Raw genomic sequence first — 115,343 nt, 5'->3', positions numbered from 1 at the left:
GCCAGCGTTACTCAGGCGCTTAGCGACACGTTAACCGACACGCCACGGGATCTGACGCTGATCGAAGGCGCAGGCGGCTGGCGGGTGCCGTTGAACGAGGATGAGGACTTTTCCGACCTGCCCCGCGCGCTAGGGCTGCCGGTGATTCTGGTGGTTGGGCTGAAACTGGGCTGCCTTAACCATGCCCGGCTCACCGCCGAGGCCATCGCCGCCGATCACTTAACGCTGGCGGGCTGGGTAGGCAGCGTGGTGGACCCAAACTTTGCCGACGACAGCCCGCGCTTTGCGGCCAATGTGGCGCTGCTAAAACGCGCCCTGCCCGCCGCTTGCTTGGGCATCGTTCCTCATTTGGCTACGGCGGATGCGACCACCGCGCAGTGCTACCTCTCCCTTGATGCTCTGCTCCCCCTCGCCACCCAGGAGGCGACGCCATGAACTCCCCCGTTTGGCACCCCTACGCCCATCTTAAAACCCAAACGCCTGCGCCCAAAGTGGTCGGCGGCAGCGGCAGCTACTTTACGCTGGAAAGCGGCGAGCGCCTGCTGGATGCCACCTGCTCTTGGTGGTGCATGATTCACGGCTACGGCCATCCGCGCCTCGTCGCCGCCATTCGCGAGCAAGCCGGGGAGCTTTGCCATGTGATGCTGGGCGGCCTGACCCACGACCCCGCCGATCAGCTGGCAAGGGCGCTGGTGCGCATTACCCCGCCGGGGCTGAACCATGTGTTCTTCTCCGATAGCGGCTCGGTGGGTATGGAAGTGGCCATGAAGATGGCGCTGCAGTATCAAGTGCTGAGCGGCCACCCCGGCAAGCGCAAAATGCTCTCGCTCATGAAGGCGTACCACGGCGATACCACCGGCTGCATGGCGGTGTGCGACCCCGAAGAGGGCATGCACAGCCTGTTCGCCAGCCTGCTGCCCCAGCACCACTTTGCTCCAGCCCCCACGGCCCCCTTCGACGCGACGCCGGAGCAGGTGGAGCAGGACCTCGCCGGGCTGCGGGAGGTGCTAGCGCGCCACCACCATGAGATTGCTGCACTCCTGATGGAGCCGCTGCTGCAAGCGGCGGGCGGGCTGAACATGACCTCGCCAGACTACCTGCGCGGCGCGCGAGCGCTATGCGATGAGTTTGGCGTGCTGCTGATTTTTGATGAAGTCGCTACCGGCTTTGGCCGTACCGGCAAGCTGTTTGCCGCCGACCACGCGGGCGTCACGCCAGACATCATGGTGCTCTCCAAAGGGCTGACCGGCGGCTACTTGGGCCATGCGGCCACGCTGGCTACCGACCGGGTTCACGGGGCATTTATTGGCGACAGCGAGCACCACGCTTTCATGCACGGCCCTACCTTTATGGGCAACCCGCTGGCCTGCCGCGTGGCGCTGGAGAGCCTGAAGGTGTTCGAGGAGGAGCACTACCTTGAAAAAATTGCCGCGCTCAGCCAAACGTTACAGCGCGAGCTATTAGACGACGTAGCGCTGCGCGCACATTCGGCCGTAGCGGACGTGCGCGTATTAGGCGCAACGGCGGTGATCGAAGCCCACAGCAGCGAGGCGCTGAAGGGCGTTGCCGCGTTTGCCCGAGCGCGGGGCGTGTGGCTGCGCCCCATTGGCCGCTGGCTTTACACCATGCCCGCTTATATCGCGACGGACGCCGAGCTCACCCAGATTACCGGGGTAATGAAAGCGTGGTTTTTGGAATCACGCCATTAATGTGCCAACCCACGGTTGGCTCAACCCTCGTCTTGCGCTAAGTCAGGGTAAAATTAAATTCCCCTGCTTACGCCACTGGTTAACCAGCGCCGGCACGCCCTCCCCCGCCGTGGTATTGATCGCCAGCACGCCGGGTGGGCTGAGCTCATCGGCGTCGGGGTCTACCAGCGCGCAGGGGGTGTCGTAATCGATATAGGTGAGCAGCGATGCGGCGGGCATCACCGCCAGCGAGGTGCCGACCACAAGCAGGAAATCCGCCTGGCTCACCAGCTCGCAGGCCTCTTCGAACAGCGGCACCGCCTCGCCAAACCACACCACGTCCGGGCGCAGCTGGCTGCCCTTATCGCACACGTCGCCCAGGGCAATACCCCCCTTTAACAGCGGGTAGCGCAGCCGCGCATCCACCGATGAGCGCGCCTTCAAAATCTCGCCGTGCAGGTGCAGCACGTGGCGCGAGCCTGCCCGCTCGTGCAGGTCGTCGATATTCTGGGTAATCACGCTGACCTTGAAGCCATCCTGCTCCAGCGCCGCCAGCGCTTTATGGGCGGCGTTGGGCTTCGCGCGGCGGATCTGCTCCCGGCGCTGGTTATAGAACGCCAGCACCCGCTCCGGGTCTTGCCGCCACCCTTGCGGCGTAGCGACCTCTTCCACCGGGTGATCCTCCCAGAGGCCATCGCTGGCGCGGAAGGTTTGAATGCCGCTCTCCGCGCTGATTCCCGAGCCGGTAAATACCACCAAGTGCGGGGCTGAAGTCATGCTGTCCTCGGCTTACGTCGTCCAGTAAACGCCTAATGTACCAGTTGCCCCACGGTGCCCGCGAACCGCTGCTTGTTGCGATACGGGTAAACGTCGATCACCCGCCCATCCAGAATCGCCCGCTGCAGCGCCAGCCAGTAGTCCGGGTCGAACAGCTCCGGGTGCTGCTCCATAAATAGTGCGCGCAGTTCCGGGTTGGCAAACATAAACGGGCCAAACTCTTCGGGGAAGATATCGTTGGGGCCAATAGATAAACTGGACCCGCCATCCATGTAACTGTCGTACCCCTGGGATTTGGGAATATGGCGGAAGCGACACTCGGTGAGATAGCTCACCTCGTCGTAGTCGTAGAAAATCACTCGCCCGTGGCGGGTGACGCCAAAATTCTTCAGCAGCATATCGCCAGGAAAAATATTCGCCGCCGCCATCTGCTTGATGGCGTTGCCGTAATCTTTTAGCACCATGACTCTTTCATCGGCGCTGCACTGCTCCAGGTAGATATTCAGCGGCGTCATCATTCGCTCGGTGTAGCAGTGCTTAATGATCACTTTATCCTCTTTCAGCGACACCGTGGAGGGCGCGACCTCTAGCAGGTGGGCCAAACACTCCGGCTCGAAGTGGTCTTGGCGGACGATAAAGTTGGAGAACTCCTGGGTATCGGCCATCCGCCCCACCCGGTCGTGGCGTTTTACCAGCCGGTACTTCTCCCGCACGATGGCGTGGGTGACCTCTTTGGCGGGGTCGAACTTATCCTTGATGATCTTGAACACGGTTCGAAAGCTCGGCAGCACGAATACCGCCATCACCATGCCCCGCACCCCCGGCGCGATCATGAACCGCTCTTCGCGCTTGGCGACCTGCTGGTTCAGCGCGCGGAAAAATTCGGTTTTGCCGTGTTTGAAAAAGCCAATGGCGGCGTACAGCTCGCCCTCCGGCTTGTGGGGCATGAGCTGTTTTAGGTAACCGACAAACTCCCCCGGCACCGGCACCTCTACCTGGAAATAGGCGCGGGTGAACGAGAAGATGATCGATACCTCATCGGTTTCGGTGAGGACCGTATCCAAATGCAGGCAGGGGTCGCCGCCCTGCTGCTCGCCGTACCCCTCGCCATGCAGAACAGGCAGCACCAGCGGCACCTGCTCGCCTCCGCCCAACACACGCCCGACCAGATACGCGCCTTTATTGCGGTAGAACACGCTGTTGAGTAGCTCTACCTGGGCATCCTCCGCCTGCCAAATCGCGGCGGGAAGCTGGGCTTCCAGCAGTCCAGCGCCGAGCTGGCTATCGCGTTCCAAGCTGGCAAAGGAGGACTCAAACGGGGCTTCACTCAGCGCCCAAGCGAGTGCCCCCGCCCAGTCGCCGTTGACGTAATGCCTGCGGCACAGCTCAATGCCCGAACGGTGCGCGGCATCCTCCCGGGAGCTGTAGACAAACATCCAGTCGTTGCGGATATGTCGATGCTGAAACACCGAGCAGAACAGCGAATTAAAGAAGGTTTCCGCCAGCTCGTAATCCAGCCGCTGGCTAATCAATTGAGCGTAGTGCCCTCGTGCTTCCCGCCACGTCTCACAGTGGGCCAGCACCTCCTGGGCAAAGGTGCGCTGCAATCGTTCGAGCGTCTCCTCGACTTTTTCACCGTACAGGTTGATCCGCGCGGCGGAGGCTTGCTGCGCTTCACGCCAGGCGGCGTCGTGAAAACGGCGGCTTGCATCTGAGGTGATCTGCTTGAAACGCGCACGGTACTCATCGAAACCGTGCAGTACAGTGGCCGCTAGGCGATACGCGGGGGAGTGTTTCATCACGCTGGCTCACGTCGAAAGAGGGCTTCCCAGATTCCGTGAACGGCACACTACATACGAGACGACCTTAGTCCTGTAAGTGTCAGCCCTGTCAGTGTCAGCTCTGTGAGTGTGAATCTTGTGGGTACGGCGCAATGGAGGCGACCTCCAGGCGAAACGGCCCGGCAGTGCGGTCGGCAATCAAGAAACCGAGCTGGTGAATAGAGTGCGGGTCGAGAGGCGGCGCGCTGGAAAGCAGCGTGCCCCGGCGTACCGCCTCGAACTGTGCCCAGGTGAATTGATGCGTTTCCCACTGGTGAGCTGTAGGCGTGAAGGCGACGCGGTAGGCGCTTGCTTCGTTCAGCGCGCTGCTTTTGAGCCTCAGCTGATAGGTGCGACCATCGCCACGCACGCGAAGCGTAACTCCTTGGCTGTGTGCGAGGGTCGGCTCAAAGCCGTTGGGTTCACGGCGCACCGAGGCAAAACCGCCGCCGTTTTCCAGCGATACCTCGCCACAAAAGCTGCCAGCGCCCGCTTCCACGCGAAAGCCGCTTTGAGACACGCCGCCCATCACACCATCATCCACGGCGTACCAGCGCCGCTGCTCTGCCTCGGCCATGTTCGATTCGGTAAAGTTCAACATCCTTCAAGCTCCTCCTTGCCTGCCAATAACAACGCCTCTGAGCGAAAGCCCAGAGGCGCACTGCCGTGGTTCAGACTAGGCGATCTGCCGTGGTGATTACAATTTCGCGGAAGCGACATTCGGTGCGACAGGATCGATATCTTCTGGCGCGGCGGTGACCAGCGCGAATTCCTCTTCTGCGGTTTTCGCGACTAAATGGTTTTTACTGTAGAGGAAGTAGTAAGCCGCTCCGGCAATGAACAGCACGATGGTGTAGTTGAACGCGCGAGGGTCAAACGCGTAGACACCGGTCAACGCGACGAGCGAGAGCACCAACGCGATGCCTGAGGTCACCACGCCTCCCGGCGTTTTATAGGGGCGCGGCAGGTCGGGCTGTTTCACGCGCAGCAGAATATGGCTAAGCGCCATCAGCGCATAAGAGATAGTCGCCCCCACAACGGCCATGCCTAACATCAGATCACCTTCCCCGCTCAGCGATGCGAGAAAGCCAAAGATACCGGGCACAATCAGCGCTAAGTAAGGCACTTTACGCTCGCTGGTCAGCGACAGCTGTTTAGGTAAATAGCCCGCCCGAGAGAGCGCGAATACTAGGCGGCTATAGCCATAAATAATCGAGAAGAACGACGCGATCAAACCCGCTAAGCCCAGCACGTTAACCAGGGTCGCCAGCGTGGGATTACCCGCCGCATTCAGCGCATCTACCAACGGCACGCCGCTTTGGCCAATCATCTCAGCGCCCGCCGCACCGGCCAGCAGCACGACTACGAGCAGGGCAGTGAAGAGCAAAAACAGCATCGCACCAATGATGCCTTTGGGCATATCCCGGGCGGGGTCTTTAGCCTCTTCGGCCGCTAGCGGCACACCTTCAACGGCCAGGAACAGCCACATACCAAAAGGCAGCGCCGCCCAAATACCGTACCAGCCGAATGGCATAAAGGTGCTCGCCCCCGCCGCATCGGTGGGTGCAATATCAAACAGGTTGGCCGAATCGAAATCGCCGATCAGCGCCACAGCGGTGGCCAAAATGGCAAAGACCGCCAAACCGCTAATCACCATCATCACTTTCAGCGCTTCCCCCACACCCGCTAGGTGAATGCCGATAAACACCGCATAAAACAGCAGATACACCAGCGGCCCGTTAACGCCTAATAACGCTTCCACCGCCGAGCCAATAAAAATCACGATGGCCGCCGGGGCCAGCGCGTACTCGATCAATACCGCAAGCCCGGTCAAATAGCCGCCCGCAGGCCCCATGGCTTGGCGGGCAAAGCTGTAGCCGCCCCCTGCCGCGGGAATGGCGGCGGACATTTCTGCCAGCGCCAGCACTAGCGCGAGGTACATCAGCGCCATCAAACAGGCGGCAATCGCAAAGCCGCCCCAGCCCGCTTCGGCAATGCCAAAGTTCCAGCCCGCAAAGTCACCGGAAATCACGTAGGAAACCCCAAGGCCCGCGAGCAGCATCCAGCCTGCCGTACCTTTACGCAGCTGGCGCTTGGCCAGATACGCCTGATCAACCGTTGGTTGTGTCATCGTTTTGCCCTTTTCAGTGTGGAACGCAATGGGTGTCAGCGGCGTGCTGCGATCCTGGTTCCGTCTTGTTATTGGGAGAGTCGTCAGCGTTGTTATTGAAAATGTCGTCAGCGGTGTTATTGAAAATGTCGTTAACGTTGTTATTGAAAGTGTCGTCCGCGTTTTGCGCGTGGTGATCGTCAATCAGCCACAAGGAAATTTCGAGTTGAACCGCTGCTGCCCTCCAAGACGCTGTCTTCGCTGCGGTCTTTTAGCTTCACGCCGGAGAGCTTGCGCTCCCGCGCCTCGGTTAACAGCAGCAGCAAGCGCCGGGCCGCCTCTTCATACGCAAGCCCGGCCGGCCGCACGTTGGAGATACAGTTACGCCGGTCATCTTTTAACCCCACTTCGGGGCCCCAGGTCATGTACAGCCCCAAACTATCTGGGGAGCTAAGGCCGGGGCGCTCGCCAACCATGACCAGCACTGCATCTGCGTTGAGCAGCGCGCCTACTTCGTCGCCAATCGCCACGCGCCCCTGCTCAACAAGAGTCAGCGGTGCGAGCTGCCATTCGTTCTTGTCGCATCCGAATGCGTCATACAACGCGGTGAGAAACGGGGCGCTGTTCTGCTGCACCGCCAGCGCCGAGAGGCCATCGACGATCACCACCGCCAGATCAAACCGTTGGCCGCTCTCTGCCGCCTGCTGCAGCGTCTGCCGGGATGCCTCGTTGAGGCGTCTGCCGTAGTCGGGCCGCTGCAGGTAAATCGCGCGGTCCTCTGCACGGCTGTGTACCGCAAGCGGTGCGGTGCTCAAGCCAAGCGCCTGGGTCAGCTCATCGGCCAGTGTTTGACACTCCAGTGGGCAGTGAACCGCATCTTGAGCTTGGGCATGGGCGAGCTGAAACGCGAGCAGCTGTTTGGTGGGCAGGCTTACCCCTGCGCGCCCCAGCCCAATGCGCGCGTCGGTAAAGGCGCGCAGGCGCTCCCAGGGGTTCTCAATGACGATAGGCGCAGTGGTTTCCTGCGTGGGTTGCTTAGGCATTTCAGTCGCTCCCCTTCGGCAAGTGGCGCAGGCTGTTGGCAAAGGCGGCGGGCAGCTGGTCGTTAAGACGGTGGGTGCTCACATCTTGGAAGATCTGCATCTTGGCCAGCCACTGCTCAAATTCCGGCGCGGCTTTTAGCCCCAGCACCCGACGGGCATAGAGCGCATCGTGAAACGAGGTGGTTTGATAGTTGAGCATGATGTCGTCAGAGCCGGGGATGCCCATCACGAAGTTACAGCCCGCTACGCCCAGCAGCGTTAGCAGGTTATCCATATCGTTTTGATCGGCGTTGGCGTGGTTGGTGTAGCACACGTCGCACCCCATCGGCACACCTAAGAGCTTGCCGCAGAAGTGATCCTCAAGCCCGGCGCGGGTGATCTCTTTACCGTCGTAGAGGTACTCGGGGCCGATAAACCCCACCACCGTGTTGACCAACAGCGGATTGAACTTGCGCGCCACGGCGTAGGCCCGGGCTTCGCAGGTTTGCTGGTCTAGCCCGTGGTGAGCATCGGCGGAGAGCGAGCTGCCTTGGCCGGTTTCGAAATACATCACGTTGCGACCCACGGTGCCGCGATTGAGCGTTTGCGCGGCGGCTTCGGCTTCCGCCAGGGTGCTCAAATCAAACCCAAAGCTGCGGTTGGTGGCTTCGGTGCCGCCAATGGACTGAAACACCAGATCCACCGGTGCGCCCTGTTCAATGGCTTCTAGCGTATTGGTCACGTGGGTCAGCACGCAGGATTGCGTAGGGATCTCGTATTTCTGGATCACGTCGTCCATCAGGCGCATTAGCTTGATGCTCTGAGCGACGTTATCGGTAGCCGGGTTGATACCGATCACCGCATCGCCGCTGCCATATAACAAGCCATCGAGAATACTGGCCGCGATGCCGGTGACGTCATCGGTGGGGTGGTTGGGCTGTAAGCGGGTCGAAAGCCGCCCAGGCAGCCCAATAGTGTTGCGAAATGCCGTGGTCACTTGGCATTTCTTCGCCACCAGCATGAGGTCCTGGTTACGCATCAGCTTACTTACCGCCGCGGCCATTTCCGGCGTAATGCCGGGCCTTGCAGCGGCCAGCGCTTCACTGGTGGCGTGGTCCGAAAGCAGCCAGTTGCGAAAATCGCCTACAGTCAGGTGCTTCAGCGGCGCAAACGCCTCTGCATCGTGGTCGTCAATAATCAGGCGGGTGATTTCGTCCTGCTCGTAGGGGATCAGCGCGTCGTTCAAAAAGGTGGTGAGCGGCAGCTCAGCCAGCACCATTTGGGCGACGACCCGCTCTTCTGCGGACTCTGCCATCACCTCGGCAAGGCGGTCGCCTGAGCGCGGTGGCGTGGCTTTGGCCATCAGTTCGGCGAGCCCGCTAAAGCGATAGCGGCGGCTCCCCACCGTGGTGTGATAGGTCTGCGCCATGGGCCTTCCCTTCTCTTACCTGTTCGATACTCAAGGCACGGTATGCGCGTTGAGGAACAAAACTTGCTTGTTCTCACAATAGCGCTATCACTTAACGGGGAGTATCGAGTTTTGGCAAAACACACCAAGGCTATAAAAACCAATAAGAAACAGCTGGTTAATAACGACAACAAGGCGTGGACGCGGTTGATTCACGCTGTCAGGAGCTGGTGATGACCTTGACGCCTACCCAAAGCGCACCAAAAAAGTGCATTCAAGAAGCGTTTGATGCTGACGAGCATGCGCAAAACCTCACCCGCTGGCAGCAGCAGTATGATCAGCTGACCCCAGGGCGGTTTTATGGGCGGCTGGATGAAATTGCATTGCCTGCCATTCAGGTGTTCAAAGAGCACACCGGCCAGGCGCTGCGTCAGGATTGCCGGGTGTGGGAGAACTCTTTATGGCTGGGCATTCCAACCCGACCAGCGGGCTCGCGTATCAATGGGCAGCCACTCGACGCGCAGCAAGTGATGTGCCGCCCCGGCGGGCGCGATTTTGAATTGGTGACCCCGGAAGCCTTCGATATTTACGGGCTGGTGATACGCCTACCGGCATTACATGCCGCCGCCGAACGCCAGGGCATCGCGCTGGATGAGCAGTGGATGACCGCGCCCCGCCGGCATGTGAACCCTGCCACGCTGCGCGCCCTACTGTTTCTATTGGAGCGGCTGTTAGGCCAACAGCAGGGAGCCATTGCTGAAAAGCTGCATCAGGATATTCTCTTGACCGGCCTGCTAGAGCTATTAGATGCCCAACAGCCCAGTGGCAAGCTGCCTCCCAGCTACGCACATCGCAAAGCCGTGGTCGACCGGGTCAAGCAGTACGTCGACGCGCATGTAGACGCCCCCATCACCATGGACGCGCTGTGTGAACTGACCCATGTGAGCCGACGCACGCTACAATATAGCTTTACGACGATTTTAGGCATTAGCCCATTGCAGTTTTTAAGGCTAACGCGCCTGAATCGCGTTCGCCGCGCTTTACGCGCTGCAGAGCCGCCACAAACAGTCACTGAGATTGCGACGTATTGGGGATTTTGGCACTTGGGGCAGTTCGCCCACGACTATAAACAGCAGTTTGGTGAGTGCCCTTCGCAAACGTTATATCAACCCGCTGGAGCGCTTAACCACCGCTGAGCGAACTGTTCCGCATCCAGTGGGCGGTCATAATAATAGCCCTGCGCCTGGGTGCATCCCATTGCTAACAAAGCATCACTCTGCGCTTTGCACTCGATGCCTTCCGCAATAGTTTGCAGCCCTAACGTATTCGCCATCGCGATAATAGTGGCCACGATAATGCGGTCGTTATCGCTGGTGAGCATATCGCGCACAAAGGAGATATCGATCTTAATTTTGTCCGCCGCAAAGCGTTTAAGATATGCCAGGGAGGAATAGCCGGTACCAAAATCGTCAATCGAGAGCCCCATTCCGTGGCTTTTCAGCACTTCCGTTATCGCAATGGCGTCATCAGGATGCGTCATGATACCGCTTTCGGTAATCTCCACACTTAAGGCTTGCGGAGACACGCCATGGGCTTGGCAACTTGCTAAGAGCGTGGCAATTAAATCGTTATCATCGAACTGATCAGCGGCGATATTAATCGCCAACTGGCCATTTAACTGCAGCCCTTGGCGCTGCCAATCGGCTAACTGTCGGCAGGCTTGATCAATCACACAATTGCCTAAGGCTACGATCATGCCGCGCTCTTCGGCAATGCTAATAAATTGCCCAGGAGGGACCTCTCCTAACTCTTTATCCCACCAGCGACACAGCGCTTCGGCGCCAATCAATTGGCCGCTGCGCATATCCACCTGAGGCTGAAAATGTAAATAGAGAGAGTGGTTAGCAATCCCAATCGCCAGGCGTTTGGCAATATGCAGCTGCTGCGCCACGGCTTGCCCCATCCAGTGTTCAAACGTACGGACCGTCAGCTTATGGCGCTTGGCTTGGTACATTGCAATATCGGCATGCTTTAATAGCGATTGCGACGTTTGCCCATGGGCAGGAAAAAGAGAAATACCGACGCTCACCGAAAGCTCTGACGAGTGCTGCTCTATAACAATTGGCTTATTTAGGCTAGCGCATAGCGTATCAGCGGTTTGCATAGCCTCTCTCTCGTCGCCAGTGCCCCGACAGATCACTACAAACTCATCCCCGCCCAACCGAGCTAGGTAATCTCCCTGGGGTAAGACACGGCGGAAGCGATGCGCTACCTCCTTAAGCACTAAATCACCAATATCATGACCCGCCGTGTCATTAATCTCTTTGAAGTGATTAAGGTCGAGTAACAGCAGCGCGAAGGGCACGTTGCTACCATCGCTCACGCACTCTTCAAGACACTGTATAAAATCCGTGCGGTTAGGTAGCTGCGTGCCCGCATCACGAAATGCGAGCTGGCGTATACGCGCTTCATCCCGCTGGCGGCCAAGTTCTGATGCCGCCCTCGCGGCGAATATCTGTAGCACCGTCGTAACGATTTGGGTATCAAACAGCGGTGCCTTAAACATCACACCAATAATGCCAATAGGCTGGCCCTTTGCGTCATCCAGCCGCCGTCCCACATAGGCATTTACCCACTCCAGTGCCCCATTCGACTCTACTGGCAATCGAATGCCAGCACCTTCATGCACAATACACTCACGCTGAGTTAATACGTCCTGACAAGGCACACCCTCAAGATGGTAACTAAACGCTGTCTGGCGCGTACCGTTGACGTACAGCGCCAGGACGTTGGCAACATTAGCATTCTGCTCATCTAGCGTGGCGATAAACCCTACTTCCGCAGCCAGCGCATTGGCCATGTGGTCGGTGAGCTGGGTCAAAAAAGCTTGGCCGTGCTGGGCAGACACAGCAGTCGCTACCTGGGCCACCGCGTGCTGAATACGCTGTTCCGCTTTACGGTGGCGTAGGCTATCAATGCCAAACGCAATATCATCGGCAAGTTCGCTTAAGAGACGCACCTCAGCGGAGGTAATGGGCGTATCATCACTCTGGTAAAGCGATATCACACCAAGCAACTGGCCACGGTAAATTAACGGCAGCGCCATTAAGGCACAGACCTCTAACGCCATTAGAGTGGTCTCAAGCCCAGAGGCGGTGGGGCTGCTTTGCGGTATAAACACGACAGGAGCTTGACGCGTTAGCGCTTGGCAGATGATATCGCGACTATAGCCCGCAATGAGCAGTTGCTTTGGGCTTAACCATCCTAAAACATCCCCCTCCACATCGGCACAGGCTTGCAGTGCGCCTTCTGGGTTGGCACTTGCCCCGGGCAATACTTGATGAATCCAAGCAGCCGTATAGCCTCCTACTTCAACGACTACCCGGCAAGCTGATTGAAGTAACGATGCCTCATCGCGGGCATGAAAGCGCGCATCGTTCCCCCTACTTAACAGCCGGAGCTCACGCTGCTTGCTGGCAATCCGTTGATCAGCCTGCTGACCAACTAATTGCCGGGAAAGCTCAATGCCTGCTAGCGACGCAATAATTCGCATCACTTCATTGGCATATTGAGGCAAGGCTAAAGGGCGAGAGTGCATCAAAACAATAATACCCTGACAGCGACCCGCCACATTTGTCATGGGCACACCCAGGTAGCTCTCAACGGATAGCGAGGATAGCCGTGAATCGTTGGGAAAACGGTCGCGCGCCTGAGACGCGATGTAGAAACAGGCATGTTCCTTTACTTGTTCGCAGGGCGTTTCCTGTAAGGCATAAGGATCAGCATCCACAAACTCCCCTTGCGACCACATTGCTAAGGGCGTTGCCGTACCGGTGCGATCAACGCTGGCTACCAAGGTGTGATCAACTTGCAGTAATTGCGCCAAGGTTTGGGCTAGGTGATGAAAAAACCCGCCTTTATTGACGAGGGACAATCCATCAGCAAGCTGTTGGAAAATTTCTGGTGCCGTCGTGGGAGACATGATATTAAGCGCCTTCGGATTTGAAAGGTAAGCCACGCTGGCAAGCCAAACGCTTTTTTCAAAGCCGAATTGACCGCTGTGTGATCATCCCTGAGCCATACAGTGATTGTCTCTGCGGTGGTGGAGCAATGCGGTAGTCAAGAACTGCGCTGTTAAAAGCATTACTCGTCGTTATTGCCACTGCCAGTGGTAAAAACTGCCCATGAGCACCATAAAATTATGGGTACTACATGAGCGACACTCTTTTTTATTTACGCTAGCACTTACACGGCAAAAACTTGGTCATTTAATTAAGCGCCTTAACAATTAATTTTTTAAAACGCATCTCAGGCATTTAAACAATCACGCCTAACTGCCAAAACCACTCACCACTAAAAACTAGCCGACTATCGTCCAAATTATCTTAAATGACCAATTTAAATAGATTTAACCGCGCAACTTATTTAACGGCAATGTTCGCCGTCAAAAAAATGGTTCACGCCGTTCATTATCAACCTATCAAGATGATATTCAACCTAAACAGTCATTCATGTCAATAGGCGGTTCCCCAACCATTCAAGGTTATATGGAGGACAGTGTGAATAAAATTGAACAGAAACGGCTAGCTAGCAACATCGGCAGAGCCATCGCCAAACAGCGGATACGCAGCCAGTTAACCCAAGAGGAAGTCGCTGAGCGCCTCGGGGTTGGCAATGAAGCCGTTTCTCGAATCGAGCGAGGGCGGGTTATCCCCAACATCGTTCGCTTATTAGAATTAGCCGAGATATTCAACTGCGAAGCCGCAGAGCTATTAGGCCAGGCAAGTGTTCATGTCGATGATCAGACTCACCGAGTTAAATCGATATTAGCCCCTTTAAAGCACCATGACCGACAACTCATGCTAGAACTTATTGAACGCCTGGCTCTTCGTTTTCAGCAAGACACATCCTCCGAAAAATAGGTCAACCAGCATAAGACTGCTGCCGAATTGTCCGAATGTCTCTCTTCTCGCCCAGCTCGCTTGGCTGGCGCTTCTCCTTCCTACCTTGGAGCTTCTGAGCGGTTCATGCTATAGGTACTAACCATGAAAAATGCTAGCCATGAAAAGTACTAGCCATGTTAAGTACTCACCACGACAGGTGCTGTCCACGACGTCATGACTGCGCCGCCTCTCGACTCCCCCTGTGAGGGCCTATGCTAAACACGACCGCCTGGAACCGCTTTCGCTATAGCGCCTATGCCCCTCTCTATGATGTCGTGGTGTCCCGCGCACTGCGCAGAGCGCGCCGGATTGCCCTTGACCAAATCGACTGGGAGCCAGGCATGCGCGTGCTGCTAGTCGGCGCCGGGACAGGTTTAGACCTCCCCTTCCTTCCTCGTGAGCTGGAAATCCACCTTACCGACCTCACTCCAGGCATGCTCAAGCGTGCCAAAGACCGTGCCGAACGCTACCAACGCGACGTCAATTGTCAGGTCATGGATGCAAGCGCGCTTACGTTTGAGGATGAACACTTCGATGTCGTGATCATGCATCTTATTTTGGCGGTGATGCCCAACCCTGAGCAGGGTCTCGCAGAAGCCTATCGCGTTCTCAAACCCGACGGCCAGCTGTGCGTGATGGATAAATTTCAGCCCGATCATCAACCGGCTGGCGCTATGCGACGAGCGGCCAATATCATGACCTCGTTTATCGCAACAGACATCACTCGGCAAGCAACGCCCTTGCTTCAACAGGCGGGCTTTCGCATTCGTCACGACGAGCCTGTGCTTATGAATGGGCTTTTTCGCGCGCTTCTAGCCGGTAAGTAAAGCCACTCACTTTCCCACAGTCAGTACACATACTCTCTTCTGTCCAACACTGGTACAATTTAAACATAGTGGCCCAATGCATTATCTGTGTACCCTGAAGAAGGAAGCCCTGATGCCAAAAGCTGCTGTAAAACGCTTTCGCAGCCTGCCTGACGATGAGCAGTCGCGGGTGATTGAAATGGCTTGGGAAGATCGCACGCCGTTTGAAGCCATCGAACGACTTTACGGCCTTGGCGAACCTGATGTGATTGATGTCATGCGTTACCAGCTTAAGCCTGCCTCGTTTCGTCTATGGCGGCAGCGCGTGACAGGACGCTCAACGAAACATACCGCACTTCGCTCCCCTGACGTACTGCGCGGCTACTGCCCAACACAGTACAAACGTTAACAGCGAGTACCTAAGCACTTGCTGCCTTGCTGCCTTGCTGCATGATATATTTTCAGCGCCTCTTTAATGTTATATTATTACATAACATTAAATCATTTAGAGGTGCTCGTCACTATGGCTGCGTTCTCCCCCTTACCCGTGACCGTGCTTTCCGGCTTTTTAGGTGCCGGCAAAACCACCGTGCTCAATCATATTCTGGCCAACCGTGAAGGCCGCCGAGTGGCTGTGATTGTGAACGACATGAGCGAGGTGAATATTGACGGTGCGCTGGTGCGTGGCGGCCCCGGTGAACCAACGCTGGACAGCGATGTGGCATTGAACCGCTCTGAGGAGCGCTTGGTAGAAATGAGCAATGGCTGCATCTGCTGCACCCTGCGTGAAGATCTGTTGGTCGAGGTCAGCCAGCTAGCCCGTGAAGGCAAGTTTGATTACCTGGTGATCGAGTCGACCGGTATTTCTGAACCGCTGCCTGTTGCCGAAACGTTCACCTTTGAAGATGAGAGCGGACAGAGCCTTTCCCACGTTGCCCGGCTAGACACCCTGGTCACGGTGGTCGATGGTGCGAACTTCTTGGCCCAGTACCAAGAGGCGCAAAGCCTTGCCGAAGCAGGAGAGAGCTTAGGTGAAGATGACGAGCGCAATGTCGCTGACCTGCTGGTGGATCAGATCGAATTTTGCGATGTGCTACTGATCAGCAAGACCGACCTGATCAGCGATAGCGAACTTGAGTCACTGAAAGCGATTCTGCGCTCGCTCAACCCGGACGCAGAGCTGGTACCGATTTCTCAAGGCGGCGTTCCGCTAGATAAAGTGCTGGATACCGGCAGATTCAACTTTGAACGTGCCCAACAGGCCCCCGGCTGGCTCAAAGAGATGCGCGGTGAACACGTACCGGAAACCGAGGAGTACGGCATTGGCAGCTTTGCCTATCATGCACGCCGCCCTTTCCACCCGCAGAAATTTCACGACCTGCTGAATGCGGAGTGGTTTGGCAAAGGCCTGCTGCGCTCTAAAGGTTTCTTCTGGCTGGCCACCCGCCCACGCTATGCGGGCCAGTGGAGCCAAGCAGGCGGCATTGCCCATCACGGCCCGGCGGGCGTGTTCTGGAAGGCCATTCCAGAAACCGACTGGCCGGAAGACCCGGAGTACCGCCAGTTCATTATGGAAAAGTGGCAGGAGCCGTTTGGCGATATGCGCCAAGAGCTGGTGTTTATCGGCCAAAACCTGGACCAAGCGAGAATGCGTGAAGCGTTGGACGACTGTTTACTCAGCGAGGCCGAACTATTAGAAGGGATGCAGACATGGCTGCAGTTGCCTGATCCGTTCCCGGCCTGGGAGTAAAAGCACCACTTCACACCGACACCACCTCAGCACTGGCCGGATGCGCCAACGCTTGCCAAGCATCATAGGTGGTAAAGAACACTTGGCCGGTGAGTTCGTGATAAAACGCCGTGTGCGTTAGGCGATCCATCACCGGCCCTTTCACCTCGGCCAAGTGGAGCATGGCACCAGCGTCTTTCAGCCGACCGTTGATCGCCTCCAGGCTCTCCAGGGCCGACGCATCGATGACATTCACTGCCTGACAGGTGAGCACAATGTGCTTGATCGACGGCGAGCGGGCGGCCAGCGTCATGACGGTATCTTCAAGATAGCGGGCGTTGGCAAAATAGAGGCTTTCATCAATGCGCAGCATGGCGACATGCTCGTCGGTTTCTACCTGATGGCGCTTCACATTACGGAAATGCTCGGTGCCCGGCACCCGCCCTACCACCGCACTGTGGGGCTGGCTGGTGCGGTAAAGGTGTAGCCCCAGCGAGAGCACCACCCCGCTGATAATGCCCACTTCCACGCTGTGCAGAAGGGTCAGCAGCAAAGTAGCGACCATCGCCACCCCGTCACTGCGGGAGTATTGCCAGGTTCGCTTTACCGCAGGCAAATCAATCAACGTCCCCACGGCCACGATAATCGTGGCGGCCAGCGTGGCGGTGGGTAAAAAGGCCAGTAAGTCAGTGAGTAGCAGCGTCGCCAACACAATCCCAAACGCGGTAAAAGCCCCCGCCAGCGGCGTTGCTGCCCCGGCTTCAAAATTAACCACCGAGCGCGAAAAACCGCCCGACACCGGCGAGCCACCGCTCACGCCAGCGCCAAGGTTGGCCATGCCGAGCGCAATTAGCTCTTGGTTGGGGTCGATACGCTGACGGCGCTTGGCAGCCAGGGTCTGCGCCACGGACACCGACTCTACAAACCCTACCAAACTAATCAGCAGCGCCGCCGGCAGCAGGCCGAGCCACAACGATTGATCCAGACTCGGCAGCGTAATGGCAGGCAGGCCACTGGGCACAAAGCCCACCACATCGACCCCGCGCTGCTCTAGTTGGAAGCCCCAGGCCAACAGCGTGGTCACTACCACGGCCGAAATAGGCGCGGCTTTGACGATTAACCCTGCCCAGCTGGCAGGTATTCCCAGCTTGGTCAGCCAACCATTCAGGCGCTTGCGACACACCCATAGATACGCCCAAACGCCAAGGCCAATCAGCAGCGTTATGACGTTCACCTGCTGCCACTGGCCCAATAGCGCACGCAGCAGTTCCACCACGTTATGGCCGGATGCTTCGACCCCCAAAATGTGCTTCAACTGGCTGATCGCGATCAAAATCCCCGAGGCGGTCACAAACCCGGAGATCACCGGATGGCTGAGAAAGTTGACTAAAAAGCCCAGCCGAAGCACGCCCATGGCGATAAGGATCAGCCCAGAGAGCGCGGCCAGCACCAGCGCCGCACCGATATACTCCGGGCTGCCCGGCGCGGCAAAACTGCTCAGCGCCGAGGCCGTCATCAGTGCTGCCACCGCCACCGGCCCTACCGCCAAACTCGCACTGGTGCCAAAGATGGCGTATAGCACCAGCGGCAGCATGCTGGCATAGAGCCCCATTTCCGGCGGCAACCCTGCCAGCATGGCGTAGGCCAGCGCTTGCGGCACCAGCATCAGCGTGACGATCACCGCGGCAAGTACATCTCGCGTTAGCAAGCCCCGATGATAGGTTTTCAGCCAGCCGATTAGCGGCACCCAGCGCTCTAGTTGCATGATTAGCTCAGCCACTCCTTGCCGCGCAGCATTAGTCGCCAGTACACCCACGGCAACGCTTGCGCTTTTAACTTCCAGGCCACACTGGTGGGCCGGGTGCCGTCATTCACCCACTTGGGAAAGGTGGGCTGCAGCTGGCCGTTATAGCCAAATTCAGCCAGCACGATTTTGCCTCGCTCGACAGTGAGCGGGCAGGAGCCATAACCGAAGTAATCTGCGCTAAGTGGCTTATCATTCAGCGACGCCACCACGTTATTCGCCACGACCGGTGCCTGCTTGCGCACGGCGGCGGCGGTTTTGGCATTGGCGGTTCCGCTGGCATCCCCCAGGCCAAAAATATGGGGGTAGCGAGCGTGCTGTAGCGTATTGGCGTCTAGATCAAGCCAGCCACCGGCATTGCCGAGTCCAGAAGCGGCGATAAATGCTGGGGCCTTTTGCGGCGGCACCACATGAAGCATGTCGAACGGCCGCTCGACGGTTTGGCTGCCGCTTTCGCCTGCCACGTCAAACAGCGCCACTTTGGCTACGCCATCCACGGCGGTTAAGCGGTGCTTATACGCTGTTTCGATACCGTAGCGCTCAATGTAGGACTGCAGGGCAGGCACGTACTCTTTGACACCAAACAGCACCTCGCCTGCGTTACAGAAGGCGGGCTTAATCTGGCCTAAGCGCCCTTGCTTGCGCCAATAGTCACAGGCTAGGTACATGGCCTTTTGAGGGGCGCCTGCGCACTTGATAGGCATCGGCGGCTGAGTAAACAGCGCGTTTCCTTGCTTGAGCGACTGTACTAACGACCAGGTATACGGCGCGAGATCATAGCGGTAGTTAGAGGTCACACCATTAGCGCCCAGTGCCTCTTCCAAGCCGCTGATGGCCGTCCAATCAATGACCAGCCCTGGGGCCACAATCAAGCGGCGATAACGTAGCGCTTCGCCATTGGCAAGCTCAACACATTCAGCGTCAGGGTCGATGCGCTCCGCTTTGGTCTGGTGCCAAGCGACATCGTCGGGCATGACCTCAGCCATCGGCTTGCGGGTGAACTCTGGCGTAAAGATACCGCCGCCAACCATGGTCCAGCCGGGCTGGTAAAAGTGGTGATCGGCGGGCTCAACGACCGCGATACGTAAATCAGGCTGCCGCTTTAAAAGGCTGGACGCGACGGAAATACCGCCTGCCCCACCGCCAATAATGACGACATCAAAAATGACTGAATCGTTAGCTGCCGCATGTTGCGCACTCATAAGGCCCCCGCTGTTGTTGTTTTGTGGCGCATCACAGCGCCACTAATCACAGCTTAAACCACAATTAAATTATATGAATAGAATATAAAAGAATATAAGGGCGCTGCTTATGTGCTTTCCAATGCATGCCGATGCTCTTCGAGATCCACCCCTGCCGCGTGAGCCGCCGCAAACAGTTCCGCCAAATCGCACTGCTCGTGCTGACGCTTGGCGTAGGCCCACAGGTGCGTGGCCCGCTTACCTGAGCGGCAAAACGCCAAAAGAGGGCGCGGCAGTTGTTGGAGCGCTTCAGCAAAGGCGCGGACGTCAGCTTCGCCGTACTCGCCTGGCTTCACGGGGATATGCACCCAGGCAAGCCCAAGCTGCTCGGCCTTTTCGCGGTAGCGCGCCTCGTCGGGAAAGTCCTCGCTCTCACCCTCGATGCGGTTACACACCACCGCGTGAAAACCACGGGCTTTTACCTCCTCCAACTCATCCACCGTCAGCGCTGAGGTGATCTCAACGCCTGACTCTAATGGCTTCGTTTGCATGACAACACCTCATATTGGTTTGGATAACATCAATCCCAGGCCGCACCTTCCAGGGCATCCAGGGGGATTTTTAGATAGCGCTTGCCGTTGGCTTCTGGTTCCGGCAAACGGCCACCGCGAGTATTCACCTGCAGCGCGTGCAAAATCAGCTTGGGCATGGGCAGCTCGCCATCCCGCTGGTGGCGGAGGGCGATGTACTCCTCCTCGCTTTTGCCAACCAAGTGCGGGTTGTTGGCTCGCTGCTCATCGACGCTGCTCTGCCACGTTGGCTCACGGCCGTCGGGCATATAGTCGTGGCCGGTGAACAGCCGCGTATCGCCCGGCAGCGTGAGAATCTGCTGAATGGAGTCCCATAGAGACTTGGCATCCCCACCCGGAAAATCGGCGCGCGCCGTCCCAAAATCAGGCTGAAACAGAGTGTCATGCACAAAGGCGGCATCACCGATGACGTAGGTAATGGAGGCCAGCGTATGACCTGGCGAGTGCAGCACGCGAGCGCTGAGTTCACCAATGGCAAACGTATCACCCTCGACAAACAGCGTGTCCCACTGGCGGCCATCGGTCGGCATCTCCGGCCAGTGATAAATCTCCTTCCACAGGGCCTGCACTTGCGTGACGTACTGGCCAATCGCCGTCGGTGCGCCGGTCTTCTCTTTTAGGTACTGGGCTGCTGAAAAGTGATCCGCGTGGGGGTGCGTATCCAGAATCCACGCCACCGTTAGCCCCTCTTCTTCTACATATGTCAGCAACGCATCAGCGCAGAAAGTCGCCGTTGCGCCGGATTTCTCGTCGAAATCCAGCACCGGGTCAATAATCGCGCACTGCTGGGTAGTAGGGTCGCTGACGATGTATTGAACGCTAAAGGTGCGCGGATCAAAAAAGCCCGCCACGTCGGGTGACCCCGCACCGGTGCTTTGAGATAGGGCGAAGGTCTTCATGCTTATCTCCTAGATACGTGAGTATGACTGCTTGACGCCTACGCGCCAATTATTGTTATAAAGATAGCTAATTATGGAATATAAGCAATCACAACTACAAAAATGCCGCCTCCCTGACAACAGGGGGCGGCAATTAATAAGTGCACTAGTGGCGCAATCGATACGGGCTAAAACGCCTTCTCCAACGCAAAGCGCGGCTGGGTGCTCCCCTCTTTCGTCACGCTCTCCGTAAACATTGCTAGCGGGCGCACCCAGAGGCCGTAGTCGCCGTAGAGCGCGCGGTAGACCACTAGCGGCTCTTCGCTTTCGCTGTGCTGGGCGGTGCCCACCACTTCGTAAAGGCTGCCTTTGTAGTGGCGGTAAATGCCGGGAACGGGAGTAGTCATTCGTTTTCCTCATGAATGGCTTGAGTGGCGGCGGGCTGATTCGCTTTCTTGGCGAGGCGCTCCAGCACTTTGGAGGCGGCCACGAAGCCAAAAGTGCCGGTGAGAAACGTCGCCGCGCCAAAGCCGGAAGCGCAGTCGAGCCTTGTAGCCTCGTGGCTGCCGGGCTTTTGCAGGCACACTTCGCCGTCGGCACTGGGGTAGACCAGCTGCTCGTCGGAGTAGACGCACTCCACCGAGAAACGCCGTTTAGGGTTGCGGGAGAAGCCGTAATCCCGGCGCAGCCGCGAGCGCACTTTGGAGAGCAGCGGGTCGTGCTCGGTGCGGGTCAAGTCCGCCACTTGAATACGCGTGGGGTCGGTCTGCCCGCCCGCCGCGCCGGTGACGGTAATCGGGATTTTGCGTCGCTTGCACCAAGCGATTAGCGCCGCTTTGGCAATCACGCTATCAATGGCATCCACCACATGGTCGGCATCCTCAGGAATGCGCTCGGCCAGGTTGGTGGGCGTGACGAAGGCGGTATCCGCGATGATCTCGATCTCAGGAGCAATCAGGCGGCAGCGCTCGGCCAGCACGTCTACTTTAGGCTGGCCAATCGTGCCATCCAGCGCGTGGAGCTGGCGGTTAACGTTGGAGACACACACGTCGTCCAGATCGATCAGCGTGAGTTTGCCGATGCCCGAGCGGGCGAGCGCCTCGACCGTCCAACTGCCCACGCCGCCAACCCCGACCACCACCACATGGGCACGGCGAAATGCCTGCGCCGCACGCTGGCCATAAAGGCGCCGAATACCGCCAAAGCGGAAGTCATAATCGCTAGAGGAAGTCGTGGATTCATTCAATGACATGGGCTGGCTCACAGTGCTTGCAGGGCAGAAGGCGTGGCAATGGGCGGCGTTCGCACGCTATCTAGCGGTAAATGCCCCTGCCAGCCAAACTGCTCGAACAGATTTTTCATCATCTCATCCACGGCGCAGCTGAGCTGAATGCGTTTATCCAGCAGCGGGTGATCAAACGCTAAATAGGTCGCGGCGAGCAGCAGCCGCGGGGCGGCCAGCTGCTCGGCAAAAAAGCGGTTGTGGACACTTTTGCCGTGCTTGGCGTCGCCAATGATCGGGTAGCCACGGCGGGATAAGTGGCGGCGAATTTGGTGCCGTCGCCCGGTCAGCGGCCGTGCTTCCACCAGCGAGTAGCGCGCAACGGGGTAGCGGTCTACCTGTACTGGCAGCTCTACGCTATCCAAGCGGCGAATATCGGTCATCGCGGGCATGGCGGGCATTTCCGCCTTGGGGCGCGTGCCGTCCTCCTCCCGTAACGGGTAATCCAACCGCTCCTGCTCCGGTGCCTTGCCCCGCACCACCGCTAGGTAGCGCTTCTCTACCTGGCGTTCGCTAAACCTTTCGCTAAGCAGGGCGGCCGCCTCGGAGGAGAGGCCAAACACCATCACGCCGGAGGTAGGCCGATCCAGCCGGTGCACCGGGTAGACCCGCTTGCCGAGCTGGTCGCGCAGGCGCTGAAGCAGGAACTCGGTTTCCCCACGCGCCAGCGCTGAGCGGTGCACTAACAGGCCTGACGGCTTATGCACCGCTACAAGATGCTCATCCTGATAAAGGATGTTAAGTGGCTGCATGGAACTCCTTGATACATAGGCAGAGCATTTGGACATGAAACAGAAACATGAAACAGGGACATAAAACAGAGATGTGGAATCGCGGGCTATTGTCGCGACTTGGCGCGCTAATGTCATCCACTGGGTAAATGAGAATGACATTCACAAACCTACCCAAGACAATCGTTATGTTATAAGATAACTTTTTAAATCCATCAGGAGTTCCTTATGAAGCGCGCCTTCGCTGCGGGGGTTACCCTACTGCTTGCCTTGCCGACCGCCTCTACGCTTTGGGCGGCTGACCAACGGCTGGATATCGTCGCCCCTTGGGAAATCAAGAGCGCCGGCCCGGCCACCTCCGGCTACGTATTTGGCCGTATGCGCGTAGCGGAAACCTTGGTGGATACCGATGCCGAAGGCCAGCTTGCCCCGGGGCTTGCCACTGAGTGGCAGGTTTCTGATGACGGTTTGGTGTGGCGCTTTACCCTTCGCGAAGGCGCGACGTTCCATGACGGCAGCGCGGTTACGGCTAGCGCCGTGCTGACAAGCCTGGAAGCCGCGCTGGCCAAGCCCGGCATTCTCGACAGCGCCCCCATTCGCCACATGAGCGCGGATGGACGTGACGTGGTGATCGCGCTTGATAGCCCCTTCTCGCCGCTGCCTGCGCTGCTGGCCCACTCGACGGCGCTGATTTTAGCGGAAGCCGCGTTCGATGCGCAGGGCGATGTCGTCGCGATGATCGGCAGCGGCCCTTACCAAGTCGAGGAGCTAAGCCCGCCCCAACGCCTGACCGTGACGCGGTTCGATGACTACTGGGGCGGCGCGCCCGCCATTGCCAGCGCCAGCTATCTCGCCGTGAGCCGTGGTGAAACCCGCGCATTAATGGCGGAGAGCGGCGATGCAGATATCGTGTTTACCCTCGACCCCGCCAGCCAAGCGCGGCTCTCCCGCAATGCCCGCCTAACGCTGCATAGCGAACCGCTGCCGCGCACGATCATGCTGAAGCTCAACGCTGGACACGCGTTACTGGACAATGCCCGCGCCCGCCAAGCGCTGAGCATGGCGATTGACCGGCAAGGCATTGCCGCCGGCCTGCTTCGCACGCCAGAGGCTGCCGCGGCTGAACTCTTTCCAGCAAGCCTAGGGCCGTGGCACCTGAGCCTGGAGACCACTGCTGCCCAAGATGTAGAGGGCGCCAAAGCGCTGCTAGCGGAACTCGGTTGGCAGACGGGCAGCAACGGTATGCTGGAGCGCAATGGCGAGCCTTTCGCGCTGACCCTGCGCACCTACGCCGACCGTCCCGAGCTTCCGCTAGTGGCCACCGCCCTGCAAAGCCAGTGGCAGGAGATTGGCGTGGCGTTGGAAGTCGCTGTGACCAACGCCAGCGAGATTCCCTCTGGCCACCACGACGACAGCCTGGAAGTGGGTCTATCGGGCCGCAACTATGGCTTAGTGCCGAACCCGCTGGGCTCGTTGCTAGACGATATTGGCAGCGACCCAGACGCCATGGGCGGCGACTGGGGCACCATGAACTGGCGCGATGAAGATGTTGCTCAGTGGCTCGATACCCTTCGCCAAGCCACCGATGAGCAGACGCTTACGGATCTCGCGCCGCTCGTGGCCGAACGCCTGCATCAAGAAATGCCGCTCATTCCCATCGCTTGGTATCAGCAAACGGCGGCGGTAAACCAGCAGTTGGAGGGCTTCTCTATCGACCCGCTAGAGCGCAGCTACCGCATTGACCAACTGGAGTGGGCAGAGTGATCTCACGCGCAAACCAAGGGCTTAGCCACCTGCTGCTGTCGCGGCTTTTTCAGGCGGGGTTAGTGGCGTGGCTGGTTGGCACGCTGACCTTCGTTCTCACCCGCACCCTACCGGGGGATATGGCCTACCGCATTGCGGCCGGCCGCTATGGTCACGATATGGTCGACGGTGCAGCGGCGCAAGCCGTGCGTGCAGAGCTGGCGCTCGACCAGCCGGGGCTGAGCGCATATGCAGGCTGGCTGTGGGACTTGCTGCAGCTGGATTTAGGCCACTCGTTGGTGAGCGGTCGCCCGGTGATCCAGGAGCTTTCCCACCAGCTAGGCCACTCGCTCAGCCTAGCCGTGATCGCGGTGCTGCTCTCGCTGCTGATTGGCCCACCGCTGGGCCTGGCCGCAGGGCGCAAACCCGGTGGCGTGCTGGATCGCGTGAGTGAAGTAGCCGCTAGCGTGCTGCGCGCCCTGCCCGCTTTTGCCGTGGGACTGTTACTGATCATGCTGTTTGCGGTCACGCTGGGCTGGCTACCTGCCGCAGGCCATGGCGGCACCGCGCACACCGTGCTGCCTGCGCTGACGCTGGCGCTAGGTTTAGCCGCCGTCTCCAGCCGCGTGGCGCGTAACGCCATGGCAGAAGTGTCCCACTCCGCCTACTACGCCTTTTCTCACACCAAAGGCCTCAGCGCACGGCAAAGCTTTTGGCGCCATGGCCTGCGCAACGCCTCGGTGCCCGTGGTGGCGTACCTGGGCGTGCAGTTCGTTTACCTGATTGAAGGCGTGGTGGTAGTGGAAACCCTGTTTGCCTGGCCGGGCATCGGCCACGCCCTGGTTCACGCCATCGTGGCCCGGGATGTGCCGATGATTCAGGGCACCGCGCTGGTGATGGGGCTGCTGTTCGTGCTGCTCAATACAGCGGTGGATATGACCTGCTACCTACTCGACCCACGGAGACGCCGCGCATGATGCCTGCTTCCTCATCACGTTCCCCGGCGTCGCGTGCGCCGTCACGCCCTTCGCGCCGTTACTGGCCATCCCTCACGGTTCGTCAGGGGTGGGGCGCGGGCTTACTCCTGCTGCTACTGGCCTTTGCCTGGCTCGTGCCCTGGTTGAGTGATGCCGACCCTGCCCGTCAGCAGCTCACGCGCATATTGCAGACACCTTCGCTGGCCGAGCCTTTCGGCACCGACCACCTGGGCCGCAGCATGCTGGCACGCTTGGCGTCAGCCATTCAGCTTTCGCTGGGCATGGCGCTACTGAGCGTCGCCACCGCTGCCATTCCTGGCGTTTTGCTGGGTGTCATGGCCGGCTGGCGAGGCGGCTGGTGTGACCGCGTGCTGGGTAGCATCGCGGATGCCTGTCTCGCCCTGCCTGGCCTGCTGTTAGTGCTTCTGCTGGTGGCCATTGCACCCGGCAATTTCTGGGCGCTATACGTGGGCATTTCGCTGGTGCTGTGGATCGAGTATTTCCGCGTGGTGCGTGCCCGCACCCAGGCGCTGGTGAGTTCGCCACAAATCGAAGCGAGCCGCCTGCTCGGCTTTGGCCCGGTGATGCTGTTTCGCCGCCATCTGTGGCCGGAGCTGGCCCCCCAGGTGTTTACCCTGGCAGCCTTTGGCGCCGCCAGCGCCATTCTTGCGATGGCGGCGCTTGGGTTTGTGAGTGTTGGGCTGCGCCCACCCTCCGCCGAGCTTGGCCTGATGATGATCGAACTGCTGCCCTACTACCACGAAGCCCCCTGGGCGATGGCACAGCCGATTGTCGTTCTGTTCGTGGTGGTGCTGAGCTTAAACCTACTGGCTGGGAAGGACCCGCGATGACATCGATGACCTTAACCACCACGCTGCTGCAGGCGAGTGATTTAGCGATCAGTGGGGACGGCGTCACCATTGCCCCGATCAGCTTTACCTTGGAAGCCGGTCAGCGCCTAACGCTATTGGGCGAAACCGGCTCCGGCAAGAGCCTAATTGCTCAAGCCATTATGGGCACCCTGCCTGCTGGGCTTAGCGCCCAAGGTGCGCTGGAAATCGCCGGAAAGCGCTTTGCGGCAGCAGAACCCGCTACCCGCCACGCCCTATGGGGGCGAACCCTGGCGCTACTGCCTCAAGAGCCCTGGCATGCGCTCGACCCCACCATGCGCGCGCATGCGCAAGTCGCGGAAACACACCGTTTTGTGGCGGGAAAAACGTCGCAAGCCGCCCGCCAAGCCGCCAGTGACGAGCTACACCGCTTGGGCTTAGCCCAGGCGCTGAACAAGCTGCCGGGTGAGCTTTCCGGCGGCATGGCCCAGCGGGTGGCGTTTGCCGCCGCCAGTGCGGCGGGCGCGCCCATCGTGATTGCCGATGAGCCTACCAAGGGCCTGGATGCCCCGCGTCGGGATGAAGTGGTCGAACTGCTTGCCCACACGCCCAACCGAGGCGGCGCACTGCTGACGATTACCCACGATATCGAGGTCGCCAGGCGGTTAGGGGGCGAAGTCATCATCCTGCGTCAGGGCCAGGCCGTTGAACGTGGCCCGGCGGACGTGCTGCTCAACCATCCAAAAACGGCGTATGCCCAGCGCTTATTAGGGGCGGAGCCCAGCCGCTGGCCAGACCCGCCCTCTTTCACGGGCAGCGCCCAGGCACCCGTCATCAGTGCGGATGCGCTGCGCATAGAGCGTGGTGGGCGCGAGCTGTTTCGCGATCTTTCCGTCAGCGTGCGCCCCGGCGAAATCGTCGGTGTTGTCGGCCCCTCCGGCTGTGGCAAAAGCACGCTGGGCGATATTCTACTCGGCGTGACACGCCCCAATGCTGGCCGCGTTGATATCTCCCACGAGATGCCGAGGCTTGGCCGCCAAAAGCTCTACCAAGACCCACCCGCCGCTTTTTCACCCCACTGGAGCCTGACCCAACTGCTGGAGGATTTGCAGCGCCGCCACCGCTTCGAGCAGCGCGCGATTGCCCCCTTGATGCAGCGTTTGGGTCTCAACGAGCATCTGTTGAGCCGCCGACCGGGTGAGATCTCCGGTGGAGAGCTGCAGCGTTTTGCCATTCTGCGCGTACTGCTGCTCAAACCGCGCTTTCTATTTGCCGATGAACCCACCTCACGGCTCGACCCCGTCACTCAGCAGCAGACACTCAGCCTGCTGGTGGAACTGGCCCGCGAGCAGGCCTGTGCGGTGATGCTCGTCAGCCACGACCCAGTATTGATTGAGAAAGTGTGCGACCAGACGCTCACGTTGGCGGGTTAAGCGGTGGGCAGCTACCCTGTAATAGCGCCCCTTTTTAGGGCTTCCATGGATAAGGAAAGGAGCAACCAAGATGCGCTATTCACTACCCCTTACCGGTATTGCCGCAAGCATGCTGTTGGCCACGGCGGTTCACGCTAACGAGTCGCTGGATGTCGAGATGCATAAGGTCAGCGCCGACGGTGTGGAGGAGTCCATCGGCACGGTGGCCGTTGAGCATACCGAGCATGGTGTTCTACTGACCCCTTCACTGACGGATTTAGAGCCGGGGGTTTATGGCTTTCATGTCCATCAAAATAGCAGCTGCGAACCCGCCGAAAACGACAGCGGCGAAATGACTGCCGCGCTGTCGGCCGGGGGCCACTACGACCCAGAAGAGGCTGGCACTCACCAAGGCCCCTACGGTGAAGGCCACTTGGGTGACCTGCCCGTGCTCACCGTCAATGAGGACGGCGAAGCCAACCTGCCGGTGCTGGCCCCGCGCCTCAGCATGGAAGACATGCCGGGCCGCAGCCTAATGATTCACGCTGGGGGCGATACTTACGCGGATGAGCCACACCTGGGTGGCGGCGGTGCTCGTATGGCCTGCGGCGTTGTCTCTTCTTAATGCTCTATTGATGCCGTTTTTGACACCATTACAAACCGGGCAGCCTCAGGGCTGCCCATTTTTTTGCTGACGGATCAGCGACTAACGTCGCGGGCCACTAAAGTCGTAAAGCACTTATCGGTACGTCTCTGTACATTCACCCCGGCTAAATAAGCGCGGCTTGCTGTATGGCTGTCCGCTTGACACCCTCCCTGACCAGTTGAGTGCTTTACATGATTACGTTCATTCTCTCGATAGTGCTATTAGTCGTGGGTTACTTTACCTACGGCAAGTTTGTCGAGCGCGTATTTGTCGCGGACCGCAAGCGTCAAACACCGGCGTTCAGTATGCGCGACGACATCGACTACGTGCCGATGAATACCACGCGCAACTCGCTTATTCAGCTGCTTAACATTGCCGGCGTGGGACCGATTTTTGGCCCTATCCTGGGTGCGTTATATGGCCCGGTGGCGTTTGTATGGATCGTGATTGGCTGTATTTTTGCAGGCGCGGTGCACGACTACTTAACCGGCATGATCTCCATCCGTAACCACGGCGCCCACCTACCCCAGTTAGCGGGTAAATGCCTGGGCAAAACAATGAAGCACGTGGTGAATGGCTTTGCGATTTTGCTGCTGCTGTTAGTCGGTACCGTGTTTGTCACTTCACCGGCAGCACTGCTGGCCAACATGACATCGCTGTCGCTCACGCTGATCATCCTGGCGATTTTTGCCTATTACCTGATCGCCACGCTGCTGCCGATCGATAAAGTCATTGGGCGTATTTACCCCTACTTTGGTGCGCTGCTGCTGTTTAGCGCCGCTGGCATTGGTATCGGTTTAATCGTCACAGGCGCGCCTATTCCCGAGCTGTCGTTCCAGAACATGCACCCGGATAACGCCCCGATCTTCCCGCTGCTGTTCTTAACCATCTCCTGCGGCGCGCTTTCTGGCTTCCATGCTACCCAAACGCCGATTATTTCGCGTACCACGGAAAACGAAACCAACGGACGCAAAATTTTCTACGGCATGATGATTGCCGAAGGCGTGATTGCCATGATTTGGGCAGCCGCCGCTATGAGCCTGTTCCACGGTGATCAGTCGCTTTCCGATGTGCTGGCAGCGGGTGGCCCGGCCGCCGTGGTGAGCGAAGTGTCCACCACCATGCTGGGCGCTGTGGGCGGCACGTTGGCCATACTGGGGGTAATCGTACTGCCCATCACCTCAGGTGATACCGCTTTCCGCAGCGCACGGATGATTATTGCCGACTACCTAAAAATAGAGCAGAAGCCCATCGTTAAGCGCATTTTGATTGCACTGCCGCTGTTTGTGGCGTCCTACGCGCTCACGCACATGGATTTCACGCTGCTATGGCGCTACTTCTCCTGGGCCAACCAAACCACCGCCGTGATTGCGCTCTGGACCGGCACGATGTATCTAGTGCTATCGCGTAAGCCTTACCTGATCACCTCGATTCCTGCGGTGTTTATGACCATGGCGACCTTCACCTACCTCGCCTACGCGCCGATTGGCTTTAACCTGCCGCTGCAAACCAGCTACATCGTCGCAGCACTCGGCACCCTGATCTGTATTGCGCTATTTATGAAGCGCGTACGCCGCCTCAGCCGCGCCACCTTTAGCGTAGACGAGCCGGTGCCTGGTGCGCTGGATCAAGACGCCGCGCTGGCCACTAACAGCCGGTAAATATCAGGCCACCATCTTGCCTTGAAACGCAAAACGGGCAGCCTCTAGAGGCTGCCCGTTTTTGGTTTGCTGACGTTGGGTGCGAACTGTGTCGACCGTTGCCTAGCAGACGCTGGCTTACCCTTCGTCAGTAGCCAACGCCATATGCGTTTGCAGGTAGTTCTGGATACCCACTTGCTCGATCAGTTTGAGCTGCGTTTCGATATGATCAATGTGGCCTTCTTCATCCGCCAGCAGGTCACGCAGCAGATCGCGCGTCACGTAATCCCTGACGCTCTCACAGTAGGTGATGGCTTCGATGTAGTCGTTGCGGCCGTCGTGCTCAATCTTAAGATCGCACTCCAGCATCTCTTTAACGTTTTCGCCGATGTGCAGCTTGCCGAGATCTTGCAGGTTCGGAATACCTTCCAGGAACAGAATACGCTCGATCAGCTTATCAGCGTGCTGCATTTCCTCGATGGACTCGTCGTACTCCCACTTAGCGAGGGTTTTCAGACCCCAATCTTTGTACATTTTGGAGTGTAGAAAATACTGGTTAATCGCTACCAGCTCGTTACCCAGCGCAATATTCAGATGCTGAAGTACCTTCGGATCGCCTTTCATGCCGTCACCTTTTTTGCGTACAGTTTCTGCGTACAGTAGTTGCGTGCCGTCTTAACCATACCCTGCACAGAACGTTTTTTCAGCAGTGTTCTGCAAAGTGCTGTTATGGAAAGCACCATCACGTTAATCAAGGAGTATAGGTCATAAAAAGACTAACTCCCAACGATGTTGAGAGTATCAGCCAGAGGGATTAAAACTCAAGTAAATCAATTATTTGCTAACGATAAGCCTAACAAGAGTGATTCGCGTCATACGGCGTAAGCGAGACTCATATCAGACTCTACACGAGCGGCCTGAACGGCCTCGCGGGTGAGCGATTTGGCAAAGCAGGCGCACTTACCACACTGGGTAGCGCAGCCGGTGGCTTCGCGAACTTCTCGCCAGCTGCGCGCTCCGTCGCTAACCTGCTGGCGAATCTGATGATCGGTTACTCCCTTGCACACACATACGTACATGGCGACACCTCATAAAATTCATGAGGTGAATGTAAATGATTCGCATACATCTTTTCAAGTAGAAAACGTTGTTCTTTAGTATCGATTCGCCTTAAGGCAAGTAAGGCAGGCAATAACCCGTTGGTTAGTGGGCTATTTCCGTAAAAATCGCTCAAACATTATTTTTTCGGAAGCACGACGGTCTCTGTCTTAGAAGCGATGTCGGGCCAGCTTCTACGCTGCCCATCAAATAGCACCCACCAGTAGCCGATGCCGAATGCCGCGAGAGAGAGCCACGCGGTCACGCAGCGAATCAGGCTCTGCTGTAGCGTAATCGCATGGCCATCCAGCGTTTGTACCCGCAGCCGCCACGCCTGCATACCCAGCGTCATACCCCCACGACGCCAGGAATACACGAAAAACAGCGTGACAAAAAACAGCAGCATGAGCCGCAGGCTCCAGATATCGAAGGCTGTAGTGCCAATCTCTTCCGCTGTTTGGCCAAACACAAAGCGGAACAACGCCAGGTGCACCACCGTCACGGCAATCCAGATCGCCGTGACCAAGAAACCGTCATACAGCATGGCCCCTAAACGGCGAGCCAGCCCTGCTGGCCAAACATCGTCTAACTGGGTAAAGCGTCGCGTGTTCGTCACTACGTCTTTCCTCTTTATTAACCGCTGCGCCGTTACTAGCCATTGCGACGCAGGAAGTAGATCCCTACTGCCGCACAGGCAAGGGTTGGCACTAAGACAGCCCAAACGGGTGAAAAACCAAAAATGGTAGACGCGGGCGCTAGCAAATCCTGAACGTACTTAAAGACCAAGCCGGTCACCACGCCATAAAACACCCGCGTGCCCGCCGCCACCGAGCGCAGCGGGCCAAACACAAACGAGGCGGCAATTAGCACCAGCGACCCCATGGTGAGCGGCATCAGTACTTTCTGCCAGAAGTAGAGCAGCGGCTGGTCTGCCTGCAGGTTCTGACTTTGCAGAAAGTTGGCATAGGCCCACAGCTCGCTAGGCGCTTGGCTTTCAATATCCCGCAGTAGCCGCTCTAGTTGAGTGGGTGTCAGCGCTGTCTCCCAAGCCGCACTGGGCTGGTAATCTGATTCGGTACGATCATCAAAAATGCGCGTAGTGGTCACGCCCTCCAGCAGCCAAGCGCCTTCCTCCCAGTGGGCACGATTGGCATGGGTCGCTTCGATTAAACGGCGCTCATCAAAGCGGTAGCGGGTTAAATCCAGCACGACGTTATCCGCCCGAATGGCACCGAAGCGATAGACGCTGTTGCCTTCAAACTGCCAGCCGCTGCGCGTGGTGAGCATGGCCCCCTCGCCTTGGCGCTGCTCTAAGCGCCAGGCTTCGGCGTACTGCTCGGTCCGTGGGCTAACGAACTCTGCCACCAGCAGCACGACCACAACAACCAGCAGCACGGGCTTCATCACGCCCCACACAATCCGCGCCAGCGAACGCCCGGCAGCACGCATCACCGTAAGTTCATTGCTAGACGCCATGCTGCCAAGGCCAATCAGCGCGCCAATCAGCACCGCCACCGGCGCATATTGATAAAAGCGCCAGGGCAACCTCATACCTAGATAGAGCAGCACGTCTAGTGCGCTATAGTCGCCCTGGGTGTCACCTAAATCACCGATGTAAGCAATGGTGATATCCAGCCCCAGCAGCACAAACTGCACTACCACAATCGCTGCCAGCACGTTGCGGGCGATATAGCGATCCATTTGATCCATAGCGATGAGCATTAGCGCATTCCTTTACGTTGTGAGTGCCATAGCAGCAGCAACCCAAGCCCTAAGAACAAGCCATGCACGGGCCACACGCCCAACGCCACCGCCAGCGAGCCACTGCCAATCGCATCCACCGCGGCTAGCAGCAGGCTTAAATAAGCGACGTAAAGAAATACCGCCGGAAGCAGTTTGGCAAAACGTCCTTGGCGCGGGTTCACCCGAGAGAGCGGCTGGGCCAGCAGCGCCAGAACAAACACCATTAAGGGTAGCCCTGCCCGCCACTGAAACTGCGCTTGAGCGCGTGGGTCGGGGTTTTGCCAAAGATCTTCGGTGGTCGCGTACTCCAGTGAATTCAGCTCCTGACGATCCCGGCTAAGCCCCAAACGCAGCGTATAGCGCTCAAACGTTAAGCGCTCAGCATCTTGCCGCCCGGGCGTCACGCCATAGCGTTCACCATCTTCCAGCACTAAAAAGCGGCTGCCGGTATCCACCCGCGTCTCTTGGTACCCAGACCCCGCCCGCGTGATATAGCTATGGGTCTTTTCCGCCCCAGCCATGGGCTGCTCATGCACAAGCACTTCCTGCATTTCAGTGCCGTCGCTGCTGAAATCGGTAATGTACGCTGTGCGACCACCGCCGAAATCCTGGAAACGCCCTGGCGCCAGCACCGATACATCAAGACGGCTGCGCTGCTCTTCTAAGGCGGCTTCTGTTTTCAACGCCCCGGCAGGGGTCAACCACAGGCTACACAGGCCCACCAGCACCGCCACCACGGAGGCTGGCAGCAGCGTCACGCGAAAGAGCCGTGTTGGGCTCATGCCGCAGGCCACCATCACGGTGATTTCACTGTTCATATAGAGCTGCCCATAGGCCAGCAGAATGCCGAGGAAAAACGACAGCGGCAGAATCAGCTCCATAAAACCGGGCAGATGAAAGACCATCAGGCTGCCTAGAATCGTGACCGGAAAGTCACCCTCGGCGGCATCTGAAAAGTAGCGGATAAAACGGCTGCCCATGATCACTAGCAGCAAAATGCCCGCCACAGCAGACATCGTCAGTAACACTTCGCGAGTTAAGTACCGAAATAAAATCAATGCACTCTCCGACTAGTGGTGCAGGTTGCCATGCAATGCGCCCATGGCTTGGGTACACTAATCAAACTGGTAGCAAACACTAAATAACGGGGCATTATCCCGAATCACTCGTTGCTTGTCTTGTTGGAGACGTCATGGAATTTTCCGTTCAGACCGCGAACCCAGCCAAAGCCGAAACGGCTTGCCTCGTTCTCCCTGTCTATAAAGGTAGCGACTTACTGCCCTCTGTCGCCAAATTAGACGACGCCAGCGAGCGGTTAATCGGCCAACTGCTGGAGCGCGGCGACTTCGATGCCGCGCTGGGCAACACGCAACTGGTGCCTTTCGCACCGGGCCTGGGGGCTGATCGCATCTTATTGGTAGGCTTGGGCGAACGCGGCAAATGCCAGGAAGCGGCCTTTATTAAAGCCCTAGACGCAGCAATGGTTGCACTCACCAAACTGCCCATCGATGAAGCCAGCGCCACCTTTACCGATGTGCCGCTTGAAGGCCGCGACGCCGTCTGGAAAGCACGTAAAACGCTGGAAGCCGCAGAGCGTGCGATTTACCGATTTGATCAATTTAAGTCATCGCCTGCCAAAGCGCCCAGCTTGGCCAAGCTCACCCTGATCGTCAGCGATGCCAGCGACGCTCCCCTCGCCAAGCAAGGCGCCGCCCTAGGCACCGCCATCGGCCAGGGCGTTAATTTCACACGCACGCTCGGCAACCTACCGGGCAATGTGTGCACGCCTCGCTACTTAGCCGAGCAGGCAGAAGCATTGGGGCGCGATTCCCAAGGCGTGCTCGACGTTGAGATTCTAGACGAAGAGGCGCTAGAGGCCCTGGGCGCTCATTCACTGCTGTCAGTAGGCCGTGGCAGCGTCGAGCCAACACGGCTCATCGTGATGAAGTATCAGGGCGCAGAGAACCCAGAAGAAGCGCCCCACGTACTGGTAGGTAAAGGCATCACCTTCGATACCGGCGGCATTTCGCTGAAGCCCGGCGAAGGCATGGATGAGATGAAGTTTGATATGGGCGGCGCGGCCAGCGTCTTCGGCACCGTCAAAGCCGTGCTGGCCATCAAACCCAAGCTCAACGCCGTGTTTATCGTTGCCGCTGCCGAGAACATGCCTGATGGCGCCGCCACCAAGCCGGGCGACATTATCAAAACGCTCAAAGGCCTGACGGTGGAAGTGCTCAACACCGATGCCGAAGGCCGCTTGGTGCTGTGCGACGCGCTCACCTACGCAGAGCGCTTTACCCCGGCCAGCGTGGTCGATATTGCCACCTTAACGGGTGCGGCCATTATTGCCCTTGGCCACCACGCCACCGGCCTGCTCTCCAACGACGATGACCTAGCGCTTGATCTGCTGGATGCTGGTGAAACTGCCTGGGACCGCGCGTGGCACCTGCCGCTATGGGATGAGTATCAGGAGCAGCTGGACTCCAACTTTGCCGATTTGGCCAACATTGGCGGTCGCCCGGCGGGCACCATTACCGCCGCGTGCTTCCTGTCGCGCTTTGCCGACCACTTCCCCTGGGCGCACCTGGATATTGCCGGCACCGCTTGGCATTCGGGCAAACAAAAAGGCGCCACCGGCCGCCCGGTGGGTCTACTGACCCAATACCTGATCGACCGTGAAGCCGACGCCCAAGTCGAAAATGGCGACGCCTAACCACACAAACAGGCCACCAATGGTTGCCTTTCGTTAACGCAACCGTTAAACCTGAAAGTATGAGCGTGTGCCGCTGCCAAGCAGGCACATGCTACCCAAACGATACGCTTATATATGCCCTTCGGGGCTTGGCTCTAGCGGAGAGAACACGCCGTGCCCACAGCTTCAGATGCTCAACTTGAATCGCGTTTTGAAATTTTGCCGTCCAACCAGCCGGCGGCCGATGACATTCGTGACAACATCCTGCAAAACCCAGGATTTGGTAAATACTTCACCGACCACATGGCCCACGTGCGCTGGACCGTCGATGCCGATTGGCACGGCCACCAAGTACGCCCCTACGGCCCGCTCACCCTGGACCCCGCCGCTTCCGTGCTGCACTACGGCCAGGAAATTTTCGAGGGCATCAAGGCGTACCGCCATGCGGATGGCTCTATCTGGACCTTCCGCCCAGAGAAAAACGCCGAGCGTTTTCGCCGCAGTGCTCGTCGCTTAGCGCTGCCCGAGCTTTCCGATGACGACTTCATCGGCTCGCTGAAAGCGCTGCTGGCCCAAGACCACGCCTGGGTACCTACCCCAGCCAGCGACGCCGACGAGTGCAGCCTCTACCTACGCCCGTTCATGATTGCCTCCGAGGCTTTCCTTGGCGTGCGCCCGGCTCACGAAGTGGACTACTACGTGATTGCATCCCCGGCGGCGGCCTACTTCAAAGGCGGTATCGAGCCGGTCTCTATCTGGCTCTCCTCACACTACAAGCGCGCGGCCCCTGGCGGTACCGGCTTTGCCAAGTGCGGCGGCAACTACGCCGCCTCGCTGGCCGCCCAAAAAGAAGCCGCCGCCAACGGTTGCAGCCAGGTCGCCTTCCTGGACGCTGCTGAAAACAAGTGGATCGAAGAGCTGGGCGGCATGAACCTGTTCTTCGTTTATAAAGATGGCCGCATCGTCACACCGCGCCTGACCGACACCATCTTGGAAGGCGTGACCCGCAACTCTGTCCTCACCCTGGCCAAAGACGCGGGCCTCACCCCCGAAGAGCGCGCAATCAGCATCGACGAGTGGCGCGAAGGTGCTGCCTCCGGCGAGATTACCGAGGTCTTCGCCTGCGGTACGGCTGCCGTGATTACGCCGGTTGGCGAACTGGTCACGGAAAACGAGCGTATTCGTCTTCAGGGTGATGGCAATAACGAAGTGGCAAAGCGCATTCGCAAAACCCTGCTCGACCTTCAGTATGGCCGCAGCGAAGACAAATATGGCTGGCTGACCCGCTTGGTATAACCCTCTAGCGTTACTCAACACCTGGCCGCCACTCACCGTGGCGGCCAGGCTGCCAAGCGCGTTGACCCCGCTGGAGCCACCGATGGCACGCATCGATTTTTATATTCTGCCCGATACCACCCTTGAAGCGCGTTTACAGTTCGCCTGCAAGCTCGCCGAGACGATCCACCGTAAAGGGTATCGACTGCACCTGCACTGCGAAGACAAAGCGCTGGCCGAACAGGCCGACGAAGCGCTGTGGCAGTTCCGCGATGATGCTTACCTGCCCCATGCACTGGAAGATAGCGAGCTGGCCGACAGTGTGCCCATCACACTAGGCTGGCAGCAGCTACCGGTGCCCACTGAAGAGACGGCGCTGCTGAACCTGCACCCCGATATTCCCGATGGTATTGAGCACTTCGCCCGGATTGCCGAGATCATCAACCAACACCAACACGTGCTGGTCGCTAAGCGCGCCTGCTGGCAACGCTACAAGGCGCTTGGGCATGAAGTCGTGCCGCATAAGTTGGGGTAAATAAGCGAAAAGATCATCCGCTATAAATGCGTAACCCCGCACTTAGCGGGGTTATCAAAAGAGTAGGTGAATCACTGCAGTGTGTCTTCGCCTTAGCCTCCCTGCTGCTCCATCTGTTGCTGCATTTGCTCCTGCATCTGTTGCATTTGCTCCTGCTGCTGAGCCATAGCTTCATCCAGTTGGTCTTGCTGTTCCTGAGTGAATACGCCTTCAATCTGAGACTGTATGATGATGCTATCAGCGGTCATCTCAGCCGTCAGGTCACCAAGCTTCTCTGCGTCCGCGCGAATAGCGGCTTCATCGTAATCAGATTGAACGTGCTCACTGAGCTGCTGCTGCAGCTGCTGGGCTTCCTGCTCATTGGCACCGATGTCATTTTGCATTTGAGTTAAAAGGCTGGTGAGCTCTTGCTTCTGACTCTCATCCAGATCCACCATTTCGTCGAGTTGGTTAACTTGGTCATCAATACTGGGGGCACCGCCACCCATTTGCTGAGCCATCGCGGGCACACTGAACGTTAGCGCGGCCACGGCGGGGACGAAAAGTTTTGTTAACTGCATTAAAGACTCCAATGTCTTACAAATGTGTATTTCCTACCCGACGCAATCCTGACGGGTCACCTGCTCCGACAATGCTGTTTTCGAAAAATTCGTCGTAACGGCAAATTGTTGATTACCATGAACACAACCTAGCTGCGCCCTTAGTACTCATGGAGACGTCAACGTGTTCACGCGCTACCCGCTTGTTACGATCGTCATCGCCCAGCTGTTTGGCACCTCGCTATGGTTTAGCGTTAACGGCGTCGGCTTAGCGCTGCAGGAAGCCGTAGGCCTTAGCGAGAGCGACCTCGGGCTGCTCACCATCGCCGTGCAGGCGGGGTTTATTACCGGCACCCTGCTGATTGCGACCACTGGCTTGGCCGACCGCGTGCGCGCCAGCCACCTGTTTGCGATGTCTGCCGTACTTGGCGCGCTGATTAACGCGGCCTTTATTAGCGTCGCAGATAGCGTCACGCTGGCGGCAGTGGCACGCTTTTTAGTCGGGCTTTGTCTGGCGGGCATTTATCCGCTGGGTATGAAGCTGGTGGTGAGCTGGACACCCACCCACGCAGGCTCGGCGCTTGGCTGGCTGGTGGGTATGCTCACCCTTGGCATTGCCTCGCCGCACCTGCTGCGCGGGCTCACCCTGCATCTCCCCTGGCAGTGGCCACTGCTGTTGGCTTCTGCCCTTGCTCTTCTGGCAGCGCTGATGATTTTCAAGCTAGGCGTTGGGCCACACCTGCCTGCTAAGGCCAACGGCGGGCGACCCTGGGCGGGGCTTGCCGCATTTAAAGAGAAGAACTTCCGCGCCGCCGCGCTGGGTTACTTCGGCCACTGCTGGGAGCTTTACGCCCTCTGGGCGCTGGTGCCTTTTTTGGTCGCCAGAGAGCTGGAACGCTTAGGCGCAGCCACCGGCCTGCAGCCGTGGCTAAGCTTTGCGGTCATCGCCTTGGGGCTTCCCGGCTGCGTATGGGCCGGCTGGTGGAGCCGGCGTATCGGTAGCGCGCGGGTCGCGTTTATCGCGCTGGCGGTATCTGGCACGCTGTGCCTGATCTATCCACTAGTCGGCGGCACTTCCCCCTGGCTACTGCTGGCGCTGCTTGCCCTATGGGGCGTGAGCGTGATTGCCGACTCGGCCCAATTCTCTGCCCTGGCCTCCGCCAGCGCGCCGCCGGAGCGGCTGGGCGCGGCGCTGGCCATGATGAATGCGATTGGCTTTGGCCTCACGATTCCCTCCATCGCGCTGGTGACGGCGCTATGGGCAAGCCAAGGGCATTGGGTGATTTGGTGGTTGCTACCTGGGCCCATTATTGGCCTCATCACGATGCGTAGACTGATCACCCGCTGACGGTGAGGGCTACGTTTGGTAAGGTGCCATCACCATTACCTCTCCACGCCCGATCAAAAAAGGTTGTCGCCATGAACCACGCTGCCCAGTGGGTGCCGCTCAGCCCAGAGCAACACGGCGGTTTAATGTGGCAGCGTTTTACCGCCTACCACTTCGCGCAAACGACTACCCAAATCGCACTGGCAGACGCTGAGCTTCGCCATGCGGCGGCGAATGTTCCAATAGCGCTAACGGAAACCGCCGAAGGTTGGCAGGCCGTTGCGCTGCTTGGGCTGGAAGATGGCCAGAACCTTCTGGTAGACGACCATGGGCACTGGCGGGCAGCCTATGTGCCTGCCGCGCTGCGCGGCCACCCGTTTGGCCTACATTCTGACTATCCTGGCAGGCTGTGTATTGACCAGCACTCGCCCTATGTCGTTGAACGCTTAGATGCCGAGCCTTTTTTCAACCAGCACGGCGAGCTTGCCCGCTTTCCCGCCCAAGTGCTGGCATTTCTGCAGCAGCGTGAACAAGGCTGTCAGCGGCTCTCCAAGCGTATTACCACGCTATCCAAGGCGGCACTGCTAACTCCCTGGCAGCCCCACGGTTATCAAGGCAGCACACCGCTGTATCAAATCGACGAGCGCGCTTGGCAGGCCCTTTCTGCCAAACAAGTAGGGCTTTTCTGGCAATTGGGTGCCGTCCCTTTGGTGTACGCTCTGCTGCAATCGCAACAGCAGCTTGGTCGTTTGCAGCTCTATCAGCAACGCAAGGCGACGACAGAACCGTCGGTGCCATCCTCAGACCCCCTTGCCCAGTGGCAAGAAGCGCTGAGCAGCGAAGCCGAATATGACTGGCCGAGCGCTAACTAAACGCGCTAAGTACCGATGCTCTTCAGGAACGATAATGAATGTGAATGTAACCAGGTCGCTCATACTCGGCCTACTGCTGGTAAGCCCTCCTCTGATTGCTCAACCCGTGCTGGAGGAGCTGCTGACTGCAGTGGCCCCCTTGCCTGCTTCCTCTCTGGATGGCCCGGCTTTTGCGCCCGAGCTTAAAGAGCTCCTCGATCGCTTTCGCTGGCAAGCCAGTGAGGCGACGAGCAGCTCTGTGGCACTGGTTGCGTTACGTGAAAAAATTCAGCAAGCCATCGAGCAGCAGCCCGGCATTCTGGCTCAGCGCTCTCGGGAGCGGGAATCCGTGCTGCGCATTGACGAAGTGCGCGCGGTGCGCCGCCCTCAGGTGAACGCAGGCCTTGAGTACCGCAACGACCTCCAGCGTACCGAGTCGCTACCCGACCGAGGCTCCCGCGTCGATGCCGTAGTCACACTGAGCCAGCTACTGCTGGATTTTGGCGCAAGTAGCGAACGCGTACGCGCCGCCGACCTCAGCGCAGAAGCGGCGTTTTGGCAGTCCCAGTCCAGCGTTGAAGAGGAAGTCCTCTACGCGGTGAACGCTTACCTAGACGTGGCTCGCCTGACCGCCCAGCGCCAGTTGGCCGAGCATAACCTTGAGCAGCACCAGCGTATTTTTGAAGACGTGAGCCTACGCCGTGAAGCAGGCGCAGGCTCACGAGCCGACGTTCTGCGCGCGCAAAGCCGCTTGAGCGATGCCGAATCACGCTTGGTCACACTGGAAGGCGAGCTGGCCCGGGCGATTAACGTGTATCAGGAAGCGTTTTTCACCACGCCGGATGTGCTGGCGCTGCCCCAGGGTGCCGCGCTATTAAGCGATGCCAATGCAGACAGCCTACTAGACAGAGCGCTGGCGCAAAACGCCGCGCTGCGCAGCCAAACGCTCACCAGTGAAGCCAGCGACGCCGAGGCCCAGGCCACCCGTAACGCACGCCTGCCCAGCCTAAGCGTGGCGGTAGAGGGTCGTCAGTTCGATGTGAACGATTTCAACGAATCCGACAACGACGTGGCGCTGCTCTTTAACGTGGACTACACCCCCTACAGCGGCGGTGCTACCTCCTCGCGGGTCGCCCAAGCGGTCGAACGCCAGCAACAGAGCCAGTACGAGCAGCAGGCGCTGCGCCGCGAGCTGGAGCGCGAAGTACGCTCTGCCTACACCGATACCCGCACCCGACGCGCGGAGCTGGAAGCGCAAACCGCCACGCTCGCCGCCGAAGAGGAGGCCCTGCTGGCCTACCGCGACCAGTTTGCCGTTGGCCGCAGCAGCATCAACGATTTGCTCGACGCTCAGCGTGACCTATTTCAAACCGCGCTGGAGCTGATTAACCGCCGGGTGCGCTGGGAACAGGCCGCTTTCCAGCAGCTCGCGGTCACTGGTGAACTGCTGGATGTGATGGAGATTCACCTTGAACGCCGCTAACCCCCAACAGGACGACCTAGAGCAGTGCTTGACCTTCGTGGCCGCCCACCTAGCGCTGCCCGTTTCTGAAGCTGCCGTGCGTGCTCACCGGGTAGGCAACGAATCACCGCTGACCCCGGACGGCTTCATTGATGCCGCCGAACGCCACGGCATGGTCGCCGCACTGGGCGAACATACCCTCGCCACCCTTGGTAACTCGCTGCTGCCTGCGGTGGCGCTGCTGAAAAATGGCCGCGCGGTGGTCCTTATCGAGCGTATCGATGAGGAGCGCTTCGCGCTGTTTGATCCGGCCTTGGGCAAGCAGCCGGTGGAAACCAACTTAAGCGCCCTGGAAGAGGCGTATATCGGCCACCTCATTGCCGTACGCACCCGCTACCGCCCGGTCAGCCTGAATAGCGAACCAGAGATTCAAGGCGGCCACTGGTTCTGGAGCGCGCTCTCCTCGAATCGCTGGGTGTATACCCAAGTGATCATTGCCGCCGCGCTCACCAACTTTTTAGGTCTGGCCACGTCGCTGTTCATCATGGTGGTGTACGACCGCGTACTGCCTAACGAAGCGGTGGAGTCGTTGGTGGCACTCACCATCGGTGTGAGTATCGCCCTGCTGTTCGATTTTGCGGTAAAAACCCTGCGCCAGCTGTTTATCGAGCGGGCTGGCCAGGAAGCAGATTTGCGCATGGGACGACGTATTTTCGATCACGTGCTCAACCTGCAAATGAGCGCGAAGCGTGGTTCTACCGGCGGCTTTGCCAATACCCTCAGAGAGTTTGAGACACTGCGCGACTTCTTCGCCTCGGCGTCGCTGGTTGCCATTGTCGACCTGCCGTTTATCCTGCTGTTTATTGGCGTGATTTACTTAATCGGCGGGCCGCTGGCTATCATCCCCATGATCGCCGTTCCCCTTGTATTGCTGATTGGCATCGCCGTTCAGCCGTTTCTCAAACGCCTCTCTGGTCAAGCCTTTGAAGAGAGCCGTTCCAAGCAGGGCGTGTTAATCGAGGCCGTTGCTGGCTTGGAAACCATCAAAGCCAGCGGCGCAGCACCGATGATTCGTAAACGCTGGGAAGAGAGCGTTCACCAGCAGTCGAATGTAGGGCGTAAAGGGCGCGCGATTCAGCAGTTCGCCCTCAACGCCACCGCCTTTGCCCAGCAGGCCGCCCAGGTCAGCATCGTGGTGTACGGGGTCTTTCTGGTAGGCGATGGCACGATCTCCATGGGTGCCATGATTGCCTGCGTCATTCTCACCGGGCGCGCGCTGGCGCCGCTGGCACAGCTGGCGCAAACCATGACGCGCATCAACCAAGCGCGTACCTCCTACCGCGCGCTCGACCAGTTGATGAACATGCCCTCCGAGCGCCCGGCAGGCCGCCACTACCTCAGCCGCCCCACGCTGGAAGGCAAGCTGCGCCTGCAGGACGTGAGCTTTCGCTACCCCGAGCAAACCACCGCAGCGCTGGCGAATATCAACCTGACCATCGAGCCCGGCGAGAAAGTCGCCCTGCTTGGCCGCGTTGGCTCCGGCAAGAGTACGCTGGCGCGCCTGCTGCTGGGCATTTACCCACCGGAACAGGGTGCTGTCCTGGTCGATGATACCGACCTTCGCCAAATCGACCCTGCGGATTTACGCCACAACATTGGCAGCGTTCTGCAAGAAGCCTGGCTCTTCTCCGGCACCGTGCGGCAAAACATTGCCATTGGTGCCCACCACCCCACCGATGAGCAGATTCTCAACGCCGCCAAGCTGGCCGGTGCCCATGACTTCATTGCCCGCCACCCCAAAGGCTACGACATGCCGATTGGCGAGCGAGGTGAGGGGCTCTCCGGCGGGCAACGGCAGTTAATCTGCCTGGCCCGTGCCCTGCTGGGCGCACCGCCCATTCTTCTGATGGATGAGCCCACCAGCGCCATGGATATCCAAACCGAAAAAGAGGTGATTGCGCGCCTGAAAGCCGCAAGCCCAACGCAAACGCTGGTGGTGGTCACTCACCGCACCAGCCTGTTGGAGCTGGTGGACCGCGTGGTGATTCTCGACCAGGGCCAAATTGTGGCCGATGGCCCCAAAGCTCAGGTCATGCGCCCTGTGGAAGCCGCCCCCCACCGCTCGCGTGAAGGAACCACCCCGTGAACCGTCCCAACTCTCAACTGGATTTTGAGCACTTCGTTCGCCACGGACGTGCCAAGCGCCCTATCGGCAGTAGCCTGTTACTGCTCACGATCATCGCGTTTCTGCTGATTGGCTTTATTTGGGCCTATCTCACGGAAGTGGATGAAGTCACCCGTGGCCAGGGCAAAGTGGTGCCCTCGCGCAGCCTGCAAGTGGTCGAAAGCTTAGAAGGCGGCGTGGTCACGGAGATCAACGTGCGCCGGGGCGATACGGTGGCCCAAGGCGATACGCTGATGGTGCTCAGCGGCGGCACGCTTGAGGGCGACTACGAAGAGAGCCTCCAGCGCTTGCGTTCGCTACAGCTGCGCCTGCAACGCCTTGAAGCAGAAATTAACCAAACCCCACTAGCGCTGGATGAAGCCCTACGCCAAAGCGCCCCCAGCGTGGCCGCCAGCGAAACCCGGCTCTTTCATGGCCGGCAGTTAGAACTGAATGCGGAGCTACAGGTGCTAGAGCAGCAGGGCTACCAGCGACGCCAAGAGACAGCGGAGCTGGAAGCCGCTCTTAGCACGGCCCGCTCAGGCGTTCAGCTGGCCGAACAGGAGTTGGCGATCATCCAACCGCTGGCCCAGCGCGGCATCGAACCGGAAACCTCGCTGCTGCGGGTGCGTCAATCGCTCAATGAGCTGCGTGGCGAAGTGGCCCGTCAGCAGAGCGCCGTGGCGCGCGCCGAGGCGTCGATTGCGGAAATCGAAGATCGCAAGGTGGCGGCACGCAACGCCTTCGAGGCCGATGCGTTAGCCCAGCTGGCCGAAGCGACCTCCCAAGTCGCTGAGCTGCAAAAAACCCTGCCAGGGCGTGCGGACCAAGTCGCCCGCACCACGATTCGCTCGCCAGTAGATGGCGTGGTCAATCAGGTACACATCAGTACGGTGGGCGGCGTGGCTGGCTCTGGCGAGCCGCTGGTGGAAGTGGTGCCTGCCGATGATGCCCTGGTAGTAGAAGCGCATATTCGCCCGTCCGATATCGCCTTTCTCTACCCCGGCCAGCCGGTCAAAGTAAAACTGACCGCCTACGATTTTGCCCGCTACGGCGGCTTAGACGGCGAACTGGTGACCATCGCCGCCGACGCGGTAGAAATGCCGGAAAGCGGCGAGCTGATGTATCCCGTGGAAGTGCGTACCGACAGCTATCTTTACGACGCCGATAACCAGCCTTTGGATATCATGCCGGGGATGGTGGCAGAGATCGACATTCTCAGCGGCAAACGCAGCGTGCTGGACTACCTGATGGAGCCCGTGGTGAAAGTCCGCGACCGCGCACTGCGCGACTAAACGCTACACCGAGCGACCCTGAAAGCAAGATGCAACGCCCCTGACGAGCGCGGGGCGTTCGCGCTATACTTGCTCCCATTTTTTGCAAGCCGTGAGCCGACTCCCCATGGAAAAGACCTACCAACCCGAACAGATCGAAACCCGCTGGTACGAACGCTGGGAAGCAGATAACCGCTTCGCCCCGTCTGGCCGCGGCAAGCCCTTCTCGATCATGATTCCACCGCCCAACGTGACCGGCAGCCTGCACATGGGCCATGCGTTCCAGGACACCATCATGGACACCCTGACGCGCTGGAAGCGGATGCAGGGCAACAACACCCTGTGGCAGGTAGGCACCGACCACGCCGGTATCGCTACGCAAATGCTGGTGGAGCGTAAAATTGCCGCCGAAGAGGGCAAAACCCGCCACGACCTCGGCCGCGAGGCGTTCATCGATAAAGTGTGGGAGTGGAAGGAGGAGTCCGGTGGCCACATTACCCGCCAGCTGCGCCGCATGGGCGCCAGCGTCGACTGGAGCCGCGAACGCTTCACCATGGACGACGGCTTCTATAAAGCGGTTCAGGAAGTCTTCGTGCGCCTGCACGAAGAGAAGCTGATCTATCGCGGCAAGCGCTTGGTAAACTGGGACCCTACCCTGCACACCGCCATTTCCGACCTGGAAGTGGAAAACAAAGAGCAGCAGGGCAGCTTCTGGCACTTCCGCTACCCGCTGGCCGACGGCGTCAAAACCGACGACGGCAACGATTACGTGGTGGTCGCCACCACCCGCCCGGAAACCCTGCTGGGCGATACCGGCGTGGCGGTTAACCCGGAAGACCCGCGCTACGCCTCCTTGGTGGGCAAATTCATCGAACTGCCGCTGGTGGGTCGCCGTATTCCTATCGTGGCGGACGAGCATGCCGATATGGAGAAAGGCTCCGGCTGCGTGAAGATCACCCCGGCCCACGACTTTAACGACTACGAAGTCGGCAAGCGCCAGAACCATCTGCTGATCAACGTCTTCACCAAAGATGCGACGATTCTTGAGCAGGCGGAAATTTTCGACCTGAAAGGTCAGCCGCAGCCCGATGAAGACGCCACCTTGCCGGCCAAATACGCGGGCTTGGATCGTTTCGAAGCACGCCAGCAGATCGTCGCCGATATGGATGCCCTCGGCCTGCTGGTACAGGTAGAGAGCGTCAACAACACCCTGCCCTACGGCGACCGCTCCGGCGATGTCATTGAGCCGCTGCTCACCGACCAATGGTTCGTGGCCGTGGAGAGCCTCGCCAAGCCCGCCATCGAAGCGGTGGAGAACGGCGACATTCAGTTCGTGCCGAAAAACTACGAGAACATGTACTTCGCCTGGATGCGCGACCTGCAGGACTGGTGCATTTCTCGCCAGCTGTGGTGGGGCCACCGCATTCCGGCTTGGTACGACGCCGACGGCAATGTTTACGTGGCCAGAAGCGAGGAGGAAGCCCGCGAGAAGCACGGCCTAGGCGCTGACGTTGCGCTGACCCAGGACGAAGACGTGCTGGACACCTGGTTCAGCTCGGGCCTGTGGACATTTGGCACCCTAGGCTGGCCGGAAAAAACCCCGGAGCTGGAAACCTTCCACCCCTCCAGCGTACTGGTAACGGGTTTTGACATCATCTTCTTCTGGGTCGCTCGGATGATCATGATGACACTGAAGTTTACCGGCGAAGTGCCTTTCAAGACCGTTTACGTACACGGCCTGGTGCGCGACGGCCAGGGTCAGAAGATGTCCAAATCCAAGGGCAACGTGCTGGACCCCATCGACCTGATCGATGGCATCACGCTGGATGACCTGCTGGAAAAACGCACCGGCAACATGATGCAGCCCAAGCAGGCCAAGGCGATTGCCAAAGCCACCAAAGAGGAATTTAAAGACGGCATCGAGCCACACGGCACCGATGCGCTGCGCTTTACGTTCCTTTCCCAGGCCACCACCGGGCGCGATATCAAGTTTGATATGAACCGCCTGGACGGCTACCGCAACTTCTGCAATAAGCTGTGGAACGCCTCGCGCTATGTGCTGATGAATGCCGAAGGCGAAGATTGCGGCACCAGTGGCGAAGACGTTGAGCTTTCGCTAGCCGATCGCTGGATCATCTCCCAGCTACAGAAAACCGAAGCGCAGGTCACCAAAGCCATGGATGACTATCGCTTCGACCACGCCTCCCAAGCGCTGTACGAGTTTGTTTGGAACGAGTACTGCGACTGGTACCTGGAGCTTTCCAAGCCGGTCCTGTGGGACGAAGCGGCCAGCGCCGAAGCCAAACGCGGCACCCGCCGCACCCTGGTGCGGGTACTGGAAACCATTCTGCGCTTGGCCCACCCGATGATGCCCTATATCTCTGAAGAGATTTGGCAGCGCGTGGCACCGCTGGCGGGCACCTATGTGGGCGACGGTGCCTCCATCATGCATCAGGCGTGGCCGGAAGCCGACGAGAGCAAGATCGACGAGCAGGCCACACGCGATATCGAGTGGTTGAAAGGCGTGATCATCGCCGTGCGCAACATCCGCGCCGAGATGAACATCGCCCCCGGTAAGCCGCTGGATGTGCTGCTGACCAAAGGCCAGCCCGAAGACGCCGAGCGCCTGGAGCAGAACCGCCGCTTCCTGGCCAAGCTAGCGAAACTGGAAAGCGTGACGTGGCTAGCCAACCCAGAAGACGCCCCGCTTTCAGCCACGCAGCTAGTCGGCGATATGGAAGTCCTGGTGCCGATGGCGGACCTGATCGATAAAGACGCGGAGCTTGCTCGCCTCGCCAAAGAGATCGAGAAGCAGGACAAGCTCATCGGTGGCATCGAGAAGAAGCTGGGCAACGAAGGCTTTATCGCCAAAGCCCCTGATGCCGTGATCGAGAAAGAGCGCGGCAAACTGGCGGAATTCCAGTCCGCCAAAAAGCTGCTCGAAGAGCAGCAGGCGAAGATCGCGAAGCTTTAAACATCCGCTGATAGCGCGACCCAAGACGGCACCTACAAGGCTCCGTCTTGGGTAATGCGCCCCGTCAGGTTTTTCCCGTCAGGAACAAAACCGCTGGCGGTCTGCCCATAGGTGTTGGGCCATTGGACCCTAATGGCCTGAGGCATGTCACTACCCTCTATCGAGTGACATGCCCCGCATTCACCCATGGAGATCACTCCCATATGGCAACATCATCCAATAATTTCAGCAGCACGCTACCCACCATACCCCCGCTGACCCCTGAGCACGTATCGCTGTTCGAGCGCGAAGGGCTGACGGTCAAGCCCCTGAAACCGCTTGGCATTGAAATATACGGCGCCGATGTTCGCACTAGGCTATCCGAGCCCGTCATTGAAGCCCTGGAAGTGGAAATGGCGCACCGCGGATTTATTGTTTTCAAGCACCAAACAGACCTCTCGGCGGATGAGCTGGTCAATGCCAGCAAATGGTGGGGCGCAAGAGAAATCCATTCGACCCACGGCGTTCATCCGGCAACGCCTGGCATGAACCGAGACATTTTCCGCTGCTCCAACGACAAACGCTACGGCATCCTGGGAGTGGGCCCGCAATGGCACAACGACGGTAGCTTTGAAGCTGCCACCTTCTCCCACTCCGCTTACTACATGGCACGTGCGCCTGAACAAGGCGGCGGCACGCACTTTGCCCACCAGGGTGCCGCCTTTGATGTTCTACCTGAGGAAAAGCAGGCCTTCTGGGAGAGGCTAGTGTCGGTCAACTCAGCTTCAGGTGTGAGCCACCCCGTCGTTCACACACACCCTATTTCGGGACGCAAAAGCGTATGGCTGCACCTAGGGATGACCGGTGCGGTGTTGGAGCGATTGCCAGAAGCGGGGGTCGCCAATGATGAGCTGCAAAAAGCCCCCGCCTCTACCGATCAGCTTCGGCTGCTTAATGAAGGTGAGATGACACAGCTTTTCAACGACTACAACGATCTACTCAATGTGTCGTTCGAGAAGGGCTTCGGGATACGCTATCACTATGACACCAGCGACCTGCTGTACATCGACAACTGGGCGCTAGCGCACCGAGCTGCCCCCGAGGCGCACATGACCGCAGAAGAGCAAGGCCTGCGGATTATGGACCGTGTAACGGTCAAATCCAGACAAAACCTGGCGCCTCATTTTGGATTGCCGCAGTACATCAATCTTGATGGGCCACACCCTTTTAATCGCGACGGCATTTGGAAAGCCGGTGGCGTGGGCTTTCGTTGGAGAGATGATATTCCTATGCAAAACTAATCAGCACTCTTTATATGACGCCATATCGCATACAAACATTGCGCGCAACGAGGCAAAGCAGAAAGCAAAGATGACGGCGCTGTAGAATCCGCTAAGCCATCAAAACGAAAGCGGTACCAAACGGTACTGCCTTTAAGATTAGTGACGACAGGGCTGTGAACTGCCCGATACTTTTTTCAGGCCGATATAATCTGATCTTTGCCAAGCCCTTTGGCCTTATACAAGGCAAGATCAGCCCGCCTGAGGGTATCTTCGTATGAGCGATCTTCCGGCAATATGGTTGCGATACCGAAGCTTGCGGTCGCGACGATATGACCTACTGAAAACCGACTCAGCTCCTTTTTGAAGCAGTGGCTTAGCCGCTTGGCAAACTGAACTGCTTGCCCATGTTCGGTATTAGGGAGAACAACCACAAACTCATCCCCTCCAAAGCGGCAGGCGATATTGGTTTTTCGCAGCTCCAACCGACAAATGTTGGCGACGGCAAGGATCATTTCATCACCGACGTGATGGCCCTGGGAATCATTGACCTTTTTGAGATTGTCCAGATCGAACATCAAGATAGAGGTCGGCAGCGCATGCCGCTTGAAGACTTCATAGTGCAACGTTAGGTCGCGCTCCAGCTTCCTACGGTTAAATAGGCCCGTAAGCTGATCCGTGTCGCTTAATTCCCGCAACCTGACTTCAAGGTCGTGGCGCTCTGATATGTTATTGGCGACCCAGAGCACAACCGCCTCATCGTCTACATTGAAATCCAAGGCCTGAATACGCCCTTCAAACCAGATCGACGCTTCAGACCCTTCATCGGGCAAACTTTTTATATCCTTATTGCTTAGTTCGTACTCTTCGACCAACAGCTTTCGGGACGAAAGTGCCCGGTTAATCTGTTCGAGGAACCAGTCGGCCTTTTCGGATTTAATCAGGTCTGAAATATAGCGGCCGACTAGACCTTCGCTACCCTGGTAATAACGGGTATCTCGGCCACCAAACACTGCCACATATTTGCCACTGCGTGACAGAATAAATGCCGGGTCTGGCAGAGCATCCAGAACGGTGGACATGTGCTCAACGTTGATCATAAAAGAATTCTTCTTTACTAACGTAATGGTTGGGCAAAGTATCCAGATTAGGTACCCGTACGAACAGGTTGGTAACACCCATGTTTTTACTGGCCTACGGAAATGACGTAATAAGCCACACGCCGCCTCTTGGAAAACCCCAATAATAATTAAGTTAACAGAGACATGTTTAGGCCGTCACCAAAATTGTATGAGCTTTTTCCCTCGTTGGCGTCGCCTTCACTTTTTTTGTACAAACCGTGTAAGGTTTGATGCATTGTTGCCACTTACCATCACTGCTTCTGTGCAAGGATAAGAATTGACCATGCTCACACCTGCCGAGCAACGTTTGGCGGCGCTTGAGAACGCACTTAAGCGTGCGGGAATTGCCTATCGCAAGCTCTCCCTAATGGCCGATACCGGGCTGGCCCATGATCACGTGTGGATTCACCGCGACGGGGATGACTGGGTGGCGCGGCTGCCCAAACAGAGCCAGATGAACCTGCCGCCAGCGGAAAACTTGACGTATCAAGCCGCCTGCTATGAACGGGCCAGCCAAGGCGGACATACACCTCGGTTGCATGGCGTACTACCGCCCAGCGAGTCGCTGCCACGCGGCGCGCTGCTGGTCGAGGCGATTCGCGGGCGCTTGGCCGAACTCCCCCAGGACCTGCCAGCCATTGCGGATGCGCTTGCCAGCCTGCACCGCCAGCCGCTGCCTCGCCAGCGCCCGCCGTTGCTGGCTCCTAAAGCGCCGTGGCAGGCCATGGTGGATGAGGTGGCGCAGCAGGCTAAATGGCTGAGCGATGCTCAACTCCCCAGCGGAATCCATCTGCGTATTCAGCAGGAGCTGGATTTACTGCCCCGCACCCTGGATAGCGCAACGCCCACGCTGATTAGCTTTGACACCCACCCCGGCAACTTTTTAATTACCGACGATGGCCGTGCGGTGCTGGTGGATCTTGAGAAGTGCCGCTATGGCCTGCCGGGCATTGATTTAGCCCACACCTCGCTCTACACCTCGACCACTTGGGATCTCAATAGCCAAGCGGTGCTGAGTCTGGAGGAGGTTGTTGGGTTCTATCGTCGCTGGCAGGCCGCCATGGCCACCGCGCCCGATATGGCGCTGCCCAGCGTCGATACGCTGATTGCTTGCCGACGCGCCACCTGGCTGTGGTCGCTCACCTGGTGTGCCAAGTGGCGCGCTCAGCACCTCCACCATCAGGATAGTGAGCGCCGGGGAGAGGATTGGTCCGCAGAGCTTACCGACGCGCTAGTGATCGACCACGTGCGCGACCGTGTCGAGCACTACCTCTCGCTGCCTATTATTGAACACGTTCATAGTGAACTTCAGTGCCTGCAAACTGCTCTATAACCAACTGATTTTATGAGGTGTGCGATGAAACCACGCTCTGCTCTGGCCACCGCCGTGGCGCTTGCTCTAACCACCCTAACCGCGCCGGCGGTCGCAGCCCCCGACCCGCAAGAGTGGGAGAGTGTACTGGAGGCTGCCGACGGCCAAACCGTGTACTGGAATGCCTGGGGCGGTGATGCGCGCACCAATCGCTATATTGCCTGGGTCGCAGAGCAGATGCAGGAGAGCTATGGCGTTCGCGTGGAGCACGTAAAACTCGACGATACCAGCAGCGCCGTGGCGCGGGTGTTGGGTGAGCAACAGGCGGGTAACGACAGCGAGGGCAGCATTGATCTTATTTGGATCAATGGCGAAAACTTTGCCGCCATGCGCGAGCAAGATCTGCTGTTTGGGCCTTTTGCAGAATCTCTGCCCAATTTCGCCCTCACCTATCCTGACGAGAACCCCGAAGTCGTCACCGATTTCACTCTGCCCACCGAGGGTTACGAGTCCCCCTGGGGCAAGGCGCAAATCACCTTCTACTACGACAGTGCGCAAACCGACACGCCGCCTCAAAGCATTGAGGCACTACTCGCCTGGGCCAAAGAGCACCCTGGCCAGTTTAGCTATCCGCGTATCCCGGATTTCACCGGCAGCACGTTCCTAAAGCAGGCGCTGATTGAGCTGACCGTACAGGATGACGCTCTTTACGCGCCGGTCGAGGACGCCGCCTTCGAGGAGATCACCGCACCACTGTGGGCTTACTTGGACGAGTTTCACCCGCATTTATGGCGCAGCGGGCGCACCTTTCCCGAATCTGGCCCTAACCTTCGCACGCTGATGAGCGACGGCGAACTCAGCCTCGCTTTCTCGTTCTACCCCACCGATGCCGCCGTGGCAGTGATGGAGTATGAGCTGCCGGAAAGCGTACGCAGCTATGTGTTGGAAGACGGCACCTTGGGCAACGTGCACTTCGTGGCGATTCCTTACAACTCGCCCCATAAAGCGGGCGCGATGGCGCTGGCCAACTTCCTGCTCTCCCCGGAAGCCCAGGCCCAGAAGCAGTCGCTCAGCATGTGGGGCGACCGCAGCGTGTTAGCAATCCAGCAGCTTGAGCCGAGTGACCAGGCGCTCTTTGAGCAGGGCGAGAGCCACCCAGCAGCGCTGCCCGCCGATGCGCTCTCCAACACCCTTGCTGAACCCCACCCCAGTTGGATGAACGCCCTACAAGATGCTTGGCTTGAGCGTTACGGTGTCAACTAAACGCACGACTCACACCCGCATGCGACTCACTGAACCATGCTGCGACTAGCGCCTCTTCTGATCATTGCCCTGCTGGTGATTCCCGTTACCGCGGGGCTCGGCATGGTGGTGCTGCCCGCCTTTGGCTACTTGCCGGTGCTGGGCAGCGAGCAGGCCAATCTCTCCGCCTGGCAAATGCTGTTCGCCCAGCCGGGGCTTGGCCGCTCGGTGGCGGTCAGCTTTGCCAGCGGCCTGGCCAGTACGGCGCTGGCGCTGTTGATCGTCGTGCTGTTTTTAGCCGCCAGCCAAGGCACCTGGCTGGACCGCAGCCTGCGCCGATTGGTGTCGCCCCTGCTGGCGATTCCCCACGCGGCGGTGGCGTTCGGCTTTGCGTTTTTGATCGCGCCTTCCGGGCTGATGGCGCGATTCATCTCCCCCTGGCTCTCCGGCTGGGAATCGCCTCCCGATGCGCTGATCGTCAACGACCCCTGGGGGCTTGCGCTCACCTTTGGCCTGGTACTCAAAGAAGCGCCCTTTCTGCTATTGATGAGCCTAGCGGCGCTGCCCCAGTTACAGGCGGAACAGCGCCTGCGGCTGGCGCGGTCGCTGGGCTATTCGCCCACGCTTGCCTGGCTCAAAGTGGTGCTTCCTTCGCTCTATCCGCTGATTCGCCTGCCGGTGTATGCGGTCATCGCCTACGCGACCTCCGTGGTGGATATGGCGCTGATACTGGGGCCACGCTTGCCGCCTACCTTGAGCGTCTCGATTCTTGGCTGGTTTAACGACCCGGACATTACCCGCCGCTTTATGGCATCAGCCGCCGCGGTGCTGCAACTGGGCGTGACGCTCGCCGCGCTGCTGAGTTGGTGGCTGTTAGAGCAGCTATCCCGCAGGCTTAGCCAGCGCTGGCTGACCAACGGCGACCGACAGCGGGGGGAGGCCCTATTCACCGTGACAGGCCGCGCGGGGTTAACCCTGGCAAGCCTAGCCGCGCTGGCGGCGCTGGTCGGATTAGGGCTTTTCTCGGTGGCCGGGTTTTGGCGTTTTCCTGAGCTGCTACCGCAGTCGTTTACCTTCGACCACTGGCAGCGCAGCGCCGACATGCTGGCCGGGCCGCTGGTGAATACCGCGCTGATTGCGATGCTCTCGACCGGCTTGGCGGCCGTGCTGGTCGTCGCCACCCTTGAAAACGAGCAGCGCCAGCAGCTTCACCCTACCCGCTCGCTCTGGCTGCTCTATTTGCCGCTGCTGGTGCCGCAAATCGCATTTTTATATGGCTTAGTGGTGGCCGCCGAGCGTCTGGGCATTCGCCCCCAGCTGGCGCTGGTGGTGGCGGGCCACCTGCTGTTCGTCCTGCCTTATGTGTATCTCTCGCTAGCCGAGGCCTACCGCCGCTTAGATCCGCGCTGGCTCTACATTGCACAGTCGTTAGGCGTCTCGCGCCGCCGGGCGTTTTGGCGGGTGCGGCTGACGCTCCTGCTCGCCCCGCTACTTACCGCCGTGGCGGTGGGCTTGGCGGTCAGTATTGGCCAATATTTACCCACCCAACTATTAGGCGCAGGCAGAGTCCCAACGGTGACCACCGAAGCCGTGGCGCTGGCCTCAGGAGGAAACCGCCGCTTAATCGGCGTGTGGGCGCTGGTGCAAGCGGGCCTGCCGCTTGTAGGCTTTATGGCCGCCGTCGCCCTGCCACGGTGGCTAGGCGCTCCACGCCGCGCCCATCTCAACGTTCAACGCCAAGGTTAAGACGCCCTGTGGATAAGGAACCCCGTGAATAACGCTGCCAATGCCCTGACCCTAGAGCAAGTAAGCATTCACTTAGCTGGCCGCCAGCTGTTGCATGTGGACGCCACGGTGACCCCCGGCGAAGTGCTCACCGTGATGGGCCCCTCGGGTTCCGGCAAATCGACGCTGCTGGCCTTTATCGCCGGCTTTTTACACAGCACGTTCACCGCCCAAGGGCAGGTTCGCCTTGGCGACACCGACGTACTCAGCCTGCCCGCCGAGCAGCGCGGCGTTGGCCTGCTGTTTCAAGACCCGCTGCTGTTTCCCCACTTGAGCGTCGGCGGCAACCTGCGTTTTGGCCTGCCCCATCGCAGCCCGCAGAAGAGCGCACAGGTTGCCAAAGCGCTCGACCAGGTAGGGCTTGCGGGTTTCGAAGCCCGCGACCCGGCCACGCTCTCTGGCGGGCAGCAGGCCAGGGTGGCGTTGATGCGCTTGTTGCTCTCCCAGCCCCGCGCCGTGCTGCTGGATGAACCCTTCTCCAAACTCGATACGGCGCTGCGCCAAGAGATGCGCACGCTGGTCTTCGGCCAACTGCGGGAGGCGGGGCTGCCTGCCCTGCTCGTTACCCATGACGAAGACGATGCGACGGCGGCAGGGGGGCAGATCATTGCCCTTGGCTGATCCACACCCCGCGCCTGCGTCTCTGAGCATCATCATTCCCATGCTCAATGAAGCAGCGGGTATTCAGATGACGCTCACGCGGCTGCAACCACTGCGCGCCTCAGGCGTTGAACTCCTCGTCGTGGATGGCGGCAGCACCGATGCCAGCGTGGCCCTCGCAGCCCCGCTGGCCGATGCGGTACTCAGCAGCGCCCCTGGACGAGCACGGCAGATGAACCTTGGCGCGCAGCACGCCCACGCCCCGGCGCTGCTTTTTTTGCATGCAGATACCCAACTGCCCCCCGGCGAAGAGCAGCGTGCGGTGGTAGATCTACAGCAGGCACTGGCCCACCGCGCCTGGGGGCGGTTTGATATTCAGCTCGCGGGGCGAAGCCGCTGGCTGCCGGTGGTCGCGAGCTTGATGAACCTGCGCTCGCGGATTAGCGGTATCGCGACCGGCGACCAGGGCATCTTTGTGCGCCGCGATACGTTTTTCGCGCTGGGCGGCTTTCCCAATCAGCCGCTGATGGAAGACATCGAACTCAGCAAACGCCTGAAGGCACATTCCCCCCCCGCCTGCCTGCGCCAGAAGGTGATAAGCTCGGGCAGGCGCTGGGACGAGTTCGGCGCTTGGCCCACCATTCGCCTCATGTGGCGGCTACGCTACCGCTATTGGCGCGGTGTCAGCGCCACACAATTGGCTAAGGAGTACCGCGATGCACGTTAAGCTCGCCGCGCCCCACCTGCACCTGCTGGCCAAAGCGCCGCTGCCGGGTCAGGCCAAGACGCGTTTGATTCCCTGCTTGGGCGCAGAGGGCGCCGCCGAAGCCCACGCCGCCATGGTGCGCCACTGTGTTGCCACCGGCTGCGAAGCGCTGGGGGCGGAGAATGTCACGCTGTGGACCTCGTTAGACCACCATCACCCGCTATTTTTAGAGCTTCAGGCCCAACACGGCATGGCCTTGGCCGCCCAAGAGCAGGGCGATGTGGGCAGGCGCGTTCGTCACGCGCTAAACAGCGCCGATGGCCCCTCTATGGTGATGGGCACCGACTGCCCCAGCATTACCAGTGCCATGCTCAAACGCTGCCGAGCAGCCTTGAGCACCTTTGCCGTGGTGATTCTACCGGCTGAGGATGGCGGCTACGGGCTGATTGGCAGCCACCAGGACTACCCCAGCCTGTTTGAAGACATTCCCTGGGGCACCGAACAGGTACTGAGCGTGACGCAAGCGCGCCTGGCGGCGTTGGGCCTGGAAGCCGCCTACCCAGATACCATGTGGGACATCGACCGCCCCGAAGATTGGCAGCGCTGGCAGCAGTTGCGTCACGCCAGCGTGTAAGGAAACGTTCCGTTTTAGCACTGAGTACGAACCCCTTTTCCAAGGAGCCTGCCATGAACCGTCAGCGCCTGCTGATTATTGCCCTACTGCTACTGGCCGTGATTGGCTTTTACGTTAGCGGCGCCCATACGTTCTTCACTCTGGATACCCTGCAGGCCTACCGCAGCGATTTTCAGGCAGCATTCCAGCGGTCGCCCTGGCAGGTGGCGGGCATCTTCTTTGCGGTGTATGTGGCGATGGCTGCACTCTCGCTGCCCGGCGCGTCGCTGTTAACACTGCTGGGCGGTGCGCTGTTTGGGTTGGGCTGGGGGCTAGTGATCATCTCGTTTGCCAGCGCCATCGGCGCGACGCTCGCCTTTCTACTTTCCCGCTTTCTGTTTCGTCAGCCCATCGAAAAACGCTTTCCCCGCCAGTTCCACACGGTGAACCGGGGCGTCGAGAAAGATGGCGCGTTTTATCTGTTCACCTTGCGTTTGGTGCCCATTTTCCCGTTTTTCATGATCAACCTGGTGATGGGCCTAACGCGGATTAAAACCACCACGTTTTACTGGGTGAGCCAGCTCGGCATGCTGCCCGGCACGGCGGTTTACGTGAATGCGGGCGGCCAGCTCGGCGAGCTGGAAAGCCTGAGCGGCATTATCTCGCCTGGGCTCATCGCCTCGTTTGCGCTGCTGGCGGTGTTTCCCTGGGTGGCCCGGCGCATTGCACTGATGGTGCAAAAGCGCAACGCCTATAAGGGCTTCACTCGCCCTAGCCGTTTTGACTACGACATCGTGGTGATTGGCGGCGGCTCGGCGGGGCTGGTGACCAGCTATATCGCCAGCGCCGTGAAAGCCAAGGTGGCCCTCATCGAAAAGCACAAGATGGGCGGCGACTGCCTTAACACTGGCTGCGTGCCTTCCAAAGCCTTGATTCGGGCTGCCCGCGCGGCCCATGAAATTCGCACAGCAGACCGCTTTGGCGTGAGCGCCAGCGAGCCCCGCGTGGATTTCGCCAAGGTGATGGGGCATGTGCATCAGGCCATCCGCGATATCGAGCCCCACGACAGCGTCGAGCGCTACACCAAGCTCGGTGTAGAGGTGTATCAAGATCACGCCACCCTCGTTTCACCATGGGAAATTCGCGTGGGCGATCAAACTCTCACCGCTCGCCATATCGTGCTGGCCACCGGGGCGCGCCCTCGCGTGCCGCCCCTGCCCGGCATCGAGCACGCGCCGCTGCTCACCTCTGAAAACCTCTGGTCGCTCAACGAGCTGCCCAAACGGCTGGTGGTGCTGGGTGGCGGCGCGATTGGCTGCGAACTGAGCCAGAGCTTTGCCCGCTTAGGTAGCCACGTCACCTTGGTAGAGGGCGCGCCGCAACTGCTGGGCCGGGAAGATAAAGAGGTGGGCGAGCACGTAGAGCGCACGCTCACCCAAGAGGGCGTGACGGTGATGACCGGCGCGAAAGCGCTGGAGGTGAACCAAGTCGACGGGGAGCATCAGCTTGTTATTGAACACTTGGGTGAACGCAGCACCTTAGCGTTCGATTACCTGCTGGTGAGCGCGGGCCGTCAGGCCAACGTGGAAGGGTTAGGACTAGAGGCGCTAGGGATTACCACCACCGACGGCGGCACGCTGGCCCTCAACGAGCGGCTGCAAACGCGCCTGCCCAACATCTGGGCCTGCGGCGACTTAGCGGGCCCCTACCAACTGACCCACGCGGCCGCCCATCAGGCGTGGCACGCCGCCGTGAATGCGCTGTTTGGCGAGCTGAAAAGCTTCGCGGTGGACTACCGCTTTATGCCCGCCGTTACCTACGTTCAGCCGGAAGTAGCGCGAGTGGGGCTTAACGAAAAAGAGGCCACCGCGAAAGGTGTCGCCTTTGAAGTGACCCGCTACGCCATGAGCGAAAGCGACCGCGCCATTGCCGAAGGCGCCCCCGAAGGATTTATCAAAGTGCTCACCGTACCCGGCAAAGACAAAATTTTGGGGGCAACGATCGTCGCGGAGAACGCCGGGGAGTGGCTGGGCGAGTTCACCATCGCCATGAAGCACGGGCTGGGGCTGAATAAACTGCTCGGCACCATTCACCCCTACCCCACGCTAGGCGAAGCCGCCAAAGCCACCGCAGGCGTTTGGAAAAACGCCCACAAGCCGGAGCGAGTGCTGGCACTGCTGCAGAAGTACTTTAGCTGGCGGCGCGGTGAGGGCCAATGACACGGCAGCTACTGCTCATCGGCGCGGGCCACGCCCACGCCTTCGTACTGGAAGCGTTTGCTCAGCGCCCGGATAAAGCGGTATCGATCACCGTCGTGAGCGACAGCCACTTCGCCGCCTACTCGGGCAGCGTGCCTGCGTGGCTTTCTGGGGAGTGCACGCTGCGGGATACTCAAATGGATATCGCGGCGCTCTGCCAGCGGGCGGGGGCTCGCTTTATTGCGTCTCCAGCTGTGGCGCTAAACACGAGCGAGCGTCAGATAACGCTGGCGGATGGCAGCGTGATTGCGTTTGACGTGGCCTCCTTCAACGTCGGCTCGACGCTCGCGTTACCGCACGTCATTGACCCGCAAAGCGATAAGGGTATCGGGGCGAAAGGTATTGAGGAGAGTGCGCTGCCCACGCTGCTGGCCATGCGCCCACTCAGCTCGCTACACCACCGCTGGCAAGCATTACGCGAAGAGGTGGCTAAACTGCCTGCAGGAGCGCGCCAGAACGTAGTGAGCGTAGGCGGCGGCGCAGCAGGCTGCGAGACGCTGATGAGCGTCCTGGCGCAGCTTCACCAACAGCGCCCGGACATTCACTGGCAAGGCAAGCTGATCAGCGCCGCAAATACGCTGCTGCCCGGCGCGGGCTGGCTGCCCCGCTGGTTAACGGCGCGAGCGCTCACACGTGCGGGCGTGCGCGTCCACACAGGCGTGCGGGGGCGCGCCTTGGTGCCCGGCGGCGTGCAGACCGACACTGGCGATTATATTGAAGCGGATATCGTGCTCTGGGCGACCGGAGCCGTGGGCCAGGCGTGGCTGCAGCAAACGGCGCTGCCGTTGGATGAGCGAGGTTTTATCCCGGTGGATACGTCACTTGAGGTTATTGGCCAACCGGGCATCTTTGCCGCTGGCGACTGCGCTGCGCTGCGCTCTTCCCCACTCCCTAAGGCTGGCGTTTATGCGGTGCGCATGGGGCCCGTATTGGCAGAGAACCTGCGGGCTGCCTGCCACGGCAAACAGCTCGCCTCGTGGCAACCTCCGCGTCGCGTGCTGGCACTGATTGGCACTGGCGACGGTCACGCGATTGCAAGCCGTGGAGCCATGGGCTTTTCGGGGCGCTGGGTATGGCAATGGAAAAAGCGGATTGATGCGCGCTTTATCGCCCGCTTCAATCCGCCTTTTAATGACTAAGCCGATAGCGGCTTAGTTAGCTTCCCGCCAGCCGCCGAGCACACGGCTATCCGGTCCGAAGAACACCAAACGGTCGTGGTCGATCAAGTAGCGATAAGCAGTGTCCAGCATATCAGTGACCCGCTTGGCATCTTCCATATTCGGGCACGCCATACGGGTCGAGGCCAGCTCGCTAAATTCGATGCGCTGGCTTTCGCCCAGGCTCACCTTGCCGGTGAACTGGTTACAGCCATCCGAGCCGCTGACCTTACCGTCGCGGCCAATGCGGAAAAACGGCGTCTCGGGCATAGATAGCCGTTCATCAGTACCGACTAACAGCAAGTTCCAGCGCTGCTCGACCACTGGCCCAGAGAGCGTGCCGCCTTGCGGCGCGTCGATTCGCTCTTGCTGCGGTGCGCTGCTGCAAGCACTAACCAGTAGGGCTAAGCCTATCCCCAACAGCACATTACGGGTTTGTCCTTTCACCTTATTAATACTCCCTGTTAAACGTTACCAGCTACCGCTGTTTTCCATAGAGGCCCAGGGCTCCTGGGGGGCCAACGCATCGCCTTTTTGCAGCAGCTCCACGGAGATGCCGTCAGGCGACTTCACGAAGGCCATGTGACCATCGCGGGGCGGGCGGTTGATGGTAACGCCGTTGTCCTGCAGATGCTGGCAAAGGGCGTAAATGTCGTCGACACGGTAGGCTAGGTGTCCAAAGTTACGACCACCGGTGTACTCCTCTGGGTCCCAGTTGTAGGTCAGCTCAAGCTCGGGAGCCGTGAGACGCTCGTAGCGCGCTTCATCTTCAGGAGCCGCCAGGAACACCAGCGTAAAACGGCCCTTTTCGTTCTCTTTGCGGCGCACTTCTTTCAGGCCGAGCAGGTCACAATAAAAGTGAAGCGAGGCGTCTAAGTCGCTGACACGTACCATGGTATGTAAAAACTGCATGTCATTTCCTCTTCATTGAAGGATGGTAAAAGTGAGTGGCTCATCAGTATAGAGATGTGCGGCAAAAGGTGCATAGCCCCATCAAAACATAGACAAGATTGCGACAATAAAATAAAAAACAGAAAGTCTGTACAATGATGCCATTGCTGTTGACTGATTTATTAGACGTCGCTACGCGCATGTCTAGGAGTGATTCCGTCTAATTAAGAGGAGAAGTGCGTGGATTCAATTACGCAAGCGGCGCTTGGTGCAGCAGTAGGTGGCGCCATATTAGGCAAGCGCCTGGGCCGTAAGGCCATGCTGATCGGTGCGGTCTTGGGCACCTTGCCTGACTTAGACGTTGCGCTGGACTACGGCGATGCCATTGCCAATGTCACCGAGCATCGTGGCTTCAGCCACTCACTGTTTGTGTTGACCGGCTTAGCCACGCTACTGGCCGTGCTGTGCGCTCGCTTTGCTCCCGCACGGGATATCTCGCTTGGCCGCTGGTGGTGCTTTTTTGCACTGATTTTAATCACCCACCCGCTGCTTGATTCACTGACAACTTATGGCACTCAGCTGCTTTGGCCATTAGACGCACCGCCCGCTGCCTGGCCGATTATTTTTATTATTGATCCGTTTTATACCCTGCCGCTGCTGATAGCACTGATCATTGGCTGCTTCTCGCACAAGGTGCGTGGGGCCTGTCGTACGGGGCTAGCGATATCCTGCGTTTACCTGTTGATGGCAGCGGGTGCCAAATGGAGTGTGGAGCAACGCCTTGAGCCGACACTGGCCGATGCGGACTTACAGGCTGCCCCCGTTCTAATCCAACCTACGCCGTTTAACATTGCGCTATGGCGCGCCACCGTCATTGATGAAGACCGCTACTACGAGAGCTTAATCAGCGTATTTGACCGTGACCGGCTACCCGCACTTGAGCCGCTGCGCCGCAACGTAGCATTGGAGGCCAGCGCACTAGAAGGGCCGCTGGGCCAGCGGTTGACCTGGTTTACAGGGCCATTTTTACGCTTTGAAACCCGCTTTATCGACGATAAAGAGACGCTAATTGCTACCGACATTCGACTCGGGTTTCCGGGGTTTCATCCGTTCAACTTCACCCTAGCGACCCGTGAGGGTGACCGTTGGGTGCCGGTGGAGATCAGCGAAGAGGTACGAACCCCTAGAGGCTTACATCTGGCCACACTGGCGCGGCTGGCTGCCCGGGCTGGCGGCGATATCTCGGCCCTGTGCGCCAGCGATTACGTAGAACCACAGTGGCGCGCAGAGCCGTTTCTGTACCGTTGCTAATGGGCCGGGTCGTGATGGCTAGGGCGTGATGACTAGGGCGCGATGCCCTGGCCGCACCCTTTGTACTGTTCGCCCCCTATGGTGAGCGTCACACGGGCGGGATAGGGCTCACCGCTCATGTCATCAAAGCAGGCACCCGACTCAATGCGTACGCGGAAAAACTGCTCGGCGTTGGCGTTCTCAATCACGACCCTGCCCGCTTGGTTATCCATCACGCTGACCATATAAGGCATGGTGGTGGTTTCGCTGCCGTAGTTGGTGGTCCAGGTCATGACAGGCGCATCGTTCGCCAGCTCAATCGACCAGCCCGGCTCGTTACCTCGCGCTAAAAACATCACGCCTGGGTGGCTTGATCGGGTTGCAATCTCCCTGTTAACTCCCTGTTGGCACTGCAGCTGCCCACGGGGCGTTTCAATTTGCGCCTGATCGCCGCGGTTCCAGAAGCTGATATCGCCATCCTGGTAGCGTGCTCCACTGGCGACCACGGCCTGAGGCAACCGCCATGCGCCGTGTAGCGACCACAGCCGCAGTTCTTCGCCATTGACGGCCGTGACTAAGTCTTGATTGGCAGGCTGGCAGTTCCAGGCTTGAAAGCGCTCGGCGCTACCGGGAAACAGCACCGAAGGCAGCAGCGGTGCGCTGCTCTGCACGCTGGTTTTTACCGGCGTTTGCGACGTTGGTGCAGGCGTGCTGGCAGCACAACCTGCCAGCAGTAAACTGGCAGCCGCCGCAGCGACGAGTGGTAATGAAGTGGCGTTAGCATTCATCAAACACGCTCCCTGTTATTTTCGTAGCCAGTGGCACTAGGTCATTTTTGTTTAAACGCGCTCAGGTCTTGCGGCTCAAACGTATCCACTTCTGCGGGTAGGCCTAACGCTTCGCGTTTGACCTTGACCTGCATTTTTTCCGCTAAACGCTCAGCGTCGTCATCGGTGGTGCGGCCATTCAGTTCTGCTAACTGGGCCATGCCCTGGTGGTAAAAGGTCAAAATATCCAGCGCTAAACGATTATCCTCTTCCACCGCGCGGCGCAGCGGCTGTAGGTAGCTGCTAATACGCGACAGGTGGTGCTTAAGCTGCCAAACATAGCGCATCTCGGTCATCCAAGGGCGCTCTCTAAGCGCAGCAAACATCGCGCTGGTGGCGAGCAGGCCAAGCAGTACGCCTAGCGCATTCAACCAAATGCTGCTGCCAAAGGTAGTGGTGAGGAGCATAGAAAACAGCAGGCCAAAAATAATCAGCTGCCCGGCCATCGCCACGCTGATGATGCGCGCTTTGCGCTGGTAAGACGCGGGGTCGTGCTGTTCAAGGGAAAAGGCCATGGCCAACCTCGTGATCAAAAGGAACTCTTATGATACGGGGCTGGCCGGGGCAGTCAACGCGCTAAAATGGGTACAAAAAATAATGGGTACGAAAAACTAAGCAATGCGCTCAGCGGCGGTTTTTAGCAGGCGCTCAGTGGTTTCCCAGCTGACGCAGGCGTCGGTGACCGAGACACCGTAACGCAGCGCGTTGGGCGCAAGCGCTTGCTTGCCTTCGAACAGGTGGCTCTCCAGCATCAGCGCGACCAAGTTGGCATCACCCGCCTGGCGCTGGGCTAATACATCCAGCATCACTTCGCTTTGGCGGCGGTGATCTTTGCGGGCGTTGGCGTGGCTGCAGTCCACCATCAAACGCGGATTCTGGCCCGCTTCGCGCAGCGTATTAACGGCGCTGCGTACATGGTGGGCTTGGTAGTTGGGCTCGCCGTGGCCGCCGCGTAGCACCACGTGGGTGTGCGGGTTGCCGGCGGTCTCCTGCATGATGGGGCGACCCTGGCGATCCATAGCGAAACGCTGATGGGAGTGGGCGGCAGCCTGCATGGCATCAATGGCCACCTGCACATCGCCGCTGGTGGCATTTTTGAATCCTACGGCGGCGCTAAGGTCGCTGGCCAGTTCCCGGTGCAACTGGGATTCCGTCGTTCGCGCCCCAATCGCCACCCAGCTCAACAGGTCATCCAGGTACGGGGCTAACATGGGCTGTAACAGCTCGGTGGCTACCGGCAGTCCACGGGAGGCGACGGCGTGCATAAGCTCACGGGAAAGGGCGATACCGCGCGGCATGTCGCCGCTGCCATCAAGATCAGGGTCGTAAGCCAGCCCCTTCCAACCTACCGTGGTGCGCGGCTTTTCAACGTATACGCGCATCACCGGCAAAATCTGCTCGCTGACCTCATCGCTAAGAGCGGCTAGACGATCCGCGTACTCCAGTGCAGCATCGGGGTCGTGGATCGAGCACGGGCCTACCACAACGAGCAAGCGGTCATCCTGCCCATTGAGAATGCGCTGTACCGCTTGGCGCTGATGGTCAATTTGTGCGCTGAGGGTGCTGTTCACCACCACCCGTTGACGCAGTTCAGCCGGTAGCGGTAGCGCCGTTGCAGACATTAGTGTGGAGGCCTGGGCAATAGAGGAACAAGCGGTGTTGATAGGGGCATTCATAGGTTAACTCTCCGAATTCGTATGACATAACGCGTGACATCGCATCAACAACTTGCCACCCAGGCGGGCACGGTCGGAGGTGGCCACTGGCACCAACCGCGCGTCGCTAAATCGCCAGCTATAGCCATAACCGATATAACGGATGGCGTTGAGGCTGGCGATGAAGTGGGCGCGGTAAGACATGGTGCAGCTCCTTAATAAATGACCTATGAAAATGAGTGTACGTAAAACGAAAGAAGCCCCGGTGGAGTTACCCACCGAGGCTTCTTTGCGTGCGGCAGGCAACCGAGGTGGTGTGCCTGTTGGCGCGACGTTAGGCGTCGGCCAGGGGCACACCGTGGCTAAACCAATACGCTGCATAATAACCAAATTGAGTAGCACCGACGCTCGCCCAAGCACACGCCACCGTTTCCGGTTTAGCGGTGACGCTTGATAGCAGCGTGGCGTGTAACATAGAGTTTCCTCAATCGGTTAATAACTAACTGTCTTTATCCTGCCTGCGCATTCGCTAAATGGCAACCGAGAATTGCACACGGATTGCCATCGGCCGGGGGATTAGCTGCCGAACGCTTGAATCCAGCCAATGGTGGCGGGCAGCGCGCTCATGCCGACTAGAATCACAATGCCGAGAATAATCGGCAGGATGCCAGAGTCATCTTTAAAGTTGTCGTCGTGATGGGCCATAACAGCCTCCTCGTTATCACTCGTTATTAATAGTGTTCACGGCTCACGCCGCACGCTAAAAAGAGACCGATTATTTTAGTGAGGGCGCGGGGCATAGGCAAATACATCCGAGAACATTCGCTCGCTGCTGCCCCCAAGACGTTCCAGTATATCGACACAGGCATACACCATGCCCGGCGAGCCTGACAAATAGATATCAAAGTCGCTGGGCGTGACCGGGGCGTTGGCAAGCTCACTCTCTAACACCAGATCAACGCGGCCCTGATGATGGGCAATACGCTCGCCCGGCGCCAATGGCTCGGTCAGCGGAAACTCTGTCACGGCATGGAACGCAACGTGGTCATACTGCTGCGCCCACTCACAGGCAAGGTCTTCTGCATAGAGATCGCGGTGCTCCCGATTCGCCCACCAGAGCGAAATAGGCCGCGAGGGCTGGTCGCGCAGCGCGGCTTCAACGATGGCTTTCATCTGGGCAAAACCGGTACCGGCGGCAATCAACAGCAGCGGACGCTCGCTTTGGGTATCCAGCACACAATCGCCGCTAGGCAGGCGCACGGTGAGCTGGTTAGCCACCTGCAGCAACTGGCGCAGGCGCTGTGAGTTATCCCGCTCAGGCCAGTGCTGAATCTGTAGTTCTAGCGTGCCATCGCCGCGATCACAGCTAGCAATCGAAAACGGTACCCAGGTAGCGTCATCTAATTTTATTTCTAGGTATTGACCGGGGGCGTGCTGCATTGCCTCGGCGCGCCCAGCGAGCGTTACCATAAACACGTCAGGATTTAGATCCTCAACGGCGGTAACTTGGCAGGTTAGCGTTTTACACGTTAACGTCCTAGCGCTCATGAAAGCCTCTTTGTGGAAAGTCGTTTAACCCGCACAGCGCACTAGCTATGGCGCGGCTTAGGCAACGGAATGTCGATACCCAGCTCATCCCAGCGCTCGTCAACGCGGGTTTTCACCGCCTCGTCCATGACAATGGGGGTGCCCCACTCACGGTCGGTTTCACCGGGCCACTTGTTAGTGGCATCCAGCCCCATTTTGGAACCAAGACCGGACACCGGCGACGCAAAGTCGAGGTAGTCGATGGGGGTGTTCTCTACCATCACCGTGTCGCGCGCCGGGTCCATGCGCGTGGTAATCGCCCACATCACGTCTTCCCAATTGCGCGCATCGACATCGTCATCCAGTACGATCACAAACTTGGTGTACATAAACTGACGCAGGAAGCTCCATACCCCCATCATCACGCGCTTGGCGTGGCCGGGATACTGCTTCTTCATCGTCACCACCGCCATACGGTAGGAGCACCCTTCCGGCGGTAAGTAGAAGTCGACGATTTCAGGAAACTGCTTGCACAAAATAGGCACGAACACTTCGTTTAGTGCGACACCTAAAATGGCAGGCTCATCGGGCGGACGGCCGGTATAGGTGGAGTGGTAAATCGCATCGCGGCGCATGGTCATCCGCGTCACGGTAAACACCGGGAAGTGGTCCACCTCATTGTAGTAACCGGTATGGTCACCAAACGGGCCTTCAGGTGCCATATCGTCGGGGTATAGAAACCCTTCGAGAATGACTTCAGCAGAAGCGGGGACATCAAGATCTGAATGCGCACACTTCACAAGCTCGGTGCGCGAACCACGCAGCAAACCCGCAAACGCGTATTCCGACAGCGTATCGGGTACCGGCGTCACTGCGCCTAAAATAGTCGCCGGATCAGCACCCAGCGCCACCGCCACGGGGAAGGGTTCACCGGGGTGAGCTTTTTGGAACTCAAGAAAATCCAAAGCACCGCCGCGGTGGGAGAGCCAACGCATAATCAGGCGGTTTTTGCCGATTTTCTGCTGGCGATAAATCCCCAGGTTCTGGCGTTTTTTATGCGGGCCTTTGGTAATCACCAGCGGCCAAGTAACGAGCGGTGCCGCATCGCCCGGCCAGCAGTGCTGGATCGGCAGCCGGCCTAGATCAACGTCATCCCCTTCGTACACCACTTCTTGGACGGGCGCGCGCTTAACGTTTTTCGGCCCCATGCTAAGCACTTGCTTGAAGATCGGCAGCTTATCCCAGGCATCTTTAAGACCTTTGGGGGGATCCGGCTCTTTTAAAAAGGCCAGCAGCTTACCCACTTCTCGCAGCGCTTCCACCGAATCCTGCCCCATCCCCAAGGCCACCCGTTTCGGCGTACCGAATAGGTTGCCCAGCAGCGGCATATCGTGGCCCTTCACGTTTTCAAACAACAGCGCAGGGCCACCAGCACGCAGGGTACGGTCGCAGATTTCGGTAATTTCTAGGTAGGGGTCAACTTCTGCCTTAATGCGCTTTAGCTCACCCTGGGCCTCTAGCGCCGCAATAAAGTCGCGCAAGTCGTTATACTTCAAAGCACTCTCCTTAACCCGGCTGTCAGACGCTGTCTTGCTAGTGCCGCAGCAATGTAGCGGCTTAGCGGCGCTTCATCGCTTCAAAGAATTCCAGATTCGTCTTGGTGTCTTTCAGACGATCAATCAGGAACTCGGTCGCTGCGGTGTCTTCCATCGGGTTAAGCAGCTTGCGCAAAATCCACATGCGCTGCATTTCATCTTCAGAGGCCAGCAGGTCTTCGCGACGCGTACCGCTACGGCGAATGTTGATTGCCGGGAACACGCGCTTTTCGGCCAGCTTGCGGTCAAGGTGCGCTTCCATGTTGCCGGTGCCCTTGAACTCTTCGAAGATGACTTCGTCCATTTTCGAGCCGGTATCCACTAGCGCGGTGGCAATAATCGTCAGGCTGCCGCCCTCTTCGATATTACGCGCTGCACCAAAGAAACGTTTCGGCTTTTCAAGCGCATGGGCATCAACACCACCGGTGAGCACCTTGCCAGAGCTCGGTACCACGGTGTTGTAGGCACGCGCGAGACGAGTGATAGAGTCGAGCAGAATCACCACATCTTTCTTGTGCTCTACCAAGCGCTTGGCCTTTTCGATGACCATTTCCGCCACTTGCACGTGACGGGCGGGCGGTTCATCGAAGGTAGAGGCTACGACTTCACCGCGCACGGTGCGCGACATCTCGGTGACTTCCTCCGGGCGCTCATCGATCAGCAGAACGATCAGGTGGCACTCAGGGTTGTTACGCGTAATAGAGGTGGCGATGTTCTGCAGCATCAGCGTCTTACCCGCCTTCGGCGGAGACACCAAAAGGCCACGCTGGCCTTTACCAATCGGTGCGGTTAGATCGATGATCCGAGCCGTGAGGTCTTCTGTCGACCCGTTGCCGATTTCCATGCGCAGACGATCATCCGGGAACAGCGGCGTTAAGTTCTCAAAGAGAATCTTATGCTTGGCGTTTTCCGGGCGATCAAAGTTGATCTGGCTAACTTTGAGCAGGGCAAAGTAGCGCTCGCCTTCTTTTGGCGGACGGATTTTGCCGGAAATGGAGTCACCTTTGCGCAGATTGAAACGACGAATCTGTGAAGGCGATACGTAGATATCATCCGGTCCGGCGAGGTACGAGCTGTCGGCGCTACGCAGGAAGCCGAAGCCATCCTGGAGAATTTCCAGCACACCGTCGCCATAAATATCCTCGCCGCTTTTGGCGTGTTTCTTGAGGATGGCGAAAATGATGTCCTGCTTGCGCGAACGGGCGAGGTTGTCGATACCCATTTCGCGGGCGATATCGAGCAGCTCGGGAACGGTTTTTTGCTTGAGTTCAGTGAGATTCATCGGTGTGTTAGAAAATTGCTCATGAAAGCTAGGCGCAAGGCGCCGGGAATAAGACAGGAGGCGTGGCCTAAATAATAGGGCTAAGCGCCGAGTGATGCGTTCAGAACCCGTCTAGGCACACGCTCAGGAAAAGTGCTTGGCAGTCACTGTCGCAATGCCTAAAGCGTCGTAAGTGGCATCATTGACTGTTTAGCATGAGGGTGCAAATAAACTAGTTAATCTGATTGGCACAGAAAGCAGTGTTTCAGAAAACAGTGTTTCAGCGGGTAATCTGACGACTTGGACATCTGGCTGATGCCATCTGGATACGTACTGCTCGGGACGCCCGAGTCAGTGCGCTTGTTAGACGAACAAGCCAACTCGGATCAAGCCAGTAGCTCGATGGTAGTCAAGGCCCGCGACAAACGCAAGCCTTTGGCAATTGACAATAGTCAGAGTGCGCCGCAACCTTGGCATAGCCCATTTGAAGGATAGCTCATGCCCAAGGACATTTCGCTCCCCATCGCCGCGCCCACTGCCGAATTTGAGAGTGGTGAACCGCAGCGCCTAGCCGCCATTGACCTGGGCTCCAATAGTTTTCACTTGCTCGTTGCCAACTACCAAAATGAGCGTTTACAGGTAGTTGCTCGCATGGGTGAAAAAGTCCAGTTGGCGGCAGGTCTTGACGAGAACGGTTACCTCAGCGAAGCCGCCATGCAGCGCGCGCTGGATTGCTTGAGCCGTTTTGCGCCGTTTTTAACCGACATTGAAGGACCCAACCTGCGGGTGGTAGGCACCAACGCCCTGCGCGATGCCCATAACAGCCAAGCCTTTATTGAGCGCGCTGAAGCTCAGCTTGGACACGCCATTGAGATTATTGCCGGACGCGAAGAGGCCCGCCTGATTTATTTAGGTGCCGCCCACGCCCTGGCGGAAAGCGGTCGCCGCTTGATTGTGGATATCGGCGGCGGCTCCACCGAGTTCATTATCGGTGAAGCCTTTGAGCCCAAGGCGCTAGAAAGCCTGCGCATGGGCTGCGTTACCTTTACCGGGCGCTTTTTTGCCGACGGCGAACTGACCGAAAAACGTATGCGTCGCGCCGAACTGGCCGCGCTTTCTGAGCTTGCCAATATTCAGCGCCCATACCAGCGACTGGGGTGGGATGACCCCGTCGGCTCCAGCGGAACTATCAAGGCCGCCGCCAGCGTGCTTTACGCCTACGGTGATACGCCCCAAGAAGGTGTGATTACCCGCAGCGGGCTGAAAAAACTGCGCGAGCGGCTGTTAAAGTGCAAGCAGTTGGATAAGGTGGAGTTAGATGGCCTTAAGCCAGATCGTGCCCGCGTATTCCCCGCAGGCATTGCGATCTTGAGCGCTATCTTTGAAGCCTTTGACCTGCATCAGATGCGCTTTGCCGACGGCGCTTTGCGTGAAGGCGTGCTGTATGACATGGCAGGCCGCAACAGCGCCGAAGACACCCGTTCCAAAACCCTCGATATGCTCAAACGAGTGTATGACGTCGATTCCCGCCAAGCAGAAAACGTGGCGGAAACCGCTAAACGGCTGTTTGCCGAGGTAAAGCAGCCATGGGGCTTAACCACTGAACAGGGCTACTATGTCAGTTGGGCGAGCCATGTCCATGAAATTGGACTGGCGATTTCCCATAGCCAGTTCCATCGCCATGGGGCTTACTTGCTAGAACATTCGGATCTCGCCGGGTTCTCCCGCCCCGAGCAGCGCTTGCTGGCGTTTTTAGTGCGCGCCCACCGGCGTAAATTCCCGCTAAAAGAGTGGCAGGCGCTGCCCGCCGCTCAACAGCAAAGCGCCGCTAAGCTGGCCCGGCTGCTACGCTTGGCCGTTTTGATCAACCATTCACGGCCAGAAGGCGCACCCGCACTTCCCTCTATCGCTGCCGACAGCAGCAGCGATGCGCTGACCATTACGCTGCCACCCAGCGAAGAGCCGACCCTGCTTAGCACCGATTTAGAGCAGGAGCAGGCGTTTATGGCCAGTGCAGGGTTTACGCTCAACCTAGAGACTGCCTCCTAGCGCTCAACCTGAAACGTGAACTTGAAAAGTAGCCCCTTCCGCCTGCCACAGCACGTTGGCCGGCGGTTGGAGCACGCCAAGACAACGCTCTCCCGCCATCACTACCATCATCCGCTCGCGCTCCCAGGGCGGTATGTCGCCCTCTTGTAACAAGCGCTTTAGATCGCGCCGACCACGGCCAGGCAGCACAAGCACCTCCCCACCCTGTCGCCAACGCAGCATGAGCGGTTCTGCTTGGAACACATCGCCTTCCAGACGAAGCTGCAGCGGCCCAAGCGGAGTGCTCACTCCCGGCTCTCCGTTCCAAGGCGTCTGCCAATCCGGCAACGCAGCCAACGCCGTCATAAGATACAGCCTGCGCCGCCACACCCGCGCCTGAACGCCTGGCCACTCCACCAACACCTGCGCATCTTGGGACGCCATGAGCTGGCGAATCAGGCTATCAAGACGCGCCTGGGGCGGCGTGGGCAACTCTAGCTGTTGGCAGAGCGTGCGTATCAGCAGCCGCTGGCGGGGCAACGGCAATGCGGCCAGCGCCGCTGCATTTAAGCAACCAGGGCTCAGCCTCAGCGTTGCCAGCTCCTCGCTAGCATAGCTGGCGAGCAGCGCGTCGGCCTCACCGGCCAAGCCAGCGCTCTGCGCCAGCGAGCGCACCGCACCGGGCCAGCGCTGAGTCAGCGTTGGCAGTACGTCATGGCGCAAGCGGTTACGATCCAACGCAAGATCACGGTTGGTAGGGTCTTCGCACCAGGTAAGCGACAGGGCGTGAGCCGTATCCGCCAGCGTTTGGCGGCTGACGCTAAGCCAAGGGCGCAGCAGAACGATGCCACACCACTCCCGGCGATACGGCATGCCCGCCAGGCCACGGATGCCACTGCCACGCAGCGCTGCCAGTAACAAGGTTTCCGCTTGGTCATCCTGATGCTGACCAAGCCATAGCGTGTCACCCGGCTGCACATACTTTGCAAAGGCCGCGTAGCGAGCGCGCCTAGCGGCGCCCTCTACCCCTTCGCCTTGCGATTCAATCGCCACACGCTCAACCGTCAGCGGCACATCAAGGTGCTGACACAGTCGTTGGCAGTGAGACTCAAAGTCGGCCGCCGCTGCCTGCAGGCCATGATTAACGTGCAGAGCGTGCAGGCGGTAACCACTGCTGTGGCAGACCTGTGCCGCCAGCGTCAGCAGCAGCGACGAGTCCAAACCACCTGAGAGCGCGACCCAAACACGACGCCCCGGCGGGGTCTCCGCCAGGGCGTCATTCAGCAGGCTTAAAAGCGGGTTAGGCGGCTGGGGCGCCATAACTCATCAAACGCTTATAGCGACGCTCCAGCAGTGCATCGGTATCCAGCGACTGCAGGCGGTCAAGGCTTGCCGTCAGTGCCTCTTTCACACGCGATGCGGTATCCACAGGGTGCCGATGGGCACCGCCCAACGGCTCTTTGATAAGCGAGTCTACAAAGCCCAGCTCTTTTAAGCGCTCAGCGGTAATCCCCATGGCCTGGGCCGCGTCTGATGCTTTTTCGGCACTCTTCCACAAAATGGAGGCGCAGCCTTCCGGCGAAATCACTGAGTAGGTGGAGTACTGCAGCATGTGCAGTTCGTCGCACACCCCAATCGCCAGCGCGCCGCCGGAGCCGCCCTCGCCCACCACTGTGGAGATAATCGGCGTTTTCAGGCGTGACATGACGGCCAAGTTATAGGCGATGGCTTCTGACTGACCGCGCTCTTCCGCATCGATACCGGGATACGCACCGGGCGTATCGATAAACGTCAGAATGGGCATTTTAAAGCGCTCGGCCATCTCCATCAGGCGGCACGCTTTGCGGTAGCCTTCAGGGCGCGGCATGCCAAAATTACGGCGCACTTTCTCTTTAACATCGCGGCCTTTTTGGTGGCCAATCACCATCACCGGCGCATCGTTTAGGCGCGCAACGCCGCCAACGAGGGCGGCGTCATCGGCGAAATTACGGTCACCGTGAAGCTCATCAAAATCGGTGAAGACATGCTCTAAATAGTCCAGCGTGTAAGGGCGCTGGGGGTGCCGCGACAGCTGAGACACCTGCCAGGGCGTCAAGTCTTTGAAGATCGACTCGGTTAGCTTACGACTCTTCTCTTCTAAGCGTGAAATCTCATCAGAAAGATTCACCTGGCTGTCGGAGCTAACCAAACGCAGCTCCTCAATCTTTGCCTGGAGTTCGGCAACGGGCTGTTCAAAATCAAGATAATTTGGATTCATCGGCTCTGCCTGTAAATGAGCATTCAATGGTAAGTATTATCGCACCCTGACCCCGCCACGCAAGGCACTGGCTCTTCAATTCACGCGCGAGCCCTATCATAGGGTTCGGAAAGAGCACAGGGTTCGGAAAGAGGCTCGCGCTGATCGGTTAACGGTAGCGAAGCTGCACGCCCACTTGGCCCTGCACATCACGCAGAGCCAGCAGCAGGTCATCGCTGGGCGACACCTTCCACTCATCGGCCAACGCTAACCAGGCCACGGCGTCAGGGTGGCGGTATTGAAGGCGGACGGGTAGGCCTGCTTCATCCCGGAAGGGGGTCAGGCTATCTCGTAGGCTCTCTACCAAACGCCCGTTAATCTGCACGGCATCGAGGGCGAGCTCAACGGCTTGGCCGTAGCGTACTCGCGCGGTCACCATAGGCGTGACATCTTTGCCCCGCAGGCGCAGGCCACCGGAGAAATCATCGCTGGAGACTTCGCCCTCTACAATGATGACCTGATCAGATTCAATTTGGCCGCGCAGTTGCTCAAAGAGTTCACCAAACAGCGACGCTTCAATGCGACCGGTACGATCATCCAGGGTGATAAACGCCATGGTATCGCCGCGTTTGGACTTCATAGTGCGCATGGCGACCACGAGGCCAGCGACCCGCTGGGGCTCGCGGGAGGGTTTTAAGTCGCTAATACGTGTGGAGACAAAGCGCTTCAGCTCGCGCTCATACTCATCAATAGGATGTCCGGTGAGGTACAGCCCCAGGGTGTCTTTTTCACCGGATAAGCGTTCACGGTCCGTCCACTCACGCGCATGTAGGTACTCGGCGTAGACATCGCTGGCCTCTTCCTCGTTAGAAAAGGCATCGCCAAACATGTCCAGCATACCCAGGTTCTGGTTGGCGTGATTCTGAGCGGCGGCTTTGAGCGCATCTTCCATCGCCGCAAACAGCACGGCGCGGTTGGGACCCAGGTTATCTAGCGCGCCAGAGCGAATCAGCGCTTCTAGCGTGCGCTTGTTCATCCGCTTCGGGTCAATGCGACGGCAGAAGTCGAACAGATCTTTGTACGGGCCATCAGCTTGTCGCGCTTCCACAATCGCGCCAATCGGCCCCTCACCAACGCCACGGATAGCCCCTAGGCCGTAAACCACGCGGCCTTCCGTATCCACGGTAAACTTGTAGCCACCTACGTTGACGTCGGGCGGTGTCACGGTGAGCTTTAGGTGGCGACACTCTTCAATCAGCGGCACTACCTTGTCCAGGTTATCCATCTCCGTGGACATTACCGCCGCCATAAACGGCCCCGGATAGTGGGCTTTCAGCCAGGCGGTTTGATACGACACCAGTGCGTAGGCCGCAGAGTGCGACTTGTTAAAACCGTAACCGGCAAATTTTTCTACCAGATCGAAGATGTTACCGGCCAGATCTTTATCAATGCCGTTGGCCGCGCAACCTTCCATAAAGCCTGCCCGCTGCTTGGCCATCTCTTCGGGCTTCTTCTTACCCATGGCGCGGCGCAGCATATCGGCCTGCCCCAGGGTATATCCGGCCATCACCTGAGCAATCTGCATGACCTGCTCTTGGTAGAGAATGATGCCGTAGGTGGGCGTTAGCACCGGTTTTAACAGGTCGTGCTGGTAATCCGGGTGTGGATAAGAGACTTCTGCCCGGCCATGCTTACGGTTGATAAAGTCATCTACCATGCCCGACTGCAGCGGGCCAGGGCGGAACAGCGCCACCAGGGCGATCATATCGTCCAGGGAGTCGGGCAGCAGGCGCTTAATAAGCTCCTTCATACCGCGGGATTCCAGCTGGAAAACCGCCGTGGTCTCTGCCCGTTTGAGCATCTCAAAGGTTTTGCCGTCATCCAGCGGGATGGCGTCAATATTGAGCGGCCCTTGGCCGTTCACGTCACGTACCTTGTCCACCATCTCAAGCGCCCAGTCGATGATGGTGAGGGTACGCAGGCCCAAGAAGTCGAATTTGACCAGCCCGGCGTCTTCGATATCGTTTTTATCGAACTGCACCACTAAGCCCGCGCCGTCTTCATCGCACAACAGCGGTGAAAAGTCGGTGAGCTTGGTCGGTGCAATCACCACGCCGCCCGCGTGCTTACCGGTGCCACGGGTCGTACCCTCAAGCTTGAGGGCCATTTCCCAGATCTCTTCGGCCTCTTCGTCGTTGCCAATAAACTCTTTAAGCGCGGGCTCTTGCTCAATGGCCTTGGCCAGCGTCATGCCCACTTCAAAAGGAATTAGCTTCGAGAGCTTGTCGCCCAGCGAATAGGGTTTGCCCTGGGCACGGGCCACATCGCGCACCACCGCCTTCGCGGCCATGGTGCCAAACGTGACGATCTGAGAAACCGCGTTGCGGCCATAGCGGTCGGCTACGTACTCAATAACCTTGTCACGCTTCTCCATGCAGAAATCGACGTCAAAGTCGGGCATGGAGACACGTTCGGGGTTAAGAAAGCGCTCAAACAGCAGGTCGTAGCCAATAGGGTCTAGATCGGTAATTTTTTGCGCGTAGGCCACCAAAGAGCCTGCACCGGAGCCACGCCCCGGGCCCACCGGCACGTTGTTATCCTTGGCCCACTGGATAAAGTCCATCACGATCAAGAAGTAGCCAGGAAAGCCCATCTGGATAATAACGTTCAGCTCGAACTCCAACCGGTCGCGGTAGCGCTGGTCAATCTCGCGGAACGCTTCGCTATCGCGCGGATACTGCTCGGCGGGGAACAGAAAGTCGAGCCGCTCGGTGAGGCCATCATGGGAGACCTTGCGGAAGAATTCATCCTGGGTCATGCCTTCAGGGATACCGAACTCTGGCAGGAAGATCTCTCCCAGGCGCACATTAACGCTGCAACGCTCGGCAATCATCACGCTATTTTCTAGCGCCTCGGGGATATCGGCAAATAGTGCCGCCATCTCCTCCGGGCTTTTCAGGTACTGCTCTTCGGTGTAGCGGCGCTCGCGGCGGGGGTCATCTAGTGCCTTGCCTTCACCGATGGATACGCGTGTTTCGTGGGCCCAGAAGTCTTCCCGCTCCAGAAAGCGCACGTCGTTAGTGGCGACAACCGGCGTGTTCGTCTCGATAGCCAGTTGAACGCTGGCATGCACACAGTCCTCTTCCAGCGGGCGACCGGTGCGAATCAGCTCTAAATAGAAGCGGTCGGGAAAGGCCTGCTGCCACTCTTCTAGCAGTAGCCGTGCTTCCCGCTCATGCTCGGAGAGCAAGTGGCGGCCAATCTCGCCCTCTCGACCACCCGACAGCGCGATGAGCCCTTCGCTTTGTGCCAGCACCCACTGTTTATCAAGAATCGCCCGCCCCTGGCGCTGGCCGTCAGTCCACCCTTTGGAGATCAGCTCGGTGAGATTGCGGTAACCCACATCGTTCATCGCCAGCAGCGTAATACGGTAAGGGTGCGCCTCATCGTGAGGGTTCGAGAGCCATAAATCGCTGCCGATGATGGGTTTGAGCCCTGCGCCCTGGGCGGCTTTGTAGAACTTTACTAAACCAAACAGGTTCGTCTCGTCGGTGAGCGCCAGCGCCGGCATCCCGCGCTCAGCGGTCGTACTGACCAGCGACTTGAGCTTAACCAAGCCATCGACCAGGGAGTATTCACTGTGCAAACGAAGATGAACGAACGGAACCGTCATGAGACTCTCAGCATAAAACGCTAGATAAATAGAAAAAAGCTTACAGCAGCGCTAGCTGGCGCTGAACCGGAGCAAAGCTTTTACGGTGCTCGGCCAACGGGCCGTGGGCTTGCAGGGCCGCTAGGTGCTCTTTCGTCGGATAGCCCTTGTGGCGGGCAAAGCCATACTCAGGATAGCGCAGATCCAGCGCCACCATCTGTGCGTCACGCACGACTTTCGCCAAAATAGACGCGGCGGCAATAGCCGGATGACGAGCATCCCCCTTCACCACCGCTTGGCCCGGCAGCGCGTGTCCCGGTAGCCGGTTGCCATCGACCAGCAGATACTCCGCCTGGGGCGCTAACGCATCCACTGCGCGGCGCATGGCCAGATGTGTCGCGTGATAGATATTGAGCGAGTCGACCTCTTCTGCGCTGGCCTCTGCCACTGCAAAGGCCAGCGCATGCTCACGAATCTGCACATCCAGCGCTTCGCGCCTGCGGGCAGTAAGCTTTTTAGAGTCTGTTAAGCCGTCAATGGGGGCTTTAGGATCAAGAATCACGGCGGCAGCGACCACGCTGCCCACCAGCGGCCCCCGGCCGACTTCGTCAACGCCTGCCAGGAAGTCCCCCGTGTACTCCACCACCAGCGGTGGAAAATCACTCGGCTTAAGCGCCATCGGCTGTCGCCTCCAGCGGTTCGCCTGCTACCAAGGACGTAATGGCCTGCGCGGCGCGCTCACTTGCCGAGCGCTGTAGGTTCGCATGCATCGCGGCAAAGCGCGCTTCCAGACCGTGGCGTATATCGTCATTACTCAATAGCTGGCTTATCTGCTCGGCTATTGCTTCTGGGGTGGCTGCGTGCTGAATCAGCTCGGGCACCACGCTCTCCTGGGCAATCAGGTTAGGCAGCGAGATCCACTGTGTTTTGACCAGCCGCTTGGCGAGCCAGTGGGTGGCAGGGGCCATCTTATACGCGACAAGCATGCCGCGATGGCACAGCATGGCCTCTAACGCCGCCGTGCCAGAGGTCAGCAGTACCGCGTCGCTGGCCACCATCGCCTCGCGGGCTTGCCCCTCCAACAGCGTTACCTGCTGGGTTAATGCGGGGTAATTGGCCAGCAGCTGGCTTAGCTCGGTATGACGCTGCGCGGTCGCCGCTGGAATGACTACCTGCAAGCTTGGATGGCGCTGGCAGAGCAGCGTGACCGCGGCTAGAAACGTAGCGCCCATAAAGCGAATTTCATTGCCACGGGAACCCGGCAGCAGTGCTAACACCGGCGTATCTGGTGCTAAACCTAGCGCCTGTCGAGCACTGTCACGATCATTCTCTAGGGGCAATTCATCGGCTAGCGGATGGCCAACAAAGGACACCGGCACCTGATGGCGATGGTAAAAATCGGCTTCAAACGGCAGCAGTGTGAGCATGAGATCCACGGCCTTGGCGATTTTTTTCACTCGCCCCTGGCGCCACGCCCATACCGACGGGCTAACGTAATGTGCCGTTTTCAGTCCTGCTTCCCGCAGCTGCTTTTCCAGCCCAATATTGAAGTCGGGAGCATCGATACCGATCATGATATCCGGCTGCCAAGCCAAAGCTTCCTCACGCAGAGTACGACGCACGCGCAGCAGCTCAGGAAGGTGCTTAAGCACCTCCACCAGCCCCATCACCGAGAGGGTTTCCAGCGGGAAGCGGCTTTCAAGGCCCTGCGCTTCCATACGCGGGCCACCCATGCCGCGAAACTCCACCGTAGGATGACGGGCACGCAGCTCGCGCATTAAGCCAGCGCCTAAGATATCGCCAGAGAGCTCGCCTGCCACAAGATATACACGCTGCAATGTCATAGTGACGGGAAAACCAATTAGGTGTGAGTATTAACGCACAATGCCGCGTGTCGAGCGCTCAATAGAGTCAGCAAACAGAGTGACTTCAGGGATGTCAAAGCGGCTACGCATATCGCTGATGGCTTGCTCAACCGTTAACCCTTGGCGGTACACCAGCTTGTAAGCAGCGGTAAGTCCGGCAATGGCTTCGCGGCTAAACCCACGACGCTTTAGACCGACCAAGTTAAGTCCACGGGCTTCAGCGGGGTTGCCGTTGATCATGACAAAAGCGGGGGTATCTTTGGTGATAATCGAACCACCGCCTGCCATGGCATGGTCGCCAAAGTGACAGAACTGATGCACCGCTGCCAGGCCGCCCAAAATAGCGTGGTCGCCCAGGGTCACGTGCCCGGCCAAGGTCACTTGGTTGGCGAGAATACAGTCATTGCCTATCACGCAGTCATGCCCTACATGTACGTAGGCCATAAACAGGTTGCGTGAGCCAATGGTGGTTTCGCTACGATCTTGGACGGTACCGCGATGCAGGGTCACCCCTTCACGAATCACGTTATCGTCGCCCATCACTAGACGCGTTGGCTCGCCTGCGTATTTTTTATCCTGGCAATCTTCACCCACGGAGGCAAACTGGAAGATGCGCGTACGCTCACCCAGCACCGTGGGGCCTTTCACCACCACGTGGGGACCAATGATAGAGCCAGCGCCAATCGTGACGTCTGGCCCAATCACGCTAAACGGGCCGACCTCAACGTCGTCAGCAAGCTGAGCCGACGGGTCAACCAGTGCAGTAGGATGTATCAAGCCACCTTCCTCTCAGCACAAATGATTTCTGCCTCACACGCCAGCTCACCGTCTACCGTGGCGCGACAGGCGAATTTCCAAATACCGCGCTTGCCACGAATAACGTTCGCTTCAAGCGTGAGCTTATCGCCGGGCATCACAGGACGCTTAAAGCGCACGTTGTCACTACCTACAAGATAATAGACGTAGCCATCAGCTGGCAGTTTATTGACGGTTTTAAAGCCTAGAATACCGCACACCTGCGCCAACGCTTCCACTACCAGAACACCCGGCATAATGGGGTGATGAGGAAAATGGCCGTTAAAGAAAGGCTCGTTGATGCTCACGTTTTTGTACGCAACGATGGATTCGCCCACGGTTAACTGCGTGACTCGATCCACCAGCAAAAACGGGTAGCGGTGGGGCAAGTATTCGCGAATTTCGTTGATATCCATAACCATCGTAACGACCTCTAAAATGACAAAAGGCCTGAGCAGTATCAGGCACGCACCAGTAATCCTACTGGTAAAAAGGCAGTGGATTATAACCTGCTGCTATTCAGCCTCAAGCCACTCCCCTGGAAATCCTTCTTTCTTTACGATTCTCGTTGGCTTTTTTCCATTCGGGCCAGCCGCTTGGCAATATCATCAAGCTGCTTAAAGCGCACCGCGTTCTTGCGCCATTGCGTGTTGCTCATGGCACCGGTACCCGAGGAGTAAACCCCCGGTTCGTGAATAGAATTAGTCACTAAGCTCATGCCCGTCACTTGAACTCCATCACAGATGGTCAGGTGGCCTGACAGGCCCACGCCGCCGCCCAGCATGCAGTGTTTGCCTACCTTGGTCGACCCGGCAATCCCCACACAGCCCGCCAAGGCGCTGTGGTCGCCAATCGTCACGTTATGGGCAATCTGTACTTGGCTATCGATTTTGACATCGTTGCCAATCACTGTATCCCCCAGCGCGCCACGGTCAATGCTGGAGCAGCTGCCCACTTCCACATCGTCGCCAAGCACGACGCCGCCAAGCTGGGCAATTTTGTGCCAGCCTGCGCCGTCGTGGGCAAACCCAAAGCCGTCACCGCCAATCACACAGCCGCTTTGCAGAATACCGCGCTTACCCACCACGACTCCGTGGCATACCGTCACATTGGCATGCAGGCGCGTATCATCACCAATGAGACAATCCGCACCGATCACGCTGCCTGCTCCCACTACCACGCGGTCTCCCAACACCACGCCTGCTTCAATCACCGCATTGGCTTGCACCGAGACGCCTTCACCCAGCTTAACGCTGTCTGCTACCACGGCAGTAGGGTGCACGCCTGCCACGTCACGGGCGGGCAGTGGGTCAAACAGCTGCGATAGTTTGGCATACCCCAAATAGGGGTTATCCATTTCCAAGCGGGGCACCGGGCAGTTTTTACCGTGCTCAGGATGCAGCAACACAGCGGCTGCCTGGGTATTGGCAAGGTCTTTTAAGTACGCACGATTGGCCAAAAAAGCGATTTGGTCTGACGTTGCTTCCTTGAGCGTTGCCAGACCACGAATGGGGCGGTCGGCGTCGCCTTCGAAATCAACGTTCAGATGACGTGCGATATCCGCAAGGGTGAGGTAGTGAGAAGCGTGCGTCATGGGAGCCCAAGGAAGCAGTGGTGCGGCTAAGCCGCACCATCAGTCGTTAAATTAGTTCAGCGAATCAAAAATCTGGGTGACTTCGTTCGTCACATTGGGCAAATCCGTGGAGGAGTGCAATACGCCCTGCGGTTCCACGAGTACGTCAATGTTGTGACGCTCGAGCACCTGCTCAACCGCCTGCTCAAGTTTAGATTCGGCGCTTTCGAGGAACTGCTGCTCAGAGGCCTGCTGGGCCTGCAGCACTTCACGACGAAGCTGCTCAAAGCGACCGCCCTTCTGCTGAAGCTCAGCAATCAACGACTCACGCTCTGACTGAGACATGGTCTCGCCCTGCTGCTGTAGGCGGGTTTGCAGCTGCTGTAACTCGCCCCCTAGCGCTTCAGCTTCGCGCTGCTGACTACCGATTTGCCCTTCCAACTGGCTCAGTGAGGATTGGGCCGATTGGGTGTTCATTAGCGCGGCGCGCCAATCCAGCACGGCGACTTCGGCAGCATAGGCAGGTAGGGTCATCGCCCCAAACAGACACACAGCGGCGGTCAGTTTACGCATCATTGTTGTACTCCTAAATTAGAACGTTTGACCCAGCGAGAACTGGAAGAACTGCGTATCGTCACCACTTTCGTCGTTCAGCGGCTCAGCCACACTAAAGGTCAGCGGACCTACCGGCGTCAACCAAGAGAGACCAACGCCTACACTGTAACGCAAGTCGCCAAAGTCGACGCCTGAGCTGCACTGTTGGCGTCCTGCATCCGCTTCGAGCACGTCGTAGCATGAGCTTAAGAAGGTGTTACCTGCATCCACAAACAGCGAGGGTTGAACCGAGCGCTGGTTTTCCACAAACGGCATGGGGAAAAGAATTTCCGCTGTGCCTTCCACGATCACGTTACCACCCAGAGTGCGGTCACGACCGCCTTCGCGGGCAGGCGTTGTACGCTGGCCCAAGGTGTTCGACGTAAAGCCACGCACCGAGCCTAAGCCGCCCGCATAGAAGTTTTCATAGAACGGGTAAGGGTCGTTACTGCCCAGCGTGTCGGCGTAGCCCAGGTTACCGCTAAACTTCATCGCCCAGGTTTCGTCATCGTTAAACGGGAACAGCTGCTGAGCGCGGGCCTGAAGCTTGTAGTACTCCGCATCGCTGCCTGGCACCCCGGTTTCAAGCGAAACGCGCTGGTAGTTACCGGCGGTGGGCATAATGCCGCGGTTCAGGTTGTTACGCGTCCAGCTAGCAGTCAACTTAAGGCTTTGCGCATTCTCGCCCTGATCTTCCACATAGCGACGGATTTCCGAGGCGGTGTCGAAGTAGGTCTTCACCGTGACATCTTCAACGCTGGCACCAAAGTTCAGACGAGACAGCTCGCTGATGGGGTAACCAAAGTTGATACCGGCGCCGTACGCGTCGGTCGAGAAGGTTGAGATATCGGAGTCGGCGTAGTCGGTTTCGCGGTAGAACAGGTTGTACCCGCGAGAGATGCCGTCCAGGGTCCAGTAAGGATCGGTGAAGGCAAAGTTGACGCTGGTAAAGGTATCACTGCGCTGAGCACCGATATTGACGCGGTTACCGGTTCCTAGGAAGTTGTTCTGGGCCAGGCCAACCCCGTAGATGACACCCGCACTTTGTGAGAAGCCGACGCTGGCCGAGACCGAACCAGAGGGCTGCTCTTCCACGTTATAGGTCACATCCAGCAGGCCAGGCTCGCCCGGTACCGGCTGAGTATCGACTTCCACCTGACTGAAGAAACCCAAACGCTCTAGACGCTGGCGGGACTGGGTAATGGACTCCGTCGAAGCAGGTGCGCCTTCCAACTGAATCATTTCCCGGCGCAGCACTTCGTCTTGAGTCGTAGTGTTGCCATAGAATTCGATACGGCGAACATAAGCGCGCTGGCCTGGATTGACGGCAATGACGAGATCAACGGTTTCACCGTCATCCGCCACTTCAGGCACACCCTGAACTTCTGCAAACGCGAAGCCCTCGGCCCCTAGACGCTGGCGCAGCGCTTCGGTGGAGGCATTAACATCACCGCGGGAGAAGATATCACCGCTGTTGATTTCGAGCAGATTGCGGGCTTCGTTTTCGCTGATCTGTAGGTCACCGGCAAAACGAATATCACCAACGCGATACTGACTGCCTTCATCAATGTTGAGGGTGATGAAGATTTCTGATTTCTCAGGCCCAATCGATACCTGAGTAGAAGTAACATCAAAATTGACGTAACCACGGTCTAGATAAAACGAACGCAGCCGCTCGATATCACCGGAAAGCGCTTCACGGGAGTACTCATCCTTGGAGAACCAGCCAAAAATACGCCCCGGACGGTCGTTGAGTTCGAAGACTTCGCGCAGAGTCTCATCGTCGAAGTCCTGGTTGCCGACGATATTGATCTGACGAATTTTGGCCACTTCGCCTTCGTTGATATCAATGTTGACCTGAACGCGACCCTCATCGATCTCTTCTACGTCAACATTGATACCGGCACTGTAGCGCCCCTGGGCTTGATAAACGCCCTCAAGCTCACGCTCGATTTCCTCTAGAGTAGAGAGCTGCAGCACCTGACCTTCCGACAGCCCAGATTCACGCAAACCGTTGCGCAGGTCTTCATCGGAAATCTGGTCGTTGCCTTCAATGTTCAAGCGCGCGATGGTTGGCCGCTCGACCACTTGGATCACCAGCACATCGCCTTCCCGGGCTAACGAGACATCTTCAAACAGTCCAGTGGCGAACAGGTCGCGGGCAGCAGCGGCTAGCTGCTGCTCGTCGACGCGGTCATTAGCGCTAACGGGGAACGCATTAAAGACCGAGGCGGCAGATACCCGCTGCAGTCCTTCCACACGAATGTCTGAAACATCAAAAGATTGTGCTTGGGCGCCGCTGGCGCCTACCAGCAAGAGTGCCGCCATTCCAAGGGTCTTGATTTTCATGCAGTCAGTTCGCTCGCGTTGGTCTGCCCGTCGGTTAAGACAGGCACCATATACATTTGTGCAGGCAGATGACAAGGCATCCTGCGCGCTACACGCGTTATTACCACAGGCGCATCAAATCGAAATAGAGCGCCATCAGCATCAGGGTGCCGACCATGGCAATCCCGATGCGCAGCCCTATCGCTTGCGTTTTCTCAGATACTGGCCGCCCACGTAAGACCTCGACAAAATAATAAAGCAGATGTCCGCCGTCGAGCACCGGGATGGGCAGCAAATTCAGCACCCCTAGACTAATCGAAAGATACGCTAGAAAGCCCACAAAGGCTTCTACCCCAGCACGTGCCGAATCACCCGAAATTTGCGCAATGGTAATCGGCCCAGACAGATTAGAGGGCGAAATTAATCCCACCAACATCTTACGAATAGCATCCACTGTCAGCAGTACCATCTCTCCGGTACGCGACAGCGCTTGGCCTACGGCCTCAATCGGTCCGTAGCGAATTTCGCGCTGTAATGACTCAGGCCAGCTAAACGGCTGTGCACCGGCACCAATGTACCCAACCTCGTCACCACTCTCCAGCGTATTACGCCCTGGGGTGAGCGAAAGGGTGTCTTCTTCACCATTGCGCTGGTAGCCAACGGTCAGCGTCTCACCGGCACTCTCACGAATAACCGCGACGAACTGCATCCAGTCATTAATGGGCTCGCCGTTGAGGGAGATAATCTGGTCACCTGTTTCAAGCCCGGCTTCCGCTGCGGCCTGCCCTGCCACCACTTGGCCCAGAATGGCGGGCACATCGGGTCGCCAAGGTGAGAAGCCAAGGCTTTGCAGCGGCTGTGGTGGATCCTGGCGAACCATGTAGTCGTTAAGCGGAAGCTGGTAACTGCGCGCGGCGCTAGCGCCTTCCGGCACTGCCTCAATGGTTAAATCACCGCTAAAGCCAATCATGGAGACCAGTTTTAGATTGATCTCTTCCCAGGAGCGCATCGCATCACCCTGGATAGCGGTAATCTCGCTGCCCTGCTCAAGCCGCGCTTCTGCTGCGGGCGAGTTGGGAGTAATGTCGCCTACCAGCGGCGCTACCGTGGTCGTACCCGCCACAAACAGCGCCCAGTAAGCCACAATAGCCAGCAAGAAATTGGCGATGGGGCCAGCCGCTACGATGGCAATACGCTGCCACACGGTCTTGCGATTAAACGCTTGGTCTAGCTGCTCTTCTGGCACGGGCGCTTCGCGCTCATCGAGCATTTTGACGTAGCCGCCCAACGGAATGGCCGCTACTGCAAACTCAGTGCCGTGACGATCCACCGTCGACCATAGCGGCTTACCGAATCCGACGGAAAAACGCAGCACTTTGACGCCGCAGCGACGCGCGACCCAAAAGTGACCAAATTCATGAAACGTCACCAACAGCCCCAGCACGACGATGACGGCTAAAATGTTCTGTATCAGGCCCACTTGTTGCTCCTTTGCACGACGCGCTGCTCAACGATAGCTGAAGCTAAGCGGTTAACTGGCGTATGGTGAGTGCCGCTTGCTCTCGCGACCAGCGGTCTGCAGCAAGCACACGCTCAAGGGAATCAGCCTGCCCGGGATAAGGCATCGCCATGACCTTGGCCACTACCTCTGGAATTGCACCAAAGGTAATATCGCCGGACAAAAAAGCGTCAACGGCAACTTCATTAGCAGCATTCAGCACTGCTGAGGCCGCTCCACCCGCCTGCATCGCTTCACGCGCCAAGCGCAAGCAGGGAAAGCGCGTTTCATCCGGGGCTTCAAAATCGAGTCGTGCGACTTGGAACAAATCAAGCGCTTCAACCCCGGCATCAATTCTTTCAGGCCACGCCAACCCGTAAGCAATCGGTGTCCGCATATCGGGGTTACCCAGCTGGGCGATCACCGAGCCGTCGTCATAGGCCGCCATGGAGTGGATCACGCTTTGCGGGTGCACCACGACCTGAATTTGCTCCGGGGTAGCATCAAACAGCCAGCAGGCTTCAATTAACTCAAGACCTTTGTTCATCAGCGTCGCGCTGTCGACAGAGATCTTGCGCCCCATGGACCAGTTGGGGTGGGCACAGGCCTGCTCAGGCGTAGCGCGAGCAATCTCTTCCGCCGACCAGCCGCGAAACGGCCCGCCCGATGCAGTAAGTAACAGCTGACGCACGCCGTGCATGGCTAACCCACCGCGATGCTCGCTGGGTAGACACTGGTAAATAGCATTATGTTCAGAATCAATCGGCAGAAGCGTCGCGCCGGAGCGCGCCACGGCGTCCATAAACAGTGCCCCGCTCATCACCAGGGCCTCTTTATTGGCCAGCAGTACACGTTTACCTGCCTCAGCCGCTGCCAGTGCAGGCAACAGGCCTGCCGCTCCCACAATAGCGGCCATAACAGCATCGACTTGAGGCGCACGAGCCACGTCACAAAGCGCGTCAGGCCCTGCTGTGGCAACGGTTGCCAGCCCTGCATCGCTAAGCGCCTGCTGTAACCACTGCGCATCCGCTTCGCTATCCAACACGGCAAATTGCGGGCAATGCGTGCGGCACTGTTCCAACAGCGCTTCTTTAGAGGTGTGTGCCGTCAGGGCATAAACGCGATAGCGTTCGGGGTGGCGGGCAATCACATCCAAAGTGCTTTTGCCAATGGAGCCGGTCGCGCCCAGCACGGTGACATACTGAACCGTGGGCTGACTCATAGCGCATTCACCTGTAGATGCAGCACCTGCAGATAAAACAGGGCAAAGATCGGGATAGCCGCGGTGAGACTGTCGATGCGATCCAGCACGCCGCCATGACCAGGCAGCAGCTGGCTAGAATCTTTGATATTGCGATAGCGCTTCAACATGCTTTCAAACAGGTCGCCCAACACAGAGGTAAGCGTTACTACGGCAGTAATGACCACTAGCGCCACTCCACCCATAGGGCCAAGAGGTTGCCAAACGGCGAATAGCAGGGCCAACAGCGTTGTTGCGGCAAGCCCGCCATACACACCCTCCCAGGATTTACCTGGGCTAACCCGCGGGGCCAGCTTGCGCTTACCCCAGCGGCGTCCGGCAAAGTAGGCGCCAATGTCAGCGGTCCATACCAGCAGCAGCACAAACAGAAGCCACACTGCACCGCTCTCACGCAGAACGTTAAAACCTACCCAGCATGGCAATAGCACCCAAATACCCATGAGCAGGCGGCGAGAGGTGGCTTGCCACTGCTGGCTGCTATCTGGGTAGTGCGTTACCCAGTAGAGATTCAACAGCCAGCCAGCGGCGGCCAGCCACAGCGGCCACACGGCAAAGGCAGCACCGCTTAACCACAGCAGCGCCATCAGCACCGTCATACCGGCCACTAACGCTGAGCGCGTCCGCGTGGCGATGACGCCCGCTAGGTTGGTCCACTCCCAGGTACCCAGCAGCACAATCAGCGCTGTAAACAGCGCAAAGGCACCTCCCTGTAATCCAAACAGACCTAGTAGCGTGACAGGAGCTAACCAGGCTGCGGTCATCATCCGCTGTTTAAGCACCTTGCGCCTCTATTTGTTCGTCGGTCATTCCAAAACGACGACGTCGTAAGCAAAAATCGTCGAGCGCTTTGTCGAAGGCCGCCCCATCAAAATCTGGCCATAGCAAGGGCGAAAAGTGCAGCTCAGCATAGGCTAACTGCCAAAGCATAAAGTTCGAAAGCCGCTGTTCGCCGCTGGTACGGATACACAGGTCCACGGGCGGCACCTGATCGGCCTTCATCGCCACATCGAAACACGCTTCATCAATCGCATCTGGCGCTAACTCACCGGCCGCCACTTGCTCAGCCAGCTGGCGGGCGGCCCTGGCAATGTCCCACTGGCCACCGTAGTTAGCGGCGATCACCAGGTGCATACCGGTATTGTCAGCCGTGAGCGCTTCAGCGCGCTGAATATGCTTTTGAATCGCGTGGGAAAACCCGCGCTGCTCGCCAATAATCGATAGGCGAATATTACGCTCCTTGAGCTTTTTGACTTCGCGCTTAAGCGCCATCAAAAATAGCTCCATCAGCGCATTCACTTCGGCGGCCGGGCGCTTCCAATTTTCACTAGAGAACGCAAACAGGCTCAGGGTCTTAATCTCTCGCTCCGCCGCACGCTCAATGACCGCTCGCACGGTCTCAACACCCGCACGGTGGCCGCGCACGCCGGAAAGGCCGCGTGCCCGCGCCCAGCGGTTGTTACCATCCATAATGATAGCAACATGGGACGGCAATGCTTCCTCGGATCGAGAAAGCATCGTGCCGCCCGGCTGCTCTTGGGGAAGCTGCGGAGACGTCATGGGTTCTCGCACCAAAGATCAGTCATAAGTAAGCCAAGCGATGGCCCACGGGCAGCGTCACTGCCCGTGGTTAAGTGAACGCAGGTGTTATACCTGCATGAGATCCTGTTCTTTTGCGGCAAGTGCCTTATCGATCTCAGCAATATACTTATCGGTCAGCTTCTGGATCTCATCTTCACCCTGGCGCTGATCGTCTTCGGTAATGTCTTTATCCTTGAGCAAGGATTTGAAATCACCATTAGCATCACGACGAACATTGCGCACGGCTACGCGGGCGTTTTCGGCTTCGCTACGCGCCTGCTTAATGTAACCTTTGCGCGTTTCTTCGGTCAGCATCGGCATCGGTACACGAATCACATTGCCTGCGCTTGAGGGGTTGAGGCCCAAGTCAGAGGTCATGATCGCTTTTTCGATCTTGGCCACCATGGTCTGCTCCCAAGGGGCCACCGCCAGGGTACGGGCGTCTTCAACGTTGACAGAAGCCACTTGGTTCAGCGGCACTTGGCCACCGTAATACTCAACGGTCACTGCATCCAGGATGCTGGGGTGAGCACGACCCGTGCGGATCTTGTTGAAGTTGCTGTGCAGCGCCTCAACGCTCTTCTTCATGCGAGACTCTGCATCTTTCTTGATGTCGTTGATCACGTTGTTACCCTCTGTCTATCAGTGTGCCTTCCTTGCCTCCAACCACGAGGTTAAGCAGGGCACCAGGCTTGTTCATATCGAATACCCGCACCGGCATATTATGGTCACGTACCAGGCAGATTGCGGTCAAATCCATTACGCCCAGCTTCTGGTCTAGAGCGTCGTCATAGGAGAGCTGGTCGTATTTCACGGCGTCGGGATGCTTCACCGGGTCCTTATTGTACACGCCGTCCACCTTGGTGGCCTTGATGACAACGTCTACGTCCACTTCAATGCCGCGCAAACAGGCAGCAGAGTCAGTGGTGAAGAAGGGGTTACCGGTGCCCGCAGAGAACAGCACCACGTCGCCAGACGTTAAATAGCGGATGGCAGTGCGGCGGTCATAGTGTTCCACCACACCGCTCATGGGAATCGCTGACATCACCCGTGAGCGAATATTAGAGCGCTCCAGGGCATCACGCATGGCGAGGGCATTCATTACCGTTGCCAGCATTCCCATGTGGTCACCCGTAACACGATCCATGCCGGCTTCGTTCAACGCCGCACCACGGAACAGGTTACCACCACCAATCACAATACCTACCTGTACGCCAATACCGACCAGTTGGCCGATCTCGAGCGCCATGCGATCCAGCACTTTCGGATCAATACCAAAATCGTGCTCACCCATCAGCGCTTCGCCCGATAGCTTCAGCAAAATACGTTTGTATTTCGACTTCGACTTATCGATTTTGGGGGCAGCAGTAGGGGTAGGCTCTTGAATATCACGTGACATGGCATCTCTCCTGAGGCAGACCTGGGCACAGGTGGGCGAGCTAGCGCCTGTATTTCACAGGGGCCGGATACACGAAGGCGTGCGCTCGCGCGCACGCCATCTTATTGCTAGAACCTCTGACCTTAGCGACGGCCAGCCTGTTCCATGACTTCTTTAGCAAAGTCGACTTCTTCTTTCTCGATGCCTTCGCCCACTTCAAAGCGAGTGAAGCTAACCACTTCACCACCGGCTGCTTTGACGAACTCAGCAACGGATTGGTTCGGGTCTTTAACGAACGGCTGTTCGGTCAGGCTGTTCTCAGCCAGGTACTTCTTCAGACGGCCTTGAACCATCTTCTCAGCGATCTGCTCAGGCTTACCGGCCATGTCCGGCTGGGCCAGAATGATCGCTTTCTCTTGGTCCAACTGCTCTTGCGGCATCTCTTCAGGATGCGCAACCGCCGGATTGATCGCTGCTACGTGCATGGCAACGTCTTTGGCTGCTTCGCTGGTGCCGCCTTTCAGAACGGTCAGAACGCCAATGCGGCCGCCGTGAACGTATTCGCCCACCAGACCACCTTCAGCAGCATTCACGACAACGGCACGACGCACACCGATGTTTTCGCCGATCTTCTGAACCAGCTGCTCACGAGCGGACTCAAGGTCACCCGCCATTACGGCGGCAACGTCTTCGGTCTTCGCTGCGAAGAACGCATCAGCGATCTTGTTAGAGAAGTCGATGAAGTTAGCGTCACGAGCAACGAAATCGGTTTCAGAGTTGATTTCGACCATAACACCGTAGCTGCCATCTTCTGCTACGCGAGTAACCACCGCGCCTTCTGCAGCGGTACGGTCCGCTTTCTTCGCGGCTTTAAGACCAGAGCTTTTACGCAGGTTTTCGATCGCGACTTCGATATCACCGTCGGCTTCGGTGAGTGCTTTTTTACACTCCATCATGCCAAGACCGGTACGTTCGCGCAGTTCCTTAACCTGAGAGGCGCTGATAGCTGCCATGAGATTTCACCTCGGAAATGGTTTTCACTGAGAGTTAACGCGCTACAGAGTATAAGCACGATAGATGACCGTTGCGTATCACTGTGCAGAGCGCTAGCCGGTATTGATCCGGCATGTTCGGCCCGCCTGGGCGAACCCAAAGCGGGAAAAAGGGGGCGTAAGGCCCCCTCTTAACACGATGCGGCTCAACCTGCCCGCCGCACCACTGCAGCCTTACTCGGCAGCAGCGTTAGTGTCGGCAGAAGCGGCTTCTTCAGTCACTTCGACGAACTCGTCCGGACGACCTTCTTTCGCGCGACCACACGCGTCGGCAATCGCCTTCACGTAGATCTGGATAGCGCGGATGGAGTCATCGTTACCCGGGATCACGTAATCAACGCCATCTGGGTTAGAGTTGGTATCTACCACACCAATGACCGGGATACCCAGCTTGTTGGCTTCGTTGATCGCGATGCGCTCGTGGTCAACGTCGATCACGAACAGTGCGTCCGGCAGGCCGCCCATGTTCTTGATACCGCCGATAGAACGCTCAAGCTTCTCTTGCTCACGCGTAGCCATCAGGACTTCTTTCTTGGTCAGCTTCTCGAAGGTACCGTCTTCACGCATTACTTCCAGATCACGCAGACGCTTGATGGACTGACGAATGGTCTTGAAGTTGGTCAACATGCCGCCCAACCAGCGATGGTTGACGAACGGCTGGTTAACGCGGTTGGCTTCTTCTTTGATGATCTTGCTAGCGCTGCGCTTGGTGCCAACAAACAGAATTTTGTTGTTGGATGCCGCCATCTTCTCGACCACGTCGATCGCTTCGTTCAGCGCCGGCAGGGTGTGTTCGAGGTTGATGATGTGAATCTTGTTGCGCGCGCCGAAGATGAATTTACCCATCTTCGGATTCCAGTACTTGGTTTGGTGACCGAAGTGAGCACCTGCTTTCAGCAGGTCACGCATATTAACGTGAGACATGGTAAAACTCCTGAAACTCGGGTTAGGCCTCCACGCACCCCATGGATCCGACCAATGACAGCGCTAAGCGTTATCAGAGGCACCCGGGACCATGTGCCGGTGCATGTGTGTTTTCAAGGCTTGCTGTTAGGCAATACAACAATGCTGCATTGCGATTTCGTTGCCCTTTCACGCACCGCCGCCCAGTAAAGAAGCATTGGATGGCGATTGCAGGAAAGCGCGCGGCTTTATACCATAGATCATTGCCAAGATGAAGTCGCGGCCGCGTTTCGGCATTTAATTTGCGACCCATCACTTACCCAGAAGCCACATCGAGAATTCATGAACGTTCCTATTAAGACGCCTTCTGAAATCGAGAAAATGCGCGAAGCCGGTCGCCAGGCGGCCAGCGTTATCGAAATGATCACTCCCCACGTTAAAGCGGGTGTCAGCACTGGCGAGATCGACCGCCTATGCCACGAGTACATCGTTAACGAACTCGGCTCTGCTCCGGCCCCGCTGAACTACCACGGCTTTCCCAAAGCAACCTGTACCTCTATTAACCACGTGGTCTGCCACGGCATTCCTGATGACGCTAAGAAGCTCAAAAATGGCGACATCATGAACCTGGATATTACTGTCCGCACGCCAGACGGCTACCACGGCGACTCCAGCGTGATGTTCGTGGTGGGCGACACCATTCAGGGCGAACGCCTGTGTCGTATCACTCAAGAGTGCCTGTATAAAAGCATTGAGCTGGTCAAACCCGGCGTGCGCCTTTCTGAGCTTGCCCGTGTGATTCAGCAGCATGCGGAATCGAACGGCTACTCGGTAGTGCGTGATTTCTGCGGCCACGGCATTGGCGCGGACTTCCACGAAGACCCGCAGTTCCTGCACTACGACGGCTATGCACCGGATGCCGATATCCGCCTGGAAGCGGGCATGTGCTTCACCATCGAGCCGATGATTAACGTGGGCGGCTACAAAACCAAAGTGCTGCGCGACGGCTGGACCGCCGTGACCAAAGACCGCAGCCTTTCGGCCCAGTGGGAACACACCCTGCTGGTCACCGACACCGGCGTTGACGTGCTTACCGCACGCAGCGACGAAGACTTTAGCTTTCTGAACGCCTGATGCTCCTTCACCACTACCGGTTCGAGCCGGACACGTCGCTTTATGATCTAGACCTGTTTCGCACCGAGCTTGCCGGGTCGCGCTCCCCTATCGCCCCGTTTAAAGCCGCGCTGCGGGAAATCCAGGCACGCCTGGATGAACGTTTTCGCGCCGGTAGCGATATTCGCGATCTGGTACGCGGCAGGGCTTGGTATCTTGACCAGCTTCTCTCCATCGCCTGGGCCCAGCATGCCTGGCCCGATGACGGCGTTGCGCTGGTGGCCGTGGGCGGCTACGGGCGTGGTGAACTGCATCCCCACTCGGATATCGACCTGCTCTTGCTGCTTGAGCACGACGACGACACGCCTTACCGGGAGCCTCTCAGCGCCTTTATCACCTTTCTCTGGGATATCGGCCTGGAAATCGGCCACAGCGTGCGCTCGCTCAACGACTGCGAGCGGGAAGCCGAAGCAGACGTCACGGTGATTACCAACCTGCTGGAATCACGCCTCATCGCCGGGCCGGAAAGTCTGCGCGAGAAGATGCGCGAGCGCCTGAGCACCCCGAACCTGTGGCCCGCCGACCGCTTTTTTGAAGCCAAGTGGCAAGAGCAAATTACCCGCCACTACCGCTATAACAACTCCGAGTACCACTTGGAGCCCAACTTAAAAAGCTCCCCCGGTGGCCTGCGGGATATCCAGATGATTGGCTGGGTCGCCAAGCGCCATTTCGGCACCGAGCAGTACACCGATATCGTCGCCAACGGCTTTATGAACGACGCCGAGCTGCGCATTCTCAGCCAGGGCCAAGCGTTTCTTTGGCAGGTGCGCTACGCCCTACACATGCTGACCGGCCGAGCCGAAGACCGCCTGCTGTTTGATCACCAGCGCACCATTGCCGAGATGTTTGGTTTCAAGGACACCCCCGAACGTCTCGCCGTCGAGCAGTTCATGAAGCGCTACTACCGCCACGTGACGGCCCTTGCCGGGCTCAACGACATGCTGCTGCAGCACTTCGATGAAGTGATTCTGCGCGGCAAAGAGTCGCTGGAAACCGTCAAGCTCAACGAGCGGTTTGAAACCAAAGGCGGCTACATTCAGGTGCGCTCTCGCAACCTGTTCCGCGAGCGTCCGGCGGCCATGTTGGAACTGTTCCTGCTAATGGCCAAGCATCCGGAAATCGAAGGCGTGCGTGCGGACACTATTCGGTTGATTCGCGACCATCGCCACCAGATTGACGACCACTACCGGGAAGACCCGCGCCACCAGCGGCTGTTCATGGCCCTCATGCGGGCACCGGGCAACGTTCCTCGCCAGCTGCGCCGCATGAACCGCTACGGCATTCTCGGCAAGTACCTGCCGGAGTTTGGCCGCGCTGTGGGGCTAATGCAGCACGACCTGTTCCATATCTACACGGTGGATGCCCACACCCTGCGCCTGCTGAAGTTTCTTCACGGTTTCCGCAAACCGGATGCCAAAGGCGACTTCCCTGTGGCGGCGACGCTGATCCACCAACTGCCCAAGCTCGACTTACTGTGGATTGCTGGCCTGTTCCACGATATCGGCAAAGGGCGCGGCGGCGACCACTCGGAAATCGGTGCGCGGGACGTTGAGCAGTTCTGCCAGCGCCACCATGTGTCTCAGCACGATACCAACTTGGTGAGCTGGCTGGTGGAGCACCACCTGCTGATGTCCATGACCGCCCAGAAGCGCGATATCAGCGACCCGGATGTGATCCGCGACTTCGCCCTCATCGTGCGCGACGAAACACGCCTGGACTACCTCTACGTGCTCACCGTCGCCGATATCAACGCCACCAACCCGACGCTGTGGAACGGCTGGCGGGCCTCGCTGCTGCGCCAACTGCACGCGGAAACCAAACGGGCCCTGCGCCGCGGGCTGAAAAACCCGCCGGACCGGGACGACTGGGTGCGCGAAACCCGCACCGAAGCGCGCTCGCTGCTGCAAACGGTCGGCGTCGATAGCGCGCACATCGACCAACTGTGGGAGTCGCTGGGGGAAGATTACTTCCTACAGTACGCGCCCAGCGAAATTGTCTGGCAGACCCAGGGCATTCTGGCGCACCAGCCGTCACCGCTGCCGCTGGTGCTGATCAGTGCTCCCACCGCCGATATGGCCGAAGGCGGTACCAAGGTGTTCATCCACACCCGCTCGGTGGATGACCTGTTCGCCGCCACTGCCGCCGCCATGGAACAGCTCGGACTCTCGATTCACGATGCCCGCATCGCCACGTCGCACAACGACTGGACGCTCAACACCTTTATCGTGTTGGATAGCCACGGCCAGCCAATTCGCGACGCGGAGCGCATTGAGGAGATGCGCAGCCACTTGGTAGAAGAGCTGGATGACCCGGACGACTACCCCGAGATCGTCACCCGGCACACGCCGCGCCAGCTCAAGCACTTCAAAGTGCCTACCGAAGTGGTGATCGAGCAAGACCCGGCCAATGAGCGCACCCTACTGGAACTGACCGCCCCCGACCGCCCCGGCCTGCTGGCTCGGGTGGGGCGCATTTTCATGGAGCAGGATATCTCGCTCTCAGCCGCTAAAATTGCCACGCTAGGCGAACGGGTTGAGGACGTTTTCTTCATCACTACCAAAGCAGGCGAGCCGCTCACCGACCCCGAACGCCAGCAGCAGCTTCGTGAACGGCTGATTGAGGTATTGGGGGTTTAACTTCGAATAAATGCACGCCCTGGTGGTTAGGTTTGAGCCTGCACCAGGGCTTGCCTATAATCGGCGGTTCGATAAATGGTTTTGCCTACCGCTCCCGCCCTTAAGCTCTCAACGGACGCATCATGAACGCTGATCTCAATGCCCTACATCCCTATCCGTTTGAAAAGCTGGCCGCTCTCAAAGCGAGCCTAACGCCACCGGCGGGACTGACGCACATTCCGCTCACCATTGGCGAGCCCCAACACGCTCCCTACCAAGGCGCGTTGGACGCTCTCATTGCCCACCAGCTAGAAATGGCCCGCTACCCAGCCACCAACGGCCTGCCCGCGCTGCGCGACACCATCGCCGCCTGGGCGACCCAGCGCTTTGGCCTCGCGGGGCTGGACGCCGAACGCCAAGTGCTGCCGGTGAACGGCACCCGCGAAGCGATCTTCGCCTTTGTGCAGGCCGCGCTAGATCGTACTCGCCCGGCCAGCGTGGCCGTGCCTAACCCGTTCTACCAAATTTACGAAGGCGCGACGCTACTGGCAGGCGGCGAGCCACTCTATTTAGACTGCACCGCCGAGAACGGCTTTCGCCCCGATTTTTCAGCGGTCAGCGCCGACGCCTGGCGCGACGTGCAGATCGTGTTTATCTGCTCGCCGGGCAACCCGACCGGCGCCGTCACGCCGCTGGCCGAGTTCAAACAGCTGATTGCCCTGGCCGATGAGCACGATTTCATCATCGCCTCCGACGAGTGCTACTCCGAGCTTTACCTAGACGAGAGCACGCCACCGCCAGGGCTTCTGCAAGCCTGCGCCGAGCTTGGCCGCGATGACTACCGCCGCTGCGTGGTCTTCCACTCGCTCTCCAAGCGCTCCAACCTACCAGGGCTGCGCTCTGGCTTTGTGGCAGGCGATGCCGACCTACTCGCCCCGTTTAAGCGCTACCGCACCTATCACGGCTGCGCCATGTCTCTGCCGCTACAGCACGCCTCCATTGCCGCTTGGCAAGACGAAGCCCACGTGCGCGCCAACCGCGACGCCTACCGCGAAAAATTCAGCGCGGTGACGGATGTGCTTGCCCCGGTGATGGATTTTCCCACTCCGGAGGCGAGCTTCTACCTCTGGCCTGCGGTGCCGGGTGGCGACGATATCGCCTTTACCCAGCGGCTATTTAGCGAACAGCACGTGAGCGTACTGCCCGGCAGCTTAATGGGTCGCCCAGGGCAAAACGGCCTTAACCCCGGCGCGGGTCGGCTACGCTTAGCGTTAGTGGCGGAGCTTGAGCCGACCTTAGAAGCGGCTAAGCGCCTTCGCCAACTGGTCGAGCGCGGCTAACGCGCCGCGCCGCTGAAAACGACGACAGGAGGCTCTATGCTGACGCTCTACATGATTCATAACTGCGACACCTGCCGTAAAGCGCGCAAAGCGCTGGACAACAAAGCGCTGATGTATAAAACCCACGACCTGCGCAAAGATGGCCTGTCTGCGGCGCTGCTTGAACACATCTTGAATCGCGCACCGCTGATTGAGGTGATCAACAAACGCAGCAAAACGTGGCGCGATCTTTCTGACGAAGAGAAAGATTTCGATGCCAACTCGGCGCGCCAGCTGCTGCTCACCTACCCGACGCTGCTGAAACGGCCGCTGCTGGAGCTCGACGACGGCTCCCTTCAGATCGGCTACCGCGACGGCGACTATGACAAGCTAAGCGGCTAACCCTGACTCGCTTTCTCACTCACTTTCTCTCACTAACTTTCTCTCACTAACCTCTAAGGAATACGCGTTATGCTGAGCTTCGCGCTTGGAATCGGCACCCAAAACACCCAGGGCGACTGGCTGGAAATCTATTACCCGGCCCCGCTGCTCAATCCGGACGCGAGCCTGGTCGCCGCCGCCAAGGAAGCGCTGGATGCACCGGCAGGCAATGCTCCGGTGAGCTTCCTGCCGGAAGATTGCACCCGCCTGGCCAAGGCGCTGGAAGCGGCAGGCCACTCCGAGCAGGCTGCCCTGGCCGAGTCTCTGGCCACTAGCCAGCGCCCGCTGGTGGCAATGTTCCTAGAGAGCGACCAGCCGCCGCAAACCGCACCGGAGGTGTACCTGAAGCTACACCTGCTGTCGCATCGCTTAGTGAAGCCCCACGGCCTGGACCTGACCGGCATGTTCGGCCTGCTGCGTAACATCGCCTGGACCAACGAAGGCGCGATCGATATCGAAGAGCTGCCCACGCGCCGCCTGAAAGCGCGCCTAGCGGGCCGCACGCTGTCCGTCGACTGCGTGGACAAATTCCCCAAAATGACCGACTACGTGGTGCCCACTGGCATCCGCATCGGCGACACCGCTCGCGTGCGCCTGGGCGCTTACCTGGGTGAAGGCACCACGGTCATGCATGAAGGGTTTGTTAACTTCAACGCAGGCACCGAAGGCCCCGGCATGATCGAAGGGCGTATTTCTGCAGGTGTTATGGTCGGCAAAGGCTCTGACCTGGGCGGCGGCTGCTCCACCATGGGCACGCTCTCGGGTGGCGGCAACATCATCATCAAAGTGGGCGAAGGCTGCCTGATTGGCGCCAATGCCGGTATCGGCATTCCGCTGGGCGACCGTTGCACCGTGGAAGCTGGCCTCTACATCACCGCAGGCTCCAAAGTGACGCTGCTGGATGACCAGGGCCAGGAAGTGAACACCGTTGCCGCCCGCGAGCTGGCGGGCCAAGACGACCTGCTGCTGCGCCGCAACTCACAAAATGGCCGCATCGAGTGCCTGACCAATAAAAGCGCCATTGCGCTGAACGAGGCGCTGCATGCCCATAACTGAGCCTGCCTCACTGTCGCCTACGCTGAAGCTGGCCTTTGAGCTGCTTGGCCGGGCGTCGGTGACCCCCGACGACGAAGGCTGCCAGGACCTGATGATCGAGCGCTTAACAGCGCTCGGTTTCCATATTGAGCAGCTGCCGTTTGGCGATGTGAAGAATTTTTGGGCGATTCGTGGCCACCACGGCCCGGTGCTGGCGTTTGCGGGGCACACCGACGTAGTGCCCAGCGGGCCAAACACCAGCTGGGAATTTCCGCCTTTCGAGCCCTGCATCGATGACCAAGGCATGCTCTGCGGGCGCGGCGCGGCCGATATGAAAGGCAGTCTGGCAGCGATGCTGACGGCAGTGGAGCGCTTTGTCGCGCGCTACCCTGATCATGATGGCCGCATTGCGTTTTTGATTACCTCCGATGAAGAAGGCCCGGCCATCGACGGCACCCGTGCGGTGGTCGAACATCTTCGCGAGCGCAATGACCGCCTGGATTACTGCATCGTTGGCGAACCATCCTCTACTGCTCGCCTAGGCGATGTGATCAAAAATGGTCGTCGTGGTTCTTTGGGCGGCGTGCTGCATGTGAAAGGCGTGCAGGGGCACGTGGCCTACCCTCACCTAGCGCGCAACCCGATTCACCAAGCGATGCCCGCCCTGGATGCGCTCGTCAACGAGCACTGGGATGCAGGTAACGACTTCTTCCCTGCGACCAGTTTTCAGATCTCGAATCTGCGGGCCGGTACCGGGGCGACTAACGTCATTCCTGGCGACGTGGAGGTAGTGTTTAACTTCCGCTACTCCACCGAAGTCACCCATGACGAGCTGCGCTCACGCACCGAAGCGATTCTGGACAAGCACGGCCTTGAGTACCATATCGACTGGACGCTGAACGGCGAACCGTTCCTGACAGCCGAAGGTGAGCTAGTGGAGGCGGCCATTCGTGGCGTGGAAGCCGTCACTGGCGAACGCCCAGCGCTTTCTACCAGCGGCGGCACCTCGGATGGCCGTTTTATTGCCACTCTGGGCGCGCAGGTGGTAGAGCTTGGCCCGCTGAACGACACCATTCACAAGGTGAACGAGCGCGTGCGCGCTAGCGACTTGGATGCGCTGAGCCGTATCTACGAAGCGACCCTTCAAGCGCTACTGACCACCGACGAGGTAAGCGTATGATGGAGCGGTTTCCGGATATCGAGGTGTATCTAGCGCAGATCACGCTGGATGACATTAACGCCTGGCTGGCCGATGTGCTGAGTGCACCACCCCTGAGCCCGGCTGGCAAAGGCAAGTGGAAAACCCGTGGCCAGCACCAAGGCGATAGCGTCCCGGTGCTACTGGTGGACAAAGCCGCCGATGGCTTTGCCAGCCTCTGGTTCGATAGCGGTCACACCCCTTGGCACACCGACCAAGAGTGCGCCCAACACGCCGCTGAAGCCCTGCAGGTAGAAGTCCGCTGCTCGTTAGGTGGCTGGCACCCTGGCGACGACCCGGACCGCTTTTGGCAGGTACTGCCCGATGGCCAAGAAAAAGCCATCGAATGGCCAGACTCAGGCCGTTAAACACAAAAACCCCCGCAGGCGCGGGGGTTTTCTTCTTTAGCACTATCAACGCTAATTTAGCACGACAGTACCTAAGCGTTTACTCAATAATGCTGACGTCATCGGCCTGAAGACCGCGATCATTTTTAATCACGTGATAGCGAACAATCTGGCCTTCGGCCAGCATACGCGGGCCACGACCACGAATCGCACGGAAGTGAACAAACACATCTTCACCGTTATCGCGGGTAATGAAGCCATAACCTTTGTTGGTGTTAAACCATTTTACTTCCCCCTCTTCACGGCCATCGTTGGGGTCGATGATATCTTCCTCTTCTTCATCGTCTTCCACCGCAGGTGCCGCTTGAGGCTGACGCGGCGCTGGTTTCACGCGTGCTACATCGGCCTTCACCACCATGGGAGGTGCCAGAGCAGCCGCCGCTAACGTGCCAATCAACAACATGATAAAACAGCCAACCGCGACAGCGGCATACACACTGAACGCAGCTTCGGCTAACCACTGTTCAGCTAAAGGTGCATTGGTTAAATGAACAATCCCCGCCAGAAGAAGCGGCGTGGGGGCGGCCAGTAAGATACTGATAAAGAAACAGCGAAAAACAACTTTTGGGTTCATAGATGGTAAAAGCTCTCTTGTTGTATGGGTAACAGACGAAGGACAATACTCGAACTACCAGGCCCATTCCTAACAGTACCGAGCATACTACACAAGGTGACGATGTTATCATGACAAACGAATTATCGCCTGCTGAGCTCTCTCAACGTCTTGAATCGATGGAGAGCAGGCTGGCTTACCAAGAGCACTGGCTGGATACCCTTGACCAAGCGGTGGCCCAGCAAGAGCGCCGCCTGGAAAAACTGGAGCAGCTAAGCGCGCTGATGCGCGAACGCCTACGCGAGCAGCATCAGGCGCTCCAGGCGGGCGATTCTCAGGGTAGTTTCCGCCCAGAAGACGATATCCCGCCTCACTACTAAGTCACGTCATTAAGCCACGGCAAGCGGCTTCTTGTCCGCCTAACCACTGCAGGGGTACCTCACGAATTACTTCACCCCCTGCTTCACGAACTATTTCACGATGCTGGCCGGATCGACGCTTTCCAGCCCAAAGGCATCCGCCACGGCGCGATAGGTGACCTTCCCGCTATGGACGTTAAGACCGGGCAGGAAGTGTGCATCGTCGGCTAATGCTTTCTGCCAGCCTTTATCCGCCAGCGCCAGCACGAAGGGCAGCGTGGCGTTGGTCAGCCCTAAGGTAGAGGTACGCGCCACGGCACCGGGCATATTGGCCACGCAGTAGTGCACAATACCATCCACGATATAGGTAGGCTCAGCGTGGGTGGTGGGCTTGCTGGTTTCAAAGCAGCCACCCTGATCAATCGCCACATCCACCAGCACGCTGCCCGGCTTCATATCCGCCAGCATGGCGCGAGTAATCAGCTTCGGCGCAGCGGCGCCTGGAATCAGCACGGCACCGACAATCATATCCGCCGTTCTTACCGCGTGATCCAGCGCATCCGCCGTAGAGTAGACAGTTTTGATGCGCCCCTGGTAGCGGTCATCCAGCACTTCCAGCCGGGCGATCGATTTATCTAAAATCGTGACATCCGCCCCTAAGCCCAGCGCCATGCGTGCCGCGTTCTCACCTACCACGCCGCCGCCAATCACGGTCACACTCCCTGGCGCCACTCCCGGCACGCCCGGCAACAGCACGCCAGAGCCGCCCTGCGCCTTTTCCAGGCTATGTGCCCCTGCCTGCACCGCCATACGGCCCGCCACGGTGCTCATGGGGGCTAACAGCGGCAGGCCACCTTTAGCATCGGTGATAGTTTCGTAAGCAATACAGGTAGCACCGCTCTTCATCAGCCCTTGGGTGAGGGACTTTTCAGCGGCTAAGTGAAGATAGGTAAACAGCGTATGCTCAGGAGTGAGACGCGCGACCTCTTCTGGCTGCGGCTCTTTGACTTTCAAGATCAACTCGGCGTTTTGCCACAGCGCATCAACGTTTGGCTCGATAGTCGCGCCTGCCTGTTGGTAATCGCCATCTTGAAAGCCAGCGCCTTCTCCAGCGCCAGTCTGCACGCTCACCGTATGGCCACGTCCGGTTAGCTCGCGCGCGCCGGTGGGCGTCAGTGCGACGCGGTATTCATGGTTTTTGATCTCTTTGGGAACGGCGATTTTCATGGTTGGCTCTCCTGATTCAGGCACATGTCGTACGTTGCTAAGTGCATTACAGCACAGCAAACAAGAACCACCACCCCTGGAGAGAAAAACAAAAAAAACGCCGGTTAAGGCGTTTTTTAGCAGAAGAATCTAGCGGTTAAGGGCGCTAGGCGAAAAAATCAACGCCCTGAATTGCGTTACCCCTCGGCCACGACTGCCCCACCATAAATACGCTGATACTCTTCAGGCAGGCGTTTCGGGCGGCCGCTTGAGAGCGCGACACAGGCAAACCGAGTGCGGGCGTTCAGCAGCGTTTTGCCATCCGCAACGCGCTTGAGCTGAAAGCGGCGCGTTAGGCTAAAACGGCCGTCACACGCCACGATCCACGTCGCCAGCTGCAGCGCGTCACCCGCAAAGGCGGGCGCGAGGTAGTCCAGCTCATGGCGGTGCACTACCATCGCCCGATCAAGGGCCTGGTAGCGCTCAAGGGATAGTCCCAACGCCTCGGAGTGTGCCCAGCTAATCTGCTCAACCCAGCGCAAGTACTCGCTGTTATTAACGTGCCGGTAGGCGTCTATCGCCTCAGGCAGTACGTTTAGGTCAATGACAAACGGGTCTGGCAACGCCCACTCCATGTGGCTATCTCCTTTCTGTGACTACCTCGCTTTTGCTAACCACTAATGACTGTACTCAGTCGCGGAAAACGCGCACGCCCAGCGCCTTCAGGTAAGACGTTTCCGGAATGGCCGGGTGTACCGGGTGATCCGGCCCTTGATGGCCCTGGAAGATTACTTGGCCCTGGCGGTCCTGGTGGCGCACTGCACCGCGCACCACATCGACCAAACGATCAGTCGCAAGGTGCATGGAGCAGGAGGCCGACAGCAGCAGGCCATCGCGACCCAGCAAACGCATCGCCTCACGGTTAAGACGCGAGTAGGCGCGCTCACCGTTGGGGATATCCTTACGCTTTTTAATAAACGCGGGCGGATCCAGAATCACTACGTCGAACTGTTCGCCATCTGCCTTCAGCGCCGCCAATGCCTCAAACGCATCGCCTTCACCGACAGCTACCTGCTCTTGAACGCCGTTCAGCTCGGCATTGCGCGCCACTTGCTCCAGTGCCGCACCGGATGCGTCCACGCAAAGCACTTCTGATGCACCGCTGGCCGCCGCCTGAACGCCCCAGCCACCCACATAGCTGAAAACGTCCAACACGCGCTTACCGGCCACTTGGCTGTTAAGCCAGGCGCGGTTAACGCGGTGATCATAGAACCAGCCGGTTTTCTGGCCGTTTAGCACCGGCACGGCAAAGGTGACGCCATTTTCGACCAGCAGAACTTCGTCAGGCAGCGTACCTTTGACGACTTCCACGTGGGCTTCCAGGCCCTCCTGGCGGCGGCCACCGGTATCGTTGCGGAAGACAATCGCGCTAGGCTTCACGACTTTTTCCAGCGCATCGACAATATCTTCTGCCAACGCCTGCATACCGGCGGTGTTGAGCTGCACCACCAGCACATCGCCAAAGCGGTCAATCACCAGCCCAGGCAACAGGTCACCCTCGCCATGAATCAGGCGGTAAAACGGCTGATCAAACATACGCTGACGCAGCGCCAGCGCCTGATTAAAACGGTGAACAAACAGCGAGCGATCCAGGCGCATCTCCGGGTCTCGAGACATGATGCGGCCGCAGATCAGCGAGTGAGGATTAACATAAGCAACGCCTAACGTTTTACCGTTGGACGCCTCTACCAGCACAGGCTCACCCGCTGCGAAATTTTTCAGGGGCGTTTCTTTGATGTCTACTTCGTTGGAGTAGATCCACAGATGGCCAGCTTTCAAGCGGCGATCAGCGTTTTTATTCAAGCGCAGGCGTTGGGTCACAACAATCTCCAAAAGAGCCAGCTTACCAAGCACACAGGCTCAGTAAGGGTAAGCAAAACAGTTCACCGCCCAAGGCGGTCATTAACGCTGGCAGCTAGGGCAAAACACGCTCGCTCGCTGGCCAAGCGTTATGCGTCGCAGCTCGCTGCCACAGCGTAAGCAGGGCTGGCCGTGGCGGCCATACACATTGAGCTGCTGGGCAAAGTAGCCCGGCTCGCCCTGCCCGCTGACAAAATCACGCAGCGTGGTGCCGCCCTGGGTAATGGCCGCTGCCAATACCTCCTTGACCGCCGCCGCCAGCGCTTCATAGCGCGCCAGCGATATGCGACCTGCAGCACGGCGCGGGTCGATACCCGCCATAAACAGCGCCTCTGCCGCATAGATATTGCCAGCCCCCACCACCACTTGGTTGTCCATCAAGAAGGGCTTCACTGCAACGCGCTTATTGCGCGACAGGTTAAACAGCCACTGGCCATTAAAGGCATCATCAAGCGGCTCTGGGCCTAGGTGGGCTAAGCGTTTGTCCTTGCTGCCATCGCCTTGCTGCCAATCGACAAACCCAAACCGGCGCGGGTCGTGGTAACGCAGCACGTAGCCACTGGCGGTCACCACATCGACATGATCATGCTTTTTCGGCAGATCGCCAAGGCGTGCAATGCGCAGGCTGCCCGACATACCCAAATGCCACAATAGCGTCGCACTGCCGTCTGCGAGGGGGATTTGCAGGTACTTCGCTCGGCGGGCAAGCGGACCTATTGAAGCCCCCACTAAGCGCTCCGCTAAATCCTCGGGCACCGGTACGCGCAGGCGCGGTTGGCGCACCAGCACTTCGGTGATCTCCTGGCCCTCAATATAGGGGGCGATACCACGCCGTGTGGTTTCCACTTCAGGCAATTCGGGCATGATGAAAGCCTATGATGACGACACAGTGACAGGGATGCCCACGACCCGGCATGTCACTGCCAAACGGCCAATCTGCGCATGCCAGCGCCGTAGAACCCTAACGATCAGATATGCAAAAACCCGGCTTTGGGCCGGGTTTTTCAACAGGCGCTCGCCTGCGGTGAAAGCCGATCATCGTAATCGCGATTACTTGATCTTTGCTTCCTTGTAGATAACGTGCTTACGGACAACCGGGTCGTATTTCTTGAATTCGAACTTATCCGGAGTGTTCCGCTTGTTCTTATCAGTGGTGTAGAAGTGGCCTGTACCGGCACTAGACACCAGCTTGATCTTATCGCGCATGGTTTAACTCTCCCAAAATGCTTCGTAAAAAGCTGGCTTAGATAGCGTCGCCGCGTTTGCGGATGTCAGCCAGAACCGTTTCGATACCTTTCTTGTCGATGATACGCATTCCTTTAGAGGAAACGCGCAGCTTGACGAAGCGGTTTTCAGATTCAACCCAAAAACGATGGGTATGAAGGTTCGGCAAGAAACGACGACGTGTCTTACGCTGGGAGTGAGAAACGTTATTACCAGTTACCGGACGCTTGCCGGTAACCTGACATACTTTGGACATGAGAGCCTCCAACCGCTTGGCGAGTTGTTCAAAACTGTCGGGCAAACCGGAGCAGGGAGGGAGTCGACGCAGTTAACCGCCTAGCTGTACCCAAATCCGTTATTCAACCCAAGTTCAAAGGTGGCACTTTATACCAGAGCACCTAGCTACCAGCAAGCGAAACCGCCCAAAAAGGCCAAAAAAGCGCGTTTTTGGACAATTTACTTAGAAAAAGGGCAATGACCTGAGGGTCGAGCACACGTCTTCTGCTGCTGAAAATTACTGCTATAGCCAGCCACGCTCGGCAAATGACACCACGTCACCGTCTCCCACCACAAAATGATCGAGTACCCGCACATCGAAGAGTGCGAGGGCATCTTTCAAACGTTCGGTGATACGTCGATCAGCATCGCTGGGCTCAGCCACACCCGATGGGTGATTGTGGGCCAGGATGACAGCGCCAGCGTGTAACTCAAGCGCACGCTTGGCAACTTCGCGGGGGTAAACGGATGCGCTGTCTAGGGTACCGCGAAACAGGGATTCATAGCGAATAATTCGGTGCTGAGTGTCTAAAAAAAGTACCGCAAACTCTTCATGCCCCAAATGACGCAGCTGTGAACTTAGGTAGTGACGCACTAACGCAGGTGAGGTTAACGCATTGCCACGCGCCAGTTGGCTGGCTAAATGCCGTCGTGAAAGCTCAAGCGTCGCCTGCAGTTGCGCAAATTTAGCGCTCCCCAGCCCCCGGGCAGCACAGAACTGGGTTTGGTCGGCTTCCAGCAACTGCCTTAAACCACCAAAGCTGGTCAGCAGGTCCCGAGCTAAATCCACCGCAGAGCGCCCCTGCACGCCTACGCGAAGAAAAATAGCCAGAAGCTCCGCATCCGAGAGCGCCTGAGCGCCCATATTGAGCAGCTTTTCCCGTGGCCGCTCACCCTCAGGCCAGTGATTAATTCCCATCGACGCCTCCCTGCCTCTTCACTTAATGAGTAATGCCTACCGCACATCTCACTATACCTAGCTTTATTAGCGCTCGCCTGAGCATGCCAAAATAAACAGCCAAATGGTATGGTAAGCCCCTTTCATGTTGCTCACATTGGACTCTTCCCATGGCATCACTAGCGCAATCTTGTCTATCGTCACTGGCCGGTAAACGCCTGCTGTTAGGCGTCAGCGCGGGGATCGCGGCGTATAAAAGTGCGCTCATTGTGCGTTTGCTGAAGCAGGCAGGCTGTGACGTGCGGGTAGTGATGACCGACGGAGCCCAGGCGTTTATCACGCCGCTCACCCTTCAGGCGCTCTCCGGTGAGCCAGTACGTACGTCGCTGCTAGATCCTGAAGCGGAAGCAGGCATGGGGCATATCGAGCTTGCTCGCTGGGCAGATGCCATTGTGATTGCGCCAGCCACCGCTGACCTCATCGCACGGCTGGTGCACGGCATGGCCGACGACCTGCTGACCACGCTGTGCCTGGCCTCTGAAGCGCCTCGACTGATCGCCCCTGCCATGAATCAGGCCATGTGGCGCCACCCCGCCACCCAGCGCAATGTGACCCAGCTCGCCGCCGATGGCTGGCAGTTAATCGGCCCCGCCGCCGGTGATCAAGCCTGCGGCGACGTTGGCCTAGGGCGAATGAGCGAGCCTGAGGAGATTATCGAAGCAATTCGCCACCATTTTGCTCCACCGCCCAGCCCTTCCGCGGATGCCCCGCATGTAGTGATTACCGCTGGCCCTACCCGGGAAGCATTAGACCCGGTGCGCTACTTATCGAATCACAGCTCCGGGAAAATGGGCTACGCCTTAGCAGCCGAAGCCGCCGCCCAAGGCGCTCGGGTGACGCTGATCAGCGGGCCGGTAAGCCTGCCCACACCACTAGGCGTTGAGCGCATTGAGGTAGAAACCGCCTTACAAATGCACGCTGCTGCGCTGCGCTTAGCCCCTGAGGCCACGGTGTTCATCGGCTGCGCCGCGGTCGCCGACTACCGCGCGGAGAGCGCCGCAGAGCACAAGCTCAAGAAAACTGACGACCGCGATACGTTAACGCTTACCCTGGTCAAAAACCCCGACATCATTGCCGACGTGGCCGCACTGCCAAGCGGGCAGCGCCCTTTTGTGGTTGGCTTTGCAGCGGAAACCCAGGACGTAGAGCGCTACGCCCAAGATAAACTGGCCCGCAAAGGGCTCGATATGATCGTCGCCAACGATGTTTCCCAACAGGGATTGGGCTTTGGCAGCGATAATAATGCGGCGCTACTACTGTGGCGTACGCCGCAGGGCAATGAGCAGCTTAGCGCGCGGCCGCAACCGAAAACGCAACTAGCCGCGCTGATTATTCATCAGACGCTGGCGCAACTCTCTTTGATTTCTTCTGGAGCTTCATCATGAGCAGTACCCGCCCCCAACTGCAGTGCAAGGTCTTGGATGAGCGCCTGCACGACTACCTGCCCTCTTACGCCACGGCAGGCTCTGCGGGCATGGATTTAAGGGCGCTGCTGGATGAGCCTTTAACACTCGCCCCCGGCGAATGCCAGCTCGTACGGACCGGCCTTGCCATCTATATTGAAGACCCGGGTTTAGCGGGAATGATTCTGCCCCGCTCTGGCCTGGGCCATAAACATGGCATTGTGCTGGGCAACTTGGTGGGCTTAATCGACGCCGACTACCAGGGCGAGCTGATGATATCGGTCTGGAACCGCGGCCAGGCAAGCTTCACAATAACGCCCTTTGAGCGGCTCGCTCAGTATGTGCTGGTGCCCGTGGTGCAGGCTGAACTCACACTAGTGGATAGCTTTACCGACTCCGCCCGCGGCAGCGGCGGTTTCGGCAGCACCGGCCGCCAATAAGCCCCCTTCGCCTTACGCTAACGTGTTGCTCAAGGATCGATAATGACCGTACCCGCTTCGATATTTCGTGCCTATGATATTCGTGGCATTGTGGATGACACCTTAAGTGAAGCCACCACCGAACTGATTGGCCATGCAGTGGGCTCAGAAGCTGCCGCGCGAGGTGAGCACACCGTGATCGTAGCGCGGGACGGTCGAACCTCGGGGCCACGCCTACAGGCCGCACTGATTCGCGGTTTGCGGGCGGCTGGGCAGGATGTCATCGACATTGGCATGGTGCCCACTCCGGTGCTGTACTTCGCCACTCACACCCAGCCCGAAAGCTGCTCAGGGGTGATGCTCACCGGCAGCCACAACCCACCGGACTACAACGGCTTTAAAATCGTTCTCAACGGCGAAACGCTGTCGGGCGATGCCATTACCCGCCTGTATGAACGCATTCAGGCAAACGACCTCACCCACGGTGAAGGCCGTTTACACACCCGCGACCTGCGAGAGATTTACCTCGCCCGTATTCTTAGCGACATCAAACTAACGCGCACGTTAAGCGCGGTGGTGGATTGCGGCAACGGCGTCGCTGGCGAGCTTGGCCCTCAGTTGATTGAACGCCTGGGGGTTTCGACCACGCCGCTGTTTGCTGAGATTGATGGGCGCTTTCCCAACCATCACCCCGACCCCGGCAAACCTGAAAACCTTCAGGATTTAATTCAGCACGTGCAGCAGAGCGGAGCGGACATCGGCCTTGCCTTTGATGGCGATGGCGACCGCCTGGGCGTGGTCACACCCCGCGGCAGGATGATCTACCCCGACCACCTGCTGATGCTGTTTGCTTCTGACCTGCTGTCGCGCAACTCCGGCGCGAAGGTCATTTTTGATATTAAGTGCACCGGCCATCTCGCTCGCGTGATTAGCGAAGCAGGCGGCGAGCCGGAGATGTGGCGCACGGGGCACTCGCTGATCAAAGCCCGCATGAAAGAGACCGGCGCACTGCTGGGCGGCGAGATGAGTGGTCATATCTTTTTCAAAGAGCGCTGGTACGGCTTTGATGACGGGCTTTACTCAGCGGCACGACTGCTGGAGATTCTTTCCCAGTACCCAGGCGACGCCGATGCGTTCTTTGACCAGTTTCCTCAGGATGTTAGTACGCCCGAAATTAATGTCAGCGTCACTGACGAAGAAAAATTCGCCATTGTCGAGACGCTTGCCAGAGAGGGCGACTTCGGCGAAGGTATCAAAACCACGCTGGATGGCATCCGCGTTGACTACGCCGACGGCTGGGGGCTGTGCCGCGCCTCCAACACAACGCCTGCACTAGTCCTTCGCTTCGAGGGAAAAGATCTCGCTGCCTTGGAACGCATTCGTGAGCGTTTTGAACAAGCGCTGCACAAAGTAGCGCCTGCACTCACCATACCGGCCACCACAACAGCATGATCGCGCCCTTAGAACGCGCGACGTGTTAAAAAGGCTGTGACAGCCATCCGCGCACAGTGACGCAACAGACATTAAAAAAGAGCAAAGGGACATCGTCATGAGTTCAGCTAGCCGCGACCCCCAGGTCGTTGTGGAGGTGCTGTCAGAAGCGCTTCCCTACATCCAGCAATTTTCCGGTAAAACCGTCGTGGTCAAATACGGCGGCAACGCCATGACCGAAGACACGCTGATCGACTCATTTGCTCGTAACATCGTGCTGATGAAGGAAGTCGGCATTAACCCGGTGGTGGTACACGGCGGCGGCCCGCAAATTGGCAGCCTGCTGGCAAAGCTCAATATCGAATCCCGCTTTGTTAATGGCATGCGCGTTACCGACTCGCAAACCATGGACGTTGTAGAGATGGTGCTGGGTGGCTTGGTGAACAAAAGCATCGTCAACCTGATTAACCAAAGCGGCGGCAAGGCGATTGGTTTAACCGGCAAAGACGGCGCACAAATTCGCGCCCGCCAGTTGAAGGTTGAGCACCAAAGCCCGGAGATGACCGCCCCCGAGATCATCGACATCGGTCACGTGGGCGAGGTGGAATCGATCTCGACCGATCTGATCGAAATGCTCGCCGCCCGCGACTTTATTCCGGTGATTGCGCCGATTGGCGTGGATGACAAAGGCAATAGCTACAACATCAACGCTGATCTAGTGGCCGGTAAGTTAGCCGAAGCGCTGAACGCCGAAAAGCTGATGCTGCTGACCAACGTGGCAGGCCTGATGAACAGCGAAGGCAAGGTACTGACTGGGCTCACCACCGCACAGGTCGACGGCCTGATTGCCGATGGCACCATTTACGGCGGCATGCTGCCAAAAATCCGCTGTGCGCTGGATGCCGTTAAAGGCGGTGTTAACAGCGCTCATATTATCGATGGCCGGGTGCCCCACGCCGTACTGCTGGAAATCTTTACCAATGCTGGTGTAGGCACCCTAATCACTGACGCAGAATAACCGCGACGGAGGGCAAGAGTCATGAGTGACGATCGCAAACCTCGCCGCCGCGAGCAAATACTGCAGGCACTGGCCGTGATGCTGGAAGAAGATAGCGGCAAGCGCATCACCACCGCCGCGCTAGCACGCCAAGTGGGCGTCTCTGAGGCAGCGCTTTACCGCCACTTTCCGAGTAAGGCGCGCATGTTTGAAGGGCTCATCGATTTTATCGAAGAGAGCATCTTTGCTCGGATAACGCGCATTCTGGACGACATTCCCGACGCCGCAACCCGCTGTGGCACGATTTTATCGCTGCTGATGGGGTTCGCCGAGAAGAACCCAGGACTTGCCCGCGTATTGGGCGGCGATGTGCTCACCGGAGAAACGGCGCGACTGCGCCAGCGGGTGCACCAGCTGTTTGAGCGCCTGGAAACGCAGCTTAAGCAGGTACTGCGAGAAGCCGAGCTGCGTGAAGGCCGTCGTACCAGCATTCCCTCCTCCGCCGCTGCCAATCTGCTGATCGCTCAAGCGGAAGGCCGCATCTCCCAGTACGTGCGCAGCGACTTCAAGCGCTTGCCTACCGAGCACTGGGAAGACCAGTGGGCACTGCTTTCTAGCCAGCTGTTGAGAGAAACCACTCAGCCTGCTTAAGGCCCTTCTTAAGGATTCAGCCCCGCTCAATAAAAAACGCCCTGAAGGCAGTACCTTCAGGGCGTTTTGACGAGCGCCTTACTGGATTACGCCGCGATAGCGGCATCGCCCATTTTCTGACGCAGCTTCTTCATCGCGTTCTTTTCAAGCTGGCGAATACGCTCAGCGCTGACGCCGTACACGTCGGCCAGGTCATGCAGCGTGGCTTTGTTATCGGTCAGCCAACGACGCTGCAGAATATCTCGCGAGCGTTCATCCAACCCTTTCAACGCCAGCTGCAGACGACGGGTGGAGTCTTCTTCAAAATCGCTATCTTCAAGCTGCGTTGCTGGGTCAGCGGAGGCATCATCAAGAAAATACGCGGGCGCTTGATAGGTGCTCTCTTCGTCATCGCTTGGCGAGGCGTCGTAGCCTGCATCAAACGCTGAGAGACGACCTTCCATATCGCGCACGACAGCGGGCTTTACGTCGAGATCTTTGGCGATGGCATCCACTTCATCGTTATTCAGCCATGCCAGACGCTTCTTCGCGCTGCGCAGGTTGAAGAACAGCTTGCGCTGAGCTTTGGTCGTGGCGATTTTAACAATCCGCCAGTTACGCAGCACAAACTCATGAATTTCTGCTTTGATCCAGTGAACAGCAAACGACACCAGGCGCACGCCTTGGTTAGGATCAAAACGCTTGACCGCTTTCATCAAGCCCACGTTGCCTTCCTGGATCAGATCCGCTTGAGGCAAGCCGTAGCCTGAATAACTGCGGGCAATGTGCACCACAAAACGCAGGTGTGAAAGCACTAAGCGGCGCGCAGCCTCTAGGTCGCCTTCGTCGTAAAGCCGGAATGCTAACTCGCGCTCTTCTTCAACGCTTAATACGGCAATACCATTAACCGCTTGAATATAACCTCCCAGGTCGTGACCTGGAGAGATTTGTCCCACCGGTAGAAGACTAGTGCTCATATGCAGGTGGTCTCCCTTAAAACCTATCGTGGTTGACGTTGTGGCGTAACATTGCCAGACGTCTTACGTTACCCCATAAGACCTTAGTTGAAGCGTAAGGTTCAAAGCGACCAATACGATGACTCGGTATATAGCGCTCAATGGGGTGGAAATTCCTGTTATCGCCCGCATAACACAGCATACTGCTAGGTAGATGACTTAACGCGGACGAATACTGGTGAGGTGGCGTGTCACCGCAAGCCATGCCCCCAACCAGCCTAATAGTGTACTGCAAGATAGCAGAATTGTAGAGCCTGTCACATCCAGCTGCGGCAACGTGAAGCTGGCACCATAACTTGCCGCCAGCGCGGCCACGGGCAGCGAAAGCCAATAATTGCCGAGCCCCAACAGGCCTAATGCCAGTAACCCACCGCCCACACCATACCACGCCCCGCTGTATAAGAAGGGTCGACGTACAAACGCATGGGTGGCACCAATCAGCATCACCACTTCAATTTCTCGGCGGCGGCTCTCTACCGCCAAGCGGATCGTGTTGCCTACCACCAGCAATACGCCAAACCCAAACAAGACGCCTAAGGCCAGCGCCACGCGACGGCCGAGCTCTGCCAAATGCCGCAACCGCTCGACCCAGGCTAAATCGAGACGCACTTCATCCACGCCGGCCAGCTCTTCAAGCCGCTGAGCCAGCCCCGCCATGGCCTGCGGGTCGACAGTTTGCGGCGCAATCACAATACTGGTGGGCAGCGGATTATCCTCAAGCCCTGCCAGCGTATCGTCGACGCCCAATGATTCCTGAAACTCCGCCATGCCCTGCTCTGGGCTAATCAGGCGCGTCCCAGCAACGCCTTCATCGGCCACCACGGCCTCTTCAATGCGTACCGCCTGCGCTTCATCCACGCTGACATCCAGGTACACCGTCAACGTTGCGCTCTCATCAAGCTCCGTATTGAGCAGCTTGGCACTGTCCAGCGTGAGCCACAGCGCGGCAGGCAATACCAGGGCAATGGCGATGGCCAACATCGTCAGCAGATTACCCAGCGGATGGCGCACCAGCCGGTAAAGGCTATCTAATGCCATGGCCCGGTGGTGTCGCCCCCAGGCGCGTAAGCGGCTGCTAAAACGCGTTTGCTGATAGCGTGCGCCACTGCGTGACGCGGCATCAGAAGCGGCGGCTTCCGGTTTGGCCAGCGAACGCTTGCGCGCTGTGCCGCCTTGGCGCGAGGTCGCTTGCCGAGGCGTAGCGGAAGGAGTGCCCGTGGAACGAGGAGATGAGCGCTTCATACGGCCCCCTCATCGCCGACCAACCGGCCATCCCGCAGCCGCAGGATGCGATGACGCAGGCGCGCGATCAGTGCGAGATCGTGGCTCGCGATCATCACCGTGGTACCAATGCGGTTGAAGTCTTCAAAGAGCGCCATGATATCGGCAGAGAGCTGTGGGTCTAGGTTACCGGTGGGTTCGTCAGCCAGCAGCAGCGCAGGCTTATTCACCACGGCGCGGGCAATCCCCACCCGCTGCTGCTCACCGCCAGACAGTTCCACCGGCAGCGCTTTCTCACGGTGCAGTAGCCCGACTTTATCCAAGGCTGCCCGCACCCGCCGCGCCGCTTCACGGGGTTCAACGCCTTGAATCTCCAACGGTAACGAGACGTTATGAAACACGCTGCGGTCAAATAGCAGCTGATGGTCCTGAAACACCACGCCAATCTGGCGGCGATAGAACGGCACCTGGCTGGCATGTAGTTGGGCAATATCATGCCCGGCTACGACCACTCGTCCACGGCTAGGCTTCTCTAGCCGCATAATCAATCGCAGCAGAGAGCTTTTGCCCGCCCCAGAGTGGCCAGTGAGAAACACCATTTCACCTCTCGCCACGCGAAAGTTAAGGTGCGCCAACGCATCAAAGCGCCCTCCGTAGCGCTTCCCCACATGCTCAAAGGCAATCATGCGCGGCCATCGTCTCCTTGGCGGTCAAACAGCGCGGTGACGAAGTCATCAGCATTGAAGGGGCGCAGGTCGTCCAAGCCTTCGCCCACGCCGATAAACCGAATCGGCGTTTCCAGCTGTTTCGCTAGGGCAAAGATAATGCCGCCTTTAGCGGTACCATCAAGCTTCGTTAGGGTAATACCGCTAATCGGCACGGCCTCATTGAAGGTACTGGCCTGGGCAATCGCGTTTTGCCCGGTGCCCGCATCCAGCACCAACATGACCTCATGGGGTGCCGTGTCATCGAGCTTCTGCATCACACGATGCACCTTTTTCAGCTCTTCCATCAGGTGGCTCTTGTTATGCAGCCGCCCAGCGGTATCCGCAATCAGCACATCCACGCCGCGAGCTTTAGCGGCCGCGACCGCATCGTAAATCACCGAGGCGCTGTCGGCCCCGGTGTGCTGTGCGATCACCGGCACGCTGTTGCGCTCACCCCATACTTTCAGCTGTTCTACCGCTGCCGCACGGAAAGTATCCCCCGCTGCCAGCATGACGCTCTTACCCTCACGCTGGAAACGCTGGGTTAATTTACCAATGGTGGTGGTTTTACCCACGCCATTAACCCCCACTACCAAAATGACAAAGGGGCCATCGCTCTCTTTTTCAAAACTCAGCGGCGTGGAGACCGGGGCCAACAGCGCGGCAAGCTCTTCCTGCAAGCCGCGATACAGCGCCTCAGGGTTATTCAGCTCTTTACGGGAAACCCGCGCCTCCAGCCGTTCAATGATGTCGCTGGTGGCTTCGATGCCTACATCTGCCATCAGCAGCTGGGTTTCTAGATCTTCCAGCAACTCATCATCAATATGCTTTTTGCCCAGGAACAGGTCGGCAAGGCCATCGGTAAGGTTGGCGCGCGTTTTACCCAGGCCCGATTTGATGCGCGCAAACCAGCCTTTCTTCTCACTTTTATCCGATACCGGCTTCTCTTGCAGCGCAGGCTTGGATGCTGGCTCTGGCTCTGGCTCTGGCTCTGGCTCTGGCTCTGGCTCTGGCTCTGGCTCTGGCTCTGGCTCTGGCTCTGGC

At 58.5% G+C, this 115,343-nt stretch carries 108 protein-coding genes (1 of these 108 running past the window's edge); 46 read left to right on the top strand and 62 right to left on the bottom strand.

Going from position 1 to position 115,343, the window contains the following annotated elements; genetic code table 11:
- A protein-coding gene (bioD, locus tag R0J87_RS01785; protein ID WP_498883963.1) for a dethiobiotin synthase crosses the window boundary here: on the top strand, positions 1 to 435 show its 3' portion. The gene continues 288 nt to the left of window position 1, outside the view; 435 of the gene's 723 nt are visible here — the last part of the coding sequence; its start codon lies beyond the left edge, outside the window; the stop codon is at positions 433 to 435.
- Complete coding sequence (bioA, locus tag R0J87_RS01780) at positions 432 to 1,709, top strand: adenosylmethionine--8-amino-7-oxononanoate transaminase (RefSeq protein WP_498883961.1); 1,278 nt, start codon at positions 432 to 434, stop codon at positions 1,707 to 1,709. The genes bioD and bioA overlap by 4 nt, the downstream gene beginning before the upstream one ends.
- 42 nt (positions 1,710 to 1,751) lie before the next feature.
- Here the strand turns inward: bioA and R0J87_RS01775 are convergent, their stop codons facing one another.
- The 6 genes from R0J87_RS01775 to R0J87_RS01750 form a co-directional block, all read right to left on the bottom strand.
- Positions 1,752 to 2,465: an SIR2 family NAD-dependent protein deacylase gene (locus tag R0J87_RS01775; RefSeq protein WP_253019047.1), complete on the bottom strand. Its 714-nt coding sequence runs from the start codon at positions 2,463 to 2,465 to the stop codon at positions 1,752 to 1,754.
- Positions 2,466 to 2,497: 32 nt separating this feature from the next.
- Positions 2,498 to 4,264: a bifunctional isocitrate dehydrogenase kinase/phosphatase gene (gene aceK / locus R0J87_RS01770; protein WP_498883959.1), complete on the bottom strand. Its 1,767-nt coding sequence runs from the start codon at positions 4,262 to 4,264 to the stop codon at positions 2,498 to 2,500.
- A gap of 97 nt (positions 4,265 to 4,361) precedes the next feature.
- Positions 4,362 to 4,886 (bottom strand): CIA30 family protein, encoded by a 525-nt coding sequence (locus R0J87_RS01765; RefSeq protein ID WP_498883957.1) that lies wholly within the window; start codon positions 4,884 to 4,886, stop codon positions 4,362 to 4,364.
- 96 nt (positions 4,887 to 4,982) lie between these two features.
- Positions 4,983 to 6,416, bottom strand: a complete 1,434-nt coding sequence (eat, locus tag R0J87_RS01760) for an ethanolamine permease (protein ID WP_498883955.1) — start codon at positions 6,414 to 6,416, stop codon at positions 4,983 to 4,985.
- Positions 6,417 to 6,595: 179 nt separating this feature from the next.
- The gene (gene eutC / locus R0J87_RS01755) at positions 6,596 to 7,438 is read right to left on the bottom strand and encodes an ethanolamine ammonia-lyase subunit EutC (RefSeq protein ID WP_498883953.1); all 843 of its coding nucleotides are present in this window, start codon (positions 7,436 to 7,438) and stop codon (positions 6,596 to 6,598) included.
- Between the two features lies 1 nt (position 7,439).
- Positions 7,440 to 8,846: an ethanolamine ammonia-lyase subunit EutB gene (locus R0J87_RS01750; RefSeq protein WP_498883951.1), complete on the bottom strand. Its 1,407-nt coding sequence runs from the start codon at positions 8,844 to 8,846 to the stop codon at positions 7,440 to 7,442.
- 212 nt (positions 8,847 to 9,058) lie between these two features.
- Between R0J87_RS01750 and R0J87_RS01745 the strand changes: the two genes are divergently transcribed.
- Positions 9,059 to 10,021 carry a helix-turn-helix domain-containing protein gene (locus R0J87_RS01745; protein WP_498883949.1) on the top strand — a complete coding sequence of 321 codons (963 nt, stop codon included), beginning with the start codon at positions 9,059 to 9,061 and terminating at the stop codon, positions 10,019 to 10,021.
- On the opposite strand, the gene R0J87_RS01740 is transcribed toward R0J87_RS01745, so the two are convergent.
- A complete protein-coding gene (locus R0J87_RS01740) occupies positions 9,991 to 12,807 on the bottom strand; it encodes a bifunctional diguanylate cyclase/phosphodiesterase (protein WP_498883947.1) in 2,817 nt (938 codons plus the stop codon). The genes R0J87_RS01745 and R0J87_RS01740 overlap by 31 nt on opposite strands.
- 577 nt (positions 12,808 to 13,384) lie before the next feature.
- On the opposite strand from R0J87_RS01740, the gene R0J87_RS01735 reads away from it, so the two are divergent.
- The 4 genes from R0J87_RS01735 to zigA all read left to right on the top strand — a co-directional run bounded on the left by R0J87_RS01735 (position 13,385) and on the right by zigA (position 16,324).
- Positions 13,385 to 13,747 (top strand): helix-turn-helix domain-containing protein, encoded by a 363-nt coding sequence (locus tag R0J87_RS01735; RefSeq protein WP_404344773.1) that lies wholly within the window; start codon positions 13,385 to 13,387, stop codon positions 13,745 to 13,747.
- Between the two features lie 233 nt (positions 13,748 to 13,980).
- Positions 13,981 to 14,595, top strand: a complete 615-nt coding sequence (locus R0J87_RS01730) for a class I SAM-dependent methyltransferase (protein WP_498883945.1) — start codon at positions 13,981 to 13,983, stop codon at positions 14,593 to 14,595.
- Positions 14,596 to 14,707: 112 nt separating this feature from the next.
- Entirely contained in the window at positions 14,708 to 14,983 is a 276-nt protein-coding gene (locus tag R0J87_RS01725) for a TIGR03643 family protein (RefSeq protein ID WP_498883943.1), read from the top strand.
- Positions 14,984 to 15,097: 114 nt separating this feature from the next.
- Positions 15,098 to 16,324 carry a zinc metallochaperone GTPase ZigA gene (zigA, locus tag R0J87_RS01720; RefSeq protein ID WP_498883941.1) on the top strand — a complete coding sequence of 409 codons (1,227 nt, stop codon included), beginning with the start codon at positions 15,098 to 15,100 and terminating at the stop codon, positions 16,322 to 16,324.
- Between the two features lie 10 nt (positions 16,325 to 16,334).
- Here zigA and R0J87_RS01715 read toward each other — a convergent pair whose 3' ends face one another.
- The 7 genes from R0J87_RS01715 to R0J87_RS01685 all read right to left on the bottom strand — a co-directional run bounded on the left by R0J87_RS01715 (position 16,335) and on the right by R0J87_RS01685 (position 22,790).
- Positions 16,335 to 18,068 carry a SulP family inorganic anion transporter gene (locus R0J87_RS01715; protein ID WP_498883939.1) on the bottom strand — a complete coding sequence of 578 codons (1,734 nt, stop codon included), beginning with the start codon at positions 18,066 to 18,068 and terminating at the stop codon, positions 16,335 to 16,337.
- Positions 18,069 to 18,070: 2 nt separating this feature from the next.
- The gene (locus R0J87_RS01710) at positions 18,071 to 19,309 is read right to left on the bottom strand and encodes an NAD(P)/FAD-dependent oxidoreductase (RefSeq protein WP_498883937.1); all 1,239 of its coding nucleotides are present in this window, start codon (positions 19,307 to 19,309) and stop codon (positions 18,071 to 18,073) included.
- A gap of 107 nt (positions 19,310 to 19,416) precedes the next feature.
- Complete coding sequence (locus R0J87_RS01705; protein WP_498883934.1) at positions 19,417 to 19,839, bottom strand: protein tyrosine phosphatase family protein; 423 nt, start codon at positions 19,837 to 19,839, stop codon at positions 19,417 to 19,419.
- Positions 19,840 to 19,868: 29 nt separating this feature from the next.
- Positions 19,869 to 20,777: an MBL fold metallo-hydrolase gene (locus tag R0J87_RS01700; RefSeq protein ID WP_498883932.1), complete on the bottom strand. Its 909-nt coding sequence runs from the start codon at positions 20,775 to 20,777 to the stop codon at positions 19,869 to 19,871.
- Between the two features lie 167 nt (positions 20,778 to 20,944).
- Entirely contained in the window at positions 20,945 to 21,163 is a 219-nt protein-coding gene (locus tag R0J87_RS01695; RefSeq protein ID WP_089675157.1) for a DUF1653 domain-containing protein, read from the bottom strand.
- Positions 21,160 to 22,008 (bottom strand): tRNA cyclic N6-threonylcarbamoyladenosine(37) synthase TcdA, encoded by an 849-nt coding sequence (gene tcdA / locus R0J87_RS01690; protein WP_498883930.1) that lies wholly within the window; start codon positions 22,006 to 22,008, stop codon positions 21,160 to 21,162. Before tcdA ends, R0J87_RS01695 begins: the two co-directional genes overlap by 4 nt.
- Before the next feature lie 8 nt (positions 22,009 to 22,016).
- On the bottom strand, positions 22,017 to 22,790 hold the full coding sequence (locus R0J87_RS01685; protein ID WP_498883928.1) for a pseudouridine synthase: 774 nt from the start codon (positions 22,788 to 22,790) through the stop codon (positions 22,017 to 22,019).
- A 207-nt stretch (positions 22,791 to 22,997) separates the two neighbouring features.
- On the opposite strand from R0J87_RS01685, the gene R0J87_RS01680 reads away from it, so the two are divergent.
- From R0J87_RS01680 to R0J87_RS01655, 6 genes are all read left to right on the top strand, one after another.
- Positions 22,998 to 24,533, top strand: a complete 1,536-nt coding sequence (locus R0J87_RS01680; RefSeq protein WP_498883926.1) for an ABC transporter substrate-binding protein — start codon at positions 22,998 to 23,000, stop codon at positions 24,531 to 24,533.
- A complete protein-coding gene (locus R0J87_RS01675) occupies positions 24,530 to 25,489 on the top strand; it encodes an ABC transporter permease (RefSeq protein ID WP_498883924.1) in 960 nt (319 codons plus the stop codon). Before R0J87_RS01680 ends, R0J87_RS01675 begins: the two co-directional genes overlap by 4 nt.
- Positions 25,486 to 26,340, top strand: coding sequence for an ABC transporter permease (locus R0J87_RS01670; protein WP_498883922.1), 855 nt, complete (start codon positions 25,486 to 25,488; stop codon positions 26,338 to 26,340). Before R0J87_RS01675 ends, R0J87_RS01670 begins: the two co-directional genes overlap by 4 nt.
- Positions 26,337 to 27,752, top strand: a complete 1,416-nt coding sequence (locus tag R0J87_RS01665) for an ABC transporter ATP-binding protein (protein ID WP_498883920.1) — start codon at positions 26,337 to 26,339, stop codon at positions 27,750 to 27,752. The genes R0J87_RS01670 and R0J87_RS01665 overlap by 4 nt, the downstream gene beginning before the upstream one ends.
- Before the next feature lie 70 nt (positions 27,753 to 27,822).
- Complete coding sequence (sodC, locus tag R0J87_RS01660; protein ID WP_498883918.1) at positions 27,823 to 28,356, top strand: superoxide dismutase [Cu-Zn] SodC; 534 nt, start codon at positions 27,823 to 27,825, stop codon at positions 28,354 to 28,356.
- Between the two features lie 212 nt (positions 28,357 to 28,568).
- Positions 28,569 to 30,038 (top strand): carbon starvation CstA family protein, encoded by a 1,470-nt coding sequence (locus R0J87_RS01655; RefSeq protein ID WP_498883916.1) that lies wholly within the window; start codon positions 28,569 to 28,571, stop codon positions 30,036 to 30,038.
- 117 nt (positions 30,039 to 30,155) lie between these two features.
- Here the strand turns inward: R0J87_RS01655 and bfr are convergent, their stop codons facing one another.
- The 5 genes from bfr to lptF all read right to left on the bottom strand — a co-directional run bounded on the left by bfr (position 30,156) and on the right by lptF (position 33,916).
- Positions 30,156 to 30,641, bottom strand: coding sequence for a bacterioferritin (gene bfr / locus R0J87_RS01650; protein ID WP_498883914.1), 486 nt, complete (start codon positions 30,639 to 30,641; stop codon positions 30,156 to 30,158).
- Positions 30,642 to 30,889: 248 nt separating this feature from the next.
- Entirely contained in the window at positions 30,890 to 31,096 is a 207-nt protein-coding gene (locus tag R0J87_RS01645; protein WP_188637597.1) for a (2Fe-2S)-binding protein, read from the bottom strand.
- A gap of 158 nt (positions 31,097 to 31,254) precedes the next feature.
- Positions 31,255 to 31,731, bottom strand: a complete 477-nt coding sequence (locus R0J87_RS01640; protein ID WP_404344748.1) for an RDD family protein — start codon at positions 31,729 to 31,731, stop codon at positions 31,255 to 31,257.
- 35 nt (positions 31,732 to 31,766) lie between these two features.
- The gene (lptG, locus tag R0J87_RS01635; RefSeq protein ID WP_498883911.1) at positions 31,767 to 32,837 is read right to left on the bottom strand and encodes an LPS export ABC transporter permease LptG; all 1,071 of its coding nucleotides are present in this window, start codon (positions 32,835 to 32,837) and stop codon (positions 31,767 to 31,769) included.
- The gene (gene lptF, locus R0J87_RS01630) at positions 32,837 to 33,916 is read right to left on the bottom strand and encodes an LPS export ABC transporter permease LptF (protein ID WP_498883909.1); all 1,080 of its coding nucleotides are present in this window, start codon (positions 33,914 to 33,916) and stop codon (positions 32,837 to 32,839) included. Before lptF ends, lptG begins: the two co-directional genes overlap by 1 nt.
- A 134-nt stretch (positions 33,917 to 34,050) precedes the next feature.
- On the opposite strand from lptF, the gene R0J87_RS01625 reads away from it, so the two are divergent.
- From R0J87_RS01625 to R0J87_RS01615, 3 genes are all read left to right on the top strand, one after another.
- Positions 34,051 to 35,571, top strand: a complete 1,521-nt coding sequence (locus tag R0J87_RS01625) for a leucyl aminopeptidase (RefSeq protein ID WP_498883907.1) — start codon at positions 34,051 to 34,053, stop codon at positions 35,569 to 35,571.
- Between the two features lie 153 nt (positions 35,572 to 35,724).
- Complete coding sequence (locus tag R0J87_RS01620; RefSeq protein WP_490176177.1) at positions 35,725 to 36,846, top strand: branched-chain amino acid aminotransferase; 1,122 nt, start codon at positions 35,725 to 35,727, stop codon at positions 36,844 to 36,846.
- An 82-nt stretch (positions 36,847 to 36,928) separates the two neighbouring features.
- On the top strand, positions 36,929 to 37,360 hold the full coding sequence (locus R0J87_RS01615) for a DNA polymerase III subunit chi (RefSeq protein ID WP_083023167.1): 432 nt from the start codon (positions 36,929 to 36,931) through the stop codon (positions 37,358 to 37,360).
- 92 nt (positions 37,361 to 37,452) lie between these two features.
- Here the strand turns inward: R0J87_RS01615 and R0J87_RS01610 are convergent, their stop codons facing one another.
- Positions 37,453 to 37,920, bottom strand: a complete 468-nt coding sequence (locus R0J87_RS01610) for a Spy/CpxP family protein refolding chaperone (protein WP_404465071.1) — start codon at positions 37,918 to 37,920, stop codon at positions 37,453 to 37,455.
- Positions 37,921 to 38,083: 163 nt separating this feature from the next.
- On the opposite strand from R0J87_RS01610, the gene R0J87_RS01605 reads away from it, so the two are divergent.
- From R0J87_RS01605 to R0J87_RS01575, 7 genes are all read left to right on the top strand, one after another.
- Positions 38,084 to 39,247, top strand: coding sequence for an MFS transporter (locus R0J87_RS01605; protein WP_498883904.1), 1,164 nt, complete (start codon positions 38,084 to 38,086; stop codon positions 39,245 to 39,247).
- A 71-nt stretch (positions 39,248 to 39,318) separates the two neighbouring features.
- Positions 39,319 to 40,098 (top strand): SapC family protein, encoded by a 780-nt coding sequence (locus R0J87_RS01600; protein ID WP_498883902.1) that lies wholly within the window; start codon positions 39,319 to 39,321, stop codon positions 40,096 to 40,098.
- Positions 40,099 to 40,132: 34 nt separating this feature from the next.
- A complete protein-coding gene (locus R0J87_RS01595; protein WP_498883900.1) occupies positions 40,133 to 41,560 on the top strand; it encodes a TolC family protein in 1,428 nt (475 codons plus the stop codon).
- Positions 41,547 to 43,685: a type I secretion system permease/ATPase gene (locus tag R0J87_RS01590; RefSeq protein WP_498883898.1), complete on the top strand. Its 2,139-nt coding sequence runs from the start codon at positions 41,547 to 41,549 to the stop codon at positions 43,683 to 43,685. Before R0J87_RS01595 ends, R0J87_RS01590 begins: the two co-directional genes overlap by 14 nt.
- A complete protein-coding gene (locus R0J87_RS01585; protein ID WP_498883896.1) occupies positions 43,682 to 44,998 on the top strand; it encodes an HlyD family type I secretion periplasmic adaptor subunit in 1,317 nt (438 codons plus the stop codon). The genes R0J87_RS01590 and R0J87_RS01585 overlap by 4 nt, the downstream gene beginning before the upstream one ends.
- Before the next feature lie 106 nt (positions 44,999 to 45,104).
- Entirely contained in the window at positions 45,105 to 47,951 is a 2,847-nt protein-coding gene (locus tag R0J87_RS01580; protein ID WP_498883894.1) for a valine--tRNA ligase, read from the top strand.
- A gap of 203 nt (positions 47,952 to 48,154) precedes the next feature.
- Positions 48,155 to 49,231 (top strand): TauD/TfdA dioxygenase family protein, encoded by a 1,077-nt coding sequence (locus tag R0J87_RS01575; RefSeq protein WP_498883892.1) that lies wholly within the window; start codon positions 48,155 to 48,157, stop codon positions 49,229 to 49,231.
- A 176-nt stretch (positions 49,232 to 49,407) separates the two neighbouring features.
- On the opposite strand, the gene R0J87_RS01570 is transcribed toward R0J87_RS01575, so the two are convergent.
- Positions 49,408 to 50,310: a GGDEF domain-containing protein gene (locus tag R0J87_RS01570; RefSeq protein ID WP_498883890.1), complete on the bottom strand. Its 903-nt coding sequence runs from the start codon at positions 50,308 to 50,310 to the stop codon at positions 49,408 to 49,410.
- Positions 50,311 to 50,614: 304 nt separating this feature from the next.
- Here R0J87_RS01570 and R0J87_RS01565 point away from each other — a divergent pair, with 304 nt between their 5' ends.
- Genes R0J87_RS01565 through R0J87_RS01530 form a run of 8 tightly spaced genes read left to right on the top strand, consistent with a single transcriptional unit; the run spans position 50,615 to position 59,986 of the window.
- Positions 50,615 to 51,664, top strand: coding sequence for an aminoglycoside phosphotransferase family protein (locus R0J87_RS01565; RefSeq protein WP_498884109.1), 1,050 nt, complete (start codon positions 50,615 to 50,617; stop codon positions 51,662 to 51,664).
- Between the two features lie 24 nt (positions 51,665 to 51,688).
- Positions 51,689 to 52,906, top strand: coding sequence for an ABC transporter substrate-binding protein (locus R0J87_RS01560; RefSeq protein ID WP_498883888.1), 1,218 nt, complete (start codon positions 51,689 to 51,691; stop codon positions 52,904 to 52,906).
- Between the two features lie 36 nt (positions 52,907 to 52,942).
- Positions 52,943 to 54,631 carry an ABC transporter permease gene (locus R0J87_RS01555; RefSeq protein ID WP_498883886.1) on the top strand — a complete coding sequence of 563 codons (1,689 nt, stop codon included), beginning with the start codon at positions 52,943 to 52,945 and terminating at the stop codon, positions 54,629 to 54,631.
- Positions 54,632 to 54,655: 24 nt separating this feature from the next.
- Positions 54,656 to 55,291 (top strand): ATP-binding cassette domain-containing protein, encoded by a 636-nt coding sequence (locus tag R0J87_RS01550; RefSeq protein WP_498883884.1) that lies wholly within the window; start codon positions 54,656 to 54,658, stop codon positions 55,289 to 55,291.
- Positions 55,278 to 55,997: a TIGR04283 family arsenosugar biosynthesis glycosyltransferase gene (locus tag R0J87_RS01545; protein ID WP_498883882.1), complete on the top strand. Its 720-nt coding sequence runs from the start codon at positions 55,278 to 55,280 to the stop codon at positions 55,995 to 55,997. Before R0J87_RS01550 ends, R0J87_RS01545 begins: the two co-directional genes overlap by 14 nt.
- A complete protein-coding gene (locus R0J87_RS01540; RefSeq protein ID WP_498883880.1) occupies positions 55,987 to 56,610 on the top strand; it encodes a TIGR04282 family arsenosugar biosynthesis glycosyltransferase in 624 nt (207 codons plus the stop codon). Before R0J87_RS01545 ends, R0J87_RS01540 begins: the two co-directional genes overlap by 11 nt.
- Before the next feature lie 53 nt (positions 56,611 to 56,663).
- Positions 56,664 to 58,808: a dihydrolipoyl dehydrogenase family protein gene (locus tag R0J87_RS01535; protein WP_498883878.1), complete on the top strand. Its 2,145-nt coding sequence runs from the start codon at positions 56,664 to 56,666 to the stop codon at positions 58,806 to 58,808.
- The gene (locus R0J87_RS01530) at positions 58,805 to 59,986 is read left to right on the top strand and encodes an FAD-dependent oxidoreductase (RefSeq protein ID WP_498883876.1); all 1,182 of its coding nucleotides are present in this window, start codon (positions 58,805 to 58,807) and stop codon (positions 59,984 to 59,986) included. Before R0J87_RS01535 ends, R0J87_RS01530 begins: the two co-directional genes overlap by 4 nt.
- Before the next feature lie 12 nt (positions 59,987 to 59,998).
- Here R0J87_RS01530 and R0J87_RS01525 read toward each other — a convergent pair whose 3' ends face one another.
- Together R0J87_RS01525 and gloA are read right to left on the bottom strand one after the other, a co-directional pair.
- Positions 59,999 to 60,451 (bottom strand): META domain-containing protein, encoded by a 453-nt coding sequence (locus R0J87_RS01525; RefSeq protein WP_498883874.1) that lies wholly within the window; start codon positions 60,449 to 60,451, stop codon positions 59,999 to 60,001.
- Between the two features lie 24 nt (positions 60,452 to 60,475).
- Positions 60,476 to 60,916, bottom strand: a complete 441-nt coding sequence (gene gloA, locus R0J87_RS01520; protein WP_498883872.1) for a lactoylglutathione lyase — start codon at positions 60,914 to 60,916, stop codon at positions 60,476 to 60,478.
- Between the two features lie 219 nt (positions 60,917 to 61,135).
- On the opposite strand from gloA, the gene R0J87_RS01515 reads away from it, so the two are divergent.
- Positions 61,136 to 62,206: a metal-dependent hydrolase gene (locus R0J87_RS01515; protein WP_404344724.1), complete on the top strand. Its 1,071-nt coding sequence runs from the start codon at positions 61,136 to 61,138 to the stop codon at positions 62,204 to 62,206.
- Positions 62,207 to 62,238: 32 nt separating this feature from the next.
- On the opposite strand, the gene R0J87_RS01510 is transcribed toward R0J87_RS01515, so the two are convergent.
- The 9 genes from R0J87_RS01510 to rho all read right to left on the bottom strand — a co-directional run bounded on the left by R0J87_RS01510 (position 62,239) and on the right by rho (position 69,071).
- Positions 62,239 to 62,973 carry an MliC family protein gene (locus R0J87_RS01510; RefSeq protein WP_498883870.1) on the bottom strand — a complete coding sequence of 245 codons (735 nt, stop codon included), beginning with the start codon at positions 62,971 to 62,973 and terminating at the stop codon, positions 62,239 to 62,241.
- A 41-nt stretch (positions 62,974 to 63,014) separates the two neighbouring features.
- Positions 63,015 to 63,527, bottom strand: coding sequence for a DUF3087 family protein (locus R0J87_RS01505; protein ID WP_404344722.1), 513 nt, complete (start codon positions 63,525 to 63,527; stop codon positions 63,015 to 63,017).
- Between the two features lie 96 nt (positions 63,528 to 63,623).
- Positions 63,624 to 64,688, bottom strand: a complete 1,065-nt coding sequence (locus R0J87_RS01500) for a 3-deoxy-7-phosphoheptulonate synthase (protein WP_498883868.1) — start codon at positions 64,686 to 64,688, stop codon at positions 63,624 to 63,626.
- A 3-nt stretch (positions 64,689 to 64,691) separates the two neighbouring features.
- Complete coding sequence (locus tag R0J87_RS01495; RefSeq protein WP_404344720.1) at positions 64,692 to 64,871, bottom strand: hypothetical protein; 180 nt, start codon at positions 64,869 to 64,871, stop codon at positions 64,692 to 64,694.
- 130 nt (positions 64,872 to 65,001) lie between these two features.
- The gene (locus R0J87_RS01490) at positions 65,002 to 65,142 is read right to left on the bottom strand and encodes a hypothetical protein (RefSeq protein ID WP_404465032.1); all 141 of its coding nucleotides are present in this window, start codon (positions 65,140 to 65,142) and stop codon (positions 65,002 to 65,004) included.
- A 101-nt stretch (positions 65,143 to 65,243) separates the two neighbouring features.
- Positions 65,244 to 65,372, bottom strand: coding sequence for a hypothetical protein (locus tag R0J87_RS01485; RefSeq protein ID WP_285263815.1), 129 nt, complete (start codon positions 65,370 to 65,372; stop codon positions 65,244 to 65,246).
- Positions 65,373 to 65,447: 75 nt separating this feature from the next.
- Complete coding sequence (locus R0J87_RS01480; protein WP_498883864.1) at positions 65,448 to 66,215, bottom strand: NAD(P)H-flavin reductase; 768 nt, start codon at positions 66,213 to 66,215, stop codon at positions 65,448 to 65,450.
- A gap of 41 nt (positions 66,216 to 66,256) precedes the next feature.
- Positions 66,257 to 67,750, bottom strand: a complete 1,494-nt coding sequence (gene ubiD, locus R0J87_RS01475) for a 4-hydroxy-3-polyprenylbenzoate decarboxylase (protein ID WP_498883863.1) — start codon at positions 67,748 to 67,750, stop codon at positions 66,257 to 66,259.
- Positions 67,751 to 67,811: 61 nt separating this feature from the next.
- Positions 67,812 to 69,071, bottom strand: coding sequence for a transcription termination factor Rho (gene rho / locus R0J87_RS01470; protein ID WP_038481222.1), 1,260 nt, complete (start codon positions 69,069 to 69,071; stop codon positions 67,812 to 67,814).
- A gap of 477 nt (positions 69,072 to 69,548) precedes the next feature.
- On the opposite strand from rho, the gene ppx reads away from it, so the two are divergent.
- Positions 69,549 to 71,099 carry an exopolyphosphatase gene (gene ppx / locus R0J87_RS01465; RefSeq protein ID WP_498883860.1) on the top strand — a complete coding sequence of 517 codons (1,551 nt, stop codon included), beginning with the start codon at positions 69,549 to 69,551 and terminating at the stop codon, positions 71,097 to 71,099.
- Positions 71,100 to 71,102: 3 nt separating this feature from the next.
- Here ppx and tilS read toward each other — a convergent pair whose 3' ends face one another.
- The 18 genes from tilS to rpsB form a co-directional block, all read right to left on the bottom strand.
- The gene (gene tilS / locus R0J87_RS01460; RefSeq protein ID WP_498883858.1) at positions 71,103 to 72,398 is read right to left on the bottom strand and encodes a tRNA lysidine(34) synthetase TilS; all 1,296 of its coding nucleotides are present in this window, start codon (positions 72,396 to 72,398) and stop codon (positions 71,103 to 71,105) included.
- A complete protein-coding gene (gene accA / locus R0J87_RS01455; protein ID WP_498883856.1) occupies positions 72,379 to 73,335 on the bottom strand; it encodes an acetyl-CoA carboxylase carboxyl transferase subunit alpha in 957 nt (318 codons plus the stop codon). The genes tilS and accA overlap by 20 nt, the downstream gene beginning before the upstream one ends.
- Positions 73,336 to 73,483: 148 nt before the next feature.
- Positions 73,484 to 76,987, bottom strand: coding sequence for a DNA polymerase III subunit alpha (gene dnaE, locus R0J87_RS01450; RefSeq protein WP_498883855.1), 3,504 nt, complete (start codon positions 76,985 to 76,987; stop codon positions 73,484 to 73,486).
- Between the two features lie 40 nt (positions 76,988 to 77,027).
- On the bottom strand, positions 77,028 to 77,645 hold the full coding sequence (gene rnhB, locus R0J87_RS01445; RefSeq protein WP_498883853.1) for a ribonuclease HII: 618 nt from the start codon (positions 77,643 to 77,645) through the stop codon (positions 77,028 to 77,030).
- Positions 77,635 to 78,810 (bottom strand): lipid-A-disaccharide synthase, encoded by a 1,176-nt coding sequence (lpxB, locus tag R0J87_RS01440; RefSeq protein ID WP_498883851.1) that lies wholly within the window; start codon positions 78,808 to 78,810, stop codon positions 77,635 to 77,637. The genes rnhB and lpxB overlap by 11 nt, the downstream gene beginning before the upstream one ends.
- A gap of 30 nt (positions 78,811 to 78,840) precedes the next feature.
- Positions 78,841 to 79,608, bottom strand: coding sequence for an acyl-ACP--UDP-N-acetylglucosamine O-acyltransferase (gene lpxA / locus R0J87_RS01435; protein ID WP_404344711.1), 768 nt, complete (start codon positions 79,606 to 79,608; stop codon positions 78,841 to 78,843).
- Entirely contained in the window at positions 79,605 to 80,048 is a 444-nt protein-coding gene (gene fabZ / locus R0J87_RS01430; protein ID WP_188637558.1) for a 3-hydroxyacyl-ACP dehydratase FabZ, read from the bottom strand. Before fabZ ends, lpxA begins: the two co-directional genes overlap by 4 nt.
- A gap of 134 nt (positions 80,049 to 80,182) precedes the next feature.
- Entirely contained in the window at positions 80,183 to 81,220 is a 1,038-nt protein-coding gene (gene lpxD, locus R0J87_RS01425; RefSeq protein ID WP_498883848.1) for a UDP-3-O-(3-hydroxymyristoyl)glucosamine N-acyltransferase, read from the bottom strand.
- Positions 81,221 to 81,271: 51 nt separating this feature from the next.
- Positions 81,272 to 81,772 (bottom strand): OmpH/Skp family outer membrane protein, encoded by a 501-nt coding sequence (locus R0J87_RS01420; RefSeq protein WP_498884107.1) that lies wholly within the window; start codon positions 81,770 to 81,772, stop codon positions 81,272 to 81,274.
- Positions 81,773 to 81,790: 18 nt separating this feature from the next.
- Positions 81,791 to 84,142 carry an outer membrane protein assembly factor BamA gene (bamA, locus tag R0J87_RS01415; protein ID WP_498883846.1) on the bottom strand — a complete coding sequence of 784 codons (2,352 nt, stop codon included), beginning with the start codon at positions 84,140 to 84,142 and terminating at the stop codon, positions 81,791 to 81,793.
- Between the two features lie 100 nt (positions 84,143 to 84,242).
- Positions 84,243 to 85,601, bottom strand: coding sequence for an RIP metalloprotease RseP (gene rseP / locus R0J87_RS01410; RefSeq protein ID WP_498883845.1), 1,359 nt, complete (start codon positions 85,599 to 85,601; stop codon positions 84,243 to 84,245).
- Between the two features lie 43 nt (positions 85,602 to 85,644).
- Positions 85,645 to 86,841: a 1-deoxy-D-xylulose-5-phosphate reductoisomerase gene (gene ispC / locus R0J87_RS01405; RefSeq protein WP_498883843.1), complete on the bottom strand. Its 1,197-nt coding sequence runs from the start codon at positions 86,839 to 86,841 to the stop codon at positions 85,645 to 85,647.
- Positions 86,838 to 87,659 carry a phosphatidate cytidylyltransferase gene (locus R0J87_RS01400; RefSeq protein ID WP_498883841.1) on the bottom strand — a complete coding sequence of 274 codons (822 nt, stop codon included), beginning with the start codon at positions 87,657 to 87,659 and terminating at the stop codon, positions 86,838 to 86,840. Before R0J87_RS01400 ends, ispC begins: the two co-directional genes overlap by 4 nt.
- Complete coding sequence (gene uppS / locus R0J87_RS01395) at positions 87,652 to 88,437, bottom strand: polyprenyl diphosphate synthase (protein WP_404344705.1); 786 nt, start codon at positions 88,435 to 88,437, stop codon at positions 87,652 to 87,654. The genes R0J87_RS01400 and uppS overlap by 8 nt, the downstream gene beginning before the upstream one ends.
- Positions 88,438 to 88,524: 87 nt before the next feature.
- On the bottom strand, positions 88,525 to 89,082 hold the full coding sequence (gene frr, locus R0J87_RS01390) for a ribosome recycling factor (protein ID WP_498883839.1): 558 nt from the start codon (positions 89,080 to 89,082) through the stop codon (positions 88,525 to 88,527).
- Positions 89,083 to 89,086: 4 nt separating this feature from the next.
- Entirely contained in the window at positions 89,087 to 89,857 is a 771-nt protein-coding gene (pyrH, locus tag R0J87_RS01385) for a UMP kinase (protein ID WP_285263807.1), read from the bottom strand.
- A gap of 122 nt (positions 89,858 to 89,979) precedes the next feature.
- Positions 89,980 to 90,849, bottom strand: coding sequence for a translation elongation factor Ts (gene tsf / locus R0J87_RS01380; protein ID WP_498883836.1), 870 nt, complete (start codon positions 90,847 to 90,849; stop codon positions 89,980 to 89,982).
- Between the two features lie 213 nt (positions 90,850 to 91,062).
- A complete protein-coding gene (gene rpsB, locus R0J87_RS01375) occupies positions 91,063 to 91,812 on the bottom strand; it encodes a 30S ribosomal protein S2 (RefSeq protein WP_404344704.1) in 750 nt (249 codons plus the stop codon).
- 321 nt (positions 91,813 to 92,133) lie between these two features.
- Between rpsB and map the strand changes: the two genes are divergently transcribed.
- The 7 genes from map (at position 92,134) to R0J87_RS01340 (ending at position 99,940) form a co-directional block, all read left to right on the top strand.
- The gene (map, locus tag R0J87_RS01370) at positions 92,134 to 92,925 is read left to right on the top strand and encodes a type I methionyl aminopeptidase (RefSeq protein ID WP_404344703.1); all 792 of its coding nucleotides are present in this window, start codon (positions 92,134 to 92,136) and stop codon (positions 92,923 to 92,925) included.
- The gene (locus R0J87_RS01365) at positions 92,925 to 95,600 is read left to right on the top strand and encodes a [protein-PII] uridylyltransferase (protein WP_404465012.1); all 2,676 of its coding nucleotides are present in this window, start codon (positions 92,925 to 92,927) and stop codon (positions 95,598 to 95,600) included. The genes map and R0J87_RS01365 overlap by 1 nt, the downstream gene beginning before the upstream one ends.
- 122 nt (positions 95,601 to 95,722) lie before the next feature.
- Entirely contained in the window at positions 95,723 to 96,919 is a 1,197-nt protein-coding gene (gene dapC / locus R0J87_RS01360; RefSeq protein ID WP_498883834.1) for a succinyldiaminopimelate transaminase, read from the top strand.
- 36 nt (positions 96,920 to 96,955) lie between these two features.
- Positions 96,956 to 97,300 carry a Spx/MgsR family RNA polymerase-binding regulatory protein gene (locus tag R0J87_RS01355; RefSeq protein ID WP_498883832.1) on the top strand — a complete coding sequence of 115 codons (345 nt, stop codon included), beginning with the start codon at positions 96,956 to 96,958 and terminating at the stop codon, positions 97,298 to 97,300.
- Positions 97,301 to 97,369: 69 nt separating this feature from the next.
- The gene (gene dapD / locus R0J87_RS01350; RefSeq protein WP_044629729.1) at positions 97,370 to 98,395 is read left to right on the top strand and encodes a 2,3,4,5-tetrahydropyridine-2,6-dicarboxylate N-succinyltransferase; all 1,026 of its coding nucleotides are present in this window, start codon (positions 97,370 to 97,372) and stop codon (positions 98,393 to 98,395) included.
- Complete coding sequence (gene dapE / locus R0J87_RS01345) at positions 98,382 to 99,554, top strand: succinyl-diaminopimelate desuccinylase (RefSeq protein WP_498883830.1); 1,173 nt, start codon at positions 98,382 to 98,384, stop codon at positions 99,552 to 99,554. The genes dapD and dapE overlap by 14 nt, the downstream gene beginning before the upstream one ends.
- Positions 99,551 to 99,940, top strand: a complete 390-nt coding sequence (locus R0J87_RS01340) for a hypothetical protein (protein ID WP_404344698.1) — start codon at positions 99,551 to 99,553, stop codon at positions 99,938 to 99,940. The genes dapE and R0J87_RS01340 overlap by 4 nt, the downstream gene beginning before the upstream one ends.
- 79 nt (positions 99,941 to 100,019) lie before the next feature.
- On the opposite strand, the gene R0J87_RS01335 is transcribed toward R0J87_RS01340, so the two are convergent.
- Positions 100,020 to 100,553 (bottom strand): cold-shock protein, encoded by a 534-nt coding sequence (locus R0J87_RS01335; RefSeq protein WP_308421437.1) that lies wholly within the window; start codon positions 100,551 to 100,553, stop codon positions 100,020 to 100,022.
- Between the two features lie 110 nt (positions 100,554 to 100,663).
- Between R0J87_RS01335 and R0J87_RS01330 the strand changes: the two genes are divergently transcribed.
- Positions 100,664 to 100,912 (top strand): SlyX family protein, encoded by a 249-nt coding sequence (locus R0J87_RS01330; protein WP_188637541.1) that lies wholly within the window; start codon positions 100,664 to 100,666, stop codon positions 100,910 to 100,912.
- Between the two features lie 90 nt (positions 100,913 to 101,002).
- Here R0J87_RS01330 and ald read toward each other — a convergent pair whose 3' ends face one another.
- The 7 genes from ald to radC all read right to left on the bottom strand — a co-directional run bounded on the left by ald (position 101,003) and on the right by radC (position 106,436).
- Positions 101,003 to 102,118, bottom strand: a complete 1,116-nt coding sequence (ald, locus tag R0J87_RS01325; protein ID WP_404465006.1) for an alanine dehydrogenase — start codon at positions 102,116 to 102,118, stop codon at positions 101,003 to 101,005.
- 176 nt (positions 102,119 to 102,294) lie between these two features.
- Complete coding sequence (locus R0J87_RS01320; RefSeq protein ID WP_404344696.1) at positions 102,295 to 102,732, bottom strand: acyl-CoA thioesterase; 438 nt, start codon at positions 102,730 to 102,732, stop codon at positions 102,295 to 102,297.
- A 55-nt stretch (positions 102,733 to 102,787) separates the two neighbouring features.
- Positions 102,788 to 103,978: a class I SAM-dependent rRNA methyltransferase gene (locus tag R0J87_RS01315; protein ID WP_498883826.1), complete on the bottom strand. Its 1,191-nt coding sequence runs from the start codon at positions 103,976 to 103,978 to the stop codon at positions 102,788 to 102,790.
- An 81-nt stretch (positions 103,979 to 104,059) separates the two neighbouring features.
- A complete protein-coding gene (gene mutM, locus R0J87_RS01310; RefSeq protein ID WP_404465002.1) occupies positions 104,060 to 104,881 on the bottom strand; it encodes a bifunctional DNA-formamidopyrimidine glycosylase/DNA-(apurinic or apyrimidinic site) lyase in 822 nt (273 codons plus the stop codon).
- A gap of 186 nt (positions 104,882 to 105,067) precedes the next feature.
- Positions 105,068 to 105,223, bottom strand: coding sequence for a 50S ribosomal protein L33 (rpmG, locus tag R0J87_RS01305; protein ID WP_009098622.1), 156 nt, complete (start codon positions 105,221 to 105,223; stop codon positions 105,068 to 105,070).
- A gap of 37 nt (positions 105,224 to 105,260) precedes the next feature.
- Positions 105,261 to 105,497, bottom strand: coding sequence for a 50S ribosomal protein L28 (gene rpmB, locus R0J87_RS01300; RefSeq protein ID WP_038481085.1), 237 nt, complete (start codon positions 105,495 to 105,497; stop codon positions 105,261 to 105,263).
- 264 nt (positions 105,498 to 105,761) lie between these two features.
- A complete protein-coding gene (radC, locus tag R0J87_RS01295) occupies positions 105,762 to 106,436 on the bottom strand; it encodes a RadC family protein (protein WP_159340979.1) in 675 nt (224 codons plus the stop codon).
- 149 nt (positions 106,437 to 106,585) lie between these two features.
- On the opposite strand from radC, the gene coaBC reads away from it, so the two are divergent.
- From coaBC to slmA, 5 genes are all read left to right on the top strand, one after another.
- A complete protein-coding gene (gene coaBC / locus R0J87_RS01290; protein WP_498883821.1) occupies positions 106,586 to 107,860 on the top strand; it encodes a bifunctional phosphopantothenoylcysteine decarboxylase/phosphopantothenate--cysteine ligase CoaBC in 1,275 nt (424 codons plus the stop codon).
- Positions 107,857 to 108,318: a dUTP diphosphatase gene (gene dut, locus R0J87_RS01285; RefSeq protein WP_498883819.1), complete on the top strand. Its 462-nt coding sequence runs from the start codon at positions 107,857 to 107,859 to the stop codon at positions 108,316 to 108,318. Before coaBC ends, dut begins: the two co-directional genes overlap by 4 nt.
- 42 nt (positions 108,319 to 108,360) lie before the next feature.
- Positions 108,361 to 109,749 carry a phosphomannomutase/phosphoglucomutase gene (locus tag R0J87_RS01280; RefSeq protein WP_498883817.1) on the top strand — a complete coding sequence of 463 codons (1,389 nt, stop codon included), beginning with the start codon at positions 108,361 to 108,363 and terminating at the stop codon, positions 109,747 to 109,749.
- Between the two features lie 97 nt (positions 109,750 to 109,846).
- Positions 109,847 to 110,746: an acetylglutamate kinase gene (argB, locus tag R0J87_RS01275; protein ID WP_188637533.1), complete on the top strand. Its 900-nt coding sequence runs from the start codon at positions 109,847 to 109,849 to the stop codon at positions 110,744 to 110,746.
- Between the two features lie 21 nt (positions 110,747 to 110,767).
- Positions 110,768 to 111,376: a nucleoid occlusion factor SlmA gene (slmA, locus tag R0J87_RS01270; RefSeq protein WP_498883815.1), complete on the top strand. Its 609-nt coding sequence runs from the start codon at positions 110,768 to 110,770 to the stop codon at positions 111,374 to 111,376.
- Positions 111,377 to 111,462: 86 nt separating this feature from the next.
- On the opposite strand, the gene rpoH is transcribed toward slmA, so the two are convergent.
- The 4 genes from rpoH to ftsY all read right to left on the bottom strand — a co-directional run.
- Complete coding sequence (gene rpoH, locus R0J87_RS01265) at positions 111,463 to 112,332, bottom strand: RNA polymerase sigma factor RpoH (protein ID WP_188637531.1); 870 nt, start codon at positions 112,330 to 112,332, stop codon at positions 111,463 to 111,465.
- Positions 112,333 to 112,530: 198 nt separating this feature from the next.
- On the bottom strand, positions 112,531 to 113,613 hold the full coding sequence (ftsX, locus tag R0J87_RS01260; RefSeq protein ID WP_498883812.1) for a permease-like cell division protein FtsX: 1,083 nt from the start codon (positions 113,611 to 113,613) through the stop codon (positions 112,531 to 112,533).
- Positions 113,610 to 114,278 (bottom strand): cell division ATP-binding protein FtsE, encoded by a 669-nt coding sequence (gene ftsE / locus R0J87_RS01255; protein ID WP_404344689.1) that lies wholly within the window; start codon positions 114,276 to 114,278, stop codon positions 113,610 to 113,612. Before ftsE ends, ftsX begins: the two co-directional genes overlap by 4 nt.
- A partial coding sequence (gene ftsY, locus R0J87_RS01250) for a signal recognition particle-docking protein FtsY (protein WP_498883810.1) occupies positions 114,275 to 115,343 on the bottom strand: 1,069 nt, incomplete at its 5' end. The genes ftsE and ftsY, both read right to left, overlap by 4 nt.

This window comes from Halomonas sp. SIMBA_159 (assembly GCF_046536035.1).
GTDB classification, from domain to species: domain Bacteria; phylum Pseudomonadota; class Gammaproteobacteria; order Pseudomonadales; family Halomonadaceae; genus Vreelandella; species Vreelandella venusta_A.
Note: the sequence above shows the minus strand (reverse complement) of the source record. Positions and strands in the feature narration are given on the sequence as shown.

Bases quoted from the DNA above. Each gene is read 5' to 3' on its own strand.
- ftsE (WP_404344689.1), bottom strand. From the start codon at position 114,278: ATGATTGCCTTTGAGCATGTGGGGAAGCGCTACGGAGGGCGCTTTGAT.
- R0J87_RS01320 (WP_404344696.1), bottom strand. From the start codon at position 102,732: ATGGAGTGGGCGTTGCCAGACCCGTTTGTCATTGACCTAAACGTACTG.
- dapC (WP_498883834.1), top strand. From the start codon at position 95,723: ATGAACGCTGATCTCAATGCCCTACATCCCTATCCGTTTGAAAAGCTG.
- R0J87_RS01670 (WP_498883922.1), top strand. From the start codon at position 25,486: ATGATGCCTGCTTCCTCATCACGTTCCCCGGCGTCGCGTGCGCCGTCA.
- R0J87_RS01495 (WP_404344720.1), bottom strand. From the start codon at position 64,871: ATGTCTTACCGCGCCCACTTCATCGCCAGCCTCAACGCCATCCGTTAT.
- R0J87_RS01355 (WP_498883832.1), top strand. From the start codon at position 96,956: ATGCTGACGCTCTACATGATTCATAACTGCGACACCTGCCGTAAAGCG.
- R0J87_RS01340 (WP_404344698.1), top strand. From the start codon at position 99,551: ATGATGGAGCGGTTTCCGGATATCGAGGTGTATCTAGCGCAGATCACG.
- eutC (WP_498883953.1), bottom strand. From the start codon at position 7,438: ATGCCTAAGCAACCCACGCAGGAAACCACTGCGCCTATCGTCATTGAG.
- R0J87_RS01610 (WP_404465071.1), bottom strand. From the start codon at position 37,920: ATGCAGTTAACAAAACTTTTCGTCCCCGCCGTGGCCGCGCTAACGTTC.
- tsf (WP_498883836.1), bottom strand. From the start codon at position 90,849: ATGGCAGCTATCAGCGCCTCTCAGGTTAAGGAACTGCGCGAACGTACC.
- R0J87_RS01500 (WP_498883868.1), bottom strand. From the start codon at position 64,688: ATGAATGCCCCTATCAACACCGCTTGTTCCTCTATTGCCCAGGCCTCC.
- eat (WP_498883955.1), bottom strand. From the start codon at position 6,416: ATGACACAACCAACGGTTGATCAGGCGTATCTGGCCAAGCGCCAGCTG.
- dapD (WP_044629729.1), top strand. From the start codon at position 97,370: ATGCTGAGCTTCGCGCTTGGAATCGGCACCCAAAACACCCAGGGCGAC.
- R0J87_RS01710 (WP_498883937.1), bottom strand. From the start codon at position 19,309: ATGAGTGCGCAACATGCGGCAGCTAACGATTCAGTCATTTTTGATGTC.
- argB (WP_188637533.1), top strand. From the start codon at position 109,847: ATGAGTTCAGCTAGCCGCGACCCCCAGGTCGTTGTGGAGGTGCTGTCA.
- R0J87_RS01740 (WP_498883947.1), bottom strand. From the start codon at position 12,807: ATGTCTCCCACGACGGCACCAGAAATTTTCCAACAGCTTGCTGATGGA.
- bamA (WP_498883846.1), bottom strand. From the start codon at position 84,142: ATGAAAATCAAGACCCTTGGAATGGCGGCACTCTTGCTGGTAGGCGCC.
- R0J87_RS01695 (WP_089675157.1), bottom strand. From the start codon at position 21,163: ATGACTACTCCCGTTCCCGGCATTTACCGCCACTACAAAGGCAGCCTT.
- mutM (WP_404465002.1), bottom strand. From the start codon at position 104,881: ATGCCCGAATTGCCTGAAGTGGAAACCACACGGCGTGGTATCGCCCCC.
- R0J87_RS01680 (WP_498883926.1), top strand. From the start codon at position 22,998: ATGAAGCGCGCCTTCGCTGCGGGGGTTACCCTACTGCTTGCCTTGCCG.
- fabZ (WP_188637558.1), bottom strand. From the start codon at position 80,048: ATGGTTATGGATATCAACGAAATTCGCGAATACTTGCCCCACCGCTAC.
- R0J87_RS01595 (WP_498883900.1), top strand. From the start codon at position 40,133: ATGAATGTGAATGTAACCAGGTCGCTCATACTCGGCCTACTGCTGGTA.
- R0J87_RS01280 (WP_498883817.1), top strand. From the start codon at position 108,361: ATGACCGTACCCGCTTCGATATTTCGTGCCTATGATATTCGTGGCATT.
- R0J87_RS01555 (WP_498883886.1), top strand. From the start codon at position 52,943: ATGCTGCGACTAGCGCCTCTTCTGATCATTGCCCTGCTGGTGATTCCC.
- map (WP_404344703.1), top strand. From the start codon at position 92,134: ATGAACGTTCCTATTAAGACGCCTTCTGAAATCGAGAAAATGCGCGAA.
- lptG (WP_498883911.1), bottom strand. From the start codon at position 32,837: ATGCTCATCGCTATGGATCAAATGGATCGCTATATCGCCCGCAACGTG.
- R0J87_RS01685 (WP_498883928.1), bottom strand. From the start codon at position 22,790: ATGCAGCCACTTAACATCCTTTATCAGGATGAGCATCTTGTAGCGGTG.
- R0J87_RS01505 (WP_404344722.1), bottom strand. From the start codon at position 63,527: ATGGCCTTTTCCCTTGAACAGCACGACCCCGCGTCTTACCAGCGCAAA.
- R0J87_RS01775 (WP_253019047.1), bottom strand. From the start codon at position 2,465: ATGACTTCAGCCCCGCACTTGGTGGTATTTACCGGCTCGGGAATCAGC.
- R0J87_RS01490 (WP_404465032.1), bottom strand. From the start codon at position 65,142: ATGTTACACGCCACGCTGCTATCAAGCGTCACCGCTAAACCGGAAACG.
- R0J87_RS01480 (WP_498883864.1), bottom strand. From the start codon at position 66,215: ATGAGCGCTAGGACGTTAACGTGTAAAACGCTAACCTGCCAAGTTACC.
- R0J87_RS01615 (WP_083023167.1), top strand. From the start codon at position 36,929: ATGGCACGCATCGATTTTTATATTCTGCCCGATACCACCCTTGAAGCG.
- tcdA (WP_498883930.1), bottom strand. From the start codon at position 22,008: ATGTCATTGAATGAATCCACGACTTCCTCTAGCGATTATGACTTCCGC.
- R0J87_RS01580 (WP_498883894.1), top strand. From the start codon at position 45,105: ATGGAAAAGACCTACCAACCCGAACAGATCGAAACCCGCTGGTACGAA.
- ald (WP_404465006.1), bottom strand. From the start codon at position 102,118: ATGAAAATCGCCGTTCCCAAAGAGATCAAAAACCATGAATACCGCGTC.
- R0J87_RS01655 (WP_498883916.1), top strand. From the start codon at position 28,569: ATGATTACGTTCATTCTCTCGATAGTGCTATTAGTCGTGGGTTACTTT.
- lpxB (WP_498883851.1), bottom strand. From the start codon at position 78,810: ATGACATTGCAGCGTGTATATCTTGTGGCAGGCGAGCTCTCTGGCGAT.
- R0J87_RS01560 (WP_498883888.1), top strand. From the start codon at position 51,689: ATGAAACCACGCTCTGCTCTGGCCACCGCCGTGGCGCTTGCTCTAACC.
- rpmG (WP_009098622.1), bottom strand. From the start codon at position 105,223: ATGCGCGATAAGATCAAGCTGGTGTCTAGTGCCGGTACAGGCCACTTC.
- R0J87_RS01510 (WP_498883870.1), bottom strand. From the start codon at position 62,973: ATGAATGCTAACGCCACTTCATTACCACTCGTCGCTGCGGCGGCTGCC.
- zigA (WP_498883941.1), top strand. From the start codon at position 15,098: ATGGCTGCGTTCTCCCCCTTACCCGTGACCGTGCTTTCCGGCTTTTTA.
- R0J87_RS01335 (WP_308421437.1), bottom strand. From the start codon at position 100,553: ATGAACCCAAAAGTTGTTTTTCGCTGTTTCTTTATCAGTATCTTACTG.
- R0J87_RS01645 (WP_188637597.1), bottom strand. From the start codon at position 31,096: ATGTACGTATGTGTGTGCAAGGGAGTAACCGATCATCAGATTCGCCAG.
- R0J87_RS01700 (WP_498883932.1), bottom strand. From the start codon at position 20,777: ATGAAGACCTTCGCCCTATCTCAAAGCACCGGTGCGGGGTCACCCGAC.
- aceK (WP_498883959.1), bottom strand. From the start codon at position 4,264: ATGAAACACTCCCCCGCGTATCGCCTAGCGGCCACTGTACTGCACGGT.
- rnhB (WP_498883853.1), bottom strand. From the start codon at position 77,645: ATGGCGCTTAAGCCGAGTGATTTTCCACCGCTGGTGGTGGAGTACACG.
- R0J87_RS01745 (WP_498883949.1), top strand. From the start codon at position 9,059: ATGACCTTGACGCCTACCCAAAGCGCACCAAAAAAGTGCATTCAAGAA.
- R0J87_RS01600 (WP_498883902.1), top strand. From the start codon at position 39,319: ATGAACCACGCTGCCCAGTGGGTGCCGCTCAGCCCAGAGCAACACGGC.
- R0J87_RS01705 (WP_498883934.1), bottom strand. From the start codon at position 19,839: ATGCAAACGAAGCCATTAGAGTCAGGCGTTGAGATCACCTCAGCGCTG.
- ispC (WP_498883843.1), bottom strand. From the start codon at position 86,841: ATGAGTCAGCCCACGGTTCAGTATGTCACCGTGCTGGGCGCGACCGGC.
- dnaE (WP_498883855.1), bottom strand. From the start codon at position 76,987: ATGACGGTTCCGTTCGTTCATCTTCGTTTGCACAGTGAATACTCCCTG.
- R0J87_RS01665 (WP_498883920.1), top strand. From the start codon at position 26,337: ATGACATCGATGACCTTAACCACCACGCTGCTGCAGGCGAGTGATTTA.
- accA (WP_498883856.1), bottom strand. From the start codon at position 73,335: ATGAATCCAAATTATCTTGATTTTGAACAGCCCGTTGCCGAACTCCAG.
- uppS (WP_404344705.1), bottom strand. From the start codon at position 88,437: ATGACGTCTCCGCAGCTTCCCCAAGAGCAGCCGGGCGGCACGATGCTT.
- pyrH (WP_285263807.1), bottom strand. From the start codon at position 89,857: ATGTCACGTGATATTCAAGAGCCTACCCCTACTGCTGCCCCCAAAATC.
- rho (WP_038481222.1), bottom strand. From the start codon at position 69,071: ATGAATCTCACTGAACTCAAGCAAAAAACCGTTCCCGAGCTGCTCGAT.
- slmA (WP_498883815.1), top strand. From the start codon at position 110,768: ATGAGTGACGATCGCAAACCTCGCCGCCGCGAGCAAATACTGCAGGCA.
- rpmB (WP_038481085.1), bottom strand. From the start codon at position 105,497: ATGTCCAAAGTATGTCAGGTTACCGGCAAGCGTCCGGTAACTGGTAAT.
- R0J87_RS01625 (WP_498883907.1), top strand. From the start codon at position 34,051: ATGGAATTTTCCGTTCAGACCGCGAACCCAGCCAAAGCCGAAACGGCT.
- bfr (WP_498883914.1), bottom strand. From the start codon at position 30,641: ATGAAAGGCGATCCGAAGGTACTTCAGCATCTGAATATTGCGCTGGGT.
- coaBC (WP_498883821.1), top strand. From the start codon at position 106,586: ATGGCATCACTAGCGCAATCTTGTCTATCGTCACTGGCCGGTAAACGC.
- rpsB (WP_404344704.1), bottom strand. From the start codon at position 91,812: ATGTCTCACGTTAATATGCGTGACCTGCTGAAAGCAGGTGCTCACTTC.
- bioA (WP_498883961.1), top strand. From the start codon at position 432: ATGAACTCCCCCGTTTGGCACCCCTACGCCCATCTTAAAACCCAAACG.
- R0J87_RS01485 (WP_285263815.1), bottom strand. From the start codon at position 65,372: ATGGCCCATCACGACGACAACTTTAAAGATGACTCTGGCATCCTGCCG.
- R0J87_RS01730 (WP_498883945.1), top strand. From the start codon at position 13,981: ATGCTAAACACGACCGCCTGGAACCGCTTTCGCTATAGCGCCTATGCC.
- R0J87_RS01765 (WP_498883957.1), bottom strand. From the start codon at position 4,886: ATGTTGAACTTTACCGAATCGAACATGGCCGAGGCAGAGCAGCGGCGC.
- rpoH (WP_188637531.1), bottom strand. From the start codon at position 112,332: ATGAGCACTAGTCTTCTACCGGTGGGACAAATCTCTCCAGGTCACGAC.
- dut (WP_498883819.1), top strand. From the start codon at position 107,857: ATGAGCAGTACCCGCCCCCAACTGCAGTGCAAGGTCTTGGATGAGCGC.
- R0J87_RS01570 (WP_498883890.1), bottom strand. From the start codon at position 50,310: ATGATCAACGTTGAGCACATGTCCACCGTTCTGGATGCTCTGCCAGAC.
- R0J87_RS01565 (WP_498884109.1), top strand. From the start codon at position 50,615: ATGCTCACACCTGCCGAGCAACGTTTGGCGGCGCTTGAGAACGCACTT.
- R0J87_RS01750 (WP_498883951.1), bottom strand. From the start codon at position 8,846: ATGGCGCAGACCTATCACACCACGGTGGGGAGCCGCCGCTATCGCTTT.
- ftsX (WP_498883812.1), bottom strand. From the start codon at position 113,613: ATGAAGCGCTCATCTCCTCGTTCCACGGGCACTCCTTCCGCTACGCCT.
- R0J87_RS01535 (WP_498883878.1), top strand. From the start codon at position 56,664: ATGAACCGTCAGCGCCTGCTGATTATTGCCCTACTGCTACTGGCCGTG.
- R0J87_RS01575 (WP_498883892.1), top strand. From the start codon at position 48,155: ATGGCAACATCATCCAATAATTTCAGCAGCACGCTACCCACCATACCC.
- R0J87_RS01330 (WP_188637541.1), top strand. From the start codon at position 100,664: ATGACAAACGAATTATCGCCTGCTGAGCTCTCTCAACGTCTTGAATCG.
- gloA (WP_498883872.1), bottom strand. From the start codon at position 60,916: ATGCAGTTTTTACATACCATGGTACGTGTCAGCGACTTAGACGCCTCG.
- R0J87_RS01420 (WP_498884107.1), bottom strand. From the start codon at position 81,772: ATGCGTAAACTGACCGCCGCTGTGTGTCTGTTTGGGGCGATGACCCTA.
- R0J87_RS01715 (WP_498883939.1), bottom strand. From the start codon at position 18,068: ATGCAACTAGAGCGCTGGGTGCCGCTAATCGGCTGGCTGAAAACCTAT.
- lpxD (WP_498883848.1), bottom strand. From the start codon at position 81,220: ATGACGCACGCTTCTCACTACCTCACCCTTGCGGATATCGCACGTCAT.
- R0J87_RS01725 (WP_498883943.1), top strand. From the start codon at position 14,708: ATGCCAAAAGCTGCTGTAAAACGCTTTCGCAGCCTGCCTGACGATGAG.
- tilS (WP_498883858.1), bottom strand. From the start codon at position 72,398: ATGGCGCCCCAGCCGCCTAACCCGCTTTTAAGCCTGCTGAATGACGCC.
- ppx (WP_498883860.1), top strand. From the start codon at position 69,549: ATGCCCAAGGACATTTCGCTCCCCATCGCCGCGCCCACTGCCGAATTT.
- R0J87_RS01365 (WP_404465012.1), top strand. From the start codon at position 92,925: ATGCTCCTTCACCACTACCGGTTCGAGCCGGACACGTCGCTTTATGAT.
- sodC (WP_498883918.1), top strand. From the start codon at position 27,823: ATGCGCTATTCACTACCCCTTACCGGTATTGCCGCAAGCATGCTGTTG.
- R0J87_RS01530 (WP_498883876.1), top strand. From the start codon at position 58,805: ATGACACGGCAGCTACTGCTCATCGGCGCGGGCCACGCCCACGCCTTC.
- radC (WP_159340979.1), bottom strand. From the start codon at position 106,436: ATGGGAATTAATCACTGGCCTGAGGGTGAGCGGCCACGGGAAAAGCTG.
- R0J87_RS01540 (WP_498883880.1), top strand. From the start codon at position 55,987: ATGCACGTTAAGCTCGCCGCGCCCCACCTGCACCTGCTGGCCAAAGCG.
- dapE (WP_498883830.1), top strand. From the start codon at position 98,382: ATGCCCATAACTGAGCCTGCCTCACTGTCGCCTACGCTGAAGCTGGCC.